This window comes from Pseudomonas sp. GW823-FHT02F05 (genome assembly GCF_058797315.1).
This window is the reverse complement of sequence record NZ_JBXAJM010000001.1, coordinates 339,020-454,122: the sequence shown is the minus strand read 5'-3', so window position 1 is coordinate 454,122 and position 115,103 is coordinate 339,020. Positions and strand designations below refer to the sequence as shown.

General features: G+C 60.8%; 95 protein-coding genes (1 of these 95 cut by a window edge). 41 read left to right on the top strand and 54 right to left on the bottom strand.

Annotated elements, in window-relative coordinates; genetic code table 11:
- The 4 genes from AC1RAC_RS02085 to AC1RAC_RS02070 form a co-directional block, all read left to right on the top strand.
- Positions 1-1,829: the 3' portion of an efflux RND transporter permease subunit gene (locus AC1RAC_RS02085; protein WP_057974813.1), read on the top strand. The gene continues 547 nt to the left of window position 1, outside the view; the window shows 1,829 of its 2,376 coding nt (coding positions 548-2,376); its start codon lies off the left edge, out of view; its stop codon occupies positions 1,827-1,829.
- Positions 1,830-2,202: 373 nt separating this feature from the next.
- The gene (locus AC1RAC_RS02080; RefSeq protein WP_492616084.1) at positions 2,203-2,490 is read left to right on the top strand and encodes a DUF5629 family protein; all 288 of its coding nucleotides are present in this window, start codon (positions 2,203-2,205) and stop codon (positions 2,488-2,490) included.
- The gene (locus AC1RAC_RS02075) at positions 2,480-3,652 is read left to right on the top strand and encodes a lactonase family protein (protein ID WP_054922650.1); all 1,173 of its coding nucleotides are present in this window, start codon (positions 2,480-2,482) and stop codon (positions 3,650-3,652) included. Before AC1RAC_RS02080 ends, AC1RAC_RS02075 begins: the two co-directional genes overlap by 11 nt.
- Positions 3,653-3,808: 156 nt before the next feature.
- Positions 3,809-3,988: a hypothetical protein gene (locus AC1RAC_RS02070; protein WP_034126032.1), complete on the top strand. Its 180-nt coding sequence runs from the start codon at positions 3,809-3,811 to the stop codon at positions 3,986-3,988.
- A gap of 57 nt (positions 3,989-4,045) precedes the next feature.
- Here the strand turns inward: AC1RAC_RS02070 and AC1RAC_RS02065 are convergent, their stop codons facing one another.
- On the bottom strand, positions 4,046-5,605 hold the full coding sequence (locus AC1RAC_RS02065) for a hypothetical protein (protein WP_492616083.1): 1,560 nt from the start codon (positions 5,603-5,605) through the stop codon (positions 4,046-4,048).
- 197 nt (positions 5,606-5,802) lie between these two features.
- Between AC1RAC_RS02065 and AC1RAC_RS02060 the strand changes: the two genes are divergently transcribed.
- Entirely contained in the window at positions 5,803-9,477 is a 3,675-nt protein-coding gene (locus AC1RAC_RS02060) for a hypothetical protein (protein WP_492616082.1), read from the top strand.
- 293 nt (positions 9,478-9,770) lie between these two features.
- Here the strand turns inward: AC1RAC_RS02060 and AC1RAC_RS02055 are convergent, their stop codons facing one another.
- The 4 genes from AC1RAC_RS02055 to AC1RAC_RS02040 form a co-directional block, all read right to left on the bottom strand.
- Entirely contained in the window at positions 9,771-10,364 is a 594-nt protein-coding gene (locus tag AC1RAC_RS02055; RefSeq protein ID WP_492616081.1) for a glutathione S-transferase, read from the bottom strand.
- Complete coding sequence (locus AC1RAC_RS02050; RefSeq protein ID WP_492616080.1) at positions 10,361-13,999, bottom strand: AAA family ATPase; 3,639 nt, start codon at positions 13,997-13,999, stop codon at positions 10,361-10,363. Before AC1RAC_RS02050 ends, AC1RAC_RS02055 begins: the two co-directional genes overlap by 4 nt.
- Positions 13,996-15,237 carry an exonuclease SbcCD subunit D C-terminal domain-containing protein gene (locus AC1RAC_RS02045; protein ID WP_492616079.1) on the bottom strand — a complete coding sequence of 414 codons (1,242 nt, stop codon included), beginning with the start codon at positions 15,235-15,237 and terminating at the stop codon, positions 13,996-13,998. Before AC1RAC_RS02045 ends, AC1RAC_RS02050 begins: the two co-directional genes overlap by 4 nt.
- Before the next feature lie 214 nt (positions 15,238-15,451).
- The gene (locus AC1RAC_RS02040) at positions 15,452-15,703 is read right to left on the bottom strand and encodes a DUF6124 family protein (RefSeq protein WP_094774614.1); all 252 of its coding nucleotides are present in this window, start codon (positions 15,701-15,703) and stop codon (positions 15,452-15,454) included.
- A gap of 557 nt (positions 15,704-16,260) precedes the next feature.
- Here AC1RAC_RS02040 and AC1RAC_RS02035 point away from each other — a divergent pair.
- A complete protein-coding gene (locus AC1RAC_RS02035; RefSeq protein ID WP_236455219.1) occupies positions 16,261-16,578 on the top strand; it encodes a hypothetical protein in 318 nt (105 codons plus the stop codon).
- 327 nt (positions 16,579-16,905) lie between these two features.
- Here AC1RAC_RS02035 and AC1RAC_RS02030 read toward each other — a convergent pair whose 3' ends face one another.
- From AC1RAC_RS02030 to AC1RAC_RS02000, 7 genes are all read right to left on the bottom strand, one after another.
- On the bottom strand, positions 16,906-18,546 hold the full coding sequence (locus AC1RAC_RS02030; protein WP_492616078.1) for a BatD family protein: 1,641 nt from the start codon (positions 18,544-18,546) through the stop codon (positions 16,906-16,908).
- On the bottom strand, positions 18,543-20,282 hold the full coding sequence (locus tag AC1RAC_RS02025; protein ID WP_197900528.1) for a tetratricopeptide repeat protein: 1,740 nt from the start codon (positions 20,280-20,282) through the stop codon (positions 18,543-18,545). The genes AC1RAC_RS02030 and AC1RAC_RS02025 overlap by 4 nt, the downstream gene beginning before the upstream one ends.
- Positions 20,279-21,367: a vWA domain-containing protein gene (locus AC1RAC_RS02020; protein WP_236282341.1), complete on the bottom strand. Its 1,089-nt coding sequence runs from the start codon at positions 21,365-21,367 to the stop codon at positions 20,279-20,281. Before AC1RAC_RS02020 ends, AC1RAC_RS02025 begins: the two co-directional genes overlap by 4 nt.
- Positions 21,360-21,854, bottom strand: coding sequence for a DUF4381 domain-containing protein (locus tag AC1RAC_RS02015; protein ID WP_003190798.1), 495 nt, complete (start codon positions 21,852-21,854; stop codon positions 21,360-21,362). The genes AC1RAC_RS02020 and AC1RAC_RS02015 overlap by 8 nt, the downstream gene beginning before the upstream one ends.
- Positions 21,851-22,783 carry a DUF58 domain-containing protein gene (locus AC1RAC_RS02010; protein WP_044273431.1) on the bottom strand — a complete coding sequence of 311 codons (933 nt, stop codon included), beginning with the start codon at positions 22,781-22,783 and terminating at the stop codon, positions 21,851-21,853. Before AC1RAC_RS02010 ends, AC1RAC_RS02015 begins: the two co-directional genes overlap by 4 nt.
- A 5-nt stretch (positions 22,784-22,788) precedes the next feature.
- Positions 22,789-23,748: an AAA family ATPase gene (locus tag AC1RAC_RS02005; protein WP_020301524.1), complete on the bottom strand. Its 960-nt coding sequence runs from the start codon at positions 23,746-23,748 to the stop codon at positions 22,789-22,791.
- Between the two features lie 280 nt (positions 23,749-24,028).
- Entirely contained in the window at positions 24,029-24,382 is a 354-nt protein-coding gene (locus tag AC1RAC_RS02000) for a hypothetical protein (protein ID WP_492616077.1), read from the bottom strand.
- Between the two features lie 482 nt (positions 24,383-24,864).
- Between AC1RAC_RS02000 and AC1RAC_RS01995 the strand changes: the two genes are divergently transcribed.
- Entirely contained in the window at positions 24,865-29,733 is a 4,869-nt protein-coding gene (locus AC1RAC_RS01995; protein ID WP_054897965.1) for an NAD-glutamate dehydrogenase, read from the top strand.
- A gap of 183 nt (positions 29,734-29,916) precedes the next feature.
- Here AC1RAC_RS01995 and AC1RAC_RS01990 read toward each other — a convergent pair whose 3' ends face one another.
- The 3 genes from AC1RAC_RS01990 to AC1RAC_RS01980 form a co-directional block, all read right to left on the bottom strand.
- Positions 29,917-30,603: a GntR family transcriptional regulator gene (locus AC1RAC_RS01990; RefSeq protein WP_034126017.1), complete on the bottom strand. Its 687-nt coding sequence runs from the start codon at positions 30,601-30,603 to the stop codon at positions 29,917-29,919.
- Between the two features lie 16 nt (positions 30,604-30,619).
- Complete coding sequence (locus tag AC1RAC_RS01985; RefSeq protein ID WP_014718317.1) at positions 30,620-31,321, bottom strand: FadR/GntR family transcriptional regulator; 702 nt, start codon at positions 31,319-31,321, stop codon at positions 30,620-30,622.
- Between the two features lie 158 nt (positions 31,322-31,479).
- Positions 31,480-32,805 carry a C4-dicarboxylate transporter DctA gene (locus tag AC1RAC_RS01980; protein ID WP_169855370.1) on the bottom strand — a complete coding sequence of 442 codons (1,326 nt, stop codon included), beginning with the start codon at positions 32,803-32,805 and terminating at the stop codon, positions 31,480-31,482.
- A gap of 215 nt (positions 32,806-33,020) precedes the next feature.
- Between AC1RAC_RS01980 and AC1RAC_RS01975 the strand changes: the two genes are divergently transcribed.
- Positions 33,021-33,650, top strand: a complete 630-nt coding sequence (locus AC1RAC_RS01975; protein ID WP_054921304.1) for a DNA-3-methyladenine glycosylase I — start codon at positions 33,021-33,023, stop codon at positions 33,648-33,650.
- A 127-nt stretch (positions 33,651-33,777) separates the two neighbouring features.
- On the opposite strand, the gene AC1RAC_RS01970 is transcribed toward AC1RAC_RS01975, so the two are convergent.
- Entirely contained in the window at positions 33,778-34,179 is a 402-nt protein-coding gene (locus AC1RAC_RS01970) for a cupin domain-containing protein (RefSeq protein WP_019820196.1), read from the bottom strand.
- An 84-nt stretch (positions 34,180-34,263) separates the two neighbouring features.
- Positions 34,264-35,697 (bottom strand): MocR-like pyridoxine biosynthesis transcription factor PdxR, encoded by a 1,434-nt coding sequence (gene pdxR / locus AC1RAC_RS01965; protein ID WP_089041817.1) that lies wholly within the window; start codon positions 35,695-35,697, stop codon positions 34,264-34,266.
- Between the two features lie 197 nt (positions 35,698-35,894).
- Between pdxR and AC1RAC_RS01960 the strand changes: the two genes are divergently transcribed.
- On the top strand, positions 35,895-39,263 hold the full coding sequence (locus AC1RAC_RS01960) for an ABC transporter ATP-binding protein (RefSeq protein ID WP_492616076.1): 3,369 nt from the start codon (positions 35,895-35,897) through the stop codon (positions 39,261-39,263).
- A 27-nt stretch (positions 39,264-39,290) separates the two neighbouring features.
- A complete protein-coding gene (locus AC1RAC_RS01955) occupies positions 39,291-41,036 on the top strand; it encodes a hypothetical protein (protein WP_186527561.1) in 1,746 nt (581 codons plus the stop codon).
- 41 nt (positions 41,037-41,077) lie between these two features.
- Here the strand turns inward: AC1RAC_RS01955 and AC1RAC_RS01950 are convergent, their stop codons facing one another.
- The 5 genes from AC1RAC_RS01950 to AC1RAC_RS01930 all read right to left on the bottom strand — a co-directional run bounded on the left by AC1RAC_RS01950 (position 41,078) and on the right by AC1RAC_RS01930 (position 45,150).
- Complete coding sequence (locus tag AC1RAC_RS01950) at positions 41,078-41,845, bottom strand: SDR family oxidoreductase (RefSeq protein ID WP_034126013.1); 768 nt, start codon at positions 41,843-41,845, stop codon at positions 41,078-41,080.
- 21 nt (positions 41,846-41,866) lie between these two features.
- The gene (locus tag AC1RAC_RS01945; protein WP_054897959.1) at positions 41,867-42,934 is read right to left on the bottom strand and encodes a phosphotransferase family protein; all 1,068 of its coding nucleotides are present in this window, start codon (positions 42,932-42,934) and stop codon (positions 41,867-41,869) included.
- A 129-nt stretch (positions 42,935-43,063) separates the two neighbouring features.
- The gene (locus AC1RAC_RS01940; RefSeq protein ID WP_034126011.1) at positions 43,064-44,017 is read right to left on the bottom strand and encodes a 2-hydroxyacid dehydrogenase; all 954 of its coding nucleotides are present in this window, start codon (positions 44,015-44,017) and stop codon (positions 43,064-43,066) included.
- A 144-nt stretch (positions 44,018-44,161) separates the two neighbouring features.
- Entirely contained in the window at positions 44,162-44,596 is a 435-nt protein-coding gene (locus AC1RAC_RS01935; RefSeq protein WP_054897958.1) for a hypothetical protein, read from the bottom strand.
- A gap of 53 nt (positions 44,597-44,649) precedes the next feature.
- A complete protein-coding gene (locus AC1RAC_RS01930; protein ID WP_492616075.1) occupies positions 44,650-45,150 on the bottom strand; it encodes a DUF4822 domain-containing protein in 501 nt (166 codons plus the stop codon).
- 551 nt (positions 45,151-45,701) lie between these two features.
- Here AC1RAC_RS01930 and AC1RAC_RS01925 point away from each other — a divergent pair.
- The gene (locus AC1RAC_RS01925) at positions 45,702-46,979 is read left to right on the top strand and encodes a serine/threonine transporter (RefSeq protein ID WP_127881911.1); all 1,278 of its coding nucleotides are present in this window, start codon (positions 45,702-45,704) and stop codon (positions 46,977-46,979) included.
- A gap of 212 nt (positions 46,980-47,191) precedes the next feature.
- Here the strand turns inward: AC1RAC_RS01925 and acnB are convergent, their stop codons facing one another.
- Positions 47,192-49,801: a bifunctional aconitate hydratase 2/2-methylisocitrate dehydratase gene (gene acnB, locus AC1RAC_RS01920; RefSeq protein WP_003190828.1), complete on the bottom strand. Its 2,610-nt coding sequence runs from the start codon at positions 49,799-49,801 to the stop codon at positions 47,192-47,194.
- 395 nt (positions 49,802-50,196) lie between these two features.
- On the opposite strand from acnB, the gene AC1RAC_RS01915 reads away from it, so the two are divergent.
- Positions 50,197-50,667 carry a DUF1289 domain-containing protein gene (locus AC1RAC_RS01915; protein ID WP_032892118.1) on the top strand — a complete coding sequence of 157 codons (471 nt, stop codon included), beginning with the start codon at positions 50,197-50,199 and terminating at the stop codon, positions 50,665-50,667.
- Positions 50,668-50,797: 130 nt separating this feature from the next.
- On the opposite strand, the gene AC1RAC_RS01910 is transcribed toward AC1RAC_RS01915, so the two are convergent.
- Positions 50,798-51,661 (bottom strand): universal stress protein, encoded by an 864-nt coding sequence (locus tag AC1RAC_RS01910; RefSeq protein ID WP_492616074.1) that lies wholly within the window; start codon positions 51,659-51,661, stop codon positions 50,798-50,800.
- Positions 51,662-51,810: 149 nt separating this feature from the next.
- Between AC1RAC_RS01910 and AC1RAC_RS01905 the strand changes: the two genes are divergently transcribed.
- Positions 51,811-52,413, top strand: a complete 603-nt coding sequence (locus AC1RAC_RS01905; protein ID WP_032892116.1) for a MiaE family protein — start codon at positions 51,811-51,813, stop codon at positions 52,411-52,413.
- Here AC1RAC_RS01905 and AC1RAC_RS01900 read toward each other — a convergent pair.
- Positions 52,369-53,568, bottom strand: a complete 1,200-nt coding sequence (locus tag AC1RAC_RS01900; protein ID WP_034126006.1) for an MFS transporter — start codon at positions 53,566-53,568, stop codon at positions 52,369-52,371. The two genes, AC1RAC_RS01905 and AC1RAC_RS01900, sit on opposite strands and share 45 nt — an antisense overlap.
- A 157-nt stretch (positions 53,569-53,725) precedes the next feature.
- Here AC1RAC_RS01900 and AC1RAC_RS01895 point away from each other — a divergent pair, with 157 nt between their 5' ends.
- Together AC1RAC_RS01895 and AC1RAC_RS01890 are read left to right on the top strand one after the other, a co-directional pair.
- On the top strand, positions 53,726-54,433 hold the full coding sequence (locus AC1RAC_RS01895; protein ID WP_054921321.1) for a winged helix-turn-helix domain-containing protein: 708 nt from the start codon (positions 53,726-53,728) through the stop codon (positions 54,431-54,433).
- On the top strand, positions 54,434-55,711 hold the full coding sequence (locus AC1RAC_RS01890; protein WP_181125326.1) for an ATP-binding protein: 1,278 nt from the start codon (positions 54,434-54,436) through the stop codon (positions 55,709-55,711).
- Positions 55,712-55,848: 137 nt separating this feature from the next.
- Here AC1RAC_RS01890 and AC1RAC_RS01885 read toward each other — a convergent pair whose 3' ends face one another.
- From AC1RAC_RS01885 to AC1RAC_RS01875, 3 genes are all read right to left on the bottom strand, one after another.
- Positions 55,849-56,640 (bottom strand): MipA/OmpV family protein, encoded by a 792-nt coding sequence (locus tag AC1RAC_RS01885; protein ID WP_492616073.1) that lies wholly within the window; start codon positions 56,638-56,640, stop codon positions 55,849-55,851.
- 16 nt (positions 56,641-56,656) lie between these two features.
- On the bottom strand, positions 56,657-58,480 hold the full coding sequence (locus tag AC1RAC_RS01880; protein ID WP_181125324.1) for a serine hydrolase domain-containing protein: 1,824 nt from the start codon (positions 58,478-58,480) through the stop codon (positions 56,657-56,659).
- Between the two features lie 116 nt (positions 58,481-58,596).
- Positions 58,597-59,496: a LysR family transcriptional regulator gene (locus AC1RAC_RS01875; protein WP_034126002.1), complete on the bottom strand. Its 900-nt coding sequence runs from the start codon at positions 59,494-59,496 to the stop codon at positions 58,597-58,599.
- A gap of 245 nt (positions 59,497-59,741) precedes the next feature.
- On the opposite strand from AC1RAC_RS01875, the gene AC1RAC_RS01870 reads away from it, so the two are divergent.
- From AC1RAC_RS01870 to dctM, 8 genes are all read left to right on the top strand, one after another.
- Positions 59,742-60,560 (top strand): HTD2 family dehydratase, encoded by an 819-nt coding sequence (locus AC1RAC_RS01870; RefSeq protein ID WP_072446329.1) that lies wholly within the window; start codon positions 59,742-59,744, stop codon positions 60,558-60,560.
- A 28-nt stretch (positions 60,561-60,588) separates the two neighbouring features.
- Entirely contained in the window at positions 60,589-61,752 is a 1,164-nt protein-coding gene (locus tag AC1RAC_RS01865) for an acyl-CoA dehydrogenase family protein (RefSeq protein WP_072446330.1), read from the top strand.
- An 11-nt stretch (positions 61,753-61,763) separates the two neighbouring features.
- Positions 61,764-63,113, top strand: coding sequence for an MmgE/PrpD family protein (locus AC1RAC_RS01860; protein WP_492616072.1), 1,350 nt, complete (start codon positions 61,764-61,766; stop codon positions 63,111-63,113).
- A gap of 10 nt (positions 63,114-63,123) precedes the next feature.
- Positions 63,124-64,317 carry a CaiB/BaiF CoA transferase family protein gene (locus tag AC1RAC_RS01855; protein ID WP_034125999.1) on the top strand — a complete coding sequence of 398 codons (1,194 nt, stop codon included), beginning with the start codon at positions 63,124-63,126 and terminating at the stop codon, positions 64,315-64,317.
- Between the two features lie 14 nt (positions 64,318-64,331).
- Complete coding sequence (locus tag AC1RAC_RS01850) at positions 64,332-65,150, top strand: HpcH/HpaI aldolase/citrate lyase family protein (RefSeq protein WP_252950622.1); 819 nt, start codon at positions 64,332-64,334, stop codon at positions 65,148-65,150.
- A 131-nt stretch (positions 65,151-65,281) separates the two neighbouring features.
- On the top strand, positions 65,282-66,265 hold the full coding sequence (locus AC1RAC_RS01845) for a TRAP transporter substrate-binding protein (protein ID WP_034125997.1): 984 nt from the start codon (positions 65,282-65,284) through the stop codon (positions 66,263-66,265).
- A gap of 201 nt (positions 66,266-66,466) precedes the next feature.
- A complete protein-coding gene (locus AC1RAC_RS01840; RefSeq protein WP_034125996.1) occupies positions 66,467-67,099 on the top strand; it encodes a TRAP transporter small permease in 633 nt (210 codons plus the stop codon).
- A complete protein-coding gene (dctM, locus tag AC1RAC_RS01835; protein ID WP_014718351.1) occupies positions 67,099-68,379 on the top strand; it encodes a C4-dicarboxylate TRAP transporter large permease protein DctM in 1,281 nt (426 codons plus the stop codon). The genes AC1RAC_RS01840 and dctM overlap by 1 nt, the downstream gene beginning before the upstream one ends.
- A gap of 193 nt (positions 68,380-68,572) precedes the next feature.
- On the opposite strand, the gene ampC is transcribed toward dctM, so the two are convergent.
- Positions 68,573-69,715 (bottom strand): class C beta-lactamase, encoded by a 1,143-nt coding sequence (gene ampC / locus AC1RAC_RS01830; protein WP_034125995.1) that lies wholly within the window; start codon positions 69,713-69,715, stop codon positions 68,573-68,575.
- A 129-nt stretch (positions 69,716-69,844) separates the two neighbouring features.
- On the opposite strand from ampC, the gene AC1RAC_RS01825 reads away from it, so the two are divergent.
- Positions 69,845-70,717 carry a LysR family transcriptional regulator gene (locus AC1RAC_RS01825; RefSeq protein WP_314543186.1) on the top strand — a complete coding sequence of 291 codons (873 nt, stop codon included), beginning with the start codon at positions 69,845-69,847 and terminating at the stop codon, positions 70,715-70,717.
- Positions 70,718-70,766: 49 nt separating this feature from the next.
- Here AC1RAC_RS01825 and yghX read toward each other — a convergent pair whose 3' ends face one another.
- From yghX to AC1RAC_RS01810, 3 genes are read right to left on the bottom strand one after another with little or no spacing between them, the layout of a single operon-like run.
- Complete coding sequence (gene yghX, locus AC1RAC_RS01820; RefSeq protein ID WP_054921351.1) at positions 70,767-71,654, bottom strand: YghX family hydrolase; 888 nt, start codon at positions 71,652-71,654, stop codon at positions 70,767-70,769.
- Positions 71,655-71,698: 44 nt separating this feature from the next.
- Complete coding sequence (locus AC1RAC_RS01815; RefSeq protein ID WP_054897340.1) at positions 71,699-72,193, bottom strand: PaaI family thioesterase; 495 nt, start codon at positions 72,191-72,193, stop codon at positions 71,699-71,701.
- 51 nt (positions 72,194-72,244) lie between these two features.
- Entirely contained in the window at positions 72,245-73,135 is an 891-nt protein-coding gene (locus tag AC1RAC_RS01810; RefSeq protein WP_313042980.1) for a DMT family transporter, read from the bottom strand.
- 89 nt (positions 73,136-73,224) lie between these two features.
- On the opposite strand from AC1RAC_RS01810, the gene AC1RAC_RS01805 reads away from it, so the two are divergent.
- On the top strand, positions 73,225-74,550 hold the full coding sequence (locus AC1RAC_RS01805; protein WP_198791708.1) for an aminotransferase-like domain-containing protein: 1,326 nt from the start codon (positions 73,225-73,227) through the stop codon (positions 74,548-74,550).
- Between the two features lie 7 nt (positions 74,551-74,557).
- On the opposite strand, the gene AC1RAC_RS01800 is transcribed toward AC1RAC_RS01805, so the two are convergent.
- Positions 74,558-74,989, bottom strand: coding sequence for a nuclear transport factor 2 family protein (locus AC1RAC_RS01800; protein WP_003190851.1), 432 nt, complete (start codon positions 74,987-74,989; stop codon positions 74,558-74,560).
- Between the two features lie 154 nt (positions 74,990-75,143).
- On the opposite strand from AC1RAC_RS01800, the gene AC1RAC_RS01795 reads away from it, so the two are divergent.
- On the top strand, positions 75,144-75,377 hold the full coding sequence (locus AC1RAC_RS01795) for a DUF6434 domain-containing protein (RefSeq protein ID WP_003190852.1): 234 nt from the start codon (positions 75,144-75,146) through the stop codon (positions 75,375-75,377).
- Between the two features lie 161 nt (positions 75,378-75,538).
- Here AC1RAC_RS01795 and AC1RAC_RS01790 read toward each other — a convergent pair whose 3' ends face one another.
- The gene (locus AC1RAC_RS01790) at positions 75,539-77,248 is read right to left on the bottom strand and encodes an amidase (protein WP_492616071.1); all 1,710 of its coding nucleotides are present in this window, start codon (positions 77,246-77,248) and stop codon (positions 75,539-75,541) included.
- Between the two features lie 192 nt (positions 77,249-77,440).
- On the opposite strand from AC1RAC_RS01790, the gene AC1RAC_RS01785 reads away from it, so the two are divergent.
- Positions 77,441-77,755, top strand: coding sequence for a DUF2834 domain-containing protein (locus tag AC1RAC_RS01785; RefSeq protein ID WP_057975761.1), 315 nt, complete (start codon positions 77,441-77,443; stop codon positions 77,753-77,755).
- Between the two features lie 50 nt (positions 77,756-77,805).
- On the opposite strand, the gene AC1RAC_RS01780 is transcribed toward AC1RAC_RS01785, so the two are convergent.
- The 3 genes from AC1RAC_RS01780 to AC1RAC_RS01770 are packed head-to-tail and all read right to left on the bottom strand — an operon-like array spanning position 77,806 to position 80,741.
- Positions 77,806-78,729 carry a sugar ABC transporter substrate-binding protein gene (locus tag AC1RAC_RS01780; RefSeq protein WP_057975762.1) on the bottom strand — a complete coding sequence of 308 codons (924 nt, stop codon included), beginning with the start codon at positions 78,727-78,729 and terminating at the stop codon, positions 77,806-77,808.
- A gap of 42 nt (positions 78,730-78,771) precedes the next feature.
- Positions 78,772-79,896 carry a phytanoyl-CoA dioxygenase family protein gene (locus AC1RAC_RS01775; RefSeq protein ID WP_492616070.1) on the bottom strand — a complete coding sequence of 375 codons (1,125 nt, stop codon included), beginning with the start codon at positions 79,894-79,896 and terminating at the stop codon, positions 78,772-78,774.
- Complete coding sequence (locus AC1RAC_RS01770) at positions 79,896-80,741, bottom strand: SDR family oxidoreductase (RefSeq protein ID WP_492616069.1); 846 nt, start codon at positions 80,739-80,741, stop codon at positions 79,896-79,898. Before AC1RAC_RS01770 ends, AC1RAC_RS01775 begins: the two co-directional genes overlap by 1 nt.
- Positions 80,742-80,865: 124 nt before the next feature.
- Here AC1RAC_RS01770 and AC1RAC_RS01765 point away from each other — a divergent pair, with 124 nt between their 5' ends.
- Together AC1RAC_RS01765 and iolG are read left to right on the top strand one after the other, a co-directional pair.
- Complete coding sequence (locus AC1RAC_RS01765) at positions 80,866-81,891, top strand: LacI family DNA-binding transcriptional regulator (RefSeq protein WP_057975765.1); 1,026 nt, start codon at positions 80,866-80,868, stop codon at positions 81,889-81,891.
- 43 nt (positions 81,892-81,934) lie between these two features.
- On the top strand, positions 81,935-82,939 hold the full coding sequence (gene iolG, locus AC1RAC_RS01760; protein ID WP_057975766.1) for an inositol 2-dehydrogenase: 1,005 nt from the start codon (positions 81,935-81,937) through the stop codon (positions 82,937-82,939).
- A 183-nt stretch (positions 82,940-83,122) separates the two neighbouring features.
- On the opposite strand, the gene AC1RAC_RS01755 is transcribed toward iolG, so the two are convergent.
- Positions 83,123-84,334, bottom strand: a complete 1,212-nt coding sequence (locus tag AC1RAC_RS01755) for an MFS transporter (protein ID WP_127881899.1) — start codon at positions 84,332-84,334, stop codon at positions 83,123-83,125.
- Between the two features lie 102 nt (positions 84,335-84,436).
- Here AC1RAC_RS01755 and AC1RAC_RS01750 point away from each other — a divergent pair, with 102 nt between their 5' ends.
- On the top strand, positions 84,437-85,258 hold the full coding sequence (locus AC1RAC_RS01750; RefSeq protein ID WP_072446356.1) for an AraC family transcriptional regulator: 822 nt from the start codon (positions 84,437-84,439) through the stop codon (positions 85,256-85,258).
- Here the strand turns inward: AC1RAC_RS01750 and AC1RAC_RS01745 are convergent.
- Positions 85,251-86,441 (bottom strand): MFS transporter, encoded by a 1,191-nt coding sequence (locus AC1RAC_RS01745; RefSeq protein ID WP_034127598.1) that lies wholly within the window; start codon positions 86,439-86,441, stop codon positions 85,251-85,253. The genes AC1RAC_RS01750 and AC1RAC_RS01745 overlap by 8 nt on opposite strands.
- Positions 86,438-87,460: an alpha/beta hydrolase gene (locus AC1RAC_RS01740; RefSeq protein WP_034127597.1), complete on the bottom strand. Its 1,023-nt coding sequence runs from the start codon at positions 87,458-87,460 to the stop codon at positions 86,438-86,440. Before AC1RAC_RS01740 ends, AC1RAC_RS01745 begins: the two co-directional genes overlap by 4 nt.
- Before the next feature lie 162 nt (positions 87,461-87,622).
- On the opposite strand from AC1RAC_RS01740, the gene AC1RAC_RS01735 reads away from it, so the two are divergent.
- Positions 87,623-88,546 (top strand): AraC family transcriptional regulator, encoded by a 924-nt coding sequence (locus AC1RAC_RS01735; protein ID WP_057975769.1) that lies wholly within the window; start codon positions 87,623-87,625, stop codon positions 88,544-88,546.
- Here the strand turns inward: AC1RAC_RS01735 and AC1RAC_RS01730 are convergent.
- A complete protein-coding gene (locus AC1RAC_RS01730) occupies positions 88,521-89,027 on the bottom strand; it encodes a GAF domain-containing protein (protein ID WP_020302594.1) in 507 nt (168 codons plus the stop codon). The two genes, AC1RAC_RS01735 and AC1RAC_RS01730, sit on opposite strands and share 26 nt — an antisense overlap.
- 53 nt (positions 89,028-89,080) lie before the next feature.
- The gene (gene proP, locus AC1RAC_RS01725) at positions 89,081-90,583 is read right to left on the bottom strand and encodes a glycine betaine/L-proline transporter ProP (RefSeq protein WP_492616068.1); all 1,503 of its coding nucleotides are present in this window, start codon (positions 90,581-90,583) and stop codon (positions 89,081-89,083) included.
- Between the two features lie 305 nt (positions 90,584-90,888).
- Between proP and AC1RAC_RS01720 the strand changes: the two genes are divergently transcribed.
- A complete protein-coding gene (locus AC1RAC_RS01720) occupies positions 90,889-91,419 on the top strand; it encodes a GNAT family N-acetyltransferase (RefSeq protein ID WP_054921363.1) in 531 nt (176 codons plus the stop codon).
- Between the two features lie 143 nt (positions 91,420-91,562).
- Complete coding sequence (locus AC1RAC_RS01715) at positions 91,563-92,966, top strand: MFS transporter (protein ID WP_492616067.1); 1,404 nt, start codon at positions 91,563-91,565, stop codon at positions 92,964-92,966.
- Here the strand turns inward: AC1RAC_RS01715 and AC1RAC_RS01710 are convergent.
- Together AC1RAC_RS01710 and AC1RAC_RS01705 are read right to left on the bottom strand one after the other, a co-directional pair.
- Positions 92,953-93,798 (bottom strand): alpha/beta fold hydrolase, encoded by an 846-nt coding sequence (locus AC1RAC_RS01710; RefSeq protein ID WP_492616066.1) that lies wholly within the window; start codon positions 93,796-93,798, stop codon positions 92,953-92,955. The two genes, AC1RAC_RS01715 and AC1RAC_RS01710, sit on opposite strands and share 14 nt — an antisense overlap.
- Positions 93,795-94,778 carry a DMT family transporter gene (locus tag AC1RAC_RS01705; RefSeq protein ID WP_054897351.1) on the bottom strand — a complete coding sequence of 328 codons (984 nt, stop codon included), beginning with the start codon at positions 94,776-94,778 and terminating at the stop codon, positions 93,795-93,797. Before AC1RAC_RS01705 ends, AC1RAC_RS01710 begins: the two co-directional genes overlap by 4 nt.
- A gap of 92 nt (positions 94,779-94,870) precedes the next feature.
- On the opposite strand from AC1RAC_RS01705, the gene AC1RAC_RS01700 reads away from it, so the two are divergent.
- Positions 94,871-95,779: a LysR substrate-binding domain-containing protein gene (locus tag AC1RAC_RS01700; RefSeq protein ID WP_198791714.1), complete on the top strand. Its 909-nt coding sequence runs from the start codon at positions 94,871-94,873 to the stop codon at positions 95,777-95,779.
- Positions 95,780-95,809: 30 nt separating this feature from the next.
- Here the strand turns inward: AC1RAC_RS01700 and AC1RAC_RS01695 are convergent, their stop codons facing one another.
- The 3 genes from AC1RAC_RS01695 to AC1RAC_RS01685 all read right to left on the bottom strand — a co-directional run bounded on the left by AC1RAC_RS01695 (position 95,810) and on the right by AC1RAC_RS01685 (position 97,936).
- Positions 95,810-97,102 (bottom strand): PQQ-dependent sugar dehydrogenase, encoded by a 1,293-nt coding sequence (locus AC1RAC_RS01695; protein WP_014718638.1) that lies wholly within the window; start codon positions 97,100-97,102, stop codon positions 95,810-95,812.
- Positions 97,099-97,524: a DUF2231 domain-containing protein gene (locus AC1RAC_RS01690; RefSeq protein ID WP_057711788.1), complete on the bottom strand. Its 426-nt coding sequence runs from the start codon at positions 97,522-97,524 to the stop codon at positions 97,099-97,101. Before AC1RAC_RS01690 ends, AC1RAC_RS01695 begins: the two co-directional genes overlap by 4 nt.
- Before the next feature lie 88 nt (positions 97,525-97,612).
- Positions 97,613-97,936: a hypothetical protein gene (locus AC1RAC_RS01685; RefSeq protein ID WP_492616065.1), complete on the bottom strand. Its 324-nt coding sequence runs from the start codon at positions 97,934-97,936 to the stop codon at positions 97,613-97,615.
- A 223-nt stretch (positions 97,937-98,159) separates the two neighbouring features.
- On the opposite strand from AC1RAC_RS01685, the gene AC1RAC_RS01680 reads away from it, so the two are divergent.
- Together AC1RAC_RS01680 and AC1RAC_RS01675 are read left to right on the top strand one after the other, a co-directional pair.
- A complete protein-coding gene (locus tag AC1RAC_RS01680; protein WP_492616064.1) occupies positions 98,160-98,639 on the top strand; it encodes a P-loop nucleotide/nucleoside kinase family protein in 480 nt (159 codons plus the stop codon).
- Entirely contained in the window at positions 98,636-99,409 is a 774-nt protein-coding gene (locus tag AC1RAC_RS01675) for a nucleotidyltransferase domain-containing protein (RefSeq protein ID WP_492616063.1), read from the top strand. Before AC1RAC_RS01680 ends, AC1RAC_RS01675 begins: the two co-directional genes overlap by 4 nt.
- Positions 99,410-99,416: 7 nt before the next feature.
- Here AC1RAC_RS01675 and AC1RAC_RS01670 read toward each other — a convergent pair whose 3' ends face one another.
- A complete protein-coding gene (locus AC1RAC_RS01670) occupies positions 99,417-100,853 on the bottom strand; it encodes a ComEC/Rec2 family competence protein (protein ID WP_198716575.1) in 1,437 nt (478 codons plus the stop codon).
- 149 nt (positions 100,854-101,002) lie between these two features.
- Here AC1RAC_RS01670 and AC1RAC_RS01665 point away from each other — a divergent pair, with 149 nt between their 5' ends.
- The gene (locus AC1RAC_RS01665; RefSeq protein WP_492616062.1) at positions 101,003-101,452 is read left to right on the top strand and encodes an NUDIX hydrolase; all 450 of its coding nucleotides are present in this window, start codon (positions 101,003-101,005) and stop codon (positions 101,450-101,452) included.
- A 109-nt stretch (positions 101,453-101,561) separates the two neighbouring features.
- Here AC1RAC_RS01665 and AC1RAC_RS01660 read toward each other — a convergent pair whose 3' ends face one another.
- The gene (locus AC1RAC_RS01660) at positions 101,562-102,140 is read right to left on the bottom strand and encodes a cysteine hydrolase family protein (protein WP_492616061.1); all 579 of its coding nucleotides are present in this window, start codon (positions 102,138-102,140) and stop codon (positions 101,562-101,564) included.
- Positions 102,141-102,304: 164 nt separating this feature from the next.
- Between AC1RAC_RS01660 and AC1RAC_RS01655 the strand changes: the two genes are divergently transcribed.
- Positions 102,305-104,503, top strand: a complete 2,199-nt coding sequence (locus AC1RAC_RS01655; RefSeq protein ID WP_492616060.1) for an OsmC domain/YcaO domain-containing protein — start codon at positions 102,305-102,307, stop codon at positions 104,501-104,503.
- A 123-nt stretch (positions 104,504-104,626) separates the two neighbouring features.
- On the opposite strand, the gene AC1RAC_RS01650 is transcribed toward AC1RAC_RS01655, so the two are convergent.
- The 4 genes from AC1RAC_RS01650 to AC1RAC_RS01635 all read right to left on the bottom strand — a co-directional run bounded on the left by AC1RAC_RS01650 (position 104,627) and on the right by AC1RAC_RS01635 (position 109,520).
- Complete coding sequence (locus AC1RAC_RS01650; RefSeq protein ID WP_019817159.1) at positions 104,627-105,793, bottom strand: cystathionine gamma-synthase; 1,167 nt, start codon at positions 105,791-105,793, stop codon at positions 104,627-104,629.
- Positions 105,790-107,166 carry a pyridoxal-phosphate dependent enzyme gene (locus tag AC1RAC_RS01645; protein WP_060764260.1) on the bottom strand — a complete coding sequence of 459 codons (1,377 nt, stop codon included), beginning with the start codon at positions 107,164-107,166 and terminating at the stop codon, positions 105,790-105,792. The genes AC1RAC_RS01650 and AC1RAC_RS01645 overlap by 4 nt, the downstream gene beginning before the upstream one ends.
- 627 nt (positions 107,167-107,793) lie before the next feature.
- Positions 107,794-108,276, bottom strand: a complete 483-nt coding sequence (locus tag AC1RAC_RS01640) for a VOC family protein (RefSeq protein ID WP_057975779.1) — start codon at positions 108,274-108,276, stop codon at positions 107,794-107,796.
- Positions 108,277-108,335: 59 nt separating this feature from the next.
- Entirely contained in the window at positions 108,336-109,520 is a 1,185-nt protein-coding gene (locus tag AC1RAC_RS01635; RefSeq protein ID WP_252950590.1) for an MFS transporter, read from the bottom strand.
- Between the two features lie 94 nt (positions 109,521-109,614).
- On the opposite strand from AC1RAC_RS01635, the gene AC1RAC_RS01630 reads away from it, so the two are divergent.
- Positions 109,615-110,508 carry a LysR family transcriptional regulator gene (locus AC1RAC_RS01630; protein WP_492616059.1) on the top strand — a complete coding sequence of 298 codons (894 nt, stop codon included), beginning with the start codon at positions 109,615-109,617 and terminating at the stop codon, positions 110,506-110,508.
- A 139-nt stretch (positions 110,509-110,647) separates the two neighbouring features.
- Here the strand turns inward: AC1RAC_RS01630 and AC1RAC_RS01625 are convergent, their stop codons facing one another.
- Positions 110,648-111,547: an alpha/beta fold hydrolase gene (locus AC1RAC_RS01625; protein ID WP_197900188.1), complete on the bottom strand. Its 900-nt coding sequence runs from the start codon at positions 111,545-111,547 to the stop codon at positions 110,648-110,650.
- Positions 111,548-111,887: 340 nt separating this feature from the next.
- Between AC1RAC_RS01625 and AC1RAC_RS01620 the strand changes: the two genes are divergently transcribed.
- Together AC1RAC_RS01620 and AC1RAC_RS01615 are read left to right on the top strand one after the other, a co-directional pair.
- A complete protein-coding gene (locus tag AC1RAC_RS01620; RefSeq protein ID WP_060763728.1) occupies positions 111,888-112,601 on the top strand; it encodes a hypothetical protein in 714 nt (237 codons plus the stop codon).
- Between the two features lie 1,228 nt (positions 112,602-113,829).
- Positions 113,830-115,044, top strand: coding sequence for an aldose 1-epimerase family protein (locus tag AC1RAC_RS01615; protein WP_492616058.1), 1,215 nt, complete (start codon positions 113,830-113,832; stop codon positions 115,042-115,044).
- Positions 115,045-115,103 lie beyond the last annotated feature (59 nt).

Sequence of the window (115,103 nt, the reverse complement as noted above, 5' to 3'; positions counted from 1 at the left end):
CGGACCCGCAAGACCAGGGCAAGTTGCTGGCCCTGGACTACCGCAAGTTCTCCCATGAACTCGAAGACAAGATCCGCGACAAGTTCGAAACCCAGAACCCCAACGTCAAGATTCATATTGTCGGCTTTGCCAAAAAGGTCGGCGACCTGATCGATGGCCTGGTGATGGTGGTGCTGTTCTTCGGCGTTGCGTTCGTCATCACCCTGATTCTGCTGCTGTGGTTCACCAACTGCCTGCGCAGCACCATTGCGGTGTTGAGCACGACATTGGTGGCGGTGGTCTGGCAACTGGGGTTGATGCACTTCTTCGGTTTCGGACTGGACCCGTATTCGATGCTGGTGCCGTTCCTGATCTTCGCCATCGGCATTTCCCATGGTGTGCAGAAGATCAACGGCATTGCCCTGCAATCCAGCGAGGCAGACAACGCCCTCACCGCCGCGCGGCGCACCTTCCGGCAACTGTTCCTGCCGGGGATGATCGCCATTCTGGCGGATGCGGTGGGCTTCATCACGCTGCTGATCATCGACATCGGCGTGATCCGCGAACTGGCTATCGGCGCGTCCATCGGCGTGGCGGTGATCGTGTTCACTAACCTGATCCTGCTGCCGGTCGCGATTTCCTACGTGGGCATCAGCAAGCGCGCCATCGCCAAGAGCAAGAAAGACGCGAACCGCGAACATAGCTTCTGGCGCCTGCTGTCCAAATTTGCCAGCCCGAAAGTCGCGCCGGTTTCGGTATTCCTGGCGTTGATCGCCTTTGGTGGCGGCCTCTGGTACAGCCAGAACCTGAAGATTGGCGACCTGGACCAAGGCGCACCGGAACTGCGCCCGGATTCGCGCTACAACAAGGACAACAACTTCATCATCAGCAATTACTCCACCAGCTCCGACGTGTTGGTGGTGATGGTCAAGACCAAGGCCGAAGGCTGCTCGCGCTATGAAGCCATGGCGCCCATCGACCAGTTGATGTGGAAGATGCAGAACACCGAGGGCGTGCAGTCGGCGATCTCGTTGGTGACCGTGTCCAAGCAAATGATCAAGGGCATGAACGAGGGCAACCTGAAATGGGAAACCCTGTCGCGCAACCCGGATGTGCTGAACAACTCCATCGCCCGTGCCGATGGCTTGTACAACAACAATTGCTCCCTGGCGCCGGTGCTGGTGTTCCTCAACGACCACAAGGCCGAAACCCTCGACCGCGCGGTGCATGCGGTGCAGGACTTCGCCAAGGAAAACAACAAGGACGGCCTGGAGTTCATTCTCGCAGCGGGTAATGCCGGGATCGAAGCGGCCACCAACGAGGTGATCAAGGAGTCGGAACTGATCATCCTGATCCTGGTGTACCTGTGCGTGGCGACCATGTGCATGATCACCTTCCGCTCCTGGGCGGCGACCCTGTGCATCGTGTTGCCGCTGGTGCTGACCTCGGTACTGGGCAACGCACTGATGGCGTTCATGGGCATTGGCGTCAAGGTCGCGACCTTGCCGGTGGTGGCCCTGGGTGTGGGGATTGGCGTGGACTACGGCATTTACATCTACAGCCGCCTGGAAAGCTTCCTGCGCGCCGGCCTGCCGCTACAAGAGGCGTACTACCAGACGCTGAAATCCACCGGCAAGGCCGTGCTGTTTACCGGCCTGTGCCTGGCCATCGGCGTGTGCACCTGGATCTTCTCGGCCATCAAGTTCCAGGCCGACATGGGCCTGATGCTGACTTTCATGCTGCTGTGGAACATGTTCGGCGCGCTGTGGCTGTTGCCGGCGCTGGCGCGATTCCTGATCAAGCCTGAAAAGCTGGCAGGGCAGAAGGGCAACTCGTTGTTCGCACACTGATCCTGCTCCCAAAAGGCGGGAGCGGGCTTGTGTGGGAGCTGGCTTGCCTGCGAAGACGGCCTGGCAGCCAACTGGGATGTTGGATCAGAGCGCCTACATGTCTGATACCGCAGGAATGGATATTTACCCGGTATAACTGCGTCGGCCGTCAGGCCGCCATCGCAGGCAAGCCAGTTCCCACAGTTTGATCGTGGGGGTGTCAGGTAGGCGGGCGTTGGCTGTCAGGCCGTCACGGGAGCAAGCTCCCTCGCCACAGGTTTAGCGTCGTACCGAAGTTGTAGATACCTATGCTGCGATAGCATCACCGCAGTGTTCAACCTCTAGGTTACAGCCTGGGCTATCATTGCGGCTTTCCCCAAAATGATTGACTGCCATGACTGCTGACACCCTGACCTGCGTCCTTGCCACCAGCGATATGCTGATCATCAATGGGCTGCACGCTTTTGACTTCAAGCTTGATCAGCAACTGCAGATCCAAAGCATGGATGGCCGGGAACTCAAGCGCTGGACCTTTAGTCCAGAACAGTTAGAGGCGGCTACCTTTGACGAGAGCTTGCAAAGCTGGTTGCTGATCAACGACGACGGTGAACACCGTCTGGTCTGCTTGAGCGCCATCCAGGGCGACAACAATAACGACGAGGACGAAGCAGATGATGCGTAAATTCTGGCCCCTGCTGATGGCAGGCAGTGTCGGTGCGATGTCGGTGCAGGCCGCGCCGGCCGATATCCATGAACTGTTGGTCGGCAGCTATACAGCCGGCACCAGTGAAGGGATCTACCGCCTGCAATTCGACAGTAGCACCGGGCAGTTCAGCGGCAAGCCAGTGCTGGCGGCGAAAACCGCCAACCCTTCCTGGCTGACGATCTCCAAAGACCAGAAGCAGTTGTTTGTGGTCAATGAGAACGGCCCCGGCCAGGCAGACCCGGTGGGGCGTGTCAGCAGCTATAGCATCGACCCCCAGAACCACCAGCTGACCCTGATCAACCAGGTGCAGAGCCTGGGCAATGAGCCGACCCATTCCAGTGTGGCCGCCGATGGGCGCTACCTGTTCGTCGCCAACTATTCGGTGGTGGAAGACCCGGGTGGCAGCCTGGCGATCCTGCCGGTGGATGCCAGCGGCAAGCTGTCGGCACCGGTGCAATTGAGCGGGCACCCGGCCAGCCGTGTGAACCCGGAGCGCCAGGCGTCCAACCATGTGCATTCGGTCGTGTCGTCGCCGGACGGCAAGTATGTATTCGTGCAGGACCTGGGCGCGGACAAGGTGTTTGCCTACCGCTACGACCCCAAGGCCAATCACGAGCTGCCACTGACAGCGGCCGACCCGGCGTCGGTGCAGTTGCCACCCGGCAGCGGGCCGCGTCACTTGCTGTTCAGCGCGGACGGCAAACACGCCTGGCTGACCACTGAGATGAGCGCCCAGGTAGCCGTGTTCGATTACAACGACGGCAAGCTGACGCAAACCCAGTTGCTCGACTATGCCGCCGGCCAACCGGTGTCCGACAAGGCCGGTGCGGCGTTGCATGCGTCAAACGACGGCAAATTCCTGTACGTGAGCAACCGTGGCACGGCCAATCAGATGCTGGTGTTCAGCATCGATCCAGCCACCGCGCACCTCAAGGAAATCCAGCGGCGTTCTGTCGAAGGCGACCATCCGCGTGAGTTCAGCCTCGACCCTAGCGGAAAATTCCTGCTGATCGCCAACCAGAAAAGCAATGAAATTGTCGTCGTCGAGCGCGACCCCAAGACCGGCCTGCTGGGTAAAACCGTGCAGAAATTGCCGATCGATGCCCCCAGTGACCTCAAGTTCCTGGTGCGTCAATAAGCCACAGGCCCCGCACTGCGGGGCCTGAGCCGTTGTATTAATCGCAGTGATAACGGCTACTGTTTCAAAGCATTTCTAAGGTTCAACCCTCGGGCGTAAGTTGGGTTCCAAGGCCTTCCCAGGCCACCCAACCAAACGAACACAAGGGTTACCGCCATGAATTTCAATCTCTTCTCGATCATCGCTGCTTCTGCTGTTTCCGCCACCGTGGCCTTGCCTGCCGCCGCCAGCGTGGAAGTCACCGGCAAAAAATCCAATGTCACGGCTTATACTCAGAAGTACCTGCAACAGAGTGCCAACTTTTATGCGGCGCTGGATCACAAGATTCAAAACTGATTGTCGAGGGATTCAAACCCCAAGCCACTCGCGAGAGTGCCTTGGGGTTTGACGTATCTAGCTGATGGTCAATATCCGACGCAAGGATTCATTCAGGTCTATTGCGCGCGCGCGGGTGAAGCTGCTTGAGATCACGTAATAGAACTCGAAGCTGTAGCCTTTGAACTGGCGCAATTGTTCCCAGTAAAACACCTGCTTGACCGGCGCACCGACGGGCCAGGATTGGCCAACGACTTGTGTCTCGGTATGGAGGATCACCTCGTTCAACCCTTTTACAAGTCGAAAGATCCACAGAATCTCGTCGGTGGGTTGCCGCCAGGCATAGTAGGGGCAGCGTGCGATGACATGCGCCGGGTCGTTACCGATGTGATCGTCTGGGTAGCCCTCAAGGTCCGGTGGCTCCAGGCGAACCACTGAGCCTCTGACCTCGGCGCTGGTTTTCTTGGAGTACACCTCGTAGGGCGGGCCGGACTTTCTCAATACGAAGCTGGTCTCCACCCGGCCCTCAGCGGCCATCCGTATATCAAGGTAATCGATGAACACTGAATAGACCTGGCCACCTCGCCTGATCTCGACAAATTTGTGAATGATTTTGACGCCACCTTTAGGCGGGTAGATGCGGAACATCACATCATAAATATCACCCACCTGGCCCACGCTTGACGGCGTGCGAACCTGCATCTCCAGGGGGTTTTCCCCCACGACTTCAAGGTCGATATAGCCAGGTGGCCCGCCATTGACGATGACGGGGCCATCCGTCAGTTGCTGGCCCAGGTTCACCGAGACCTCCACGCTGGCCGAGCCGGGCGTCGAGACATTCCCCACCAGGTCCCGCACCTCCAGCCAGACGTACAGGCGATCACTGTCGCCGGCTTCAAGCAAATCCGCATAAGTCACCAGGATCACTGTGGGCTTGAGAGCCCCCGCAATGTTTTGCGTCTTGATCACCGATCCCCAGTGAAGATCGACTTCATCGGTTGGGTTGGTGTTTGGGGGCGGCTGGAGCGTGATAGTGACGCCTTTGCTGGCGTTGCCTGGGACGATGACCGTCTCGGATACGCTGAATTTCAGTCCTGAATGCCCGGGTACTGTAGGGCCATCGTTGTCGTCACCGGCGGGAAGGTCGGTCTTGACCAGCGTCAGCAGCGGGTAAGACCTGTCGTAGTCCGTGCCGCCGGCATAGTGGACCACATACACCAGGGCATACGGGCCGTCGGGCAGGTCCTTCTGTTCGGCGGCGAAAAAGTAGGCGTTGTTCAGCTCCTCGCCAGGTTTGAGCTGCTTGGTGGCGAGTACCGACACGGTGCCGTCGTCGAGTAGTTTACCGACCGTGATGACATCGCCGGGGGCCGCGGCCCAGCCTTTGTCTACCTGAATCGTCATGTCCGACTCAAACAACCACTTCGGGACGCCAGCGTCGTAGCCTTTGACGTTCTCACTCATGCCGGGAATGTAAAGCCGGTCGAGGTACTTGGGCGCCTTCTTTTCCTCCAGCGTCATGATGGTGTGTGATGGGGCCGGAACCTTCTGTTTGGCAGAGGCTTTGGTTTTGGTCTTTCCCTCTGCCGCTGCTGGCTTGGTCGCAGGCGCGGATGTCTGGTTTTTTTTGGCTGGCATGGCTGTTCTCCTGTTCCTGCGAAGTGTGCTGTTGGCGCTATCAAACGCCTGAATCCCGGCATTGGCTACTGTCAGAATTAACAGGTACCGATCCAGGTGCATCCTGCACTACCTGTTAATTCTGACAGTAGGCACGCCGCGATTTCAGGCGTTTGATAGTGGTAAGCCAACAGCGCACGACCGTGAGGATTCTCGCCATGCCCAAGATCAAAACACTTGACCCCCTCTTGCCGCCCATCGTTGTTCCGCTGATGGAACCGGCCATTGATGGTGATATCGAAGGGGCGCATGGCGGTATCGGCCTGCGGCATACCGAGGTGCCGTTGGTGGTCTACCTGATCAACCCCAAAGATGGCGTCACTCCGGGCAGTGTTGCCTCACTGTTCTGGGGCAACCGTAATATTCCCGTGGCCTCTACGCCGATTCGCGAAGGCGAGCAAAACCTTGACCTGATCCCGCTGACCGTTCCCGCGCACCATATCGTCCCGTTCTTGGTCTACCCGGTATGTGCCATGCTAAGGCGCAGAAGCGGCAATGAGTCATTCACCGAAGAAATCAAGTTACGGGTCAGCCTGACTCGCCCCGGTGGCGAAGACAGAGACTGTCTGCCCGGCCACCAGGGGCTGGCGTATGAGGTCCCACCGGAGGTTTTGCTGCATGGCGTCAACCAGCAGCAGGCACTGGCGGGTGTCAAGATCATCATTCGCTACTGGCTAAACATGCGCGCTTATGACCTGATCACTCTGGCCTGGGGCTCGCAAGTGGTTCAGCACCGGGTCCAGCCCGGCGAAGTGGGCCGTGACATCACCTTGACCGTCGACTACGCCACTATCAGCGCCGCGGGCAATAACCGGCTTACGCGCGTGGCTTACCAGGTGCGGGACGCGGGCGGCAATCTGCCGGAGGAGCGGGCGCGCTGGTCGGCGGTGTCGTTGATTGATGTGCACCTCAATGAGGTGCGCCCCGAAGCGCCGTGGCTGCAGTTTCCAGACACCGGTACGAAAATCGACCTCGCGGAACTGGGCAGTTGGGATGTGGAAGTGGCCATTTGGGTCCTCTCCCAAGAGGCTAGCGCGTATTCCCACGTGACGCTGATCTGGGCCGGTTTGGACAGTGAAGGCAATTCGATCCCTTATACGCACACCGAAGAACTCAGTAGAGCAGGCCTTTATACCTTTGAGGTTCCCAACGCGCTGGTGAGCGCGATTGCCGAAGGCAGCGCGAGCGTGCATGCCCTGTATCAGAATGGCTCGGTGCAACAGCCTTCCGAAAAACTCTATCTGGAGGTCGTGGGGCAAGTCGTCAGGTGGCCGGCGCCGACGATAGACGAGGACCAGGGTGGCCATATCGAGCCGGATGTCGACGCGACCGTACGCTTCCCCCTACAAGGGAGCTGGCCGAAGGACGGTTATATCGAAGTCATCTTCCGGGTCAGCAGCGCCGATAACACCATCGAACATCGCATCGGCCGCGAGGTCGACGATATTCCGCCTACGGCCGGTGGGGATTTGTTGTTTACGGTATACCCCGACGAACTGCGGCGTTTCGACGGCCACCTGACCGACGTGTTTTACGCCCACACCCGGCCCGGCGGCCGCCCGCAGGAGTCCCTGCGGTTGCAGATCGTGGTGGGTCAGATCAAGCGTACGATGCCCAAGCCGATTGTCGACAAGGCGGTCAGCGGCCAGTTGAATCCGGATGATGTAGGTGCCTACGCCACCGTGTTTGCACCGTTTGGCGAAACACTGCGCGGCGACTGGATCCGCATGTACTGGCTTGGCCAGGGCGCCCGCACCGAAGTGCCGGTGCAGGTGGCCGTGAATGGCGCCACCACCACCCACGACATCGAAAAATACTACGTGGAGAACAACCTGGATGAGTCGGTGACGGTGTTCTATACGCTGACACGCGCTGATGAGGCGATGCCGCGTTACTCACAGATCACCGAGGTGCTGATCAGCCGTGGCGTGGGCGAACTGCCGTCGCCGACCTTGCTTGAAGCGCAAACCACCGGCCCCGACACCGCCGACCTCGAACCCCTTAAGGTGCAACAGGGCACCCAATTGGTGGTGAGCTATGTGGGCATGCGCAACGGTGACTCGATCAAAGTCAGCATGCTCGGAGCTGGCAATGGTGGTTCGCCGGATATCCCGGCCAAGCCAGGCAATGAGACCTTGCAGAAAGTGGCGTTCGATATTTCCAGGGCGGCGATAGCGGCGAATATTCGTGACCAGGCCACCACGGTGAAATACCAATACGTGGTAACCCGTGCGGGTGTCTCGGTCACGTCGGCAACCTTGACGGTGACCGTGAGGCCGATACCGCAATCGGAGCTGGCCAAGACGGTCATCAGGCTCAACGAGGCCAATAGCGCGACAAAGGTGCTGGACCTGGATAGCTTCGTCGGCAACGCGATGGCGCATGTCGGCACCTGGCCGTTTATCACCGCCCCTTATCCGGTCTCGTTGAAGTTTTTTGGTAGAACAGCCGCTAATGTTGCTCATGACCTGACGCTGTTCAGTTTCAACAGCTCGTATGTCAATCCGAACTGGGTTGCCCAAGGCCGCTATGAATATCGCCTGTTGCGCACTTACATCGATGGGTTGGGCCACGGCACAAAATTGAGGATGGAATTCAAAGCCGCCGTCAGTCTTAGCAAGGTTGAAGCCGAGGCGATCAGCTTTCCGGTGGTGGAGTACACCGTCAACACACTCCCGGCAGAATTCCCTGTTCCCAAGTTGATCCAGGCAAGTGGCACTGGCACCTCGGTAACGCTCGCGCCGTTGGATGCGCAAAACGGCGCCACGGTGTCGGTGGAGTACACACCGATGTACACCACAGACAGCATCAAGGTGACGATGGTGGGGACAGCCGGTGCGGGTTCTCCGGTGATCCCGGCCAAGAATGGGGTAGCGACGGGCAAAGCCACGTTCGACATTACCAAGGCCGCGATTGCCGCCAACGTCGGTAATGCCGACAAGACGTTCACGCTTAAGTACGACGTGACCCGCAACGGCAAGGTGATTTCGTCCAAAGTGTTAACGGTGACGGTAACGCCGATTCCAGCTGCCGACCTGCCTCAGCCGCGTATCAACAACATCCTTCCTGGCAGCACACTGGACCTCAACACATTTATCAAAGCTCTGATCTCTGTGGTCTCATGGCCGTTTAGTACCGTAGGGCAACGGGTGTGGTTAACGTGCATTAACCAAGGCATAGGTTCCTTTGAATTGATGAGTGGGGTGGCAATTACGGAGTCGGAGGCTGTTAACGGACTTTCTAATAAGGAGGTATCTCGATATTGGCTAAATAGTTTGTCTAATGGGCAGATGTTAACGATTAAATGTGAAGTCACGTTCGACGGCAGCACTAACAGAGCCGAGGGGATAGTTTTCCAAACAGGCTGGTATTTTAAGAGTGACTCATGGGAAGGGTCTCATCATATATTTACTAGTAGCTTAGGTGGGTGGAGTGTAGGTGCAGGAGCCGTCAGTGCGGTTTTTATGAGCCAGGGTTTGTACATGAGTACGCCTTATGCGTCTAATGCTGGTTCGTTAATTATAAGGAACTTCAATTTCAATCCGGCTCATTCTTATAATATTGAATATACAGTAATGAATAGCAGTCCCCACCCGGAAAATGTCGCACCTATCTTAGCCCTTTTCGTAGGGGGGAGAGAGGTAATACCGCGATTTACAGTTCCACGTGGTGGCTTCCACTCGCGGAGCACTGGGGCGATTTGGATGAGTGGACCAGCTCAAGTTGTGCTTCACAATTACCAAGATTTGGGTGGGGGTTCAGGTTCGCAGGGCGGTAATGATTTTTCTATTTATATGATATATGTTGCGCGTGACATTGATGGTGTTGTGTAGTGCGTGACACGGACGTGAAACGTTATTGAATCGATCAGCATGAGTCTGCGTGAAGTGACCAATAGTTGAACTTCATCCCGACCGATGAGGCGGTCATGAAGCTCTTTTATCTGACACTGAAAAACATAAGCAAGAAATGGACGATGCCTCTGGGGGTTGGACTGCTGTCTTGAGCCGCTTCAGTATTCAGTCCGAGGAGCGGCTTTCGCAGGATTAAAACGAGGACCGTTCACATAATTTCGGACATCCCCGCATTGCAGGCAAGCCAGCTCCCACACTTGATTGTATTGGCCTCAGGGCTTTGCCATCACGGCGGTAAACAGTGGGGACTCCAGGAACCGCTGTAGCCACGTCTGTAACCGGCCATACGCTGTACCTGCAAACCACTCCCGATCCACATGAGCAAACTGGCGCACAAACGGCGCCAGTGCCGCATCCGCCAGGCTCAGGTGTTCGGCGAGCAAGTACTCACGCTCCGCCAGCAAGCCTTCCAATTTCTGTAAGAACACCTCACCCTCGGCCCGATAATGCTCCATCGGCTTTTCCGGATAGCGCTCGGCGTACTTGTATCGATTCAAATGATGCTTGAACACTTGATCATTCTCGGCAATCAACGCTAGCACCGCAGGGTCACCTTGCAGCAGCCAATCATCTGGATCGTGCTGCGTCAGCGCCCATTGCATGATCTCCAGGCTCTCCTCGATCACTCGACCTTCGACACTCAACACCGGCACCGTACCCTTGGGCGACAGCGCCAGCATCTCGGCTGGCTTGGCCTTGAGGCTCACCTCGATGATTCGCACAGGAACGCCTGAGTAACGCAAGGCCAGCCGCGCCCGCATTGCATAGGGGCAGCGCCGGAACGAGTACAGCAGCGCTGCGTTCACTTGACCTCCAGGGTACTCAAGCCATTGCCCTGGCGCTGGACCTGGATCTGTACCGGGATGCGCTCGTGCATTTCCTGTACGTGGGAGATCACCGCCACCTTGCGGCCCTGGGCCTGCAAGCCGTCCAGGGCGTCCATCGCCAATTGCAATGACTCCGGATCAAGGCTGCCAAAGCCTTCGTCGATAAACAGCGACTCGATCTTCAAGGTGCTCGACGCCATGGACGCCAGGCCCAAGGCCAACGCCAACGACACCAGGAAGGTTTCGCCACCGGACAGCGAATGCACCGAACGCAGTTCATCGCCCATCTCTGTGTCCATCACCAGCAGCCCGAGCATGCTGCCGCCGCGTTTAAGCCGGTAGCGGCGCACCAGTTGGCGCAGTTGCACGTTGGCATGGTGCACCAGCAAGTCGAGGTTGTAGGCCTGGGCGATCTTGCGGAAGGTGTCGCCGGTGGCCGAGCCGATCAGCGCATTCAGGCGTGCCCAGCGCTGCCACTGCTCGTAAGCCTTGGCGATCTGTTCGGCCAGGGCCTGGTTGGCATTCTGGCGGCGCTGGTCTTCGGCCTGGCGTGCGCGCAGCTCGGCGCAGTGTTTCTCACCCTCGAGCAGTTGCTGCTCAAGCGTTGCCAGGGTGGCGTCCAACTGCTCAGCCTCCAGGTTGCCGTTGTGCAGGGCCTGGTGTTCGGCCAGGCGCTGTTCGCGCTCGTGCAGCAGAACCTTGGCTTGCTCGACGGCCTTTTCGCTGCTGTGCAGGTGCTGACGCAACTGCGCGACCTGGGCTTCATCAAGGGCCAACAGGCGTGCCAGGCCCTGATCATCCAGGTCTGGGTGCAGGGTGCGCCATTCGCCGATGCGTGTCGCAAGGGCTTGCTGCTCCGCCTCCAATGCCTGCTGGTGGTGCTGTTGGGCCTTGAGGTCGGCGGCCAGCTGTACCTGGGCCGTGTGCACGGCGTGCAGTTCGTGGTTGGCGTCGGTCTCGCTTTGGCGCGACTGCGTGACGGCTTGCTCCAGCTGCTGTTGCCACTGCTCGGCGCTGGGGTGGTCCCCTAGCAAGGCGCGGAGTTTTTCCTGGACGGCGTGTTGCTGGTCGGCCAGCTCGGCGACTTGCAGATTCGAGGCGTCGAGTTGCTGCTGACGATGCTGTTGGTGGGTGTGTTGTTTCTCGATGGCCTGTTGGCGCTCCTGCTGCTCGGCCTGCTCATCGCGTTGATGGCCCAACTGCTCAAGGCGCTGGCTGACCTGCTGGTCGAGCTGCATGAAGGTCGCCGCAGGCGCGCTGCGCAAGCCTTCCAGCGTTTCGCTGGGCAACAGGCTGGCGAAGGCGCTGAGTTCCGCCTCCAGGCGTTCGCGGTCGCCGGCCAGTTGCCGCTGTTGGTCCACCAGCAATTGCCGGGCTTGCTGGCTGGCATCCTGGGCGGCTTGTAATTGTTGCTGCAAGCGCCCGGCGTTCTGTTGCAGGTTGAGCAGGGCGCCTTGGCGTTGTTCGTCCTGGCTGATGCTTTGGGTCAATTGGGCCAGTTGCTGGGCCAGCCAAGGGCTGCGCTTGGCGGCGTCCTGATTGAACAGCGAGGCAGACAGTGGGTGGGCTTGCAGGCTCGGCGCCAAACCCTGCTGCTGGGTGGCCAACTGTTCCTGCTGTTGCAGGAACTCTTTTTGCTGAGCGATCAGGCCGCCCACTTCACCGCGCAATTCAGTGAGTTTTTCCTTGAGGCTATCGACGGCTTTCTGCGCCGCCGCCTCTTCACTTTCATCATGGCGGCCCAGGCTTTGCAGCAGGGCTTCAGGCTGGTGATAGGGGTGTTCGTGGCTACCGCACACCGGGCAGGGTTGGTCATCCTGCAACTGCTCGCGTAATTCCTCGACGCTGGCACTGCGGGCCAGGCGTTGGCGCTCAAGCAGTTGCTTGGTCACCGCCAGGGTTTGTTCGGCAACGGTGAGTTCGGCCTTGGTTTGCAGGCCGGTCTGGTTCAGTTGTTCGCGTTTTTGCGCGGCCTCGGCAAGCCTTTGCGTGAGCGCAGCGGCCTGTTGATCCAACTGTTGCTGGCTGTCCCACAAGCGGGCCAGGTCTTCGAAGGCGCGCTGTTGCTTGCGATTGTCTTGCAGCAGGCTGGCCAGCAATTGGATTTGTTCGGCCACCGCGTGCGGTTCGGCACCGGCCTCGTGGTAGAGCAGGTCCAGGGCTTCGCGCTGTTGGGTGAACTGTTCGGCGGCGGCGCTGGCGCGCTGTTCGAGTTGCCCCAGCTCGGCCTGGCCTTGGTTGAGGCGATTGCCGATCAGCACCAGTTGTTGCAGGCGGTCACGGTAGGCGTTCCAGGCATCGCTCAGCGGCGCGAGGGCGGCGCTATGCTCAAGTTCGGTGGCCAGGCGCTGCAGGCGCTCGGTGCCTTGGGCCTGGGTGTGTTGCAAGCCGTCGAGCAGGGCCTGGCCTTCGGTGCAGGCGCTTTCGTGCTGGTGTTTTTCCTCGTTGCGCTTGGCCAGTTCGCGGCTCACATGGGCGAGGGTGTTTTGCTCTTCGATGGCCTGGCGCAGCAGGGGCGCGGCGTCGGCCTGGTGTTTCAGGGCCTCGGCCAGTGCTGCCTGGGCGGCCACTTGCTGGTGTTGCGCCTGTTCCTGGCGGGCGTGCAGGGTAGCTTGTTGCTCGAGGTGCTGGGCAATCTGTGCCGCCAGGGGCGTCAGCAAGGTGCCGAATTCTGCCTGGCGCAGGAAGTGATGGCGTTGCGGTGCCAACTGCTCCAGCAGGCTGAGGTCTTGGCGTTGCTGGCCTTGGCTGGCCCAGGTTGCTTCGTCGCGTTGCAGTTGCTCCACTGCGTGTTGATGGCGCTCCTGCCATTCACGCAGTTCCTTGAGCCAGGTGTGCTGCAACTCCAGCTGCTTGAACTGGGCTTGTTGGGTCTTGAGTTGCTGCTGGGCGTGGGCCAACTGTTGATCCAGCTCGGCGCGGGCTTCGGGGGCCAGGGGCACCACGCCGATGGCTTGGTCCTGCAGCTGTTTGTGGGCGTCCTTGGCCTCTTTGGCCTTATCGAACGCACGGCGGCCGAGCTGGGTGTAGAGCGCGGTATCGGTGAGCTTTTCCAGCAGTTCGCTGCGCTCATTGTCATTGGCCTTGAGGAAGGCGCTGAACTCGCTTTGCGCCAGCAGCACCGCACGGGTGAACTGTTCGAAGTTCAGGCCCAGGGCCAATTCGAGCTGGGTCTTGTATTCGGTTTTCTGGCTGGCCAACAGTTGGTCGCTGTCCAGGTCGATCAGGCTTTGCCGGCTGTTCTGCAACTTGCCGCTGGCCTTGTCACGGGCGCGGTTGGCTTCCCAGCGCGCACGGTAGCGACGGCCACTGACACCGACAAAATCCACCTCGGCATAGCCACCACCGGTGCCGCGTCGAATCAGGGTGCGCGGGTCGCCGATGGAGATATCCGTGTCGGCGTCCGGCATCTTGGCCTGGCCGGTGTCACCCAGGCGCGGCACCGCGCCAAACAGCGCCAGGCACAGCGCATCGAGCAGGGTACTTTTACCCGCGCCGGTCGGCCCGGTGATGGCGAACAGACCCGCACTGGCCAGGGGCTCGGCGGTAAAGTCGATTTCGAACGGGCCCGCCAGGGAGGCGAGGTTTTTCAGGCGGATGGCGAGGATCTTCATGGCTGTTCGCCCTCCTGTTGCACTTCCTGGAGCAGCACGGCGAAGTCCTTCAAGGTCTGTTCATCCACTTCACTGCCGTAGCTGTCCTGCCAGGCGCGGCTGAACAGTTCCTGGGGCGTGAGCTGGTCGAGTTCGATCAGTTGCGCATCGTCTACCTCTGCGCTGCCGCGTGTGCCGGCATACTCGGCGGCGATACGCACCAGGCGCACGGCCTTGCCTTGCAGGGCGGTTTCGATCTGTTGGCGCAGGTCCGGTTGCGGCTCGTCGAGGCGTACGCGCACTTCCAGCCAGGGGTGGCGCTGGGTTTCGGCGAGCAGGTCGATGTCGGGCAGCTCACCGAGTTGCTTGAGGATATCGGCCAGGGGCGCGGCATCCAGGCGTTGCAGGTTGACGGAGCGGGGAATCAGGATCGGTTCGCAGCCCACCAGCCTTTCGCCCTGGAACGTCACGTCGAGAATCTGGTGCTTGTAGCCGATTTCGGAGAACGACAGGGGGATTGGCGAGCCGCTGTAGCGAATGCGCTCCTCGCCATTGACCTTTTGCGGTTTGTGCAAATGGCCGAGGGCCACATACGCCACGCTTCGGTCGAACAGTGTGGCAGGCAGCGCCTCGGCATTGCCGATGATCAGGCTGCGTTCGGAGTCTTCGGATACCGATCCACCGGCCATATGCGCATGGCTGATGGCTATCAGCGCCTGGCCTTTGTTGCGCTTGGCATTGGCGGCCGCGATCAGCCATTCATGCACTTGGCCGATGCCGCGCAGGTAATCATCGCCCAGCTGTGCGCCGGTGACTTCCGCCGGGCGCAGGAAGGGCAGCGCCAGGCACCAGGCGGCGATCTTGCCTTTGGCATTGGGCAGCGGGATCAGCAGCCGGTCGGCATCCAGTTGCCCGTCATCCAGCCACAGCACCCGGCCCAGGGCATGGGTGCGCAGGCGGCGCATCAGAGGCGCAGGCAGCTCAATGCGCGAACCGGAGTCATGGTTGCCGGCAATCATCACAATGGTCAGTGTCGGCTGTTGTTCGTGGGCGCTGATGATGAAGTCATACAAGCGCTCCTGGGCCTTGAGCGGCGGGTTGACCGTGTCGAAGATATCGCCGGCGATCAACAGCACATCCGGGCGCTGGGCGTTGAGTTGGCCCAGCAGCCATTCAAGGAAACAGGCGTGTTCGAAGTCGCGTTCCTGGCCGTGGAGGTTTTGGCCCAAGTGCCAGTCGGAGGTATGAAACAGACGCAAGGCGAACTCCGTGGAGAAGATGAAAAGGAGGGGAGTTTACCTGTAAAAGTGCGCGTGGACTCATGGCTGACGCGATCAACGGAGTGTGGGCCAGCCCTGATGGCTGATTGTAGGAGCGAGCTTGCTCGCGAAAAACGTCAGCGATGACGCGTGTTTCCTGGATAAACGCGGCGCCTGTGAGTTCTTCGCGAGCAAGCTCGCTCCTACACAGGGGTCATGGGGTGTTAGTGGGGTTGGGTTGCAGGCAATCCAGCGCACGGTCGGCGAGGGTGCGGGCCATGTCGATCAGGTGAGCGGTGGAACAGGCCATGTCGCGTCGGGTGCCTTTAAGGCCTTCGGCGGTTTCGGTGGCGGTGGTGGCGGCGCAGCGCAGTAGCGAGGAGATGCTGGCGATGGCGTCTTCGAAGCTCAGGTCTTCGTGGGCGACGAAAATGGGGAAGGGTGGGTCGGGGACGATTTTGCTCATGGGTGAAGCTCCTGCTTGGTTTGGGAGCCATTCTTTTGCCGATCTCACACGTCAAAAGGTGGCAGCTATGTGCGGGGTGAGATACCGGAAAACAGGACCCGGCCAGACCGAAGTCTGCCCGCACACAGCCGCCATTGACGGTTGTAGCGCATTGCGCCTGCTAATAACGGGATCTCACACCCGATCGCTGATAGGCAGCGACGAAGCGAAGGCTAGCCAGTGGGTTGAGCAGGCGCAAGGCCAAAGGATTGTCTAGGAAACGTCCTGCAAATTAAAGGGATATGGATTGCTGGCCTTTAACAATGCATGTCGAACGGGCGGTGATGAATGGAACGGCAGGTTGAGTGACGACCACCCATAAGGTGGATTTTTCAATCAATCCCTGAATGAATCAGAGGCCCACCATGTCATTTTCAGTAAAACCACCTTCGACTAGCGCTTTCACCGCTCTACCAGATCAGCTGGATGCTGACAGTCGCTCAACCCAAGCTAACCATCGTCAGGCACGAAGCGCTCAAACCCAGGCCAGCGCCCCGGACCTGCGCCCGTACGCAAGCGTGAGTGACCGGCAACTAATAGGGGTGATCCGCGATCACTTCCGCGAATTCGCCGCAGGGGCGACAGACAGCTATGTGAACTTCAATGAGTTGAAAGAGGCCGCCGGCCTGATCGCCACCGACAGGACGTTCTCACCCGAGGCCCATCACGCGGCCAGGGAGCTACTCTCACGCCCCAAACTGCTGCGCAAGCTGGATATCGGCATCAGCTTCTTCGGTGGCCCCGGCAAGGAGGATGGCCGGTTCGATATGGATAACCTGAACTATCTGTACAAGTTCCCCCATCGGGAATGGAAGGTGCCGCGTCGTAATCACTAAGTGCAGGCAGGCGTCCGTGCAGCGGCCCGCCAAGCACGCAGCTAGAAGTAGCCGCCCGAAGCACTGTGCCGGACGTCGCAGGCCTATCAGACTTATACGACGAAATACCCGGAATCGTCCGACTTTACCCTAAGTAAATCCCTCTCCAAAGTTTGGCTTGCCGCTGACTCTCTCGTTCTCGTTTACCTCGATTGATCGTTCCCACGCTCTGCGTGGTAATGCATCCCGTGACGCTCTGCGTCACCATTGCACAGGGCGTGAAACCTGGACGCGGAGCGTCCGGGGCGGCATTCCCACGCAGAGCGTGGGAACGAGCAGGCTCGGGGGTTACTTGGGGTAGAGCGGCGGCAAGCTGGTGGTGTCGGTGGCCGGGTCTTGCTCGCGTTCGGCCGCAGGAATGGCCTTGATCGCTCGCCACAGGTCATCACCCAACCAGTATTGGCCGCTTTCGCTATACAACGCGCCATTCAACCCATCCAGGGCATCGGACAGCGGCACAAACCGCGCGGCCATGTCGGCCAGCGTTTCCGGCTGTTGCCGTGCCCAGGCGTCGAGGGCCTGGCGGGTAGCATGAGGGTCGTTGGCCTGGGTGGCGCGCTTGAGGTCGTCGAGCAGCGTGCGTGGGCTGGGGCCGGTTTGCGCGGCGCGTTGTACCGCCGGTTGCCGGCGTGCGCGCCACCACAGGCCAAAGCCCAGCAGGGTGGTGCAGGCCAGTATCAGTGTGCTCAGTTGCCACAGCCACAGGCGGTCATCGTCGGGGGCGGTGATGATGGTCGGTGTCGCCGGGGTGTCCACCACCAGGCTGGGGTTCACCGCCACTTGCACGGTGCGCGCCGGCAGGCTGGTGCGTTCCAGATGATCTTCGTGGGTGTTCCACCACACCACTTCCACGGCGGGCAGTTCCAGCTCGCCGGCGCGGGTCGGCACCAGGGCTTCGCGGCCTTCACGGCTGCCGGTCAGGCCGCGGTCGCTGGTACGGTTAGCCATCACTGGTTGGTCGGGGTAGCGGCGCAGGCCGTTGACCTCGGTGCCGGGCAGCGCCGGCAGCTGTGCGCTGGACAGGCCTTCGGCCTCCACGGTAAGGCTGCGGGTCAGGGAATCGCCGACTTGCACGTGGTCCGGCGTGGGGTTCCAGCCTTCGCTCAAGGTCAGGCTGCGCGCGGGCAGCCAGGGGGCGTCGGCGGGGTAGGCGTCCGGTTTGGGTTTGACCGTCAAGGGCAGGGGCGCGGAGCTGACGTGAATCATCTTGCCCGGCTTGGTGCCCTGCAGGGTGTTTTCCTGGGGTGGGCGCGATTCCACCAGGGTGGCGCTGAAGGTCTGCGCCGGAATCACCACCGCGCCACTGTGTTGCGGGTAGAGGGCGTAGCGGGTTTCGATCACGCCATGGCGGATGCTGTTGATGACCTTTTCATAGGTGCGTGATTCGCCCAGTTGTTCGACACGTGCATCCGGTATCTGCAAGGGCGTGAGGCTGCTGTCGTCATACAGCGACACCGAGTGGTACACGCGTACGGTCAACAGGGCCTGGGCCTGGACGTACACGCTGGTCTGGTCGAGGCTGGCTTCGATGAACACCGGGGCCAGTTCGGCGCTGGTGTTCTGGCTGGCGCTTTCCACCACTTGCAGGGTGATCGGCTGGGTCTTGAGCGCGCCCACCTGCAGTGGCGGGATCACCACGTTGCCGTTCACCTTGGGCAGCAGGGTGATGATCCAACGGGTGGTGGCGTGGTTGTCGCCGTCCAGCGTGGTGAGTTGGTTGATCTGGCGGGTGCCGCTGACTTCGAACTGCGCGTCCAGGGGCGACAGGTCCGGTTTGCCAAACTGGGTCACATCACTGGATTGCACCGTCAGCTCCACCGTTTCCCCGGAGTTGAGGCGGCTGCGGTCTACGCTGGCGACCAGGTCCGCCGCCTGGGCGTGGCCTGCCGACAACGCGAGCAGGAGCAAAAGGGTGGTGCGGCGGCTCATCGAGTGGTGTCCTGATGTTGTTGCTGTTCGTACCAGAATTTGCGGCGCAACAGCTCGCCGGGGTTGTCCGGGATCTCCTGCAACCATTGCTCCAGTGCTTGGCGGCGCTCGCCTTCCAGGCGCGTGTCGGCAGGACGCAGTGGCGGCGTGGTGGTTTGCTCGTCACCCAGTTCGCTGCCTGGCACTTCATTGCCGCCGGCCTGTGGCGGGGCGTTGGGCTGAGTCTCACCCGTGCCGGCTTCGCCCTGGCCGTGGGACGATTGCTCGCCGCCCTGGGCCGTTTGTGCGTTGGTGCCCGGTTGCGCAGTTTGGCCGGGTTGGGCGGTTTCGTCATCTGCGTTTTTTGCAGGCGGGTCCGGCTCGGGCTGCGTTTGCTCCTGCATCAGCGCTTCAACCAGGGCTTTGTTTTTTAACGCCGGCTGCAAATCGGGCTGGGCTTCCAGGGCTTGTTCATACGCATCAAGGGCCGCTTCAAGTTCACCGGCCTTGGCCAGGGCATTGCCGCGGTTGTAGTGGGAATAGGCGTCGCTGCCTTGGGCAAACCGCTTGATGGCCTCGGCGTAATTGCCGGCTTCATACAGCGCCACGCCTTGCCATTGCGGGTCCTGGAAGTGTTCTGCGGCTTCGGCCGGGCGTTTGTGCTTGAGCAGGTACTGGCCTTGTTGGTCGGGGCGCAGCCACAGGTCCTGCAGCCCAAAGGCGTAGCTGGGTTGCGGCGCGCCCATCAGCAGCAAGGGCAGGCAGAACAGCCAGCCGCGACGCCCGGCGCACGCGGCCAGCAGCAACAACGGCAAGAGCAGCCAGTAACCCTGATCGGCCCAGCTGTCCAGGCGCAGCCGTTGGCCGTCGTCGCGCAGGGCTTGGGCGCTGTCGAGCATGCCGAGTTGGCGCAGGTCCTTGTCATCCAGGCGCGCCGCACGGTAGCGGCCACCCATTTCGCTGGCGAACGCCTTGAGGGTCGGGCTGTCGAGGCGCGGCACCAGGATCGCGCCCTGGTCGTCCTTGAGGAACTCGCCGCTCTCCTGAGTCACCGGCGTACCTTCGCGACTGCCGATGCCGAGGATCGACAACGTTGGAGCCTGGGCACTTTGCAGTTGCAGGCGGATGCCTTGGCGCTCTTGTTTGGACAATGAGGAACCGATCAGCAGCAGGCGCCCCTGGCCGAGACCGCCTTGCTTGAGCAGGCCCAGGGCTTTTTCCACGGCAAGATCGGCACGATGGCCGGGCTCGGGCATGATCGACGGGCGCAGGGCTTCCAACAGGTTGCGGCTGGTGGCCAGGTCATCGGACAGCGGCACCAGGGTATGGGCGCTGCCGGCATACACGATGATGGCTGTTTGCGCATCGGTGCGCGCTTGCAGTAAGTCATACAGCTTGCGCCGTGCCTGTTCCAGGCGGTTGGGCGGGCTGTCGGTGGCGAGCATTTCCGGGGTCAGTTCCAGCAGCACCACCAAGGGGTCGGAAGGTTTCTGGCTGGCCTGTTCAACCCGTTGCCAACTGGGGCCCAATAACGCGAGCACGGCCAACAGCCAGGCGATGCCGAGCACCACCCACGGCGATTTACTCTCGCGGCCATTGCCACCGCTGAGCAACTCGGCATGGAACGCCGGCGGCAGGATCATCTGCCAGCGCCCGGCGCGCTTTTGCCGATGCCACAACTGCCACAGCAACCAGCCAAGCAGGGGCAGCAACAACAGCCACCAGGGGTGCAACCAGTGCGGCCACAGCGCGATCATCGACGCCTCCGCAAACGCAGGCGCTGCAGACGCTGGCGCCATTCAGGGTGTTGCTGCAAAAAAATGCTCCTGCTCGATAGCCTATTGAAGCCGCGTTGCAAAGCGTTGTTCGGCCAGCGTTCCTGGATCACCAGCAACAGGCTCAACACCAACGCCAAGGCCAATGGGCCGCTGTACAGCGCCTGGGCCGGGCGGGCCTGGGTGGGTTGTTGTTCCACGGGCTCGAGGGTGTCGAGGGTGTCCTTGATCTTCAGCAGTTCCTCGCCGTCTCGGGCGCGGAAATACTGGCCGCCGGTGGTCTCGGCCAGTGCCTTGAGCGCCGGTTCGTCGAGGTCCAGGCTCGGGTTTACGCCTAGGATGCCCAGGGAGCCGGTTTGCTCGGGGTCGGCGCCGATGCCGATGGGGTAGATTTTCACGCCTTCCTCGGCCGCCAGGCGCGCGGCGGTCAACGGGTCGATCTGCCCGGCGTTGTTGGCGCCGTCGGTGACCAGGATCAGCACACGGCTTTGCGCCGGGCGCTGGCGCAGGCGTTTTATGGCCAGGCCGATGGCGTCGCCGATGGCGGTGTTCTTGCCAGCAATGCCGATGCGCGCTTCATCCAGCCAGGTGCGCACGGTGCGGCGGTCAAAGGTCAGGGGCGCTTGCAGGTAGGCTTGGCTACCGAACAGGATCAGGCCCACGCGATCACCTTCACGCTCCTCCAGAAAGTCTCCCAGCAGGTGCTTGACCAGGGCCAGGCGGCTGACGTCCTCGTCCTGCCAATGCATATCGGGAAAATCCATGGAGCCGGACACATCCACCGCCACCAGCAAATCCCGACCGCTGGCAGCAATCGGCAAGGGTTCGCCCAGCCATTGCGGGCGGGCGGCGGCGGTCAACAGCAGCAACCACAGCACCACGAATGGGGCTTGCTGGCGCCAGCCGGGCAGGTTGACGCGGGCACGGCGGCGGGCCAGGCCTTCGAGGTCGCTGAGGTAGCTGACTTTCAGCGCCGGTTCGCCGCTGTCGGCCACGGGCAGCACCAGGCGCATGACCCAGGGCAGTGGCAACAGGGCGAAGATCCACGGCCAGGCGAACTCAAACATGTTTGCGAATCCAGGTGTCGACGGCTTGGGTGAGGCCGGCGATGGCTTTGTCGTCGAGCTTGCATTCGGGTTTGTAGGCGCCTTCCACCAACACCATCCAGCGCGTCAGGCCGGCGGCAGGGCAGCGGTTGTCCAGGAAGGCCAGCCATTTGCGCCCGTTGAGGGTATGGCTCTGGCTATAAGGGTAGTCGTTACGGCACAGGCGCTTGAGCAGGCCGTTGAGTTGCTGCAGCCAGGCGCCCGCAGGCGCTCCGTCGTAGGGCTTGGGCATCAACGCCAACTCGGCCAGGGCGGCGATACGCAACGGGTCCAGTGGTTGTTCGGCGCGGGCCACAGGGCGGCGGGCCGGCAGGAAACGGCGCAGCCACCACAAGCCCCAACCGAGCAGTGGGATCACCAGCAGCAACAGCCACCAGCCCGGTGCCGGTGGCCAGAAGCCAATGGCGGGCGGGGCGATCAGCGGTTGCAGTTGGTCCAGGCTGCTCATGGTTTTTTAACCGGGCGTTGCGGGTTGAGATATTCGCGCAGTTGCTCGACCATTTCACTCTGGGTGCTCAAGGGCATCAACAACAGCCGCAGTTTCTGCGCGAGCAGTTCCCAGCGGGCGATACGCGCTTCGGCTTGAGCCTTGTAGGCCTGGCGCAGGTCGATATTCAGCGTGTCCAATTCCAGTTGCGCGCCCCTTTGCGCGAAACGCAGCAGCCCGGCGGCGGGCAGGGCGTGGTCCAACGGGTCAGAGATTGGCAACAACAGCAGGTCGCAATGGCGCGCCAACAGACTCAGCTGTTGCTCGGCGCCTTCGGTGAGGGCGCGCTCATCACAGATCACCACCACCAGGCTGCCCGGGCGCAGCACCTCGCGACCACGGCGCAAGGCCATGCCCAGGGCATCCGCTTCCGGTTGACGCTCGGTGTTCAGGCTCTGGTTGACCCGCACCAGCCGGTTGAGCAGTTGCAACAGGCTCTGCTTGCTGCGCCGTGGCTTGATCTCGTAGTGCTCGCTGTCGCCGAACACCAGCCCGCCCACCCGGTCGTTATGGCCCAGGGCGGCCCAACCGATCAGGCTGGCGGCCTGGGCGGCAAGCACCGACTTGAACATTTGCCCCGAGCCGAAAAACAGCCGGCAACTTTGCTCGACCATGATGAAAATCGGTCGCTCGCGCTCTTCGTGGAACAGCTTGGTGTGCGGTTCCTGGGTACGCGCCGTCACGCGCCAGTCGATGGTGCGCACGTCGTCGCCGGCCTGGTACACGCGCACCTGGTCGAAATCGACGCCACGCCCGCGCAGCTTGGAGTGATGCAGGCCCACCAGCGGGCTACGCTGGCCGGGCGTGGAGAACAACTGCACCTCACGCACGCGGTGGCGCATCTCAATCAATTCACTGAGGGTTACGCGGATGCCATCGCTTGCGTTCATCGACTTCAAGCGACGGCAACGACGTCGAGAATGCGTTGCACCACGCGGTCCTGATCGACACCGGCGGCCTCGGCCTCGAACGACAGGATGATGCGGTGACGCAGCACGTCGAACAAGACCGCCTGGATATCTTCCGGGCTGACAAAATCGCGACCGGCCAGCCAGGCATGGGCGCGGGCGCAGCGGTCCAGGGCGATGGAACCACGCGGGCTGGCGCCATAGGCGATCCACTCGGCCATTTCCGGGTCGAACTTCGCAGGGGTGCGCGTGGCCATCACCAGTTGCACCAGGTATTCCTCCACGGCATCGGCCATGTACAGGCCGAGGATTTCCTTGCGGGCGGCAAAGATCGCCTGTTGGCTGACGCGCCGCTCGGGCTTGGTTTCGCCATTCAATGCTTCGCCACGAGCTTGCTGCAGGATGCGGCGCTCGACGGCGGCGTCCGGGAAGCCGATCTTGACGTGCATCAGGAACCGGTCGAGCTGCGCTTCGGGCAGCGGGTAGGTGCCTTCCTGCTCGATGGGGTTTTGCGTGGCCATCACTAAAAACAGCGGCGACAACTCGTAAGTGCTGCGGCCCACGCTGACCTGGCGCTCGGCCATGGCTTCGAGCAAGGCCGACTGCACCTTGGCCGGGGCACGGTTGATTTCGTCTGCGAGCACCAGGTTATGGAAGATCGGCCCCTGCTGGAATACGAAGCTGCCGGTTTCCGGACGATAGATCTCGGTGCCGGTGATATCGGCGGGCAACAGGTCGGGGGTGAACTGGATACGATGGAACTGCGCTTCGATCCCTTCGGCCAACTCCTTGATCGCCTTGGTCTTGGCCAGCCCCGGCGCGCCTTCGACCAGCATGTGGCCGTCAGCGAGCAGGGCGATCAACAGGCGATCGATGAGTTTTTCCTGGCCGAGAATCTGCGTAGAAAGAAAGGTTCGCAGCGCAAGCAGCGCTTCACGATGTTCCATCGATGACGGTTCCTGGAAAGATGAGCCTGGGTGTCGTGACAGAACACCGGGCCTGGGGCGTTTACTTTAATGCATCGCGGGGTGTGGCGACTAACGGCTTGATGGGTATTTTTAGCAAAACCCATGGGATAGTAAGCGTCTGGGCAGGTAAAGCACGGTCACTGTGGGAGCTGGCTTGCCTGCGATGGCCTCAACTCGGTCTGGCTGAAAGACCCCACCGCCTGCATCGCAGGCAAGCCAGCTCCCACATGGGGTCTTCGGTGCATTCAAAAGACCGGTTTCAAGTCCGAACGAACGTGCCGGTGCCTGTGAGGATGTTCTGCAGGGTTTCCTGCACTTCGGCCATGTCTGACGCGGCGGTGCCGTGGGTGATCTCCAACTGGTCCTTGCCGCCCAGGGCATCGGCATCGCCGGCCGCCAGTTCGATCAATAAGGTGGTCTCGCCCAACGTCACTTTCAGCCCATCCAGGGTCGAAGGTTCGTAGTCCCAGGTCAGCTCCACTTCGTCTTCATCCGGGTAACGGGTGAGCATGAACATTTCGCCGTTCTTGCCGTGACAGCAAAGCATGGCCATGTTGTCTTCTTCGTCGTCGCACGGGGTGGCCATCAGGGCGTCGGTTTTCAGCTGCAGCATGGGGCAATCCTGTGTAGGGGAGGGCAATTGTGCCACTGCGGCGAATTTTGTGCTTCATCCTGTGTCGGAAGTCAGGCATGACCTCACGGGCCGGATCGGTCATTTCTGGTACTGATGGTGTGCAAAGTAGCAAGATTTTCTACCGAAAATCCGGGGTTGCCCAAGTTGCAACCGACACCCTGCTTACCGATGACCGAATATGTCGCAGCGTCGCAAGCAGCGTTCTTCCTACACTCGTTAAGCTGCGCAACGGATGTGCCCTGTGCCAGGCGCCTGACCTGCCCGTCGTATCGTCATCTGGCCAACGGCATGCCGTATGGAAGTTGTATGTGACCTGACTGTCCTGTCCAGCTTCACCCACCTGTCACCCTGATTCGTTTATGGTGCTTGTCAGCACACCAGCGAACAGAGCTGACGGTCTCCCCGCAAGGGGATAACACGCGACGCTTTCATCAATAACAAGCCCAAGCGGAGTACCACAGATGGCGTTCTTCACCGCAGCCAGCAAGGCCGACTTCCAGCATCAACTGCAAGCGGCACTGGCGCAGCACCTCAGTGAACAGGCACTGCCACAAGTGGCGCTGTTCGCTGAACAATTCTTCGGCATCATTTCCCTGGACGAACTGACCCAGCGTCGCCTTTCCGACCTGGCCGGTTGCACCCTGTCTGCCTGGCGCCTGCTTGAGCGCTTTGATCACACCCAACCGCAAGTGCGGGTCTACAACCCCGATTACGAACGTCATGGCTGGCAATCGACCCACACCGCGGTCGAAGTGCTGCACCATGACCTGCCGTTTCTGGTCGACTCGGTACGCACCGAGCTGAACCGCCGGGGCTACAGCATCCATACCCTGCAAACCACCGTGCTCAGCGTGCGTCGTGGCAGCAAGGGCGAGCTGCTGGAAATCCTGCCCAAGGGCACCCAGGGCGAAGGCATCCTGCAAGAATCGCTGATGTACCTGGAGATCGACCGCTGCGCCAACGCCGCCGAACTGAACGTGCTGAGCAAAGAGCTTGAGCAGGTGCTGGGTGAAGTACGCGTGGCTGTGGCCGATTTCGAACCGATGAAAGCCAAGGTCCAGGACCTGCTGGCCGGTATCGACGCCAGCGCGTTCGCCATCGACGGCGAAGAAAAAGCCGAAATCAAGAACTTCCTCGAATGGCTGGTGGGCAACCATTTCACCTTCCTGGGCTACGAGGAGTTCGTGGTACGTGACGAGGCGGACGGCGGTCATATCGAATATGACGCCAGCTCCTTCCTCGGTCTGACCAAGCTGCTGCGCGCCGGCCTTACCGCCGAAGACCTGCGCATCGAAGACTACGCCGTGGCCTACCTGCGCGAGCCGACCGTACTGTCGTTCGCCAAGGCCGCCCACCCAAGCCGCGTGCACCGTCCGGCTTACCCGGACTACGTGTCGATCCGCGAGATCAGCGCCGACGGCAAGGTCATCAAGGAACACCGTTTCATGGGCCTGTACACCTCCTCGGTGTACGGCGAAAGCGTGCGGGTGATCCCTTACATCCGTCGCAAGGTCGCGGAAATCGAACGTCGTTCGGGTTTCCAGGCCAAGGCGCACCTGGGTAAAGAGCTTGCCCAGGTGGTGGAAGTACTGCCCCGTGACGACCTGTTCCAGACTCCGGTCGACGAGCTGTTCAGCACCGTGATGTCGATTGTGCAGATCCAGGAACGCAACAAGATCCGCGTGTTCCTGCGCAAAGACCCCTATGGTCGTTTCTGCTACTGCCTGGCGTACGTGCCACGCGACATCTACTCCACCGAAGTACGCCAGAAGATCCAGCAAGTGCTGATGGACCGTCTGAAGGCCTCGGACTGCGAGTTCTGGACCTTCTTCTCCGAGTCCGTCCTTGCCCGTGTGCAACTGATTCTGCGAGTTGACCCGAAGAACCGCCTGGACATCGACCCGCTGCAACTGGAAAAAGAAGTGGTGCAGGCCTGCCGCAGCTGGCAGGACGACTACGCCAGTCTGGTCGTGGAAAGCTTCGGCGAAGCCCAGGGCACCAACGTGCTGGCGGATTTCCCTAAGGGCTTCCCGGCCGGCTACCGCGAGCGTTTCGCTGCGCATTCGGCTGTGGTCGACATGCAGCACCTCAACAGCCTGACCGAAGCCAACCCGCTGGTGATGAGCTTCTATCAGCCGCTGGGCCAGGTCTCCGGTCAGCGTGAGCTGCATTGCAAGCTCTACCACGCTGACACCCCGCTGGCGCTGTCCGACGTACTGCCGATCCTGGAAAACCTCGGCCTGCGTGTGCTGGGCGAGTTCCCGTATCGCCTGCGCCATGCCAATGGCCGTGAGTTCTGGATCCATGACTTTGCGTTCATCGCCGCCGAAGGCGTGAACCTGGATATCCAGCAGCTCAACGACACCCTGCAGGATGCGTTCGTGCATATCGTGCATGGCGACGCCGAGAACGATGCGTTCAACCGCCTGGTCCTCACCGCCGGCCTGCCATGGCGCGACGTGGCGCTGCTGCGTGCCTATGCCCGTTACCTGAAGCAGATTCGCCTGGGCTTCGACCTGGGTTACATCGCCAGCACCCTGAACAACCACACCGACATCGCCCGCGAGTTGACCCGGTTGTTCAAGACCCGCTTCTACCTGGCGCGCAAGCTCACTGCCGACGATCTGGAAGACAAGCAGCAACGCCTGGAGCAAGCGATCCTCAGCGCCCTGGACGACGTTCAGGTGCTCAACGAAGACCGCATCCTGCGTCGCTACCTGGACCTGATCAAGGCCACCCTGCGTACCAACTTCTACCAGACCGATGCCAACGGCCAGAACAAGTCGTACTTCAGCTTCAAGTTCGACCCGCGTGCTATCCCCGAGCTGCCCAAGCCAGTGCCGAAGTTTGAAATCTTCGTGTACTCGCCACGGGTCGAAGGCGTGCACCTGCGCTTTGGCAACGTGGCCCGTGGCGGCCTGCGCTGGTCGGACCGTGAAGAAGACTTCCGCACCGAAGTGCTTGGCCTGGTAAAAGCCCAGCAAGTGAAGAACTCGGTGATCGTGCCGGTGGGCGCCAAGGGCGGCTTCCTGCCGCGTCGCCTGCCATTGGGCGGCAGCCGGGACGAGATCGCGGCCGAAGGCATCGCCTGCTACCGCATCTTCATTTCCGGCCTGCTGGACATCACCGACAACCTGAAAGACGGCGCGCTGGTGCCGCCGGCCAACGTCGTGCGTCATGACGACGATGACCCGTACCTGGTGGTAGCGGCGGACAAGGGCACTGCGACCTTCTCCGACATCGCCAATGGCATTGCCATCGACTACGGCTTCTGGCTGGGCGATGCGTTCGCTTCCGGTGGTTCGGCCGGTTACGACCACAAGAAAATGGGCATCACCGCCAAGGGCGCATGGGTCGGTGTACAGCGTCACTTCCGTGAGCGCGGCATCAACGTGCAGGAAGACAGCATTACTGTGGTAGGTGTCGGCGATATGGCCGGTGACGTGTTCGGTAACGGCTTGTTGATGTCGGACAAACTGCAACTGGTCGCAGCGTTCAACCACCTGCATATCTTCGTTGACCCGAACCCGAACCCGGCCACCAGCTTCGTCGAGCGCAAGCGTTTGTTCGAACTGCCGCGTTCGGCCTGGACCGACTACGACACCAGCATCATGTCTGAAGGTGGCGGTATCTTCTCGCGCAGCGCGAAAAGCATTGCCATCTCGCCACAGATGAAAGAACGCTTCGACATCCAGGCCGACAAGCTGACCCCGACCGAACTGCTCAACGCCTTGCTCAAGGCGCCGGTGGACCTGTTGTGGAACGGCGGTATCGGTACCTACGTCAAGGCCAGCACCGAGAGCCATGCCGATGTGGGCGACAAGGCCAACGACGCACTGCGCGTCAACGGCAACGAGCTGCGCTGCAAGGTAGTGGGCGAGGGCGGTAACCTCGGCATGACCCAGCTGGGCCGGGTGGAGTTCGGCCTCAATGGCGGCGGTTCCAACACCGACTTCATCGACAACGCCGGTGGCGTGGATTGCTCCGACCACGAAGTGAACATCAAGATCCTGCTCAACGAAGTGGTGCAGGCCGGTGACATGACCGACAAGCAGCGCAACCAACTGCTGGCGAGCATGACCGACGAAGTCGGCAACCTGGTGTTGGGCAACAACTACAAGCAGACCCAGGCCCTGTCCCTGGCTGCGCGCAAGGCTTACGAGCGCGCTGCCGAGTACAAGCGCCTGATGAGCGACCTGGAAGGCCGTGGCAAGCTGGACCGCGCCATCGAGTACCTGCCGACCGAGGAGCAGCTCACCGAGCGCGCCTCCAGCGGCAAGGGCCTGACCCGTCCGGAGCTGTCGGTGCTGATCTCGTACAGCAAGATCGACCTCAAGGAAGCATTGCTCAAGTCGCTGGTACCGGATGACGAGTACCTGACCCGTGACATGGAGACCGCGTTCCCTCCGAGCCTGGTGGCCAAGTTCGGCGAAGCCATGCGTCGCCATCGTCTGAAGCGCGAGATCGTCAGCACCCAGATCGCCAACGATCTGGTCAACCACATGGGCATCACCTTCGTACAGCGACTCAAAGAGTCGACCGGCATGAGCCCGGCGAACGTGGCGGGCGCTTATGTGATCGTGCGGGACATCTTCCATCTCCCGCACTGGTTCCGTCAGATTGAAGCCCTGGACCACCAGGTTTCCGCTGACGTGCAACTGGAGCTGATGGACGAGTTGATGCGCCTGGGCCGTCGCGCTACGCGCTGGTTCCTGCGCAGCCGTCGCAACGAGCAAGACGCCGGGCGCGACACCGCGCACTTCGGTCCGCACCTGGCGGCGCTGGGCCTCAAGCTCGACGAACTGCTGGAAGGCCCGACCCGCGAAGGCTGGCAGAACCGCTACCAGGCCTACACCCAGGCCGGCGTACCGGAGTTGTTGGCACGCATGGTTGCGGGTACTACCCACCTGTACACCTTGCTGCCGATCATCGAAGCCGCCGACGTGACCGGGCATGACGCCGCCGAAGTGGCCAAGGCTTACTTCGCCGTGGGCAGCGCCCTGGACTTGCCATGGTACCTGCAGCAGATCAGTGATCTGCCGGTTGCCAACAACTGGCAGGCCCAGGCCCGCGAAGCCTTCCGCGATGACGTGGACTGGCAGCAACGGGCGATCACCATTTCGGTCCTGCAAATGGCCGATGCGCCACAAGACATGGAAGCCCGCGTGGCCCTGTGGCTTGAGCAGCATCAGGACATGGCGGATCGCTGGCGCGCCATGATGGTGGAAATTCGTGCCGCAGTGGGCACGGACTACGCCATGTACGCGGTGGCCAACCGTGAGTTGCTGGACCTGGCGCTGAGTGGCCAGTCGGTGTTGCAACCGGCTTGATGCCTCGCTGAACAAAAAGCCCCCGCATCGTGAGATGCGGGGGCTTTTTATTTGATCTGGAATGCGATCAATGTGGGAGCTGGCTTGCCTGCGATAGCGGCGGGTCAGTCAATCATTTGGTCACTGGTACACCGCTATCGCAGGCAAGCCAGCTCCCACAGTTTTAACGTCATTCACTTGGAGTCAGTGATGTTTCAGTAGTCGGGTTTCCAGGTGATCCAGGTGCTGGGTCATCAGGGCGACAGCCGTGTGGGCGTCGCGCTGTTCCACGGCATCCACAATCGCCACATGCTCCTGCCATGCGCAATAGGTGCAGGCCTTTGTTTCAAATTGCGCAATGATCAACGACGTCAACGGCACCAGGCTGTTGAGAAACTGTGCCAGCGGCGCATTGCCTGCCATGTGCGCCAGTTGCAGATGAAACTCTCCCGAAAACCGGATCGCCGGCCCCCGCTGGTCACGCTCAATGGCGTTGCGCTCCTGTGCAATCAGCTCGCGCAGTTGGCGAATCTGCATCGCTGTGGCCTGGGCGCAGGCCAGTTGCACCACGGTCATTTCGGTGAGGCGCCGTGCTTCCAGAATCTGCCGTGTGTGCTGGGCATCCGGCGCGGCGACCTGGGCGCGCTGGTTGGGGCGCAGGATGACCACTTGCTGATGGGACAGCTTGGCGAGCACCCGGCGAATCACGCTGCGGCTCACGCCAAAGAGTTCGCCCAGGCCTTCTTCGGTGAAGCGGCTGGCGGGCGCAATGCGTTGCTCAAGAATGGCGTCGAACAAGCGTGGGTAGATATCGTCCACCGAGGGCTTTTTTTCGGGCGTCCAGCGTAGGGACGTGAGGGTGGAGTCGCGTTGCAGGGCGTGAGCGTTCATGGCCGGTCTCCGAAAATCAACTGCCCAGATGGTCGTCCGGGATATTCAAGCGAATGCCCATGCGCAGGCCTTCCTGCAGGATGTGCCGACGCATTTCGGCACTGGCCAGGGCGCTGTTCTTGTTGCGGATGGCGCGGACCACGGCTTCGTTCTCTTGCAAGCGTTCGGCCAGGTGTTCAGGGGAGTTGCGCAGTACCTGGGCGCTTTGTTTGAGCGCGGTGCTGGTTTGCTGCACCACGTTCTGGAAGATCGGGTTGGAGGTCAGGGCGAAGAGTTCTTCATGGAAGTCGATATAGGCGTTCATGCCGGCTTCGGCATCGCCGGCATCCAAGGCTTCGCGCATGTCCATCAGGGTCAGGCGCAGTTGGCCGATTTCCTTGCTGCTGATCGACTGCGCCACCAGGCCGACGATGAAGGGTTCGAGGGTGTAGCGCAGTTGCAGGATGTCCTCGAGGCTGGCATCGGCCACGGCGTCGCTCGATTGCGGCTCGCTGACGCTGGTTTCCAGCACGACCACGCCTTTGCCCGGCATGGAGCGCACTAGGCCGAGGGTCTCCAGCACGATCACCGCTTCACGCAGGCTCGGGCGGCTGATGCCCAGCTGTTCGGCCAGTTCGCGTTGACCGGGCAGCATTTCACCGCGGCGCCACTGGCCTCGCGCCAAGGCGGCGCGCAGTTTTTCTACCACTGAATTGACGACGGTTGAAGTGCTGATCACGTCGAAGGCTCCTTGATGTTGCTCATACAGTATTCAGTCTGGCGAAGGTCCAGTGTGGGAGCTGGCAGGCCTGCGATGACTGAGTGTCAGGCACTACAGTTGACGCTGACCCACCGCTATCGCAGGCAAGCCAGCTCCCACATTGGGTGGGTGTTGTCCTAGAACTCCTGATGCGCCGGCAGCACCGGCTTCTTGGCCTGGAAGGCATAGCCTTGCTGGCCGTCGAGCACTTTGTTGGCGCGCTGGATATCAATGTCTTTTTCCCAACGGGCAATCGCCACAGTCGCGACGCAGTTGCCGATCAGGTTGGTCAGCGCACGGCCGATGCCCATGAACCAGTCCACCGCCAGCACCAACACCAGGCCGACCACCGGAATCGCCGGGATTGCCGTGAGCGTTGCCGCCAGGATCACCAGCGCCGAGCCTGGAATGCCATGGGCGCCCTTGGAGGTGATCAACGATACCAGGAGGATGGTCAGCAAGTCGGTCATCGACAGCGGCGTGCCGGTGGCGTTGGCGATAAAGACGATGGCCAGCGTCAGGTAGATCGAGAAACCGTCGAGGTTGAACGAGTATCCGGTGGGGATTACCAAACCCACGGTGGAGCTGCCAATGCCCAAATGTTCCAGCTTGCGCATGATCTGCGGCAGTACAGCGTCGGACGAAGCGGTGCCCATCACGATCAGCAGTTCTTCGCGCAGGTACTTGAGCAGCGGCAACATGCGCAGGCCCGACAGGCGCATCACCAGCCCGAGGATCACCGCCACGAAGGCAAAGCAGGTCAGGTAGAAAAGCCCCACCAGGCTGCCCAGGTGTTGCAGTGAGTCCAGGCCATAGGTGCTGGTGGTGAAGGCGATGGCACCGAATACGCCAATCGGCGCCAGGCGCACGATCATGCCCATGATGCGGAAGATCACATGGCTCAATTCGTTGATCAGTCGCGAAATCCCGCTGGCCGCTTCGCCCACCAGGTTCAGCGCGCTGCCGAACAGCACCGAAAACAACAGCACTTGCAGCACGTTATTATCGGCAAAGGCGCCAACTACCGAGTTGGGGATCAACTCCATCAGAAACTGGCTGGTGCCGCGGATGTGCTGGCCCTTGTCGGCCAGTTCATTCAAACCGGCGGAAGAGAGTTGCTCCAGGTGAATATTGGCGCCGCTGCCGATGCCGGTGCTGAAGGCCATGATCAGGCCGAGCACCAGGGCGACGGTGGTCAGCATCTCAAAATAGATCACCGACTTGAGGCCGATGCGTCCGACCTTCTTCAAGTCGCCCGCGCCGGAAATACCGCTGACCACCACGCAGAACACGATCAGGCCGATCAGCATTTTGATCAGCTTGATAAAGCCGTCACCCAGGGGTTTGAGTTGCGAGGAGAATTCGGGAAGGGCCAGGCCGCAGGCGATGCCGAGCATCAGGCCAATCACGACTTGCAGGAAAATCGAACGCGAGCACCATCTGAGCATGGGAGGGATCTCTATTCGGTGCCCTGGTGGTTCCAGGGCTTAATTGTTGTGGTCTTACCGGTAAGTCCAGTGCGGGGCCAGTCTACGCCCGGTTTTTTTCAAATCACAAGTAAATATTTGGCGGTTGGCAGGTCCCGGTCTGACCAGTTGGTCGGTAAGTACGATGCTTGAGCGGTTGGCGGAGATTAATTTTTTTTGCGTATCATCTTCCTCGGCATACGAGGTGATGGATGGACCAATCAGGGCTGACAACCGACGAAGCAGGGCGCATGTACTGCGCCTGGCGCACTGCAGCGCCTGCTTACCTGCATTACCACGACCACGAATGGGGCGTGCCGGTGGCGGATGACATCGCGTTGTACGAGAAGATCTGCCTGGAGGGCTTTCAGGCGGGGATGGCGTGGATCACCATCCTGCGCAAGCGCGAAAACTTTCGGCAGGCGTTCGAGGGTTTTGATTTTCGCCGGGTGGCGCACTACGGCGAGGCGGACATCGAGCGGTTGATGAGCGACCCGGGCATCGTGCGCAATCGCGCGAAGATCGTCTCGGCCATCAACAACGCGCGCCGGGCCTGTGAACTGGTGGAGGAGACCGGTTCGCTGGCGCGCTGGCTGTGGGCGTTCGAACCCGACGCGCAAGAGCGGCCGGCAGTGGTGGACATGGCTTACTGGACGGCCAATCCGACCTCAGCGGCTTCGGTGCGCTTGTCCAAGGCCCTGAAGAAACGCGGCTGGACCTTTGTCGGCCCGACCACGATGTATGCGTTGATGCAGGCGATGGGGATGGTCAATGATCATCTGGAGGGTTGTGAGTGCCGCCCGCGCATTGAACACCAGCGCAACCTGTTCAAACGTCCCTGACCAGATACGGTTAAAACTGTGGGAGCTGGCTTGCCTGCGATAACGGTGGGCCAGTAAAAGATGAGCTGGCTGGTCCACCGCTATTGCAGGCAAGCCAGCTCCCACATGGGTTTTGTGGTGTTGCTGATTACTTGGGAAGTGGGGTAAGTACCTCAGCCTTGTCATCCAGCACCATCACCACCAGCAGCTTGGCCGGTTGGGTCTGGCTGGCATTGCTTGACTCAAAATGCCGCGAGCCGGCCGGTTCGTAGAACGATTGCCCGGCTTTGTAGGTGATCGCCTTTTCATCATTGACCCGCGAGGTGATCTCGCCTTCGAGCACATAAGCCACGGCGGTGCCGGTGTGGCTGTGGGGCACGGTGGCCTGGCCGGGGGCGTAGTCCACGGTGAGCATGATGGTTTTCTTGCCCGGCACGTTGGTCAAGGCGTGTTCTTGCAGCACCTTGAGCGTTTCCTTGTTGTAGACCGGGTCGTGGGCAAATGCACTGAGGGAGGCGAGCATCAGGGTAGCAGCGAACAAGCGTTTCATGATGAGGGTTCCATCGGGTGAAAGACCGCTTCACCCTACGCCGCTGAGGGCTTGCCACCAATGACCAATGCGGCGGAAAACCGCCTAGCCAATCTGCAGGAGGATATCCCGCACCTTGTCCAGCGCCGGGTCGATATCCAGAGTCTCGATGGCGCCGAACCCCAGAATCAGCCCCGAGCGCACCGGGCGGTCGTGAAAAAACACGTCCAAGGGATATAAACCCACCTCGACCTGACGCGCCCGTTCCATCAGCAATGGAATATTCACCGGCACCTTGCACAGGGCCGCCAGGTGAAAGCCCGCCACCGTCGGTACTGCCTCGAACCACGGCGACAGATCGCCCGCCAGACGCTGCAGGATGCGTTCGCGACGCCCCGCGTAGACCCCGTGACAGCGGCGAATATGTTTGAGCAGGTAGCCTTCGCTGATGAACTTGGCCAGTGCCCACTGCGGCAAGGTAGCGCTGTGCTGGTCGGTCAATTGCTTGGCCTTGAGCACCGCACCATAAATGGCCGGCGGCAGCACCGCATAGCCCAGGCGTAACTCCGGCGACAGGGTTTTGGAAAAGGTGCCGACGTAGGTGACCACGCCTCGGGTATCCATGCTTTGCAGGGAGTCGGTGGGGCGGCCTTCGTAGCGGAATTCGCTGTCGTAATCGTCTTCGATGATGATCGCGCCGAGCGCAATGGCGCGGTCCAGCAGGGCTTCGCGCCGCGCCTGACTCATGGGCATGCCGAGGGGGAACTGGTGGGACGGCGTCACATAGATCAGGCGCGTGCCATCCGGAATCTGGTCGACCTGCAGGCCCTGTTCGTCGACGGTAACACTGGCGACGCGGGCGCCCATCGCGACGAACAATTGGCGTGCGGGGCTGTAGCCGGGGTCTTCCATCGCGACCAGGCTGCCGGGTTCAAGCACCACGCGGGCAAGCAGGTCCAGCGCCTGCTGTGCCCCGTTGGTGACTACGATATCGCGGGCGCCGCATTTCACCCCACGGGAAAATGCGATATGCCCGGCGATGGCTTCGCGCAGGGCGGGCACGCCTTCTGGCTGGCTGTAAAAGCCACTGTTCTGGGCGATGCGACGCAACGCATCCTGGGTGCAACGCCGCCATTCATCCTGGGGGAATTGGTGGCGTGTCGTCGCGCCGCCGATAAATTCGTAGCGCAGGAGCTCCTCGCGGGCGGGGTGGCCCATGGGTGAGGGCAGTGCGGCCCATTTGCCCAGGTTGGCGGCACACGCCAGGTCGGTGGCGGTTTGCACGCGGTCGGGCTGTGGCGCCCACGCATTGACGAAAGTGCCGCGGCCGATCTTGCCAACCAGCAGGCCCTCGTAGGTCAAGGTGGCGTAGGTGTCCGACACCGTCTTGCGCGAGATGCCCAGTTGTTCGGCGAGCAGTCGGCTGGGGGGCAGTTGTGCGCCTGCCGACAGCCGCCCGGTGGCGATGGCTTCGCGCAACTGCTGGTAGAGCTGTTCGGCCAGGTCCTTGCGGCCATTGATTACCACGTGCAGTTCCATGTTTCATCCCAAGGCTTCACTCCGCGCCAAGACTACTCGCTTGCGGTGCGGGCTCAAAATATCTATGAGTCAGTCGCCCCTGCGTATAAGCATCTACCGTCGCCTGGCTATTACCGACCGCCATGATTTCCCCTATCGCAGGCACCGATTGCCTGCCGCCCGCGTTATTCAACGTGATGGCATAGGGAGCCGGACTCATGACGACATCGAAAACACATACTAAAAAGAGGCTTGAGACCTTGCTCGCCCTGGACCAGAGCCTGGGACCGCTGGTGGTTGGCGAGTTGACTGTCTCGCGTATAGACCTGGCCGCCATGGGTGCCCAGGTGGCGGGAAAACCGGTCAAGACCCATCGTCTGGCGGTACGCGAGGCAGATCAGACGCTGCTGGATTCAATCCGGTTCTCGGCATCCAGACTGCAGCGTTATCTTCGTGGGAGTAGTTCTGTCAGCGACAGCAGCGCCGCTGTGCTATTTGAGTTCGCGGCGTTGCGCTCTACACAAGCTGCGCCTTTACTGGTGGTCAAGCCGGGAGACGAAAATCCCGGTGCAGTGGGCAAGCTCGATAGGCTGTTACGTTCAGTGCAGAAAACCAATCTCAACCAAGCGGCGCAGTTGGAGGGAATGCCTGGTTGGGTCGAGCCGAAGAAAAGCCGAAGCTTGGCGGTAATGGGCGCGGGGCTGGAGGTTTACGGGTACTACAGTGCGATCAACGCGTTGGCCGAAGCGATCAAGACCGGCGATATCAATGAGGCGGTAGTCACAGGCGCAGAGTTGTTTGCCAACCTCACGGGCACGGCACTGGAGTTGGCGCTGGAGCACTTGGGCAGACGACTGCTGGAAAACGGGCATAAGGTGTTAGCAGGTTTCAGCGCCAGTTCTCTTGGCCAGGCCCTGCGACGGGGCGCCGGCCTGTTCGCTCTGGTGCTGACGTTGCCGTTTGACTATCACAATGCCAAGCAATCGCTGCATAAGGCGGCGAACAGCACTGGCAAGGAAGCGCTTGATCATTACGTCAACGCCGGCTTCAGTATCGTGAGCGCCAGCGTCAGTGTGGCCCTGGGGGTTGCAGCGTTGGCTGGATTCGGCGTGGCCGGCCCGCTGGGTATTGCCGCCGCCGCCGTATTGATGTTTGGCGCGCAACTCTATGCGGCGGTTCGTCAGGTGGATGAAATTGATGACTATATCGAGCTGAGTGTTTTCGAGCGGCTGCACACGGGCTGGTTGGCATTTCAGGGCAAGGAACCGGAGAAAGAAATACGTGAGCGGTTCGCCCTGGCCAGGATGGAAAATTGGTATGCGCAGCACCTGACCAATCAGGCCCAGACCTGGCTCAGGGGGGCGCTCAGAGGCACCGTACAGGCGGTAGTCAATGGTGGGTTTGAGGTGCGGCTGAGCCCGGTCCGGCATTGGAAGCATCGATGGAACGAAGCCGAGGGTGAGGATCCCTACATCGACACCACCGAGCCGATGCTCGTCGACCAGAATGATCAAATAGATGCTTCCAGCGCCTCGGTTGGCCGTCTGCCTGGTGTGGTGCTTGGTCAGGGTGATGCGAATTCCGCGGTGCTTTGGCGGCTGGGGGGCGGCAATGACGATGTCAAAGGCTTCGCTGAGATCCCCAATATTTTTCAGTTCGGTGAAGGCCAGAAGCAGCTGACCGGTGGCGCCAGGGACGACGTATTCAGCTATGACATGCCGACGGGCACACTGGACGAGGCCGACGCACATCGCCCGGCCAGTCAACTGCGTGGCGAGGCAGGCAGCGATACGCTCTACCTGTCCAACTCGGCAATCTATGAGCACAACACGCAGGGCTATGCCATCGACCTGCAGGCGGGCACCGTCGTGCGGCGCAAAGATATCGACAAACCGTTGCCTCATCACTCGATCAGCCTCGACTCGATAGAAAATATCGCCACGCCAGCCGGGGTTGCCAGCCAAGTCAAGGGTTCGGAACAGGCCAATACGATAATCGCAAACGGCGATGGCGATCGGATCGAGGCCGCGCAGGGCAATGATACGGTGATCGTGCTGGGTTCCAACGCCTGGGTGGACGGCGGAGCGGGCAAGGACCGTTATGTTCTGGCCACCAACCGCGGCACGGTCTCGCTATACGAGCAGGACTGGGCCGAGGGTGCCGTGATCGAGATGCGCTGGCCTCTCTCGGCTATCGCCCATTGGGGCGTCCAGGGGTGTGCGTTGGTCATTGTGGTCTGGCGGGGCGTTAATGGCGAACTGCCGCAGCACGTGATCAAGCTTGAGCAGCTCTATACGCAAGGTGATGACCGGCGCTGGTTGAACAAGCACAGCCTGCTGTTTCTCACGGAGGACGGCTACATGCTTGAGCCGATTCTCGAACCGACATTGGTTGGCAACGAGGACGCCGACGTGACCGTCGCCGTGAGAGCAGGTGGCCAGGACGTCAGCCTGGACAGGGTGTTGAACGCCGGAACGTTCGTGGTGCCCCATGGGCGTTCGACCCGCTGTTTCATCGAACGTGGGCCACACAGAAAGGTGGTCGAAGTTCGTCTTAAAAGCGACGCGACTGCTTGCGTGTTGTACGTGGATTATTCGTCGCAGGAGATTCTCCAGGTATTGGCCGGTTACCGTGTGACCCTACGCAGGTTGGTTCACTTCGATTCGCTGACCTATAGCGACGTGAAATTAACCATCAGTTTCACCGACGGCAGTCAGTTGGTCCTCTGCGAATATGCCAGTGATCGATCCTCGATACGCACCAACGTGACGTCAAACATCATCGCGGTCAGCCTCAAACTGGACTGCCAGTTTGTACTGGTCATGAATGATGGCGTCTCATACCGGATACAGGCGGCCCAGCAAACCTATAGCCAGGACCGCGCCTCACCAGGTTTCAATACCTTCGATGGCAGCTCGGCATTGGTAAAAAGGCCCGGGATACACGGTTTTTTTCGACCGCATAGCGCCAAGGGGGTCTGGTTGCAATCGTCGCCGCAGAAAGTCGTTATTCCTGCCCCACCGCATTATCAAAAGTCTTACTCGTTGATGGGGCGGGCGTCGACCTATGAAGTGGTGCCCAGTACCGGCTCAACGATCTACCTGTCCACGCCGGACGCGCTGGCCAAAAAGTCGGACGCATCGTTCTGGCGGATCAACACGGCCAAGCTTGGTGAGCTGATTGAGCGGGCGCACATCGTCTTGAACGAAAACACGCTGACCCTCGGCAGCGTGAAGGTGCTGCTGCCACCCGTGACAGACCCTTCGGTGCCGCTGGAACAAGTCAGCGTACTCACCAAGCAGGGCGAGCAATACGACATCCGCCAGGACCTGGGGGGCATCTATCTCGCGCAACTGGATGCCTCCCCTTATCAGACTGTAGCCGAGGTCTGGGAAGCGTTGCGGCGTTCTCGCCAGTGGTCAACCTTGATGGCGCGTCAGCTGCGCGTTATCGGCTTGGAGCTGAGCGACGGCACGGTGTCAGGCGTTCATTACGATTCAGGCCGCGATTGCTGGGGGGCGGATGTTGATCCGCTGCGTACCGTAACGTCTGCGGACTTGCGGTTCAGCGGTGTTGACTCAGTCTGATTGATCATTAAAAGGGATTTTTTATTTATGCAGCAAAAACCGCAATCGCCCAGAACTGCCGGCCGACCCTCTGGGCGTGCCGGTGACGGTGCCGACAGTGTCATGGTCAGGGACTATGGCCGCCCGACCAGTACCACTCAACCGGCGTATCAAGGCGCGCAGCGCACGCGATACCGCAATGGTGGTTTGCTTGGGGTCCCGCAAATAAGTGCTTTGGATCTGCCTGGGCCGCCACCGCCAACGGCTGTATGGGTGACAGGCGATACGCTTGGAGCCGTCAATGCCGAGGGTATGCATGATGTGAACGGCCGCAGTTACGTCAATCTGGATACCGGGCAAACGGTGCAAGTGGTCCATCAGCCGGCCAGTGGTACTTATCACCCGCGCTTGGCGCATCAACTGGCTGCCGGCTCCGCTGTGGTACAGAGGGTTGGGAATACTTCAACCTGGACAAACGTGACGACCGCAGCGCATTCCAGTGTTCCGATAGCCACGCCAGTGACGATGCCAGCACCCGGGCCGCGAGATCCGCAGTGGGATCTGCAGCTCTACGATGCGCGAGGTGCTGGTGCAGCGACGGGGACTCCTATCCCGGGGAAAAAACAGTACGTCATTGGCGGGCAAAACTACTACGGTGATGAACTGTTTTCGTTGGACCACTACAAGGCAGGCGATAACAGGCTCTACATGCAGAATGCGAATGGTGTGTTGCAGCCTCGCGGCTCCATCAGCGAAGACGGGATGATTCAGCTCTCTGGTGACCCGGCCGTCGCCTATTTGGAGGTGGGGAGCGTGCTGGTTCGCGTCGAGCTTGATAGCACGAGAAATAAATACCAACTGATCCCGAATGGTTCCAACAGCGCGCCGGGTATTTACCTGGATACTGGCGGCAGCCGGGCATCGTGGGTGCCCGAAATGCGCTTGGACAGCATCGGCGCAATCATTAACGCCGCCCGCAAATCGCTGGGCTACACCGGTGTTACCAGTGATATGAGCCAGGGCTTGATGTCGACGGTGGACAAGCAGACGTACTGCTATATGCGCCAATATGCGCGGCAGATGATTGCATTCGATAACCCGCGTATCCGCAACGCGCCCGTGCAGCAGCGAGATCGCATGATTGATGCACACATCTGGACCCATGGCTACCCGTATGACCGCCTGTTGCTCGGGATGCACGCCAGGGCTGAGGGCGTCGCACTACCACCGGGTGTTGTGCAGTTTGATGCGTTTCAAGGCATGGCCACCGTGGCGGCCCGTCGTGAGGGAACGTTCAATCTAGAGGCCGTTGCCGTCAATGATCAGCTTCATTATCCCTATCGCGGCAGGCGCGGGGATGAACAGGATTTTTTTAATCAATGGAGGGCGTTGGACATTAAGCAGACCAGGCAGCGTGGGGCGGCCAATGAGCAAATGTACCGTGAGTTACTTAAAAATGATGGCTATCGAATCATTCCCGGTGGGACCTACGGCGGCAGCCAGAATGGCTTCGACCTGGTATTCATGGGGCCGGCGGGCGATGTCTATGTGCTTGAAGTCAAACATGCCAAATCCGGCCACGTCAGCATGGCTAGGGTCAATCAGCACTTCCAGATGGAGGATGGCTGGGTCACACGGGTCCTGAGCAAACTGGACAGTCACGATCCAGGTGCCGGGCAGCAGGTTGCGGATGCACTGGCACGTCAACGGCTTTTCAAGGTCATTGGTGCGACCCTGCCAGATGGCAAACTGGTGCTATTTAAGATCGACATGAGCGCTGTACGTGCGCGGTGACAAACAGGCGAGCCCGTTCGCCACCGACAGTGCAGGCGGCTTCAGGACAAGAAGCCACCGTCCACGTTGAGAGAAACGCCCGTGGTGTAGCTCGATGCGTCACTGGCCAGGTACAACACCGCGCCAGCCATTTCGCTGGGGTCGGCCACGCGCTTGAGCGGGATCTGCGCCAGGGCAACTTTCAGGATCGAATCGTTCTTGACCAGTGCCGAGGCGAACTTGGTATCGGTCAGGCCCGGCAGCAACGCGTTGCAACGGATACCGAACGCCGCGCACTCCTTGGCGAATACCTTGGTCATGTTGATCACGGCGGCCTTGGTCACCGAGTAGATGCCCTGGAATACGCCCGGCGAGATGCCGTTGATCGAGGCTACGTTGATGATGCTGCCGCCGCCGTTCTCGCGCATCAGCTTGCCGGCTTCCACCGACATGAAGAAGTAACCACGGATATTGACGTCAACGGTCTTCTGGAATGCGCCCAGGTCGGTGTCCAGTACGTTGCAGAACTGCGGGTTGGTAGCGGCGTTGTTGACCAGGATATCCAGGCGGCCGAACTGTTCACGAATGCCGGCGAACACCTGGGTGATCTGCTCCATTTCACCAATATGGCAGGCAATGGCCGTGGCTTTGCCGCCCTCGGCGATGATCGCATCGGCCACGTGCTGGCAACCCTCCAGCTTGCGGCTGGAGACGATCACATGGGCGCCTTGCTGGGCCAGCAACTTGGCGATGGCTTCACCGATGCCACGGCTGGCGCCGGAAACAAACGCAATCTTGCCATCGAGGTCGAACAGGTTGGTCTTGGACATGAGGGTTCCTTGTAGTTGCACTCAGAGCGCTGATTTGCCGATGACATTCAGGCTCATCTGCTCCAGCAGTTTGTTCATGTGGATGAACTGCGCGAAGCGTTTGTCCTGGGTCTGGCCATGGAAGAAGCGGTAGTAGATCTGCTGCACAATCCCGGCCAGACGGAACAGGCCGTAGGTGTAATAGAAATCGAAATTGTCGATCTGGATGCCGGAACGCTCGGCGTAGTAGTCGACAAACTGGCGGCGGGTGAGCATGCCGGGGGCGTTGCTCGGCTGGCGGCGCATCAATTGCACCGGCGCCGGGTCTGCGGCCTCGATCCAGTAGGCGAGGGTGTTGCCCAGGTCCATCAGCGGGTCGCCCAGGGTGGTCAGCTCCCAGTCCAGCACGCCGATGATCTGCATCGGGTTGTGCGGGTCGAGGATCACGTTGTCGAAGCGGTAGTCGTTGTGCACGATGCTGGAGGTGGGGTGGTCGGCAGGCATCTTGTCGTTGAGCCAGGCGCGTACCGCCTCCCATTTTGGCGCGTCGGGCGTCAGGGCTTTTTCATAGCGCTCGCCCCAGCCGCGAATCTGCCGCGCCACGTAGCCTTCAGGCTTGCCCAAGTCGGCCAGGCCGCAGGCGTGGTAGTCGACCTGGTGCAGTTCGACGAACTTGTCGATAAAGCTCTTGCACAAGGCTTCGGTGCGGGTAGCGTCCAGGCCCAGCTCAGCCGGCAGGTCGGAACGCAGGATGATGCCGTTGACGCGCTCCATCACATAGAACTCGGCGCCGATCACCGATTCATCGGTGCAGTGCACATACGCCTTGGGGCAGTACGGGAAGCCATCTTTGAGCTGGTTGAGAATGCGGTATTCGCGGCCCATGTCGTGGGCAGACTTGGCCTTGTGACCAAACGGCGGGCGACGCAGCACGAATTCCTGGTCGGGGTATTCCAGCAGGTAAGTCAGGTTCGACGCGCCACCAGGGAACTGGCTGATTTTGACGGTACCGCTCAGGCCCGAAATATGAGCTTTGAGGTAGGGATCGATCAGGCTGGCATCAAGTTCTTCGCCTGGGCGAATCTGGGTCGATTGGTCGTTCAGCGCCATGCTTATCCCTTCTGCTTATTCTAAAGGCCTTGGACTATTTCCTAATCTAATGCGCATAGCCGCCCAGCGACAAGGTCGGGGCGGTTTAATAGGTTAGCGTGTTGAAGGGTGATCAGCGTGCCTGATTGGTCATTTTGCGGGCGCTGGCAAGGCCACCGGTGTAAGCACGGGGCGGCCGGCAAAGTATTCCACCAGGTTATCAGCGACGCGCTGCACCGTGTCATGGGCCGCTTCCGGGGACAGGCCGGCCACGTGGGACGTCAGCACGGTATTGCTCAGGCGCTTGAGGGCGTCGGGCACTGCAGGCTCATCGTCAAACACGTCCAGCGCGGCGCCGCCGATGCGGCGCTGCTCCAGCGCGGCGACCAGGTCGGCGGTCACCACTACGCTGCCGCGCCCGATGTTGACCAGAAAGCCGTGCGGCCCCAGGGCGTCCAGGGCGTGACGGTCGATCAGGTGACGGGTGCTGGCACCGCCGGGCGTAGCCAGCACCAGGAAATCCGAGGTACGCGCCAGCTCGACAGCCGTCGCACAGTAGGTGTAATCCACGTCATCGCGGGGTTGGCGGTTGTGATAACTCACCTCCATGCCGAACCCCAGGGCGGCGCGCCGGGCAATCTCCATCCCCACCGCACCCAGCCCGAGAATCCCCAGGTGTTTACCGCTCAGGGAAGGGCGCATCACTTTCGGCCATTCGCCACGCCGCACCGCTGCATCCGTCTGGGGAACGCCACGCACCAGCGACAGCAGCAGCGCCATGGCATGGTCGGCCACCGACGGCGCATTTACCCCTGCACCGTTGGTCACCACGATCCCACGATTGCTCGCGGCCTGCAGGTCCACGTGTTCGTAGCCGGCACCGATCACGCAGATGATTTCCAACAACGGCAGTGCCGCGATTTCATCGGCGTACAACCCCAGCGGGCCACGGGTCAGCACGGCCTTGATCTGCCCACCGTGCAACTTGATCGCCTGAGCGCGTTCGACGGGCGTCGGCGCCAGAATCACATGAAAGTCATTGCTCTCGATGATTTGCAGGTACTCGTTGATGGTTTCAACCAGGACCAGAACGGTGGTGGGCATGGGGCAGCTCTCCGGTGAGTTCGATGCTCTGAGTATGCTGCATTTTTGTTGCGCGAAATGCCGAGGGCCCGAGAAAGCGCGACTGATTTTGCGAAAGGTGCCAGCGTCTCGGCGAGCGGGAGACGCTGTTTGCACGCGGGCGAATTATTTAGCGGGTGCAGCCTTGCGCACCTTGCTCTGTTCGGCCGCTACGATGTCCATGTAATCGTAGGTAGGAAAGAACTCTGTCCTGAAGGGCCCCCATGCAGAGCGTTCGATGGCGAGATTGACCTCCCGCAGGCGCGAGGCGGGGAAGCGTAGAACGATGACGTGGCCGATCCCCATGGCGATGGTCCAACTGACGATCTCTACCCCTTCAGGAGGGAATACTTTAAAGAGTTCCTGTTCGGTGAGTTTTGTTCTTATTTCGTTCAAGTTGCGAGATTGGTCATGTTTGAGGAAAACGGTCAGCAGCACCGCATTGTCAGCGCTGATGGCGACAGGTTTTCCTGATGTGGAAGCCTGCGCATGAAGGCCGCCTGAAACAAGGGTAGAGAACAATAAAACAGACGCCAATAAAGGCTTTAATAGCGTTTTCATTGAGTGAGGCCTTTTATGAGTATTGTCGCTACTCGTGGGGTGAGTGTTGAGGGTTAGTGGGTGGGGGTGGTTTTTACTGATCCGGTATAGGGCGCATGAACCACATGTATTCGAACAAGAGGGTTGGCGTCGATCATGTCGCGCGGCACTTCACGAGAGTAAGTGAATTCCTGATTGTTCAACGTCTCAAGTTTTCTGACGATGGTTCTCGTTGCACCTTTATCGGGTATCAGGATATGGTTTTTCCTGTCCCCTGTTACCATGAAGTAACCGCCGCCGCCGTTGTCATATTTTGATAGCCCGGTATCGGTGTAGAAAAATTCGTAGCGATTACGCTCAGGGTCCCACGCTGATATTCCAACGACACCTGGGTACTTGTCCTTTACATCGATCTCTGGGGCGCCCTCTATATAAACTTTTGTCGTCAGCCAGCGGGGGGATGTGCCCAGGGCACTTGCGTCGGAGTTTTCTACTGCCGGTTGTGCTTGGCTGGCCAATGGGCTGAGCATTCCGGTGGTAAGTATCAGCGAGAAAATAAGGTTGTGTTTTTTCATCAAGTCGCTCCTGGCGAGTGAGGTTTTTAATTCTGCTGTCGTGGGTTTAGAGGACTTTGTTTTTTGAGCTGAGCTGGAATATAGACGTGATAGGAGGGGCTCTCAATGCTTGGGAAAACCCTTGCAACAAAACCCGCAATAATTAAAGTTTCAGTCCAGATGCGCTGATTAACTGTCTGTAAGAACTTTCTTATATGTGAGGGTGCGTAACTTTAATTGATGTTGGGTTTCTGTCAGCGGCTTCCCACTGGAGAACTTTGAATGACTGGATTTGTTTAAACACAGCTTCGCCGGCCTTGCGTGATCGACCCTCCCAATGCCACGCCGGCAGGGAGGCTCGTGAGGTGGGTAAAGGCGGTGCGCATCTGGCGTTGAATCAACTGAGCTGCCCATGGACCGCCTTCCAGGCTTTGCACTGCAGTGCCGTTCCTCAGCTAAGTCTTTGCTTATTCACAAGAATCCCGGACAATCGCGCCCCTGTTAAGGTCAGGGCGCTGCCTGTCAGGTTTTTCTGACTCGTCCTGGCCGTGTGAATGCGGAGATCCGACCGGATGAATGATCAGGCCAATAGCGTCGACGAACGCTATGCAACGACACCTGCAACGCTCACAAGCTGGAGCCGCCAGGACACCACCTGGATGCTCGGGCTGTTCGGTACCGCCATTGGCGCCGGTACTTTGTTCTTGCCGATCAACGCGGGCCTGGGGGGCTTCTGGCCGCTGGTGATCCTGGCGCTGCTGGCCTTCCCGATGACGTTCTTTGCCCACCGTGGGCTGACCCGTTTCGTGCTGTCCGGCCGCGAAGGTTCCGACATCACCGACGTGGTGGAAGAGCATTTCGGTATTAAGGCCGGTGCACTGATCACCTTGCTGTACTTCTTCGCGATCTTCCCGATCCTGCTGATCTACAGCGTGGCGCTGACCAATACTGTCAGCAGCTTCATGGAGCACCAACTGCACATCCTGCCGCCGCCCCGGGCGATCCTGGCGTTTGTATTGATCCTCGGCCTGCTCGCCGTTGTGCGCTGCGGTGAACAGGTGATCGTCAAGGCCATGAGCCTGATGGTGTACCCGTTTATTGTGGCCTTGCTGTTCCTGGCGGTGTACCTGGTGCCGCACTGGACCGGCGGCATTCTCAGTACCGCCAGCGAAGTCCCCGCGCCTTCAGCCTTGCTCAACACGCTGTGGCTGGCGATTCCGGTGATGGTGTTTTCGTTCAACCATTCGCCGATCATCTCGGCTTTTGCGGTGGACCAGAAGCGCCAGTATGGCGCTCACGCCGAGGAGCGCAGTTCGCAGATCCTGTCCCGCGCGCACTTGCTGATGGTGGCGATGGTGCTGTTCTTCGTGTTCAGTTGCGTGCTGACCCTGTCGCCCGCGCAGTTGGCGGAAGCGAAAGCGCAAAACCTGTCGATCCTGTCGTACCTGGCCAACCACTTCGATAACCCGACGATTGCCTTTGCCGCACCGTTGATTGCGTTCGTGGCGATTGCCAAGTCGTTCCTGGGCCACTACATCGGTGCAAGCGAGGGCCTCAAGGGCCTGGTGGTCAAGACTGGCCGCCGTCCGGCACCCAAGACCCTGGACCGCATGACCGCCGCTTTCATGTTGGTGGTGTGCTGGATCGTCGCCACGCTTAACCCGAGCATCCTTGGCATGATCGAGACCCTGGGGGGGCCGGTGATTGCGTCGATTCTGTTCCTGATGCCGATGTACGCCATCCGCAAGGTGCCGGCCATGGCCAAGTACCGTGGGCAGGCGTCGAATGTGTTTGTGACTGCAGTTGGCTTGGTTGCCATTACGGCGTTGGTGTATTCGCTGGTTGCGTAGGAGCGAGCTTGCTCGCGAAGAACGTCAACGATAACGCGTGCTTCCTGGATGAACGCGGCGCCGGTGAGTTTTTCGCGAGCAAGCTCGCTCCTACACTGGATTAGGGCAGCCAGCTCCCACATTTGTTTTGTGTTGGCAGTAAAGGTTAATTCCAGGCATAAAAAAACGCCGCGTACCTTGCGATACGCGGCGTTCTTCACATCAACACACCGTTAAGCTTGAATCACCGGGATGTTGGCGCTTGCTGCGATCTTGCGGAACTCGGCGATCTGGTCGAAGTTCAGGTAGCGGTAGACGTCACTGGCCATGGTGTCCAGTTTCGCTGCGTAGCCCATGTACTCTTCGACTGTCGGCAGGCGACCCAGAGTGGAGGCGACGGCCGCCAGCTCAGCCGATGCCAGGTAGACGTTTGCACCATCACCCAGGCGGTTCGGGAAGTTACGGGTCGAGGTAGACACGACGGTGGAGTTCGGCTCAACGCGTGCCTGGTTACCCATGCACAGCGAGCAGCCTGGCATTTCCATGCGTGCGCCAGCCTTGCCGTAGATGCCGTAGTAGCCTTCTTCGGTCAGTTGGTGAGCGTCCATCTTGGTCGGCGGCGACAGCCACAGACGGGTAGGCAGCTGGCCCTTGACCTGCTCCAGCAGCTTGCCGGCAGCGCGGAAGTGACCGATGTTGGTCATGCACGAACCGATGAACACTTCGTCGATCTTCTCGCCAGCGACGCTGGACAGCAGACGGGCGTCGTCCGGGTCGTTTGGCGCGCAGAGGATCGGCTCGTTGATTTCCGACAGGTCGATCTCGATGATTTCGGCGTATTCGGCGTCGGCATCGGCTTCCATCAGCTCCGGGTTGGCAACCCAGGCTTCCATCGCTTGGGCGCGACGTTCCAGGGTGCGTGCATCGCCGTAGCCTTCGCCGATCATCCAGCGCAGCAGGGTGATGTTGGAGTTCAGGTACTCGGTGACGGACTCTTTGGACAGCTTGATGGTGCAACCGGCAGCCGAACGTTCAGCCGAGGCGTCGGACAGCTCGAAAGCCTGTTCCAGCGTCAGGTCGTTCAGGCCTTCGATTTCCAGGATGCGGCCAGAGAAGGCGTTCTTCTTGCCTTTCTTTTCTACGGTCAGCAGGCCAGCCTGGATCGCGTAGTAAGGAATGGCATGCACCAGGTCACGCAGGGTGATGCCAGGCTTCATCTTGCCTTTGAAGCGCACCAGAATCGATTCCGGCATGTCCAGTGGCATTACGCCAGTGGCTGCGGCGAACGCGACCAGGCCAGAACCGGCCGGGAACGAGATGCCCATCGGGAAACGGGTGTGGGAGTCGCCACCGGTACCGACGGTGTCCGGCAGCAGCATGCGGTTCAGCCAGCTGTGGATGATGCCGTCGCCTGGACGCAGCGATACACCGCCACGGGTCATGATGAAGTCAGGCAGGGTGTGGTGGGTGGTCACGTCGATCGGCTTCGGGTAAGCCGCGGTGTGGCAGAAGGACTGCATCACCAGGTCGGTCGAGAAGCCCAGGCACGCCAAGTCTTTGAGTTCATCACGGGTCATTGGGCCGGTGGTGTCCTGGGACCCCACGGTGGTCATCTTCGGCTCGCAGTAGGTGCCTGGACGAACGCCTTTGCCTTCTGGCAGGCCACAGGCCTTGCCGACCATTTTCTGCGCCAGGGTGAAGCCTTTGCCGGTGTCGACAGGCGCTTCAGGCAGCTTGAACAGGTCGGTCGGGCCCAGGCCCAGCTCAGCGCGTGCCTTGTCGGTCAGGCCACGGCCGATGATCAGCGGGATACGGCCGCCAGCACGGACTTCGTCCAACAGCACTGGGGTCTTCATTTCGAAGGTGGTCAGGACTTCGTCGGTGCCGTGCTTGCAGACTTTGCCAGCATGCGGGTACAGGTCGATCACGTCGCCCATGTTCATGTTGGTGACGTCGAATTCGATTGGCAGTGCGCCGGCATCTTCCATGGTGTTGTAGAAGATCGGAGCGATCTTGCTGCCGAAGCAGAAACCGCCGGCACGCTTGTTCGGCACGTAAGGTACGTCGTCACCGAAGAACCACAGTACCGAGTTGGTCGCTGACTTACGCGACGAGCCGGTACCGACCACGTCACCCACGTAGGCGATCGGGAAGCCTTGGCCGCGCATTTCTTCGATCTGCTTCATCGGGCCGGTCTTGCCTTGCTCGTCCGGCACGATGCCTTCGCGAGCCATTTTCAGCATGGCCAGGGCGTGCAGCGGGATGTCAGGGCGGGACCAGGCGTCAGGCGCCGGCGACAGGTCGTCGGTGTTGGTTTCGCCGGTGACCTTGAAGACGCGCAGGCTGATTTTGTCGGCCAGGGTAGGGCGGTTGCGGAACCACTCGCCGTCAGCCCAGGACTGGATCACGCCTTTGGCGTGCTCGTTGCCGTTGCGGGCTTTTTCGGCGACGTCGTGGAACGCATCGAACATCAGCAGGGTGTGCTTGAGTTGGGCGGCCGCGACGGGCGCCAGTTCGGCGTCGTCCAGCAGCTCGACCAACGTCACGATGTTGTAGCCGCCCTGCATGGTGCCGAGCAGTTCAACAGCGCGTTTCTTGTCGATCAGGGGGGAAGTGGCTTCGCCCTTGGCCAGGGCAGACAGGAAACCGGCCTTGACGTAAGCGGCTTCGTCAACGCCTGGTGGAATACGGTTGGTGATCAGGTCAACGAGGAATTCTTCTTCGCCAGCCGGAGGATTTTTCAGCAGCTCGACCAGGCCTGCGGTTTGTTCGGCGTTAAGCGGCTGGGGAACGATACCCAGTGCTGCACGCTCTTCGATATGTTTGCGGTAGGCTTCAAGCACAGTTATTACCCTCATCAGTGGTCCCACGGGACGCTCATCCAGAAATGAACGGCACGCATGCGCTCGGGGGCTTTTTGGGCCGCAAAGCCAGCGCTGCCGGCATTCCTTACAGAAGCTGCTTTCAAAGTTTTACGCCTGCAGAACGGAGCTGATGAGGGTTGGCGCGGGCTCTGACCTACCGGGTCAAACCTGCGCCAACACCGTTCTGAAGGAACGACTGTGCTCGTGACGCTTTGAAAACAGCTTCCAGCGGATTATTGGCGCCTTACAAGGCCGGGTGATTCTACGGCAAAAAAAATCTAAAGGTAAGTTGCCTGCTCAAGTTTGCTGGGTGATCAACCTTAGACAAAGGGCTAACATGGCGCACTGTTTCGCTGATTTGCGTGTTGCTGCCCATGCCCAACCAAACCATCAAGACCCCCTGCGTCGGCCTGTGCTCCACGGTCTACGGCGATCTCGTGTGCCGTGGATGCAAGCGCTTCCACCATGAAGTAATCCAGTGGAACGGCTATAACGAAGAAGAAAAACGCGCGGTCTGGCTCAGGCTTGAGCAGCTGTTAGTGCAGGTCATGGCCGGTAAAGTGGAGGTTTTCGACCCCAAGACCCTGCGCGGGCAGTTGGAGCAACGCAAGATTCGCTTTGTGCCACACCAGTCCGAGTATTGCTGGGCCTACCAGTTGATCGCCCGTGGGGCCCGGGTGATCAATAACCTGGAAGCCTATGGCATGGTGCTGTTGCCGGAGTTTCGCGACTGGGCGCTGCCTGAACTGCGCGATGCCATTGATCGCGAGTTCTTTATCTTGTCCGAGGCGCATTACCAGCGCTATATCGCGCCGGGGTTCTTGAAAGATGCGCTGGGTAACTGACTGGCGAGGTCAATGTGGGAGCTGGCTTGCCTGCGATTGCGGTGGGTCATCGGGCGCATTTACTCCTGATACACCGCAATCGCAGGCAAGCCAGCTCCCACATTTGATCCACATTGCCTGAAGGTCGGTGTCAGGGCTTGGTCGCCAGCTCTTCCAGATGGTCCATGAGCGTCTGCGGTTTGAGCACCAGCACATCGCTTTGCACCGCATCCAGCACCACTTCTGCGGTATTGCCGATCAACGCGCCGGAAATCCCCGTGCGCGCCACCGTGCCGATAATGGTCACCGCCGCCTGCAACCGATGGGCGATATGTGGGATCAGCACATCGGCCGGGCCTTCCTCGATATGCAGATGCCTGTCGTCCACGTCGAACTCGGCCTGGAAGGCCTTGCATTGCTCGCGGTAGCGCGCCTCAATGGTTCCCTTGAGCTGAAAGGTCGGGTCTGCCGCCGACAGCATGGGCGAGGGGTGAGCGCTGATCACATGCAACTGCGCTTTGGCGAGGCTGGCGATATCAAAGCCATGGTCGATGATCGAATTGTGCAGCGAGCGGTGTTCGCCGTCGGCGTTGCCCACGTCGATGGCCGCCAGGATCACGCCGCCCGCCCAGGGGGTGGCGGTCTTGACCAGCAACACCGGCGTTGGGCAGTAGCGCAGCAACTTCCAGTCCGCCGGGGTCAGCAGGGCTTTTTTCAGAGGGTTGTCGGGGAAGTGCTGTTTGATCACCAGGCCACAGCCTTCGGCTTGCTGCACATCGATGATGGTTTCATGCAGGCTGTCGTTCCAGGCCTGCTCGGTGGTGACGCTGTAGCCGTCTTCTTTCAAGCCTTCCTTGAGCAGGCTCAGCAGCGCCGAATGCTCGTGCTTCTTGTCACAGACCAGCAAGTGCAGGTGCGCGTCGGTGACTTTGGCAATCAGCTTGGCACGCTTGAGGGCCAGGCTTTCCGAATGCTCGGGCTCGATGACCACCAGGATGCTGCGGATGGCTTGCATGGTCGGGATCTCCAAAAGGGCAGGCGTTGGATAACTATAGTTGCTGCTACGCAGCCGTCATGTTGATACACATCAAGGCCGGTGGCTGGTGGTCTGCGACGGGGTCGGTATAATCGGCGCCCTTTTGTGATCCTTTGCCCGTGAGCCCGATGAACCTGCCCGAAATCCATGAATTCCTCGGCTGCCGCACCCCCGATGCCTGGGTCCAGGCCGCGTTGGCCGATCAGGAAACCCTGCTGATCGACCACAAGAACTGCGAATTCAAAGCCGCCAGCACCGCCTTGAGCCTGATGGCCAAGTACTACGGCCACGTTGACCTGATCAACATGATGTCGCGCCTGGCCCGCGAAGAGTTGGTGCACCACGAGCAGGTCATGCGCCTGATGAAAAAGCGCAAGGTCGAACTGCGTCAACTGCACGCCGGCCGTTACGCCTCGGGTTTGCGCAAGGTGGTGCGCAGCCATGAGCCGGTCAAGCTGGTGGATACCCTGGTGGTGGGGGCCTTTATCGAAGCGCGCAGTTGCGAGCGGTTCGAAGCGCTGGTGCCGCATTTGGACGAAGAACTCGGCAAGTTCTATTTCGGCTTGCTCAAAAGCGAGGCGCGGCACTTCCAGGGCTACTTGAAGCTGGCATACCAGTACGGCGACGCCAAGGATATCGCCCAGGTGATCGAGCGGGTACGGGCCACCGAGCAGGACCTGATCGAATCACCCGACGTCGAGTTCCGCTTTCACAGTGGCGTGCCAGCCTGAGGCCACGGCCACACCGATCAAGGCGGTGATCCCGGTCAGCAGCAGGATCACCGTTGGCGTGCCCAAAGGCGCTGCCAACACGGCAATCATCAAGCCCGCCAAGGGCTGGGCCAGGTTGTTGAGCAAGGTCATCACGCCAACGGTCTTGCCGAAGTCCTGCACCGGAATCACCCGTTGGCGGGTGCTGCGCAGGTACACGTTGAACATCTTGTCGAAGCCGGTCAGCAGCAGGAACCCCACCGTGTAGGCCCACACGCCGGGGCTGAGCGCGGTGATCAGCGCGCCGACGGTGATCATCGAGTACGACAACCCGCCCAGTACCTTCAGCTTCAGTGATGAATGCGCCAGGTAGAACAGAATCGCGATTGTCACCAGCGCCCCGGCGGCTTGCAGCAGGGCATAGGCGTCTTTGCCCGCTGCGTAGTGGCCGGTGACCATGGCAGCCGAGGTAGCCAGCGTCACGCCGACCATCAGGTTCACACCGACCGCCAGGACGATGATGCGTTTCAACTCCACCCGGTTGAGGATGTGGCCAAAAGCGGTGCGCAGGGGTTGCAGCCAGTTACCCGGCTGTTGTTCATGGATGTGCAGGTCCACCGTGGTGTTGCGCTGCCAGATCAGCATCGCCAGGTCTGCCAGCACAAACAGCGCGGCGACGCCCAGCACTACCCATGGCCACGCCCAGACTTCCAGCATCAGCGCCGCCACCAATGGCCCGAGCACCAGTCCGCCCTGGTCGGCGATCTGCGAATAGGACAAGGTCTTGGCGTAGGTGTACTGCCCGAAGATATGCGGCATCACCACTTCCCGCGCCATGATGCCCTGGGTGGTCAGCACGCCGCACAACGCGGACAGCATCACCAGCCAATGGATACCGTCGAACAGCCCATACAGCGCCATCGCCACCACGCAGGCCAGGGCCCGATACACCTGGCTGATATGCAGGATACGCACCGGTGAAAACCTGTCGCACAACGCGCCGCACACCGGAAACGCCAGGTAGCGCGGCAGTGACTCGATAAAAAACGCCAACCCCGCCCACGACACGCTTTGCGTGGTCTGGAACACGATCAGTGGCACGATAAACAGCAGAACCTGGTCGGCCAGCCGTGAAAGGAACAGCGAAATGAAGAACGCCAGGTAATCCTTGCGCATGGAGCTCCCTGTCAATGGCGTTAAAAACTGCAGGCTATTTGTTAAAAACTCTTAAAAGCATGAAGCTTCTTCGCTGTGGACTGGTCAGCCACCTCTGTCGGCCAGCTTGCCACCTATAATGGCCCCATTTCAATCCGCGCATCCACACTGAGAACTTATGGAAAACCTGGGTCTGGGCAAGGTCCTGCTCGTTGAGGACGATGAAAAGCTGGCAGGGCTGGTCTCGCATTTTCTGTCGCAGCATGGTTTCGAGGTACGGGTGGTGTACCGGGGCGATGAAGCGCTGGTGGCGTTCCTGGATTTCAAGCCGAAGATCGTCGTGCTCGATCTGATGCTGCCGGGTCAGAGCGGGCTGCATGTCTGCCGCGAGATTCGCAACGTGTCGGACACGCCCATCGTGATCCTCACCGCCAAGGAAGATGACCTGGACCATATCCTTGGCCTTGAGTCCGGTGCTGACGACTACGTGATCAAGCCGATCAAACCGCCGGTGTTGTTGGCGCGCCTGCGTGCGCTGCAGCGCCGCCAGGTACCCGAGCCCACCGTGCGCGGTGCCCTGGAATTTGGCCGCTTGTCGATTGATCGCAGTTGCCGGGTTGTCCGCCTGGGCGGCGAGACCATTGACCTCACCACCATGGAATTCGAGTTGCTGTGGTTGCTGGCCAGCAGCGCGGGCAAGATTCTCTCTCGCGACGACATCCTGAACCGCATGCGCGGCATTGCCTTTGACGGGCTGAACCGCAGCGTAGACGTGTACATCAGCAAACTGCGCGGCAAGCTCAATGACAACCCCCGCGAGCCGGTGTGCATCAAGACCATCTGGGGCAAGGGCTACCTGTTCAATCCGTTCGCGTGGGAGGTGTAGATGCTGCGCTTGTACCTGCGCCTCTATTTGATTCTCGCGCTCGGCCTGGCCGGGTCGATCTGGCTGGTCAACTTCGGCCTGGACGCTTACATGCCCGAGTCCAACGAGACCTATAACCGTGAAGCCCTGCGCGGCCCGGCCTGGGCCCTGGTGGAACAGTTGCGCCCCGTGCAGGCAGAGGCGCGCCAGGCACGCCTGGACGAACTGCAACCGCATTACGGCTTGCGGCTCGAACTGGTGCAGCGCGACTCCCAGGATTTGAGCGAACGGGAACAGAAACTCCTGGCGGCTGGCCAGGTGGTGGTGCGCGAAGACTTCATGAAATTTCTTGCGCCTATCGACGACGGCCCGCAACTGCTCGAAATCAGATTGCCGGAGGAACCCAAGTGGTTGTACCTCTGGGCCTACGCTTTCCTGGGCGTGAGCCTGGCCATCGTCCTGTATTTCTGGGTGCGTCCACACTGGCGCGACCTGGAGCACATCCGCCTGGCAGCGCAACGTTTCGGTGACAATGACCTGGGCTCGCGCATCTTGCTGCCGACTCGCTCCACCGTGCGTTCACTGGCCGGGCACTTCAACCAGATGGCCGAGCGCATCGAAGGTTTGATCGCCAACCAGCGCGAACTCACCAACGCCGTCTCCCACGAATTGCGTACGCCGATTGCGCGGCTGTCATTCGAGCTGGACCAGCTCAGGCAGCAGAGCGACCCACGGCAAAGCCGAGCGTTGATCAACGACATGTACGCCGACCTCGGTGAGCTGGAAGAAATGGTCTCCGAGCTGTTGACCTATGCCAGCCTTGAGCCAGGCGCTACCCAGGTCACTCGCGAGCATATCGAGGCCCACAGTTGGCTCGACAGTGTGATCGGCAGCGTGGCCCTGGAGGCCGAAGCGGAAGGGGTGCAGTTGTCGTTGCGCATCTGCGAGGTGGACGTTATCCAGATCGAACCACGCTTTATGGCGCGGGCCGTGATCAACCTGCTGCGCAACGCGATTCGTTATGCCGATCGTCGCGTGGAAGTGTCGCTGGTCAAGTATGGCAGCGGTTACGAAGTGCGGGTCAACGACGATGGGCCGGGAGTACCGCTGGAGGGTCGCACCAAGATATTCGAACCCTTCCTGCGCCTTGACGCCAGCCGCGACCGCCGCACAGGCGGATTTGGTCTGGGCCTGGCGCTGGTCAAGCGTGTCAGCCAGTGGCATGGCGGGCAGGTGGAAGTGCAGGATTCGGAGTGGGGCGGGGCGTCGTTTCGAATGACGTGGGCCTATGCAGAGTAAGGGGGCTTGCCCCAATGCCATCCTGCAGGAGCGAGCTTGCTCGCGAAAAGCCTCAACGATAACGCGTGTTCTCTGGATAAACGCGGCGCCTGCGAGTTTTTCGCGAGCAAGCTCGCTCCTACAGAGGGCAAGTCAGATCAGAAGGTGTACTGCAGCTCCCCCAACACCGATGCCTGCAGCCGCTGCTCCACGATCGGGCTCTTGCCTGCTTCATCCGCCAGGTATTGCACATCCAGCAAGGTCGAGAACTGCGTGTGTTCGTTGATCGGCACGCTCCATGAGAGGTTCATGCCATTGCTGATATTGCCGGCACTTGCCTTGTATTCCTTGAAGCGGCTGCGGGTGGCCTGGTCGGCAGTCACGCCGTACCAGGTTTGCAGGTAGTTGCGGTCACCGAAGTGGCTGTTGATGGCGGCATCGACGGAGCCGTAGCGGCCTTCATAGAGATTGGTACCCAGGCTCAACTCCAGGTGGGTAAAAGCCTTGCCGGTTTCCTTGTGTTTATCTTCTTCAAGCGCATGTTCCAGGGTGGCGCCGATGATCACACCTCCGAGGTTGTAGGCGGCACTCACCCCCAATTGCGGACGTGACTTGATCTCGCCCATGCCTTTGAGGCGTTTGGAGCCGGCATGCATGCTTTCATTTTTATCCTTGCGCGAATCGCTTGCGCCAACGTATGCGCTGAAGCTCAGGGCATTACCTTCGTAACCCCAGCCCAAGCCCGTATCAGTGTCGAGGAAGACGCCCCAGGGGCTGATGATTTTGCCGCCGAGCACAGGCGCCGTCATACGTTCGTCGCTGCCACTGTAGCGGGGTGCGTTGGCCATGCCGGCCTTGAGGCTGTATTGCCAGTCTTCGGCAAGCGCCGTATCGGCGGCGGCGAGCAGGCACAGTGAGGTCAATGACAGGCACAGGTTTTTTGAGTGCATCAGGGTGTTTTCCTGGTTAGAGGTTCAAGGGTGTGTGGGGTGAATGGGTGCGTTTGAACGAGTAGCCCGAAGCACTCAGGCCGTTGACCTGGCGGCTGACGGTATCGCCCAGGCCGTAGCCGTTGCCGGCCAGCACCGCATGGGCGTTGTCGATGGGCAGCAGGATGTAGTCGGTCAGCGGCTCGCCGTGCAATTGGCCGCGAATCACCAGGAAACCGTCCTCCTGGCGCACGCTGATGCCACTCAATGGCGCGTCGGGTTCATGGCTGCTGAGCACCTGGTAGGTGCCGACCGTGTTGGCCCACGCGGCGGACAAGGGCGGCGGCTCGATGCGCTCGCCGATGGCAATGCGTTGGCCGTGGCTGCGGGCGGTGAGCATTTGGCGGCCTTGTACTGTGAGCACATCCAACTGCACGCGGCCCAACTCGCCGAGGTCCTTGCGCCAGAAACCCAGTATCTTTTTCTGCGCCCGCAGCCAGCCTTGCTCATCACGCAATAGCTGGAAATCGTAGCCGGCCAGTTCACCGCTCAAGCGCGCATGCTCATCCCTGATGCGGAACACGCCCCAGGCGGTCGCGTAGAAGCCTGCCAGGCGCTTGCGATCCACCGCCGCCGGTACATGGCGCAGCTTGAGGCCGTGGCTGGGGGCCTGGCAGTCATCGGCGCATGCGGGCTTGCCGGTCTGAGCCTGGAGCATCAGGCGCAGGCTGTCGGTGGTCAGCGACACCACCATGTCTTCGGCGTTGCTGTCGTTGGCCATGATGACCACGGCCAGTTGCTGATCCGGCAGCAGGGTCAACTGGGCCACGAAGTCGTCGCCGCCACCGCTGTGCTGGTAGGTGCGCACACCGGGGCCGATGGGCTCGTCACCACAGGGCGCCAAGAACCAGCCCAAGCCCATCTGGCAGTCGAAATCCAAGGCATTGCCGGTGTTTTGCTGGGTAAACATGGCGTCGATAGACGTGCTGCCGAGGATCTGGCTGCCCTTGTAGGTGCCCTTGGCAAACAGCATGCGTACGTAGCGGCTGAGGTCTTTGGGGCTGGTCCACAGGCCGCCGGCGGCGAGGTCACGCACCTGTGGGTCGGTGCTGGCCTTGCCATCCTCGTAGCCGTGGGCGCGATAGCTCATTTGCGCACCGGTGCCCAGGAAACTGGACTGGTTCATTCTCAAGGGTGTGAGCAGGCTGCTTTGTAACTGGGCTTCGAAGCTTTTGCCGCTGCTGCGCTCAATGGCGGCGCCCACCAAGGCATAGCCAAGGTTGGAATACGCCACCTGGGAACCCGGCAGACTGCTCAGCCACACACCCGACACACGCATCGGCATCTGCCCCATGGCATAGGTGCTGCGCAGGTCGCGCAGGTGCTCGCTGGGCAAGCCGGATTGATGGCTGAGCAAGCGCCGCAAGGTGATCGCTCGATCCGCCTCGGCCTGGTCGCTGTGAAAGCGGGAGCGCACGTAGAACTCACGCAGGGTCTGCTGGATCGGCGCATCCAGCGCCAGGTGTTGCTGCTCCACCAGTTGCAGCGCCGCCGTGGCGGTCAGCAGCTTGGAGATGCCACCTGCGCGAAACGCGGTATTGGGCGTGACCGGCACCCCCAGGTCTTTGTCAGCCAGGCCAAAGCCGCGGGCCCAGATCAGCTCCTGGCCATTGACCAGGGCAATCGACAATCCCGCCACATTGTCCCGAGCCATCTCCCGGGGAATGCGGGTTTGCAGGTAGCGGATGATTGCGCCGTAATCGCCTTTTTGAATCGGCGGCGGGACAGGCGGTTGCGAGTGGCAACCGATACTGCCCAACAGGCAACCCAAGAGCGGAATACCGCGCAATCTGCGAAACATCAAGAGCACCCGAATGATGATTTGGATGCTGGAATGCTAGGGCGGCGGGGGCCGAGAATCTTTGAGTGCTTTGTCGGGAAACTGTCAAAGACTGTTAACGGCCGCTTATAAAAACATCAGGATTTGCCCAGGGGTGCGGGCATCAACGTGGCGATCAGGGCGCGAATGGTCCCCGGCAGCGCTTCCAGCTCGCGTACCAGGATGCTGCGCTCGCGAATCGCCCAGGGCTCGTCCAGTTTTACCGTCACCAGCTGCATGGTGCGGCTGTGACGCAGGGCGGCGGACTCGGGAATGATACCGATGCCCACGCCGGCCTCGACCATCCGGCAGATCGCCTCGAAGCTCGAGACCTGGATACGCAGCGACAATTGCTTGCCCAGACGCTCGACGTGTTCGCGCAGGAAACTCAACAGCGTGCTGCCTTCATGCAGGCCGATATGCTGATACGCCAGGGTCTGCTCAAGGGTCACCGAAGGCTGGTCGGCCAACGGATGCCCGACGGGTACCATCAGCACCAGTTCGTCGGTGCTGAAATGCAACACTTGCAGGCCGGAGGCTTCCACGGGGCCGGCGATGATGCCCATGTCACTGGTGCCATCGAGCACCCCACGCACGATGTCCCGCGACAGGCGCTCCTGCAGGTCGACGGTGACGCCCGGGCGCTGTGACAGAAAGCCTGCCAAGACCTCCGGCAAAAACTCGGTGACCGCCGTGGTGTTGGCGAAGATACGGATATGCCCGGCCGAATCCACGCCGTATTGGGTGAACTCGCTTTTGAGGTAATCCACCTGGCGCATGATCAACCGCGCATGGTGTAACAGGCGCTCGCCTGCCGGGGTGATCTCCACGCCCCGGCTATCGCGGTACAACAGGCGCGTGTCGAGCTGACCTTCCAGGGCCTTGATCCGCGCACTGGCGGCAGCCGGCGACAGGAAGGCGCGCTTGGCACCCTGGGTGAGGCTGGGGGATTCGGCGATGTGGATAAACAGGCGCAGGTCGGCGAGATCGAAGTGCATGCAAAACTCCAGGCTTGTGATCACCCGTGGCGAGGGAGCTTGCTCCGGCTGGACTGCGAAGCAGGCCTGTTTTTTGGGGCCGCTTCGCGCCCCCACGGGAGCAAGCTCCCTCGCCACAAGAGGTACGCATAGGAATGGTGCGTTCAGCTTAACCGAACGCTGGTTTATTGAAATGCAAATTCTCAGAACGGGCAGGCCCTTGCATGATCCACGGCAGACACCCACTGCCTGAGGACCTGCACCCGATGAGCGCCACTGATTGGATCGGCCGAAGTGAGACCGCCCACGACCACCTGAGTCATAACCTGCTCAAGCGCATCGCCGCGACGTTAGGTGAAGAGGTGCCTGCCGACGGCGACGCTGTGCCTGCGTTGTGGCAATGGTGCTTTTTCCAGGACCCGCTGCCGGAGGTGGCGTTGGGCAGCGACGGCCACCCGGCACGCGGCGGGTTCCTGCCGCCGGCCGATAACCGCAATCGCATGTGGGCCGGTGGGCGTCTTGAATTTCTGCAGCCACTGCGGGCTGGCGAGGCGGCTACGCGCGTGTCGACCATCACCCAGGTCGAAGAAAAGACCGGGCGCACCGGCTCACTGCTATTTGTCACTGTGCGCCATGACTACTCCCAGGAAGGGCGGCTGGCCATCCGCGAGGAACAGGACATCGTCTACCGCGAACCCACGCCACCCAAGCCTGGCAGCGGCGACGCGCTGGCCCGGGGCGAATGGACAGAGGCCGTCGAGCCGACGCCGACCCTGTTGTTCCGCTACAGCGCCGTCACGTTCAACGGCCACCGCATCCACTACGACTACCCCTACGTCACCGGCACCGAAGGCTATGCCGGCCTGGTGGTGCATGGCCCGCTGATCGCCACTTTGAACCTGCGTGCGTTCTGCCGGGCGCACCCTGAGGCGACCCTGCGCCGCTTTGCCTATCGCGGCGTGCGCCCACTGATTGCGCCACAGCCTTTTGAGGTGGGCGGGCGTATCACCGCAACCGGCGTCGCAGAACTCTGGGCGGGCAACACTGAAGGCCTGGCGCAGACCGCCCAAGTGCATTTCGAATAACCCGATAACAACAGGCGGAGAGCCGTTAATGAATGCCCATGACAACGAAGAACTCAAGGCCATCCGCGAAGGCGTGCGCGCCTTGTGCGCCGAGTTCGATGCCGCTTACTGGCGCAAGATCGATGAAAAAAAAGGCTTCCCTGAAGCCTTCGTCAAGGCCCTGACCGACGCCGGTTGGCTGTCGGCCATGATCCCCGAGGAATACGGCGGTTCCGGCCTGGGCCTGGCCGAAGCCTCGGTGATCCTTGAGGAAGTCAACCGCTGCGGCGGCAACTCGGGCACCGTACACGGCCAGATGTACAACATGTTCACCCTGCTGCGTCACGGCAGCGAGGCGCAAAAACGCTACTACCTGCCCAAGCTGGCCAGCGGTGAATTGCGCCTGCAGTCGATGGCCGTCACCGAGCCCACTACCGGCACCGACACCACCAAGATCAAGACCACGGCGATCAAGCGCGGCGACAAGTACGTGATCAACGGCCAGAAAGTCTGGATCTCTCGGGTACAGCATTCCGACCTGATGATCCTGCTGGCGCGCACCACGCCTTTGGCCGACGTAAAGAAAAAGTCCGAAGGCATGTCGATCTTCCTAGTGGACCTGCGCCAGGCCATCGGCAACGGCCTCACCGTGCAGCCCATCGCCAATATGGTCAACCACGAGACCAACGAGCTGTTCTTCGACAACCTGGAGCTGCCCCTGGACAGCCTGATTGGCGAGGAGGGCAAGGGCTTCAAATACATCCTCGATGGCCTGAATGCCGAGCGTACGCTGATTGCCGCCGAGTGCATCGGTGACGGCCGCTGGTTCATCGAAAAGGCCAGCGCCTATGCCCGCGACCGTGTGGTGTTTGGCCGGCCAATCGGGCAGAACCAGGGCGTGCAGTTCCCGATTGCCGAGGCGCATATCGAGATCGAAGCGGCCGACCTGATGCGCTGGCGTGCCTGCGAGGAATACGACAGCGGCAAGAACGCCGGGGCCAGTGCCAACATGGCCAAGTACCTGGCGGCCAAGGCGTCCTGGGAAGCGGCCAACGCCTGCCTGCAAACCCACGGCGGCTTCGGCTTTGCCTGCGAGTACGACGTGGAGCGCAAGTTCCGCGAAACCCGCCTGTACCAGGTGGCGCCGATCTCCACCAACCTGATCCTGTCCTACGTGGCCGAGCATTTGCTCGAATTGCCACGCAGCTTCTGAGGGCCTTGAGCATGCATCATACCCAAGCCCTGTGCCGGTTCCTGGCCGAGCTGACGTACTCACAATTGCCCGAGCCCGTGCTGGCGCGTACCGAAGAGCTGTACCTGGATTGGCTCGCGTGCGCCTTGGCCAGCCAAGGCGCGCACCCGATTCCCTTGTTTGAACGCTACGCGCAGAAGATGGGCCCGAGCAGCGGCCCGGCCCAGGTGATCGTCAACGGCACCGGCACCAGCGCGTATTTCGCCGCACTGGTCAACGCCGCCTCCTCACACCTGGTGGAGCAGGATGACCTGCACAACAGCTCCGTGCTGCACCCGGCCACCGTGGTGTTTCCCGCCGCGTTGGCGGCTGCCCAGGACCTCGGCAAGGCTGGCCGTGAACTCTTGCTGGCCTCGGTGGCCGGCTACGAGGCGGGGATTCGCATCGGTGAGTTCATGGGCCGCTCGCACTACCGCATCTTCCACACCACGGCCACGGTCGGCACCCTGGCGGCGGCGGTCGCGGTGGGCAAGTTGCTCGATTTCAACGAAGAACAATTCATCAACCTGCTCGGCAGCGCCGGCACCCAGGCTGCCGGGCTGTGGGAGTTTCTGCGCGATGCCGCCGACTCCAAACAACTGCACACGGCCAAGGCGGCGGCGGACGGCTTGCTGGCGGCTTACCTTACGGCCGATGGGCTGACCGGCGCGCGCAATATCCTTGAAGGTGAGCAAGGTTTGGCGGCAGGTATGTCCAGTGATGCCCAGCCGGGCAAATTGTCTGCCGAGCTGGGCAGCCGTTGGGCGCTGGTGGAAACCTCGTTCAAGTTCCACGCCTCCTGTCGCCACACCCATCCTGCTGCCGACGCGCTGCTGGCCGTGATGCAGCGTGAAGGCTTGAGCGCTGCGCAGATCTTCCAGGTGCGAACCCACGTGCACCAAGGCGCCATTGACGTACTCGGCCGAGTGACGGTACCGGCCACCGTGCACCAGGCGAAGTTTTCCATGGGCACCGTGCTTGGGCTGATCGCTGTGCATGGCAAGGCCGGGTTGCCTGAATTCCATGAGCTGGCGTTGACCGATCCTGCGGTCGCGGCGTTTCGCGACAAGGTCAGCATGACCCTGGACGCGGAAGTCGACAGCGCCTACCCGCAACGTTGGCTGGGCCGCGTCACGGTCACCACCACCGATGGCCGCACGCTGCGCGGTGCCATTGATGAACCCAAGGGCGACCCGGGCAACACCCTGAGTCGGGCCGAACTGGCGGATAAGTTCCAGCGCCTGGCCCACTTCAGCGGCGCCCGCACCCCGACCCAGGCCAGAGGCCTGATCGAGCAGGTGTGGAACCTGCGTACTACCGCGTCCATGGCCCATTGGCTTTGAGGGATTTGTCATGACTGAACAACGACCGCTGGACGGCATCACCGTCGTCAGCCTGGAACACGCGATTGCCGCGCCATTTTGCACGCGCCAGCTGGCCGACCTCGGTGCCCGGGTCATCAAGGTAGAGCGACCCGGCACCGGCGACTTCGCCCGTGGCTATGACGAGCGGGTGCGTGGCCTGGCGTCGCATTTCGTCTGGACCAACCGCTCCAAGGAAAGCCTGACCCTGGACCTCAAGCAGGACGAGGCGGGCGCTATTCTGGATGCGCTTTTGGCCGATGCCGATGTGTTGGTGCAGAACCTTGCCCCCGGCGCGGCAGCGCGCATGGGCTTATCGTTCGAGGCGCTGCACGTGCGCTTTCCACGCCTGATCGTCTGCGATATTTCCGGCTACGGCGAAGGCGGGCCCTACGAGAAAAAGAAAGCCTACGACCTGCTGATCCAGAGCGAGGGCGGCTTTCTCTCGGTGACCGGTGGCCCAGGTGAAGAGCAGATGGCCAAGGCCGGTTGCTCCATCGCGGATATCTCCGCCGGGATGTACGCCTACAGCGGCATTCTGTCGGCGCTGCTGCTGCGCGGCAAAACCGGCCAGGGCAGTCGCATCGATGTGAGCATGCTCGAAAGCCTGGTGGAGTGGATGGGCTACCCGATGTATTACGCCTTCGACGGCGCGCCGCCGCCACCGCGTGCGGGTGCCGCGCATTCGACGATTTACCCCTACGGGCCGTTTCCCACCGGGGGCGGCGGCACGGTGATGCTCGGCTTGCAGAACGAGCGCGAATGGGCGGCGTTCTGCGACAAAGTGCTGCTCACCCCGGCATTGGCGACGGACGAGCGCTTCAGCGCCAATTTCAAGCGCTCGGCCAACCGCGAGGTGCTGCGCCAGATCATTGTGGAGCGCTTTGCCCAACTGGACGTCGAGGCGGTGATCCAGCGCCTGGAGCACGCGCAAATTGCCAGTGCCCGGGTCAACGACATGCAAGGCGTGTGGGACCACCCGCAACTCAAGGCCCGCGACAGCTGGCGTGACGTCGACAGCCCGGCGGGGCCGTTGCCCTCGCTGCTGCCACCGGCCCGTAACGCCGCGTTTACCCCGCGCATGGACGGCGTTCCAGCGCTGGGGCAACACAGCCAAGGCATCCTCGACCAGTTGGGTTACTCCGTTGAGGCCATTAACAGTCTGCGTGAGCGCGGCGTTATCTAATCAGGAATCACGTGATGCCAAAGCCTTTAGTACGTTCTGCGCTGTTTGTGCCGGGCAGCCGCCCGGAGCGGTTTGCCAAGGCCCTGGCCAGCGGCGCCGACGCAGTGATTGTGGATTTTGAAGACGCGGTGGAAGAGCCGCTCAAACGTCAGGCCCGGGATAATCTGGGCGCGTTCCTGCACGCCCATCCTGAGGCCCAGGTGTGGGTGCGCATCAACGCGCCGCAACATGCCGAGCATTTTGAGGACGTGGCGTTCTGCAAGGCCCATGCAAATGTCGCCGGGGTATTGCTGCCCAAGGTCGAAAGCGCGGCCCAGGTGGCTGTGGTGGCCGCGACCGGCAAGGCTATCTGGCCGATTATCGAAAGCGCACGCGGTTTGCTGGCACTGGCGCAGATTGCCCAGGCGCCCCAGGTGGAGCGCCTGTCGTTCGGTGGCTTGGACCTGGCGCTGGACCTGAACCTGAGCAGTCACTCCCGTGCCGCCGAATTGGCCCTCGACCAGGCGCGCCTGGCGTTGATCGTGCATTCGCGCGCCGCGGGCCTGGCGGCGCCGCTGGACGGCGTGCACCCGGCCATCGACGACCCCGAAGGCCTGCACCGTTCGATCCGGCACGCCTATGAGATGGGTTTTGCCGGGGCGTTGTGCATTCATCCCAAGCAAGTGGCGGTGATCCATGCCGCGCTAGCGCCGAGCGCCCAAGAGCTGGCCTGGGCCAGGCGGGTGGTGGAGGCGGGCGCCCATGGGGCAGGGGCTTATCAGATTGATGGGCAGATGGTGGATGCGCCGGTCTTGCTGCGCGCGCAACGGCTGCTCACTGCCAGCTCTGACTGATGGAACCTAGAGCCAGCTCCCACACTGGACGCGTTCGGCCAGGCCGAACGCAGGTATCTAAAATTCGAAATTCACGACACGCGTAACATCAGGCACCTTGCCTTAAACACAACAATAAGAAGGTGATTCCCATGCTCAAGCTTTCCCGGGCGCTGCTGTGCGCCGCCACCTTGTTTACCGCTGGCCTGGCCCAGGCGGCAGACCCGATTGTGATCAAGTTCGCCCACGTGGTTGCTGAAAACACCCCTAAAGGCCAAGGCGCGCTGCTGTTCAAAAAACTTGCTGAAGAGCGCCTGCCCGGCAAGGTCAAGGTCGAGGTGTACCCGAACTCGTCGCTGTTTGGCGATGGCAAGGAAATGGAAGCATTGCTGCTGGGTGATGTGCAGATGCTGGCCCCGTCCCTGGCCAAATTCGAGCACTACACCAAGCAAGTGCAGATCTACGACTTGCCGTTCCTGTTCAACGACCTGGCCGCCGTCGACCGTTTCCAGGCGGCCCAGGGCAAGCAACTGCTGACCTCGATGCAGGATAAAAACATCCTCGGCCTGGCCTATTGGCACAACGGCCTCAAACAACTCTCTGCCAACAAGGCCCTGCATGAACCCAAGGACGCCCGTGGCCTGAAGTTCCGCGTGCAGGCTTCCAGTGTGCTCGAAGAACAGTTCAAGGCGATCCGCGCCAACCCGCGCAAGATGAGCTTTGCCGAGGTTTACCAGGGCCTGCAGACCGGTACCGTGAATGGCACCGAGAACACTTGGTCGAACTATGAAAGCCAGAAGGTCAACGAAGTGCAGAAGTACTTCACCGAGTCCAACCACGGCCTGATCGACTACATGGTGATCACTAACGCGACATTCTGGAACGGCCTGGCGCCGGATGTGCGCAGCACCCTGGAGCAGATCATGGCCGAGGTCACCGTGGAGGTGAACAAGCAGGCCGAAGCGCTGAACCAGTCGGCCAAGCAGAAGATCATCGACGCCAAGACCAGCGAAATCATCGAACTGACCCCCGAGCAACGTGCGCTGTGGCGCGAAGCCATGCGCCCGGTGTGGCAGAAGTTCGAAGGCGAGATTGGGGCCGGCCTGATCAAGGCGGCGGACCAGTCCAATCAGTAATCCCCTGTGGGAGCGGGCTTGCCCGCGACTGATCGTTCCCACGCTCCGCGTGGTAATGCATCCCGTGACGCTCCGCGTCGCCTTACGCACGGCGTGATACAGAACGTGGAACGTCCGGGGCGGCATTACCACGCGGAGCGTGAGAACGATCTAGCAGGTTGACCTGGCTTTTTACCTATCTCTGCCTCGCGAGGTTTTGCCATGCAAACGCTAAGACGCGTCTGGGAGCACCTGGAGGAAGGCTTTATCGCTTTCCTGCTGGCCGCCATGACCCTGGTGACGTTCGTCTACGTCATGCTCAACAACGTCTACACCCTGTTCTTTACCCTGGCCGACAAATGGGCCTGGAGCAGCCCCTTCTTCAATGCCCTGGGCGACGGCAGCATGACGTGGGCCCAAGAGATGACCTGGAGTGTGGCGCTGACCAAGGCCATGTTCGGCTGGTTGATTTTCTTCGGCATTTCCTACGGCGTGCGCACTGCTGGCCACCTGGGTGTGGACGCGCTGGTGCGGCTGACCCGGCGCCCGGTGCAGCGTCTGCTCGGCATGCTCGCCTGCCTGTGCTGCCTGGCCTATGCCGGGCTGTTCATGGTGGCCAGCTACAAGTGGGTAAGTGCGGTGATGACCGCGCATATCGGCGCCGAAGACCTCGACCAGTTCGGCATCGATGTCGGCGACATCGTGGTGATCGTGCCCATTGGCTTTGCGTTGGTATTGATCCGCTACCTGGAAATTTTCTACCGCATCTTTACCCACCGCCAGGTCGGGTTGGGGTTGGCCGACGAGGCCGGTGAGGCCAGCAAGTTGGCCGGCAGCCATGAGGAGCGTCACTGATGGCCGTGCTCTGTCTGTTTTTGCTGTTGTTCGTGTTCATGTTCCTGGGCGTGCCGATTGCGATTGCCCTGGGGCTGTCCGGTGCGGTGTCGATTTTGATGTTCAGCCAGGACTCGGTGAGTTCCCTGGCGATCAAGCTGTTTGAAACCAGCGATGCCTACACCTTCCTGGCGATTCCGTTTTTCCTGTTGTCCGGTGCCTTCATGACCACCGGCGGCGTGGCCCAGCGGCTGATCGACTTTGCCAACGCCTGTGTCGGGCATATCCGCGGTGGCCTGGCGATTGCCGCAGTGCTGGCGTGCATGCTGTTTGCAGCGCTGTCCGGGTCGTCACCGGCCACGGTGGCAGCAGTGGGTTCGATTGCCGTGGCGGGCATGGTGCGCTCCGGTTATCCGAAGGAATTTGGTGCTGGCATCATCTGCAATGCCGGGACCTTGGGCATTCTGATCCCGCCGTCGATTGTGATGGTGGTGTATTCGGCGGCGACCGAAACCTCGGTGGGCAAGTTGTTCATGGCCGGGGTGATTCCGGGCTTGCTGCTGGGCCTGATGTTGATGGTCGCGATCTACATCGTCGCCCGCATCAAGAAGCTGCCGGCGCAACCCCGGGCGACATTCCGTGAATGGCTGAGCTGTGCACGCCGAGCGTTCTGGGGCCTGTTGCTACTGGTGATCATCCTCGGCGGCATTTACAGCGGCATGTTCACCCCGACCGAAGCGGCGGCAGTGGCGGCCGTGTATTCAGCATTCGTCGCGCTGTTCGTCTACAAGGACATGAAGCTGCGCGACTGCCCCAAGGTGCTGCTGGAGTCGGGGCGCTTGTCGATCATGCTGATGTTCATCATCGCCAACGCCATGCTGTTTGCCCACGTGCTGACCACCGAACAGATCCCCCAGCAAATCACCGCGTGGGTAATCTCGGAAGGGCTGACGCCGATTGGCTTTTTGATCATGGTCAACGTGGTGCTGCTGATTGCCGGCAGCTTTATGGAGCCTTCGGCCATTGTGCTGATCCTGGCGCCAATCTTTTTTCCGATTGCGATGAAGCTCGGGATCGACCCGATTCACCTGGGGATCGTGATGGTGGTGAACATGGAAATCGGCCTGGTGCACCCGCCGGTGGGGCTGAACCTGTTCGTGACCTCGGCGGTGACCGGGCTGACATTGGGGCAGACTATTCGCGCGGCGATGCCGTGGCTGATGATCCTGTTGGTGTTCCTGATCATGGTGACGTACTTGCCGTTCATTTCCCTGGCGCTGCCGCAGTGGCTCGGAATGTAGGGTGGGAGGGGGCTTGCCCCGATGGCGATGAGTCAGACACTCCCTCATCGGGGCATAGGTATCTACACAACTCAGGGACGACGCAGGCCCTGTGGCGAGGGAGCTTGCTCCCGTGACTACCCAACGGCGGACGCTGATCTAACTGACGCGCCGCGATCCAAATGTGGGAGCTGGCTTGCCTGCGATGGCGGCCTTATTGGTCCATCGCACTCAAGATCGCGTGCGCTACTTTCACCCTTTCGGCATTCGGGTAGTTCCGGTTCGCCAGGATCACCACCCCCATGTCCTTGCTTGGCACGTACGCCACGTAAGCACCAAAGCCGCCAGTGGACCCGGTTTTGTTGTACAGCACGTTGGCCGGCTCGGCCTGGGCGGGTGTCAGCCAGGTGACCTTGTGCGGCTCCATCGCCATCGGTGTGGAGTTGCCGTCCAGTAACGCTTGCAGGCCGATGGGGTAGGGGTAGCGTTCCCAGCCCAGCCCCTGGGTCATGCCGTTGACGGTGTAGTAGCCGGCGTGAGTGGTGGCAATGGCCTGTTGCACCGGTTGTTCCAGGGTTTGCGGGTGCATGTTCGCGATCACGTAGCGGGCCAGGTCCTGGCTGCTGCTCTTGAGGCCGTAGGCTTCGAAGTCCAGGGCGCCAGGGTTGACGCGTACCGGTTTCTGCTGGCTGTCATAGCCCTGGGCGTATTGGCCAGCCTTGTCGGCGGGGACGCGGGTATAGGTATTGGTCAAGCCCAGCTTGGGCAGCAGGGTTTTTTCCATGGCGACGGTGAAAGGCTGGCCCAGGCTTTTTGCGGTCACGTAACCGAACAGGCCAATGCTGGGGTTGGAGTAAAGGCGTTGTTCCCCCGGCGCATAAGTGGGTTTCCAATGCTGGAAGTAATCCATCATGGTGGTTGCACTGTCGGCGGCATCCGGAAACTGCAGCGTCAGGCCGCCGGCGGTATAAGTGGCCAGTTGCAGCAGGCTGATGCGATCGAACGCGCTGCCAGCCAGGACGGGCAGATGTTGGCTGGTCATGTCCGACAGCTTGAGCTTGCCGATGGCCTGGGCATACCCGCCGAGGGTGGCGTTGAAGGTTTTGCTCACTGAGCCGATTTCGAACAGGGTGTTTTCGGTGACGGGTGCCTGGGTGTCTTTGGCGGCGACGCCGTAGTTAAAGTATTGCACCTTGCCGTGTTGGACGACCGCGACCGTCAGGCCCGGGATGCCTTGCTGTTTCATCAGAGGGGTGACGTGGCTGTCCACGACCTGGCGCATATCGGTGGCTGCCATGCAGCTGCCGGCGCCGAACAACAAGGCTGAAACCGCATATTTTTTCAGGGTGTGTTTCATGGTTCGCTTCCATGTAAATAAGGCAATGACGATCGGAACCTGCGCAGGCGTGGCAAATGTAGGTGGATTTCCGGGCGCCGGCAAACGATGATATCTCGCACCTGCCATTAGAAAAATTTGGGTCAAGCCATGTTGCGTTCCCACCTGCCGCTCAATGCGTTGCGCGCTTTCGAAGCGTCGGCGCGCCATTTGAGCTTTACCCGTGCGGCCATTGAGCTGTGCGTGACCCAGGCGGCGGTCAGTCATCAGGTCAAAAGTCTCGAAGCGCAACTCAACGTCACGCTGTTCAAGCGCCTGCCACGGGGCTTGATGCTCACCAGCGAAGGCGAATCCCTGCTGCCCGTGCTGCGTGACGCCTTCGACCGTATTGCCCTGACCTTGGATCAATTTGAAGGCGGGCATTACCGTGAAGTCCTGACGGTGGGGGCGGTCGGCACCTTTGCGGTGGGCTGGTTGTTGCCACGCCTGGCGGATTTTCACAGCCGCTACCCGTTGATCGACTTGCGCTTGTCCACCCACAACAATCGCGTGGATGTCGCCGCCGAGGGCCTGGATTATGCCATCCGCTTTGGCGCCGGCGCGTGGCACGGCACCGACGCCTGCCCCTTGCTTGAGGCACCGCTGACGGTGTTGTGCGTGCCGCAGATTGCCGAACAACTGCACAGCCCGGCTGACGTGCTGAAGCACACCTTGCTGCGTTCCTACCGTGCCGATGAGTGGAACCTGTGGTTCCAGGCCGCCGGTTTGCCCAGCGATACACGGGTGCCGCGCAGCGTGGTGTTCGACTCTTCGCTGGCGATGATGGAGGCCGCGCTGCAAGGGACTGGCGTAGCACTGGCGCCAGCCCTGATGTTTTCACGGCAATTGGAGATCGATGTGATCCGCCAGCCGTTCAAGGTGGGGATCACCACCGGCAGCTATTGGTTGACGCGCTTGCAGTCGCGGGCTGAGACACCCGCGATGTTGGCGTTCAAAGGGTGGTTGCAGGCAAGTGTTGGATAACATTTGGGGAGGCAGGTCCTCATTTATGTAGGAGCGAGCTTGCTCGCTCCTACATCAGGTATTGGCGGAACCATCCCAGGGTGCGTTCCCAGGCAAGGTTCGCCGCTGCTTCGTCATAGCGCGGTGTCGAATCATTATGAAAACCATGATTGGCGCCCTTGTAGATAAACGCCTCATACCTCGTCCCCGCGGCCTTCAATGCCTGCTCATACGCCGGCCAGCCTTCATTGATGCGTGTATCAAGCTCACCGAAATGCAACATGATCGGCGCCTTGATGCGCGGCACGTCCTTGGCGTCGGGTTGGCGCCCGTAGAACGACACTGCCGCGCCCAGTTCCGGGTAGGCCACCGCCGCTGCATTGGTCACGCCACCGCCGTAACAGAACCCGGTGATGCCGACTTTGCCCGTGCTGCTGTCGTGCTGCATCAGCCACTCGATGGCGGCGAAGAAGTCGTTCATCAGTTTGGTCGGGTCGACGGTCTGCTGCAGGGCGACGCCTTTTTCATCATTGCCAGGGTAGCCGCCCACCGAGGTCAGGCCGTCCGGGGCCAGGGCGATAAAGCCGGCCTTGGCCAGGCGTCGGGCGACGTCTTCGATATAGGGGTTCAGGCCCCGGTTTTCATGCACCACCACCACGGCTGGCAGCTTGCCTGCCGCCTTGGCTGGGCGCACCAGATAGCCGCGCACGGCGCCGTTGCCTTTGGGCGAGGGGTAGGTGATGTAGTCGGCGACGATATCCGGGTCGGTGAATTTCACCTGCTCGGCCAGGGCGTAATTGGGGCTCAGGGCCGCGAGCAATGCCGAAGCGGTGAGGCCACCGAGGGTGAACAGCGCGGCGCGGTCGAGAAATTCGCGGCGGTTGATCTTGCCGTGGGCATAGCCGTCGTAGAGTTCCAGCAGTTCGGGAGCAAAGTCTTTCGCGGTCAGACGAGTCATCGGTGCAGTCCTCGATTAGCGGTTGCCGTCACTGTAGACCAGGATCAAACCTCGCGGCCATGGGCGGCGGCGGCCAGTTGCCCGGTGTCGACGCGCACGAACACCGAGTCGCCGACGGCGGTGAGCACGCTGCCTGCATACACTTCGCAGACCACCCGGCTTTTGCGGCCGATTTCGCCTTCGACCCGCGCCCGCAGGACCAGGGGCACACCCATGGGCGTGGGCTTGATGAATTTGATCCCCAGATTACCGGTGACACAGTCGATACGCGGCAGGCTGCCGGGTTCACGCTGTTCGGCGCGGTAGTGGTAGGCCATGGCGGTCCAGTTGGAGTGGCAGTCCACCAGCATGGCGATCAGGCCACCGTAGACCAGGTCTGGCCAGCCGCTGTATTTGGCCTCGGGCTGATGCTCGGCAATGACGTGCACGCCATCATCATCCCAGCGGCTCTTGATATGCAGGCCATGAGGGTTGCTGCTGCCGCAGCCGTAGCAGATGCCTTCCGGCGCCGTGGTGTCCTGGAGAGAAGCGCTGTGCATGCAGAGTCCTTGTTGTTGTTTGGGCGACGCTTCTATTTAGCAGGCCAGGGGTTAGCGAGCAAACTTCTTCGCCCCGGCCACGCAGCCGATCACCGCCACCGTCACCAGCACCATGCCCAGGCTGACCTGTTCATGCAGCAAACCCGCCGCCAGCGCCAGGCCGAAGAACGGTTGCAGCAACTGCAACTGGCCGACCGCGGCAATCCCGCCCTGGGCCAGGCCGCGGTACCAGAACACAAAGCCGATCAACATGCTGAACACCGCCACGTAGCCCAGGCTCAACCAGGCCGGCAAGCTGATACCGCTGAGGGTAGACGGCGCCAACAACAGGCTCAAGGGCGCCACCACCGGCAGCGACACCACCAGCGCCCAGCAGATCACCTGCCAGCCGCCCAGGCTGCGCGACAGCTTGGCGCCTTCGGCATACCCCAGGCCGCATGCGAGCACGGCCAACAGCATCAACACATCGCCCGCGGGTGCGGCGCTCAAGCCTTGGGCAACGGCATATCCCATCACCAACAGGCTGCCCAGGATCGAAAACAACCAGAACACCGGCCTCGGCCGTTCACCGCCGCGCAGCACACCGAACACCGCCGTAGCCAGTGGCAGCAGGCCGATAAAGACGATGGAGTGGGCCGAGGTCACGTACTGCAGGGCCAGGGCCGTCAGCAGTGGAAAGCCGATCACCACGCCAAGCGCGACGATAACCAGCGGTGCCGATTGCTGGCGCGTGGGGCGTTTTTCCTTGAATACCCCCAATAGGCACAACCCCAGTAGCGCCGCGAGAGTGGCGCGGATCATGGTCAGGAACACCGGATCGAATTCCATGACCGCCAGGCGCGTGGCTGGCAGCGAGCCGCTGAAAATCACCACACCGATAAAACCGTTGATCCAACCCTGGGTGCTGCTGTCTAGAGTGCCGAGAGGAGAAGTGCGTTCCATGGGGGACCTGTCCGAAAATGGCAGTTGCGTGCTGGGCATCCTAGGATTGAAGATTAAGACAATCAAAAAATTGTCATGGATACAGCCCTATGCCCCGTGCTCGCTACAAGACGCTGGTCGATACCTTCGCCGAGGCCATCCGCAGCGGCCAATTGCAGCCCGGCACGCGGTTGCCTACCCATCGGCAATTGGCCGCCGAGCATGGCCTGGCGCTGGTCACTGCCAGCCGGGTGTACAGCGAGCTGGAAGCCATGGGGCTGGTCAGTGGCGAGACCGGGCGCGGCACCTTTGTGCGTGAGATTGCCTTGCCACCGGGGCAGGGCAGTGGGCAGATGACGGTTGCGGCGGGTTTGCTTGACCTGAATTTCAACTATCCGTCATTGCCGGGCCAGGCCGAGCTGCTGCGCACGGCGTTGCGCCAACTCGCCCTGTCTGGCGACCTGGAGGCGTTGCTGCGTTACCAGCCCCATGCCGGACGTGTGCACGAACGCGCCGCGGTGGCCCGGCACTTGTTGAACCGAGGGTTGACGGTGCAAGCCGAGCAGGTGCTGGTGGTCAGCGGCGCCCAGCATGGCCTGGCGGTGAGCATGATGACCTTGCTCAAGCCTGGGGATGTGGTCGCGGTGGATGCGCTGACCTATTCGGGGTTCAAGGTACTGGCCGAAACCCTGCACCTGGAACTGGTCGCCATCCCAGTCACAGCCAACGGCCCTGATCTTGACCACCTGCACAGCCTGTGTCGCCAGCGCCCGGTGCGAGCGGTGTACAGCATGCCGACCCTGCATAACCCGCTGGGCTGGGTGATGAGCCTGGAGCAGCGCGAGCGCTTGGTGGCAATCGCCCGGCAGCACAACCTGATGATCATCGAGGATGGCGCCTATGCGTTTCTCGCCGAAGAAGCGCCGCCGCCTTTGGCAACTCTTGCACCGGAGCGCACGGTGTACATCGGCGGGTTGTCCAAAAGTGTCGCCACCGGTTTGCGCGTGGGCTTTATCGCTGCGCCTATGGCGTGGGTAAGCGGGTTGGAACGCACGATCATGGCCACTACCTGGAACGTGCCGGGGGTGATGAGCGCGATTGCGGTGGGCTGGCTCGAGGACGGCACGGTGGCGCAACTGGAGGCGCAAAAGCGTGCGGATGCCCAGGCCCGTCAAGCGTTGGCGGCGCAGGTGCTGAGAGGGGTGAAGACCATCAGTCACCCGTCCTCCTACTTTCTGTGGCTACCGTTGGCGGAAGACGCCCGCGCCGATCAGGTCGCCATGACCTTGCAGCGCGCGGGCATCTCGGTTTCAACCGCCGAACCTTTCGCGGTCTCGGCCCAGGTGCCCCACGCGCTGCGCCTGGCCCTGGGTTCGGTGCCCATGGCGGCGTTGCGTGAGGCGCTGGTGAAGGTGCGCAAGGTGGTGGCGTGGTGAGGTTTGCTCAGTACTTGTAAGCCTGGCGCCCAATCAGCAGCCATTGGCCGTGCTGTTTTTGCCAAACCTGAAAGTTGTCGATATCGGTTGGTGTGTCCACACCGCTGTTCACCGCCAGGGCATGGAAGTGGTTGCGCACCAGGGCGGTATCGCCGTTGAGAGTGATGGTCTGGTTTTGCATCTCCAGGGTTTTGAATGCGCTGGTATGGGTTTCCAGGTCGGCAATGAATTGCGCCTTGTTTTGCACCTTGCCGCTGGAGTGGCCGTAGGTGAGCTTGTCGGACGTCAGTGCATGAAGCTGCTTGAGGTCCAGATGCAGCATGGCTTGGGTCAATTGATCGACTGCCTGGGCTACATCCTTCTCGGCGGCGCCGGGCGCGGCGGCGACGTAGCCGGAGAAGAGGCACAGAAATCCGATCAGCACTTTGAAGTTGGACATGGGTGTTTCCTTATTGTTGTTAAGAAATACGACGAGGTACGTCGTCGTACAACCATGCAATATTCTCAAGGCGGAAGGAAAGTGAAATTTTGCAGGAGCTTGAGGTGAGTAGGCGCTAGAGTGTTCATCACCATCCGCGCAGCCGAGGTACATCATGGATTTTGACTGGCACAGCGACGTCATCACCCGCGCTACACCCGTCACCCCTAGCTATAAAAACACCCAGAACGTGCGCCGCTTTATGCTTGAACAGTGTGGCCCGGCGTTCAAGTTCAACCGTCCATTCATGGCGTGGATTCGTAACGGCGCACCCAAGACTTTGGGGGATGTGGTGGAGGAGTGGCAGCGTCGCAACGAGGTGCTTCGGTCCTCGCACCACGGTGTTTGAACTGAAATATGAACAAAAAGTGTGGGAGCGGGCTTGCTGTGGCGAGGGAGCTTGCTCCCGCTCGACAGCGCAGCTGGAGCCGGCTTTTTGGGGGCGCTACGCACCCCAGCGCAAGCAAGCTTGCTCGCCACAGCAAGCCCGCATTTGAGTGAGGAGCCCAGCTAGATAGCCGCCAACGGTGGCGTACGCGGCGGGATCATCCGTTTGCTGCCGGTAGCTTCGAACGCCGAGGCAAAGTGCAACAGCGCCGAATCGTCATAGGCACGCCCGGCGAAGGTCAGCCCCACCGGCATGCCAATATCCGCCATCACGCCCATCGGCACGGTGACGGTGGGCACGCCCAGGTGGCGGATGGCGAGGTTGCCGTTGGCCACCCACACGCCGTTGCTCCAGGCAATGTCGGCAGACGCTTCGTTCACATCGGCATCCGCCGGGCCTACGTCGGCCACGGTGGGGAACAGCACGGCGTCCAGCCCGAGGGTGTCCATCCAGTCTTCCAGGTCCAGGCGCCGGGTTTGCTCCAGGCCGCGCAGGCCATCGGGCACGGTGCTGATCTGGTCCCATGGCGTGATGCCGCGTTGGGCCATGCGCACGTATTCGTCCATGCCGGCGGCCAGGTCGTCTTCACGGTTGGGCAGGGTGCCGGGGTCGTGGGGGAAGATGTTCGGCCCGTCCACATCGGCCAGGCGGTTCAGGTGCGGGTCGCCGTTGGCACGCAGGAAATCATCGAAGGCCCATGCAGACAGCTCCCACAGCTCGTCGTGGAGGAACTCTTTAGAGACCAGGCCACGGGTAAACACCGTCGGCGCGCCGGGGCGGTCGCCTTCGCAGTTGGACACCAGCGGGAAATCCACTTCGATCACTTCGGCACCCGCCGCTTCCAATGCCTGGCGCGCGGCTTGCCACAGTTCGATCACCGTGGCGCGGGTGTGGATCTTTTGTCCGGTCGGGCCGCCGATACCGGGTTTTTCGCTGGTGCCAGCATCCGGGTCGGCGTTGATGTACATGCGCGGCACGCCAAAGCGCTTGCCGGCCAGGTTTTCGCTGTCGACTGCCAGCGCCGCGTAGGACACCGGGCGCACCGAGGTGACGCTGGGGATCGGCACCCAGGGTTGCAGGCGCCACAGGTCACCACGTGTGTCCGGGTCTTCGGCCACCACGACGTCGAGCACTTCCAGCAGGTCGGCCATGGTGCGAGCATAAGGCACCACCACGTCCATGGTCGGGGTCAGTGGCCAGTTGCCGCGCACCGAAATCACGCCACGGGACGGCGTGTAGGCACACAAGCCATTATTGGAGGCCGGGCCGCGACCGCTGGACCAGGTTTCTTCAGCTAGCCCGAACGCGGCAAAGCTGGCGGCGGTGGCGGTACCAGCGCCGTTGGAGGAACCCGACGCAAACGGCGCGGTGAGGTAGTCGGCGTTGTAGGGGCTTTCGGCGCGACCGTACACGCCGCGCTGCATACCGCCATTGGCCATCGGCGGCATGTTGGTCTTGCCCAGGCAGATAGCGCCACCGGCACGCAGACGCTCAATGGTGAAGGCATCGCGCTGGGCCACCAGCTTGGCAAACGCCGGGCTGCCGGATGCAGCCGTCAACCCCTTGACCAGGTAACTGTCCTTGGCGGTGTAAGGAATGCCATCCAGCGGCCCCAGGGTTTGCCCCTTGGCGCGGCGTGCATCAGACGCCTGGGCTTCTATGAGCGCATCGGGGTTGCGTACCACCACGGCGTTCAGTGCAGTGGCCGTCTGCGGGCCATCGTAGGCATCGATCCGCGCCAGGTACGCCTGCACCAGTTCAACTGCCGTGGTCTGGCCGGCTTCAAGCGCAGCGCGCAATTGGGCAATGGAGACTTCAGTAACTTGCATCACGTTTTTTTCGCCGCCTTCAAGTGGGGGTATGGCGGCAGTCTACGTACAGATATTTCACAAAACCAGCGCGGCATACTTCGTGTAGGCGGCGGGAACGACATCACCAAGCAAGGCGTCAGCAACATTGCGAGTGGCCGCCCTTTATCGCTAAGGTGGCCGCGTTGATTAACGTTGCACTTCAAGGAAGAGACCATGCACAGACCTTATATCGCCCTGGCTGCCTTGCTCGGGTTTACCCTCTATACGGTGGCGACCATGCTCACGGCAGAGCAGTCACTGCTGGCATTTGGATGGGAACTGATGTCCCGGCCCGATACGGCGCAGGTGGTGATTGACCTGTATCTGATGGCGGTGCTGGCGTGTGTGTGGATGTACCGGGATGCGCGTGGGCGAGGGCGGTCGATGGCCTCAGTGCTGCCGTATTTTTTACTGACGGCAGTGTTTGTGTCGGTAGGGCCGCTGCTCTATATCGTGGTTAATGGGTTTTCCCGGCGAACGCTCAACTAAGCCTGTATGGCAAGGGCGCAAGCTCCCTTGCCATGGGTAGTGCGCGGCCTTCAGGGATTAAGGAACGCTTGGTAGTTGTCCTTGGTGATCTGCTGATAAGGAATCGTGAGCTCCGCCGTGTACGGCTGCTGCTTGACCATCTTCACCGCCAGGTCGATGGAACCCACTGCCTGGCCCTTGTTGTCCTGGTACACCGTGACCAACAACTGGCCTTTTTTCACCGCGTCCAATCCCGCTGCGCCGCCGTCACTGCCGGCCACTAGGATGTCCTTACCCGGCTGCATGCCTGCCTGGCTGATAGCCATGGCCGCGCCAATCGCCATTTCATCGGCATTCGCGGCCACGGCATCGATTTTGCGCCCTGATACGATCCAGTTGTTCATCAGGTCAATCGCCTTGCCACGCTGCCATTCGGCGCTTTGCTCCTCGACGATCTTGATGTCGGGGTAGTCCTTCAGCACGCTCTTCACCCCCAGCGTGCGGTTATGGGTGGCGTTGTTGGACAGCAGCCCGAGCATGATCGCCAGGTTGCCCTTGCCGCCCATTTTCTCGGCCAGGTAGCGCATCTGGATTTCGCCGGCCTTGATCTCGTCCGAACCGACATAGCCCACGCCCGCTGGTACCTCCTTGAACTCCGGGCGGCGGTTGACGTACACCAGCGGGATCTTGGCCTGCTGGGCATTGAGCGTCATCTTCTGGGTGGCCGCTGTGTCCACCGCGTTGACGATAATCGCGTCCATGCCCTGGGCGGTGAAGTTTTGCACCTGATTGAGTTGTCGCACCACATCGCCCTGGGCGTCTTCAAACTGCAGGGTGACATCGGGCAGTTCCCTGGCGTGGGCGGCCATGTAGTCGCGCATTTGTGCGAGGAATACGTCGTCCACCTGGGCGATGCTCACGCCGATGCGAATGTCGGCCAGCGCCCAAGGGCTGAACGCCAGGACTAACAGTGCCGCAAGGAGTTGCTTCTTCATGGTTTTGCTCCGTTGTTTTTGTTGTTGTCAAAGCAGGGCGGTTTACGCTTGGCGTTTGGCCCGTAGCTGCACCACGGCGGCGGCGAAGTCCGAGCACGGCCAGCGTTCGTCGAGGGCTTGCAGCATCAGCTGTTGCCCGGTTTGTGGGGCCAGGCCCCTCAAGGGTGGGTCGGTGTCGAGGTTGGTGGGGAAGGAGTACCCGTCTGCGGTACAGGCGACCACGGCGTGGGCATCCAGGTTGGGGTTGGCGAGCAGCACCGGGTACACCGCCAGCATCATGCGGTCGCGGTCGATGGCTTCCATCGGCTTGCCGAACGCCGAGGAGATTTGCAGCAGGTTAGCCATGCGCTGGCGATCGGCCGTGCGGTTGGTGCCGGCGGCATGGAACAGCGCCGGGTTGAAGAACAGCAAGTCGCCCTTGTTCAGCGGCAATTGCACCGCGTGTTGCTGGAAGTAGTCGATAAACTCCGTGCGACGCCACGCCAGGTACCCCAAGGCGTACTGCTGGGAAAAGGGCAGCAGTTGGGTGGGGCCGGTTTCCAGCGGCATATCCGAGTGTGCGATAGCACCTTGCAACGTCAAATGTTGGGACAGCGCATGCAGCGGCAGCGGAAAACGTTCGACCACATCGTTGGTCTGAAAACCCAGGTGATAGTCACGGTGCGGCTGCTGCGCCTGGCCACCTGGATGCACCACATTGACTTGCGCCGTGACTTGAAAGCCCGGCCCCAACCAGGCTTCGGCAATCAACCCCAGCAGAGGGTTGGCGTAGTACTCGGCAAAAGACTCGGGGGACTGTAAGGCCGCCTTCTGCAACGCGTTCCAGATCCTGCCATTGCTACCGGCCTTGGCAAAGTGATCGGCAGCCACGCCTTGGGCGGCTTCATGGGCAAAGATCGCGTCGAAGACCTGGCTGTGGCGGTCCACCACTTCCAGGTCTTCATAGGCTTGGCGCACCACCATTACGCCGGGCCCGTCACGGAACAGGTGATGCAGCTCGTTCATGACGACCAGGCGGTCGCTGTTGCGCAAGGTGTGGGCCTGATAGATCGGCACACTGCCTTGTACCTCAAGGCACAGCGGGTAGTCGCTGGGGTTGGTGCGCTGCGCACAGATCCGGCTGAAGTCGGCCAGGCGCACCGCGTCGCCGTTTACGAAAGCCGACATCACACACCTCCTGGAAGGCTCAGGGCCTGGTGAGGTTGCGGGGTGCTGCTGTCGGTGCAGCCGATCACGCCCTGTTCCAGGTCGATGACCGCGCCGCTCATCATTCCCGACTCGGCGGACAGCAAAAATGCCACGCTGCGCGCCACCTCTTCGGGCTTGAGCAGGCGCCCAAACGGTTGGGCGCGTTCGGCTTCGGCCAGCCAGCCGTCCTGGGCGCCGTGGTACTGGCGCTGGATCTGATCCTCGTGGGGCGTGTCCATCCAGCCGATGTTCAGGCCATTCACGCGGATGCGGTTGCGCAAGGCACTGAACGCTACGTTCTTGGTCAGGATCGCCAGCGCGCCCTTGGACGCCGCGTAGGCACTCAAGAACGATTGCCCACCATGGCCGGTAACGCTCTGGATATTGACGACCGCACCTGCGACACCGTTGCTGATCATCAGCTTCAACGCTTCCTGCATGAGGAAAAACGGCGCCCGTACATTGACCGCAAACAAGCGCTCGAACAGCTCCGGCGAGGTGTCAAGAATGGTGCCACGGTCAGACATGCCGGCGCAGTTCACCAAGCCGTGCAAGGTGCCGAAATGGACGCGCGCTGCTTCGATGATAGCGCGGCAGTCTTCGACCTTTTCCAGGTCGGCCTCGACAAAAAATGCCTGGCAATCCAACTGGGCCAGCTGGCGCACCTGCGCGTCGCCCTCGGTACGGCGACGCCCGCAAATGATCAGCCCGGCCGCACCACGGCGAGCCAGGGTATGGGCCACCGCCGCGCCGAGGCCCTGGGTGCTGCCGGTGACGACAAAGTATTGGCCGCTGAACGAGGTCGCAAGATCGGTGTGGGGCATTGGGGTTCTCCTGGAATTTTTGTTGTTTTGCTGGCCCGGCTCGACGCCGGGCAAAACTGAGACTAGCATTGCAAAACCTCAATAACGCCCAAAAAAGACCTCAAAAACACCTCAGGCGAAACCCATGCTCGAACGCGCAAAACACTTTTCCATCAAGCAACTCGCCACCCAGGCTGGCGTCAGCAAGGCCACGGTGGACCGCGTGTTGCACCAGCGCGGCAGCGTGCACGCCCAGACACGGCGGCGTATCGAGCAGGCATTGGAGGAGTTGGAATCCCAGGAAAAAAATGGCTTGGCCGTGGGGCGTACCTTCCATGTGGACGTGATCATGCACACGCCCCAGCGTTTCAGCGCGGCGGTGCAGGCGGCGATCGTTGGCCAATTGGCCAGCCTGGCACCGTTTCGCATCGCGCCACGTTTTCACCTGTTCGAGGAGATCGAGCCCCAGGCCATGCATGACCAACTGCTGCGCTGCCTCGACACGGGCAGCCAGGGCGTGGTGCTCAAGGCTGCGGATGAGCCGGCGGTGAACCTGGCCGTCAAGCAGCTGATTGCGGCCGGTATTCCGGTGGTGACCTTGGTCACCGACCTGCCCCAAAGCGAGCGCATCGGCTATGTGGGCATGGACAATCGCACGGCCGGCCAGACAGCGGCCTACCTGATGTCGCGCTGGCTGCCGACCGAGGCGCAGGACGTGGCGGTGGTGATCGGCAGCGAATTGTTCCGCGGCGAAGAAGAGCGCGAGATGGGTTTTCGTACCTGGCTGCGTGGCCGCGCCGAGTACCTGCGAGTACTGGATATCAGCGGCGGCTACGGCGTGTATGAGCGCACCTTTGAGCGAGTGACCCAAGCCTTGCTCCAGCACCCCGGGCTGAAGGCGGTGTACAGCGTCGGCGGTGGCAACCGCGCAATTGTCGACGCGTTTACCGCCCAGGACCGTCCATTGGAGGTGTTCATCGGCCACGACCTTGACGAAGAAAACCGCCAACTGCTGAGGGAAGAAAAAGTCGCGGCGATCATCGATCACAACCTGCAGATCGATGCCCGCCACGTATTCCTGCACATCCTGCACTACCACCGGCTCTGGAAGGCCGGGCCGATTGCGCCGTCACAGGTGCAGATCGTCACGCCGTTCAACCTGCCGGACTGAAGCGCTGAAATACCACATCCAATAACAATCCAGGAGTTCGACCATGCTACGTATCGCCGTTCTAGGTGCCGGGCGCATCGCCAAGATCCATGCCGCCAACGTTGCCGCCCATCCCAATGCCACGCTGGCGCTGGTGGCCGATCCCTGGCGCGCAGGTGTCGATGCCTTGAGCACCCAGTTGGGGTGTGAAGCCGCGTATGACTGCGCCGCCGTGCTGAGCCGCGAGGACATCGATGCGGTGGTGATCGGCACGCCCACCGACACCCACATCGACCTGTTGCTGGCTGCGGTGGCCCAGGGCAAGGCGGTGCTCTGCGAAAAACCCATCGACCTGGACATCGCCAAGGCGCGCAGCGCGGCGCAAACCGTGGAGCGCCAGGGCGGCAAGGTAATGCTCGGTTTCAACCGGCGCTTCGACCCAGACATGCTGCGCCTGCGCCAGGCGCTGGACGCCGGCCAGATCGGCGTCGTGCGCCAGGTGATCATCACCAGTCGCGACCCTGGCCTGGCACCGCGTGACTATCTGGAACACTCTGGCGGGATCCTGCGCGACATGACCATCCATGACTTTGACACCGCTCGCCATTTGCTCGGCGAGGAACCGGTAGAAGTCAGCGCCTTCGCCAGTCGCCTGGTGGACCCGACCCTGGAGCAGATCGACGACTACGACAGCGTCATGGTTTTGCTACGCACCGCTTCGGGCAAACAATGCCATATCAACTGCTGCCGCCAGGCGGTGTATGGCTATGACCAGCGCGTAGAAGTTTCCGGCGCCAGCGGCGTGCTGCTGACCGACAATCACCGGCCCAGCACCGTGCGCCATTGGAGCGCTGAGCACACCGAAGCGCTGGAGCCGTTGCAGCATTTTTTCCTTGAGCGTTACGCGGATGCGTATCGCAATGAGCTGACGCAGTTCATCGATGCGTTGAACGAGGGGCGCGAGTTGCCCACCAGTATGCGCGATGGCCTGTATGCGTTGCATCTGGCTGATTGTGCGTTGGAGTCGGTGAAGACCGGGCGCAGTGTGAGGGTCGGTCATGACCTGTAGCACGGCTGGGGGGTAGCTTACGTGGCCAGCGATGCGCTGTGGGTGCGGGCTTGCTCGCGAAGGCGGTGTGACAGTCAAGAACCTCATAGGTTGTGCCACCGTCTTCGCGAGCAAGCCCGCTCCCACATTTGGGGGGCGTGGAGTCAGTCAGGTACCCGTTGGCTTGCAGTCCAGCCCAACCAATCAGACCCCCTTGGTAGAAGGCAGCAGTACCGTCAGGATACCCACCAGCGGCAGGAACGAGCACAGCTTGTACACGTATTCGATGCCGTGATGGTCAGCGAGCATCCCGAGCAGCGCCGCGCCGATCCCGCTGAAGCCGAACATCAGGCCGAAGAATATCCCGGCGATCATGCCCACATTGCCCGGCACCAATTCCTGGGCAAACACCACGATGGCCGAGAACGCCGAGGCGATGATAAAGCCGATGACCACGCTGAGTACGGCGGTCCAGAACAGGTCGACGTAGGGCAGGGCCAGGGTGAACGGTGCGGCGCCGAGGATCGAGAACCAGATGACTTTCTTGCGGCCGATCTTGTCGCCGATCGGGCCACCGGCAAAGGTGCCCACGGCCACCGCGCCGAGGAACAGGAACAGGTACATCTGCGAGCTGGCCACCGACAGCTGGAATTTCTCGATCAGGTAGAACGTGAAGTAACTGGTCAGGCTGGTCATGTACCAGTATTTGGAGAACACCAGCACAGCCAATACCACCAGGGCGAAGGTCACGCGGCCTTTGGACAAACCGTGGGTCGCCTGGCTGCCTTGCTTGAGCTTGAACAGGTTGAGGTGGTGGCGGTACCAGCGGCTCAAACCGTACAGCACCAGGATGGCGAACACCGCAAACAGGCCGAACCAGGCAATGTGGCTTTGGCCGTAGGGAATGATGATCGCCGCCGCCAGCAACGGGCCGAAAGCGCTGCCGGTGTTGCCGCCGACCTGGAAGGTCGATTGCGCCAGGCCGTAGCGCCCACCGGAAGCCAGGCGTGCGACGCGGGAGGTTTCCGGGTGGAAGGTCGATGAGCCCACACCCACCAGCGCCGCCGCGAGCAATATCGCCGGGAAGTTGCCGACAAAGGCCAACATCAGGATGCCGATCAAGGTGCACACCATGCCCGCTGGTAATAACCAGGGTTTGGGGTGGCGGTCGGTGTGGTAGCCGATCCACGGTTGTAGCAGGGAGGCGGTCAACTGGAAGGTCAGGGTGATCAGGCCGACCTGGGTGAAGCTCAGGCCGTAGTTGGCTTTGAGCATCGGGTAGATCGATGGCAGCACAGCCTGGATCAAGTCATTGATCAGGTGCGCCAGGGCACAGGCGCCCAGGACGCGCATGACTAAGGGGCTTATTTGCGGGCTGGTCGAAGGTGCGGCGGGTGACGCTGTGACTGTGGACATGCGGGCATTCCGTACAAGGCAGCTAACAGGCGTGGAGGCGGGCGGCGGTGATGTGAACCGCCACTCCATCTGGACTCGGCGTTTATGCTAGATTCGGCGCCAATGCCTGTCTCGCGCAATTCGGGCAGAAACCATCGCAAAAAGGGCGAAATGATCAAATCACTGGATAAATTTCTGCGAGAGATCGATGAGGGCGACTGGGCCGTCATCAGTTCGGCCACCGATTACCCCGAAAACTGGGTGATCCCCGAACACAGCCACAACAAGCACCAACTGCTGTACGCCATTGGCGGTGTGATGGTGGTGTACTCGGCCCTGAGGCAATGGACGGTGCCGCCCAATCGTGGCTTCTGGATGCCTTGCGGTCAAGTTCACTCGCTGCGCTGCGTGGGTACGCTGCAGATGCGCAGCGTGTTCGTGCGCCCGGACAGCTTCCCCAACCTGCCGGCCGAGCCCAAGACGGTGACGGTCTCGCCGCTGCTGAGCGAACTGATCAAGGCCTCGGTCAGTTTGAAACCGCCATATGCCGAGGATTCACGCGACGCGCGGATCATGCACCTGATTCTTGACGAGCTGGCCATTCTCCCGGCCTTGCCGCTGTCGCTGCCCCAGCCTGCCGACCCGCGTCTGAGACCGATTTGCCTGGCGTTGCAGGATGAGCCGAGTGATGCCTCCACCGTCGCCGACTGGAGTGCGCGGTTGGGATTGGACCAGACCACCATCCAGCGCCTGTTCCGCAAGGAAACCGGCATGACCTTCGGCCAATGGCGCCAGCAAGCGCGGCTATTGCTGGCGCTGGAACGCATTGCGGTGGGGGAGAAGATCATTGATGTGGCGTTTGAATTGGGCTACGAAAGCCCCAGCGCTTTTACCAGCATGTTCAAGAAACAGTTTGGTAAAACGCCGAGTCATTTTTTCAAGTAGCGTCGCTCGCCATGCGCGCATGAGCAGGGCGGCGGGATGCCAGGTAAGCCAGCAGCGTGGCGACTACCAGCAAGGCGGCGCTCAGCTCGAAGGTGGCCCGGTAGCCGCTCAAGTCGAATGCCACGCCACCGACGGTGGCACCGGCGGCAATCGCCAACTGGATGATGGCGACCATCAACCCCCCGCCGGCCTCAGCGTCGTCGGGCAAGGTGCGTGCCAGCCATGTCCACCAGCCAACCGGAGCAGCTGTCGCTACCAGGCCCCAGCAGCCCAACAGCAGGGTGGTGACAATCGCTGAACCGCCGAACCCCACCAGCGCAAGGGCAATGCCGGCCATGATCAACGGAATGGCAATCAGCGTCGGGTACAGGTGACGCTTGAGCAAATGCTCAATCAACACCGTACCCGCCAGGCCGGCCAGGCCGAGCACCAGCAGCATCAGCGACAGGGTGGACACCTCCACCCGGGTCACGCCTTCCAGGAATGGCCGCAAGTAAGTGAACAGCATGAACTGGCCCATGAAGAACAGGCTGACGGCGCACATGCCCAAGGCCACCTTGGAGTTTTTCAGCAGGCGCAGCGCATTGCCGGTGGCCGCCGTGCCGCTGTGCTTGAGCGCCGGCAAGCTCAGCCACAGCCAGGCCAGCGCAATCACGGCCACTGGCACCACGCAAAAGAATGCGCCGCGCCAGCCAATCAGGCCGCCAAGAAAGCTGCCCAGCGGCGCCGCGATCACCGTCGCCAGGGCGTTGCCACCGTTGACGATGGCCAAGGCCCGTGGCACTTGGGCGGGCTCGACCAGGCGCATTGCCGTGGCCGCCGACAGTGACCAGAAGCCGCCAATCGCCACTCCAATCAACGCGCGCCCGAGCATGAACACCGCGTAATTCGGTGCGAACGCCACCACGCTGCCAGAGACGATCATCAGCAGGGTCAGGGCCATCAGCAGGCGCTTGCGATCCATCCGCGCGGCAACCGCCGCGATCACCAGGCTGGTGAGCAAGGCGAACACCCCGGACACGGAAATGCCCTGGCCGGCCTGGCCTTCAGTGATGTGCAAGTCAGCGGCCAGCGGTGTGAGCAGGCTGACCGGCATGAACTCGGAGGCGACCAAGGCAAACGCCGCGAGCGACATCGCCAGCACCGCGCCCCAGCGTTGCGGTTGAGGGGTAACGGAACTCACTGCAAGTGGCTCTGGAAGAAGGTGGTGAGCGTGTCAAACGGGATCAGTTCGACGCGGTCGTACAGGTCTACATGGCCGGCGTTGGGGATGATCAGCAATTGCTTGGGCTCGGCGGCGCGTTGATAGGCGTCTTCACTGAATTCACGGGAGTGCGCGTTGGCCCCGGTAATCAGCAGCAGTGGGCGCGGCGAGATCGTCTCGATATCGTTGAAGGGGTAGAAGTTCATGAACTTGACGTTACTGGTCAGCGTCGGCCGGGTGGTGGTCTGCGATGAGGCGCCTGCCGGGGTGACTTCGCCGCGCGGGGTGCGGTAGAAGTCGTAGAACTCGTCGCCGACCGGGTCGCCGGTAAGGCTCTGCGGCGTGCCACCGGTGTAGAGGGTCTCGCCGCCCTGGAACTCTACATAGCGCTGGTTGGCGGCCTGGCGCAGGATCTGCTGGCGCTGTTGCAAGGTCATGCCGTGCTTGAGGCCATTGCGGTTGGCCGCGCCCATGTCGTACATGCTGACGGTGGCGATTGCCTTGAGACGCGGATCGATCTTCGCAGCACTGATCACAAAACTGCCGCTGCCACAAATGCCGATGGCACCGATGCGTTCCCGGTCGACCTGTGGGCGAGTGCCGAGAAAGTCCACGGCGGCGCTGAAGTCTTCCACGTAGAGGTCGGGCAACACCGCGTTGCGTGGTGTGCCGGCGCTTTGGCCCCAGAACGACAGGTCCAGGGACAGGGTCACGAAGCCCTGTTCAGCCATTTTGGTGGCGTAGAGGTTGGCGCTTTGCTCTTTGACGGCGCCCATCGGGTGGCCGACGACCAGGGCTGCGTGCTTTGAGCCTGGGGCAAGGTGCCTGGGCATGAACAGCGTGCCTGCGACCTGCATGCCGTATTGATTGTTGAAGGTGACAGGTTCGGCCGTCACTGTGTCGCTGCTGTAGAAGTTATCCGCACCGTTAGACATATCGGCTCCAAATGAAGAAAGAGAAGTCACCAACAAACCCAGGGCGAGCAAGAGGCGTTTCATAGGGTGTTCCTCGTGAAGTGTCAGCACATTTTCCGGGTGACGGCAGGGCTTCTGTAGTGCATTTGAGTGGATTACTTGCCTGATCCTCTGAGTTTCAGCGCCAGGTGACGACGCCCGTGACTTGCGCGGGTAAAGTGCAATGAAGCATTGAAAGGGGCTGTCATGACATCCACTCCCACCCCATTGAACGCGCTGATCCAGTCGATTGGTTCGCGCACGCCGTCGCCCGGCGACTACGCCATGCCGATCCCCGGCCTGGGCTTTTATCGGCGTGAGCAACCCGCTGCGCCGGTGGTGTGCATGGTTGAGCCGTGCATCGTGCTGGTGGCCCAGGGCGAGAAGCAGTTGTGGGTCGGTGGCGAGGGCTACCCCTACGACACTTCCCGGTTCCTGGTGACGTCGCTGGACATTCCGGCCAATTCCGAGGTGCTGGCGGCCAGCCCTGAGCAACCGTGCCTGGGGCTGACGTTCAAGCTGGACCTGCGCATGCTCGCGGAGCTGATCGCCCAGGGTGGCTTGCCACCGGTGCGTGAGCGTGCGGTCATGAAGGGCGTGGGGATCGGCACGGTCACCGACGGCATGCTGGCCGCATTCGCGCGCCTGGTGGCGTTGCTGGATGAACCCGAGGCTATTCCGGTACTCGCGCCATTGATCCAGCGCGAGATTCATTACCGGCTATTGAAAAGCGACCAGGCCGGCCGACTGCGCCAGATCTGCTCGGTGGACGGACAGGGCTATCGAATTGCCAAGGCGATCGACTGGCTGAAGTTGAATTTCGACGCAGCCCTGCGTGTGGAAGAGCTGGCAGCGCGGGTGCAAATGAGCGCGGCGACCTTTCACCATCACTTCCGGCAACTGACCGCGATGAGCCCGCTGCAATACCAGAAATGGCTGCGTCTGAATGAAGCACGACGATTGATGTTGAACGAGCACCAGGATGTCTCCAGTGCCGCGTTCAAAGTCGGGTATGAGAGCCCGTCGCAATTCAGCCGTGAGTACAGCCGGCTGTTCGGGGTGCCGCCCAAGCGTGATATGGCGACACTGCGGGGCAGGGCAGGTGTCAGTGATCCGCCGGGGTCAGATTAGCGTAGAAGATGCAGCCAATCAGCCGTGCGAACAGGCTCAGGGTTTCCGGCAGGTTCGGGTCGTCGAACAGCATGGCCCGTGAGTCCAGCGCACACAGCGCCCCGAACAGGCGGCCATCGGGCAGGAAGATCGGCGCGCCGGCGTAGCTTTCGATGGCGTATTGCTTGACCACCGGGCGTGACGCGAAACGGCCGTTCTGGCTGATCTGGGGGATGAACAGGGTGTGTGGGTTGATGCAGAACTCACTGCACAGGGTGGTTTCAAGGTCGAGTACGTCGTCGACGTTGATGCCCATTTGCAGCGGGTCGTAGGCCGAACACACCACCCATTCCTGGTCGGTGAACTTGGCGATGCCGGCGAATCTCATCCCGGTCAGACGAGTGACCAGCTTGAGGATGTTGGTGGTTGCTTCAATTTCGGCAATGGCGGCGCGCTCGTCTGCGCTGAGTAACCTGTGTGCGGCGGTGACGCTTGAAACCATGCTGAACGCTCCAATGGCGTGGTCGCAGGCCGCGACCACGCACAGTCAGGTTATTAGTTGATGCGCGGGTGTTGCTGTACCAGGTTTTCCCGCTTGGTTTGCAGCGCGGCAATCTCGGCATCGATGTCTTCGATTTTCTGCTCGATATTGTCGTGATGCTCCTGCAGCAGCTCCTTGGCTTCTTCCATGTCGGAAGCCGCCGGGGCCGCGCCACGCAGGGGCTTGTTGGCGGTTTCCTTCATGGTCAGGCCCGTGATCAGTCCAACCACTGCAAACACCATCAGGTAATAGGCGGGCATGTACAGGTCGTTGGTGCTCTCCACCAGCCAGGCCACGGCGGTCGGCGTAACACCGGCGATCAGTACCGAGACGTTGAACGCACTGGCCAGGGCGCTGTAGCGCAGATGGGTGGGGAACATTGCTGGCAAGGTCGACGCCATCACGCCGATAAAGAAGTTCAGCACCACCGCCAGAATCAACAGGCCGCCGAAAATCAGGCCGGTCTTGCCACTGGTGATCAGCATGAAGGCCGGGATCGACAGGAACAGCAGGCCAATGCTGCCGGCGATGATGAAGGGCTTGCGGCCGATCTTGTCGCTGACGAAACCAATGAACGGCTGCACGAACAACATACCGACCATAATCGCGATGATGATCAGCACGCCGCTGTTTTCGGCATAGTGCAGGTTGTGGGACAGGTAGCTCGGCATGTAGGTGAGCAGCATGTAGTAGGTCACGTTGGTGGCCGCGACGATACCGATGCAGGTCAGCAGGCTGCGCCAGTGCTTGGTGGCGATTTCCTTGAACGAGACTTTAGGGCCGTGGCTCAGGCCTTCGCGGTCACCCTGTTCGAGTTTGTCGACATGCTGTTGAAACGCCGGGGTTTCTTCCAGCGCGTGGCGCAGGTACAGGCCGATGATGCCCAGGGGCAGGGCGAGGAAGAACGGCAGGCGCCAGCCCCAGGCCTCGAATTCGGCTTCACCGAGCACGGTGGAGATCAACACCACCACACCCGCGCCGAGCACGAAACCGGCGATGGAGCCGAAGTCCAGCCAACTGCCAAGGAAGCCGCGCTTGCGATCCGGGGCGTATTCAGCCACGAAAATCGACGCGCCGGTGTACTCACCGCCCACCGAGAAACCCTGGGCCATTTTGCACAGCAGCAACAGGATCGGCGCCCAGATGCCAATGGAGGCATAGCCGGGGATCAAGCCGATGGCGAACGTGCTCAGGGACATGATCACGATGGTGGCGGCCAGGACTTTTTGCCGCCCGTACTTATCGCCCAGTGCGCCGAAGAACAGGCCGCCCAACGGGCGAATCAGGAAAGGTACGGAGAAGGTGGCCAGTGCTGCGATCATCTGCACGCTGGGGGAAGCGTCGGGGAAGAACACCCTGCCCAGCACATAGGCGACAAAGCCATAGACGCCAAAGTCGAACCATTCCATGGCATTGCCAAGTGCGGCGGCGGTGATCGCCTTGCGCATCTTGTTGTCGTCGACAATGGTGATGTCTTTCAATCCGATGGGTTTGACGCGTTTTTTACGTAGTTTCATGCGGGCCACTCAAAAGCTGAACAGGGGAGGTGCCATCGCTACGATGGCACCGCTCTGTCAGTTCAGATACAAGTGGACACGAAATAATTCACCGCTTTGTGTATTTTTTCTCGCATGGGTAAAAATGCCTGGTTCTGAAGGCCGATGCATAGCTACCGGCAAAACAGATCAAATGTGGGAGCTGGCTTGCCTGCGAAAGCGGTGGTTCAGTTAAAGATTCAGTGACTGGCACTCCGCTTTCGCGGGCAAGCCCGCTCCCACAAGGGGAGGCATTGTCAGTCAGGCAAAACAGGGAAGTCATTTAAATGCCAAGCAGTCATTCACGCCTTACCTACCGCCAACCACGACCCGCAGACGTTCAGCGATTGTTCGCGATCTTCGGCGATCCACAGACCAACCTGTTCAATCCTGCCGGCCCGCTGCCCAACCTGGGGGCGGCACAACGGCTCTTGGATCACTGGCTGGAGCAATGGGCTTCCCAGGGCTACGGCTGGTGGGCGATTGCCCGCAAAGAGACCCCCGACCACATCATCGGGTTTGGCGGCATCGCGCCCCTTAATTACCTGACGCAGCGGCGCATCAACCTTGGCTATCGTCTGGCCGTGGAGGCCTGGGGGCAGGGGTATGCCACTGAGCTGGGTCGTGACGCCCTGGCGCTCGCGTTCGACACGCTATCGCTACCGGAAGTCTTCGGGTTAGTGCGGCCCGATCATGCTGCGTCGATCCGCGTATTGGAGAAGCTCGGCATGCAACGCTTTGGCCTGCTGGATGATGTCCCCGGTCAAGCGCCCAGCCTAGTGCTCAGGGTTTGTCGTCCTACAACTGCACAGCACTGACATTTTTCGAATTCACGTAAATCCTGGATAAGCGGCAATCTTTGCGATTGACACTGCGAGGGCGTCTCGCTATAAAACTCGAAGTTGTACGACGACATATGACGTTACATATGTCCTACCTAACAAAAATAAAAAGTGATGCCATGAATCTGAACGAGCCCATCAGTGCCCTTCGTGTCGGCCAGGCGGTCGGCAGCTATCGCTGGACGATCTGCGCGATGTTGTTTTTCGCGACCACGGTCAATTACCTCGACCGCCAGGTGCTCAGCCTCTTGGCACCGCAACTGTCAACGCAGTTTGGCTGGAGCAACACCGATTACGCCAACATCGCGGCGGTGTTCCAGTTTGTCTACGCCATTTCCATGCTGTTTGCCGGGCGCTTCGTCGACAGGATCGGCACCAAGGCCGCCTATGTGGTAGCCATTGGCATCTGGTCCACTGGCGCGATCATGCATGCGTTTTCGGTGCCGATGGGCGAGGGCATCGCGGCGGTCAGTGGTGCCATTGGCCTGGCGGTGATCCCGGTGTCCATTGCCGGTTTCATGCTCTCAAGGGCTGTGTTGGCGATTGGCGAAGCGGGTAACTTCCCGATCGCGATCAAGGCCACTGCCGAATATTTCCCCAAGAAAGAACGCTCCCTGGCCACCGGCATCTTCAATTCCGGCGCCAACGTCGGCGCGATTCTGGCGCCCATCTGTGTCCCCTTGATTGCTGGCATGTGGGGCTGGGAGGCGGCGTTTATGGTCATCGGTATGCTGGGTTTTGTCTGGGTTGCCGTGTGGGCCGCCGTGTATGAAAAACCGGAACAGCAAAAACGCCTGTCACCTGAGGAACTGGCCTACATCCGTAGCGACCAGACCGTACAACCATTTACCCCGGCACCGACGGGCACCGCAGGGAAGAAAGTCTCCTGGTTCAAACTATTGACCTACCGCCAGACCTGGGCGTTTGCCTTCGGCAAGTTCATGACCGACGGCGTGTGGTGGTTTTTCCTGTTCTGGTTGCCCACCTACCTGTCTGCCCAATACGGCATGAAAGGCGCCGATATCGTGATGCCGCTGGCGGTGCTGTACAGCATGACCATGGTCGGCAGTATTGGCGGCGGCTGGTTCCCCAGCTACTTCATGGCGCGCGGCGATGCCCCCTATGACGGGCGCATGAAAGCCATGCTGGTGATTGCGCTGTTCCCGCTGGTGGTGTTGCTGGCGCAGCCGTTGGGTTACCTCAGCTTCTGGGTGCCGGTGCTGCTGATCGGTGTGGGCGCTTCGGCACACCAGGCGTGGTCATGCAACATTTTCACCACCGTATCCGATATGTTCCCGCAGAAAACCGTGGCCTCGGTGGTCGGCATTGGCGGCATGGCCGGTGGCCTGGGTGGCGTGCTCATGACCAAGATCGGTGGCTGGGTGTTCGACTATTACAAGTCCATCAACGACATCCATACCGGCTACATGATCATGTTTGCCATCTGCGCCCTGGCTTACCTGGTGGCCTGGAGCGTGATGAAGGCGCTGGTGCCGCGCCACAAGGAAATCACTGACCTGTAACGCCACCTAGAAAGGTCATCAAGGCAGCGACGATGACCTCGGGCGCGTCCTCTTGCACCAGATGCCCCGCACACGGGACGCGCAGGTAGCGTGCACCTAATCTATCTGCGAGCGCGTCGCCCTGTGCCACGTTGATCCATTGGTCCTCCTCTCCCCAGAGCAATTGCACCGGGCAACGCAGCCCGGTGAGCCGGTCTTCAATCTGGTCGGTATAGCGCTGGTCCATTTGCGCAATCTGGCGATAGAAGGCGGGCTGGCCAATCTCGCCTGTCCAGGGCGTGACGTAGGCGAGCAGCACCTCGGCAGGTAGCGGCGTGAAGGCGGCGCCCTGTAGATAGGCACGCACAATCGCCTCATGGATATAGACCGGCGCGTCGCTGAAGGCCTGTTCATGGCGGCGCACATGCTGCACCAGTGGCGAACCCCAGGGCGCCATGGCGACGGGGTCGATCAAAGTCAGGCTGGCATAGTCGCAGCCATCGAGCAGATGCGAGCGCAGTGCCGTGGCACCGCCAAAATCATGGGCCAGCACATGGGGGCGTTCCAGGCCCCAATGGTGCAGCAGGGCGGCGAGCAACAGGTTTTGCACGCCCAGGGACACGTCCTGGCCCGGCGCCTGTTCAGACTGGCCATAGCCAAGCAGGTCGTAATAGAACACGCGGTACTGCTGGGCAAACAAGGGCGCGATACGCCGCCACACATGGGAGGAGAACGGCGTGCCATGCACCATCACCAGCGCCGGCCCCTGGGTACCCAGCTGGCCCCAGCGCACGGTTTGATTGTGGAAGTCAAAGGTGTGGGGCAGTGCCAGTGCGTCGTTTGAATGGGTCATGGTTGAGTCTCCCCTAAGGTCTGATGGGTTGTGGCGGGTTTTGCCTGCGCCAGGAGGATACGAACCGCCATGACCACGCCGACGAGCACGGCAGCCAGGCCCACGGCTTCCATTGGCGTCGGCCAGCGCCGGTGAAAGCCTAGACCGAGCAGGCTGGCGAAGAGTGATTCCAGGGCAATCAACTGACCGCTCAGTACCATGGGCAGGCGCCGCGTTGCCGCATTCCAGGCCCAGGCGCCGACCGCCGTGGACATCACCGCGATGCCCAGGCTCCAGGCATACAGCGGCCATGCCTGGCTCCAAGCCGCGCCAAGGGTCGGCAACCGGAACAAGCCCAGCGCGTATAGCCATGGCAGCAGGCACAGCGCCGCGCCGCCTGCGCCTACCAGCATCAGGGCAGTCCACAGACCGGTTGCGCTGGCTGGCAGGCGCGCCAGTTGCTGTTGATTGATGACGCTGAACCCCAGCCACAAGGCCACTGCGCCCAGGGAGAAGCACAAAGCCGCCAGCCAGGAACCGGTGCCGGAGGCGGGCAGTTGGAGGCTGCTGACCGTGGCCAGCAACAGCCCCATGGTGAGGCAGGACAACGGCATCACCAACTGGCGCCATTGCAGGGTCTTGTGACTGGCGTTGCCTATCAACGCCAGTAGCACCGGGACCATGCCGACAAACGCTGGCGTCAGCACCGGGCCGCCGAACATCACGCCGGCAGCAATGCACACGCCATAACCGAGGCAACCCAGTGCGCCCAGTGCTGCCGCCAGTACGCACTGGCCGGTGCTGAGTACACTCAATTGCGCCCTGCACACCATGATCCAGACGAGACCCAGCCCACCGGCCATCAGAAACCGTACGGCCATCAAGTCGTAGAGGCTGTAGACGCCGGTGACGTAGGGCGCAATGAAGTTCAGCGCCCAGCCAAGGGTGGCGACAACGGCAAATATCACACCGGTAAAGAGTGAGGTGCGGGCGCTGGTCATGAGGCTGATCCATGAAGTGAGGGATTCATGGTGCCCAGCGCTGCGGCTGTGCTACAAACGAGTTTTCAGCCTTGGATGCATAACCACAGATTATGAATGCACTTGGCAAAACCTTACCGCCTCTGGCCAGCCTCCTGCCGTTTGAAGCGGCGGCGCGCCTGGAGAGTTTCTCCAAGGCGGCCGATGAATTGCACCTCACCCAGGCAGCGGTCAGTCGGCAGATCCGCGGGCTGGAGGACAACCTGGGGGTCAAGCTGTTTTGTCGGCGCAACCGTGGGGTGTTCCTGACGCAAGAAGGGCGTGAGCTGGGGCGGGTGGTCAGCCTGGCCTTGCACAGCATCAGCGAGGGCGCGGTCAGCCTGAGAACATCGCCCCAGCGAAATCGCGTGGTACTGCTATGCCAGCTATGCGAGGCGTTCTATTGGTTGATGCCGCGCCTGGCGACCTTCCACCAGCAATACCCGCAGATCGAGATCCAGGTGGTGACCTGCACGCGGCCGATCACCCAGTTCGACGGGCATTTCGATGTGGCCCTGCAAAGTACCCGGCGCGCCAGTGGCAGCCATACGCTGATGTTCACCGCCTCCGACGAGGTGTTCCCGGTGTGCAGCCCCAGCTACCTCTGCCCGGAACAACCGTTATCACTGGCTGAATTAAAGCCCTGCACCTTTCTGCACCACAGCTCCGAGCCTCCGCACTTGATGGAATGGGATGAGTGGCTGCAGATGTTCGGCCACACGCTGGCCAGGGATGCACGCAGTGCCACCTTCGACAGTTACCCGCTGATGTTGCAAGCCGCCGTGGAAGGGCACGGTATCGCCATGGGTTGGCGTCGTACCGCAAGCCGGCTGATTGAGAGTGGGGCGCTGGTGCGGCCCTGCGCAGAAAGCGTGTTTTTGCCCGAGGCTATTTCGGTCTACAGGCAGCAAGGGGCGGGCAGTCGGGAGGAGGTCACGGCGTTGTTGGCCTGGCTTGACGCACAATTGCAAAGTGACGGCTGACAGGGGCGTCGCTGCCCCTGTCATCTGCGGTTATTGGTTACGCGTGACGCGCCAAATCGTATTGGCCAGGTCGTCTGCAATGATCAGCGCGCCTTTGGGGTCTACCGTCACCCCCACTGGACGCCCACGGGTCTTGCCATCGTCGCCGCGAAAGCCGGTGGCAAAGTCGATGGGCTCGCCCGCCGGTTTGCCGTTGCTGAACGGCACGAAGATCACCTTGTAGCCCACTGGGTTGTCACGGTTCCAACTGCCGTGCTCGCCGACAAACGCGCCGTCAGCGAATTTTTCACCCATGGCGGGGATGGAAAAATCCACGCCCAGCGCGGCCACATGGGAGCCCAGGCTGTAATCGGGTTTGATCGCCGCAGCCACCTTGGCCGGGTTCTGCGGTTGTGCGCGGGGGTCGACGTTCTGGCCCCAGTAGCTGTAGGGCCAGCCGTAGAAGGCACCTTCACGCACCGACGTCAGGTAGTCTGGCACCAGGTCGGGGCCGAGTTCATCGCGCTCGTTGACCACGGTCCACAGTTGCCCTGAGCCCGGTTGGATGGTCAGCGCCGTCGGATTGCGCAGGCCCGTAGCGTAGGGCTTATGCGCGCCGGTGGCGGCATCGATCTGCCAGACCATTGCGCGGTCGATCTCCACTTCCATGCCGCGTTCGGTGATGTTGCTGTTGGAACCGATGCCCACGTACAGCTGACGCCCGTCGTCACTGACGGCCAATGACTTGGTCCAGTGATGGTTGATCTGCGCCGGCAGGTCGGTGACTTTGACGGGCGGGGCGCTGGCCTTGGTTTGGCCGTCGGCGTAGTCAAAGCGCACCAGTGCGTCCTGGTTGGCCACGTACAGTTTGCCGTCGGCGAATGCCAGCCCGTAGGGAGCGTTGAGGTTGTCGGCGAATACCGTCTTGAGTTCATAGGTGCCGTCACCGTCGGCGTCACGCAGCAGCGTAATGCGGTTGCCGCCCTTGACCTTGGTGTTGCCCTGGGCCTTGATCACACTGGCGATCACGTCCTTGGGCTTGAGTTTGGCCGCACTGCCGCCACGGCCTTCGGCCACCAGGATATCGCCGTTGGGCAGCACCAGGGTCTGGCGCGGGATCGCAAGGTCGGTGGCGATGGCGGTGACGCTGTAGCCTTCGGGCACCTTGGGCTTTTGATCGCCCCACGGCGTGGGCTCAGCAATCTTCATGCTCGGCAGCAGGCTGCTTTGTTGTTCGGGCAGCTTGGGGTCAGGGCCGCGCGCCTGGGTCTTGTCACCTTCGCCGCCACAGGCACTCAGCAACAGGGCGGCGCTGAGCAGGGTCAGTGTGTTGAGTGGTTTCATCGGGCAGCTCCTGAGCGCAGGTTGGTCAAGCCGATCCAGGTGGCGACAATCGCCAGCACGGTGACGATCGCCGACAGCACCAAGCCAGCAGGCATCATGGCGTAGGCATCCTTGGCATGTTGAAAGGCGTTCACCAGCCCCAGCACCCAAGTGCCCAGCAACAGCAGGAAGTACGCCACCGGGCGCCCGCCCTTGTGTTCGGCACGCACCAGGTTGACCAGCGCAAACAGCAGGGCAAAACCACAGAACACCAAGGCTCCTGCGATAAGCCAGGAGGCAAAATTGGCCCATTGGATCTGGTAGGTCTGGCCGTAGGCGATATCACTGAGCAAGGCCCCGAGAAACAACGGCACGGTGCCGGCAAGCAAAGTCCCGTGCAACGGCCCAGGCCTGACGACGGGGTAAGTGGGGAGGGTAGTCATGTTGGTGGCGGCTCCTTATCGTTCTGCACCCTGGGCTCAGGGCGCGCTGACTTCGCATAGGAAAGGAGCATGGCACTTGTAAGAAAGTTCACTGGGATGGCGTGTCGAGGTGTTTCTCGAACCATGCCCAATAGGGCGTATTTTTGACCTGGCGGCGGTTGTAATCCGGGCTGCCATCGCCCCACCACACAGGGCCACGCTCGCCCAATGCCACCTTGGCACGCTGCACCCGTTGCCGGGCGGCGTTCAAGGCTTCGGGGGCGGCGCTGCCCTTGGCTGACTTGACCGCCCGGCGTGCATCCATCAATTGATTGACCCAGTATTGGCGCGTCGCTTCATCCAGCGCCGGATTGGTACAGCGCCACAACTGCCCCTTGACCACAAAGTAGCGACCGTCCGGGGTGCTAAGCATGGTGCCAGCGCAGCACTCGCAGCACACCCCATAGCATCGAAATCACAATCGCCATCCAACCGGCAAACAGACTGAAGAGTGTCATTGCAAGGTTCATCACCACCTCCAATTGCGTTGTCGTCTCCTGATAGGTGACCTCGCTCGGGAACGAGGATTCAACTGGATGTGTTTACGATAATGCCTGCATGACTCATCCTGTTGGGCTCCTCCAAGGAATCGTTTTATGCCAACCCTGCACCTGTTATGCGGCAAGATCGCCTCCGGCAAGTCCACACTCGCCAAGACCCTCGCCACCGAGCACGCAGCCATTGTGCTCAGCGAAGACCAGTGGCTGGCCAGTCTCTACCCTGGTCAGATCCAGAGCATTGCCGACTACCTGCGCTGTGCCCAGCAGGTTCGTGGAGTACTTGAGCCGCTGGTGATCGATCTGTTGGCGTGCGGCGTCAATGTGGTGCTGGATTTTCCGGGCAATACCCTCGCCAGTCGTCAATGGTTACTCGGCCTGGCCCAGGCAGCCAAGGTGCCGCACTGCCTGCATTACCTGGCGCTGGACGATGCCACCTGTCGTGCGCGCCTGCATGCGCGCAATGCCCGAGGTGAACATGATTTTGCCGCCACCGATGCCGAGTTTGACCTGATCACTCGCCATTTCAGTGTGCCGAGTGAAGAGGAAGGGTTGGTGATTGAGGTGCATCGCCCGTGACTACCCAAAAACCTGCTGGCATCGATGGCGACGGCTATATCCTCACCGTCGCTGATGGGCCTATACAACCGGAGTTCCAGCCCCTGCTGGCGGACGTTTGCGCTACCTTGTCCCGGCCTGAGCTGGGGCTGCACGGGATCTACCTGTATGGCAGCATCGCACGGGGCGAAGGAGAGATCGGCACTTCTGATCTTGACCTTTCCCTGATACTTATCGAACCACCGGATGCGCCTGTGCTTGAACAATTGGAGTCGGCCCGACTCGCTTTGGAGCAACGGCATCCCCATGTCACCAAGATCGACTTTGATATCGGTCACCGCGCCCAGGTGTTGGCGCCTGAAAACCTAAACAGTTGGGGCTTCTGGCTCAAACATCATTGCCGCTGTCTCTGGGGCGAAGACCTGTCACTGCACTTTCAACCGTTTCGCCCGTCCCGCGCCATCGCCTTGGCGGTCAATGGCGATTTTGAACAGGCGCTCACGGCGTACCTGGTGCGTATCGAACTGGCCAGCACTGAACACACGCGCTATCGCTTGCAGCGGGAAGCCGCGCGGGCATTGATTCGGGCTACCCATACCCTGCGAGCGGAAGACGCGCAAATCTGGCCGCAAACCCTGGAAGAGTACGTCGGCCTGTTTGCTCTGCATTACCCGAACATGCGTGTGCAAATCGCGTACTTCCTGTTTGAGGCACGCAACCCGAGTGCGGAGCGCGAGGAATTTACCACGCGATTACGAGCATTTTTGAGTTGGCTGGTTGCGGCACAATGATCTTGACCTAAAGCAAGCGCCTGGGCTTCACTCCGGCAACCGGTGGGATGTGAGGGGCGGTACTTGGCGTCATGCACAAGCAACCTCCAAGTACGCTACAGCAACCGCATTTTGGGTCCTCTGCATCGACCGAAAACTTGAGCAGAATGTTGCCATGAGCATGCTCGTCGATGTGGTCACCCTGGCAGACCTGCCGGTCTTGAGTGAGCATCGCTGTGCCATGCCATCCTGCAGCTTTATACGCATCGAGCGATGCCTGGGCAGGGTGTCCGTATTCATTTCCTTTGCCTACGGACAGAGCCAGCTTCATTGGGGTGCCCGGCTTAGGATTGGGAACAGCGGATACCGTTATCTTCGACCCATGATGAGGTGCCACCATACCGGCTAACTCAAGTTGCCGGTTGCTTGTGAGGGAGGGGATCGACGGAAAGTCGGCGTCACCTGTCATGAGAATTGCCGGCCCTTGGCCCTTGGGTTGGACGAACAGCGCGATTCCGGTGTTATTTCTGTCAGCCGGAGTCTGCCGTGTGGGCTCACACGCTTCGAGCCAGCCCTCGGAAAACGGTATCTGTGTGCAGTTATCCGGCCACAGAAGCATGGCCGAGATACCGGGCATAAGCTGCGTCTTTGTCAGCGCTTCATAGAAACTCAATGCTAGTGGGCTAACTTGGTGTTCTGGCCGTTCGGGCGGGCGGGCAATCCAGAAGCGAGCCAGCGCCTTACGGTTAAACTCGTGCCGAGTGGTCAAGCTCTTAGGGTTGTACTTGCTTCTGGCGATTGCGTATGACCAATGGTCCATATCCCAATGAGAGAGAACGACGGGCGCAACTCTAACGTAGTCGCATGAGAAAAAATTTGGCTGACGCGGTGGTCGCGTCCGCGCATGAAAGTTGGGCGCCCATCCCAAATCAAAAAAGACGCGCGGATGTTCAAACTTATCAATGATCGCGTTGCAGTTACCCTGACCTACATCATATGCAGCGACCGAGAGTTGGCCCGCGCCCTGCAACGAGACATCCAGTATGCCGGTGATGAGCGTTTCAGGCGCGCGCGATGCGTCCGCCAGCATGAAAGCGTCATATTCGTCTCTGCTCAACTTGAGGGGAGTGATGTCGTAAATGTGCAGGACGACAGGCTCGGCGTTATCCCCGAACATCACGACTGACGCTTCAACCGAATTTTCGCTCGCATGGGAAGCTACCCCGAGTTGCACCCACTGGCTTTCCGAGTTTTCAATGATTGGAAAACGCTGCGAAAGGTAAGAGAGAGAAAGACGCAGGGTAAGCAAACCGCCGATTCTTTTTATGCCATAAAAGCGCGAACGTGATAGTCCCGTACTGAAACAATCCAACGTTACCCAGCCGTCCCCGTCCCCGTCGCGTTCTATGTCGACAAGCGCCTTGAATGTCTTACGCCTGGGTTTCATCGAATCATGGTCCTTCATGGCACTGTCGCTCCTGTTACTGGCTTGGCTGTATTGATTTGCGAGGGGATATTACAGCAACCTTTAGCGCGAAGTGCCTGCACGACGAAAACACCGGGATTTGTGCGGTTAAAATGGTCTTCCATAGTGGTAGGAAAGGAATCAATCAGATGCGTGAACGCAAAGCCGCACGATTACTGGTCATCAACCCTGCACAGCAAGTGTTGCTGTTTCGCTTCGTGCATAAAAACGGCGCCCTGGCCGGCCAGGATTACTGGGCCACGCCCGGCGGTGGCGTGGAGGCAGGGGAGAGCTTCCACAGCGCTGCGATTCGTGAGTTGCGCGAAGAGACTGGTATCACCGTCAGCAGCGTTGGGGAATCCGTGGCAGAGCGTAGTTTCCCGTTGATGTTACCCAGCGGTGAAACCGTGTTGGCAGTAGAGCGGTACTTCGTTGTGCATGCATCCAGCGACGCGCTTTCCAGGGCCGAATGGACAGTAGAGGAGACCCAGGTGATGGCGGATCATCATTGGTGGTCGGCAGAGGCGCTGCTCGCGACGAGCGATACGGTATGGCCGCAGGCGTTGCCGCAAATGCTGGAGGATGCCGGGGTGTTTTAGCCGTTTTCCATGAACGATGGGGGCAGACGAATCGGGGCCACATTTAGGCACGCGGCGGCTTTAAGGCCGTCACGGGAGCAAGCTCCCTCGCCACAGGTGCAGCATTGCATCAAAAAGCGCATCGCGGGTTACATGGATCTAATATTTCCGCGGTATTGAACACCCTTGCATAGTCCATCGCCAAGTTACTGAGCGACAACGCATGCACATCCTCTGCGACCCACAGGCGCCCCGACAAGTCGGTTTGATCGAAGGTAAAACACGCATCCGCTGCGACGATCACGTCGAACCCCAGGTTGCCGCCCGAGCGTGCGGTGGATTCCACTGAGTTGTTGGTGATGACCCCGACGATCACCAACTGCTGGATCGAGCGCAGGTGCAGCCAGCGCTCCAGGCCCGTGGCGCTGAATGCATCCGGTACGTTTTTTTCCACCACATGCTCATGGGCCACAGGGTGCAGCGCATCCTGGAACTCACAGCCGGGCTGGCCTGGCCGGAACACCGAAGCGCCAGAGCGGGAGATATGCCGCACATGAATGATCGGGCGTTGCGCCTGGCGCCAGGCATTGAGCAATTGCTGCATGTGCTGCTCAGCGTCTGGGTTGTTGCGGCGGCCTAGTGTGGGATCGGCCATGCCTTTTTGCATATCGATGATCAACAGTGCGGCGTTCGTCGCTATCGGTTCCATGGTCTGTCCTGGCAGTGGTGAGCATTATCTAACTGGAGCAACGCGCTCCCACAGGGCGGACGTTAGCACTGATCAGCAGCCCATACGCAAAACCCTGAGACTTCCCGGCGAAACGCTTCATAATGGCGGCCAATTTGTTTAGCTCGTTATTCTGGTGTGCCCGCATGGAAATTAAGGTCAACTTTCTCGACAACCTTCGGCTTGAAGCCAAGTTCGATGACTTCACGGTCATTGCCGACCAGCCCATCCGCTACAAGGGCGATGGTTCGGCACCGGGGCCATTCGACTACTTCCTGGCTTCGTCGGCGTTGTGTGCGGCGTACTTTGTGAAGTTGTACTGCCAGACGCGCAATATTCCCACCGAGAATATTCGCCTGTCGCAGAACAACATCGTCGACCCGGAAAACCGCTACAACCAGATTTTCAAGATCCAGGTCGAATTGCCCACAGATATCTCCTACAAGGACCGCCAAGGCATCCTGCGCTCCATCGACCGCTGCACCGTGAAGAAGGTGGTGCAGGCCGGGCCGGAATTCGTGATTGAGGAAGTCGAGAACCTCGACGCCGATGCCCAGGCGCTGTTGATGCCCAACTCCACGTCCGCAGCAGGCACCTACATTGCCGGCAAGGACCTGCCGCTGGAGCAGACCATCGCCAACATGTCGGCGATTCTCGCGGGCCTGGGCATGAAGATCGAGATTGCCTCGTGGCGCAATATCGTGCCCAACGTGTGGTCGCTGCATATCCGCGACGCCCATTCACCGATGTGCTTTACCAACGGCAAAGGCGCGACCAAAGAGGGCGCGCTGGCGTCGGCGCTGGGTGAGTTCATTGAGCGTCTGAACTGCAACTTCTTCTACAACGACCAGTTCTGGGGCGAGGACCTGGCCAACGCGCCGTTCGTGCATTACCCGGACGAACGTTGGTTCCAGCCGGGCCCCAACGATGAGCTGCCGAGTGAAATCCTCGATGCCTACTGCCTGAAAGTCTACAACCGCGAGGGCGAGCTGCGTGGTTCACACCTGTTCGACACCAACTCCGGCAACGAAGCCCGTGGCATTGTCTCGCTGCCGTTCGTGCGTCAGTCCGATGGCGAGGTGGTGTATTTCCCGTCCAACCTGATCGAAAATCTCTACTTGAGCAACGGCATGAGCGCTGGCAACACCTTGGCCGAAGCCCAGGTGCAGTGCCTGTCGGAGATTTTCGAGCGAGCGGTGAAGCGCGAAATCATCGAGGGCGAATTTGCGCTGCCGGACGTACCCGCCGAAGTGCTGGCCAAGTACCCGGGCATCCTGGCGGGTATCGAAGGCCTGGAAGCCCAGGGCTTTCCGGTGCTGGTCAAGGACGCGTCCCTGGGCGGTGAATTCCCGGTGATGTGCGTGACCTTGATGAACCCGCGTACCGGCGGCGTGTTCGCTTCGTTCGGCGCGCACCCCAGCCTGGAAGTGGCACTGGAACGCAGCCTCACCGAGCTGCTGCAAGGCCGTAGCTTCGAAGGCTTGAACGATCTGCCGCAGCCGACCTTCGAAGGCCAGGCGGTCACCGAGCCGAACAACTTCGTCGAGCACTTTATCGATTCCAGCGGCGTAGTGTCGTGGCGCTTCTTCAGTGCCCAGTCGGATTATGAATTCGTCGAGTGGGACTTCTCCGGCCAGGGCGAAGACTCCAACGCCCAGGAAGCCGCCACGCTGTTCGGCATCCTCGAAGGCATGGGCAAAGAGTCGTACATGGCGGTGTATGAGCACCTGGGCGCTACTGCCTGCCGCATCCTGGTGCCGGACTACTCGGAAATCTACCCGGTGGATGACCTGATCTGGGACAACACCAACAAGGCGCTGTTTTTTCGCGAAGACATCCTCAACCTGCACCGCCTCAGCGAGGAGGAGCTGCAGGCGTTGGTCGAGCGCCTGATAGAAAGTGAGCTGGACGACTACACCGATATCACTACGTTGATTGGCATTGAGTTCGACGACAACACCGCGTGGGGCCAGTTGACCATTCTGGAGCTGAAACTGCTGATATTCCTGGCGCTGAAGCAGTATGAAGAGGCCAAGGAATGCGTAGAGATGTTCCTGCAGTACAACGACAACACCGTTGAGCGCGGCCTGTTTTACCAGGCGATGAATGCGGTGCTGGAGATGGAACTGGATGATGACCTGGAACTGGCTGACTACGAGGCCAACTTCCGGCGCATGTTCGGTAATGAGCGCATGGACGCGGTGATCGGTTCGGTTGACGGCAGTGTGCGCTTTTATGGGCTGACGCCGACCAGCATGAAGCTGGAAGGCCTGGACCGGCATTTGCGCTTGATCGACAGCTACAAGAAGCTGCATGCGGCGCGGGCCAACATCACCCAAGGCTGATACACACTGATCGTTCCGACGCTCCGCGTGGGAATGCAGTCAGGGACGCTCTGCGTCCCCAAGCGTGACGCAGAGCGTCACCGGATGCGTTCCCACGCGGAGCGTAAGAACGATCAAATTGAGTTAGATGTGGGCCAAGGCTTGCGCCAGATCGGCGCGCAAATCCTCCACATCTTCAACCCCCACCGACAAGCGCACCAGCCCATCGCCAATCCCCAATTGCGCTCGCGTCGCCGCCGGGATGCTGGCATGGGTCATGATCGCCGGGTGCTCGATCAGGCTTTCCACGCCCCCCAGGCTCTCGGCCAGGGCGAAGATCTTCACGTTTTCCAGAAAGCGCGTCGCGCCGGCCAAGTCGCTGTTCAAGTCCACTGAAATCATCCCGCCAAAGCCGCGCATCTGCTGTTTCGCCAGGTCGTGCTGTGGGTGGGATTTGAGACCCGGGTAGTGAACCCGTGACACTTGCGGCTGTTGCTCCAGCCAGGTGGCCAGGTCCAGGGCATTGCTGCAATGGCGCTCCATGCGCAGCGCCAGGGTTTTTACCCCGCGCAGGGTCAGAAAGGCATCGAACGGCCCGGCGATGGCGCCGATGGAGTTTTGCAGGAAGCCCAGGCGTTCGGCCAATTCAGCGTTATCACCGACAACAGCGATACCCCCGATCACATCAGAATGCCCATTGAGGTATTTGGTGGTGGAGTGCACCACGATGTCGAAGCCCAACTCCAGCGGGCGCTGGATCCAGGGGCTGGCAAAGGTATTGTCGGCCACGCAGATAATCCCGCGGGCACGGCAGATGCGGGCCACGGCGCGCAGGTCGGTCAGGCTCAGCAGCGGGTTGCTTGGGGTTTCGACCCAGACCATGCGCGTGTCGTCCTGCAATGACGCTTCAAACGCCGACAAGTCGCTGAGGTCGACATAGCTGAAACGGTGCCCGGCACTGCGCTGGCGCACCTTGTCGAACAGGCGGAAAGTGCCGCCGTACAGGTCGTTGCCCGAGACGATATGCGCGCCGGCATCCAGCAGTTCCAGCACGGTGGAGATCGCCGCCAGCCCCGAGGCAAATGCAAATGCCTGGCTGCCGCCTTCAAGGTCGGCCACGCAGCGTTCCAGGGCGAAACGCGTGGGGTTATGGGAGCGGCCATAGTCAAACCCCTTGTGCACGCCAGGGCTGTCTTGCAGGTAGGTGGAGTTGGCGTAGATCGGCGGCATCAGCGCGCCCGTGGTCGGGTCGGGTGACTGCCCGGCGTGGATCACACGGGTGGCAAACGCGCTTTTATCGGGCTGGCTCATGCAAGGGATCTCCGTAGGTGGTTAAGCAGATCGACGCGGGTGATCAGGCCATGAAAGCCTGCGGCGTCGGCAATGATGGCGACCAGGCCGCGATCCAGTTCAGCCTGCAGTTCGGCCAGGCTGGCGTTGGGGGCTAGGGTGTGCAGGGTGTTGGTCATGGCGCTGGCGACGGTCATGGAAAAATCTGCGGCGTCGTGGTGCAGGCCCAGCAGGATGTCGGACTCGTCGATCACGCCCACCAGGGTCTGGCCATCGACAAGCACCGGCAGTTGCGACACGTCCGCCAGGCGCATGCGCTGGAAGGCGGTGAGCAGGGTGTCGTCGGGGCTTACGCTGATCACGCGGCCGTCTTCGAAGCGGCGCGCGATCAGGTCGCGCAGGTCACCGTAGTGCTTGTACTGCAGCAGGCCCGCGTCGTTCATCCACTGGTCGTTGTAAACCTTGGACAGGTAGCGCGTACCGGTGTCGCAAACAAAGGTCACCACGCGCTTTGGCTCGGTTTGCTCGCGGCAGTAGCGCAAGGCCGCGGCGAGCAGTGTGCCGGTGGATGAGCCGCCGAGGATGCCTTCGGCCTTGAGCAATTGGCGGGCGTGGTCGAAGCTGTCTGCATCACTGATGGAGTAGGCGTGGCGCACGCTGGACAGGTCGGCAATCGAAGGGATGAAGTCTTCGCCAATACCTTCCACGGCCCAGGAACCAGGGGTTTCCAGCTTGCCGCTGCGGCTGTATTCGGCCATCACCGAACCGACCGGGTCGGCCAGCACCATGGCCAGTTCGGGTTGCACGCGCTTGAAGAACCGCGTCAAACCGGTGAGCGTGCCGGCCGAGCCGACGCCCACCACAATGGCGTCTACGTCGTGCTGGGTCTGCGCCCAGATCTCCGGCGCGGTGCTGGTCTCGTGGGCCAAGGGGTTGGCCGGGTTATTGAACTGGTCGGCGAAGAACGAGCCTGGAATATCTTTGGCCAAGCGTGCCGCCACGTCCTGGTAATACTCGGGATGGCCCTTGCCCACATCGGAGCGGGTGATATGCACCTCGGCGCCCATGGCCTTCAGGTGCAGCACCTTTTCCGTGGACATCTTGTCGGGCACCACCAACACCACCCGGTAACCCTTGGCCCGGCCCACCAGCGCCAGGCCCAGGCCGGTATTGCCGGCGGTGGCTTCAATGATGGTACCGCCAGGGCGCAAACGACCGTCGCGTTCAGCGGCGTCGATCATCGCCAGGCCGATGCGGTCCTTGATGGAACCGCCGGGATTTTGCGATTCAAGCTTGAGAAACAGCGTGCAGGGGCCGGTATCGAAGCGGCTGACCTTGACCAGCGGGGTGTTGCCGATCAGCTCAAGTACAGCAGGGCGTGAAGGGGTGGGCATGTCGTCTCCTGGTTACGGGATGGGCGCAGGGCGGGGGACAGCAAAAAAACAGCATGGCTTGGAACATAGGCCGGTATTGACGGTGTCGCAACCGGGCGTCCGTTGTATGACTTTTTTTGCCGCATGGGGGAGGGCGCGCAATCCAGATGTAGGAGCTGGCTTGCCTGCGATGGTCATAGGTATCTACACAAATTTGGTGCGACGCTGAACCTGTGGCGAGGGAGCTTGCTCCCGTGACGGCCTGACAGCCGGCGTCGATCTAACTAACGCGCCGCGATTCAAATGTGGGAGCTGGCTTGCCTGCGAAGGCGGTCTGCCAGCCGACCGGGATATTGGATCTGACCGAGTACATATCCATTATTAAGGTAACGGCCACCGATGGTTCCGCCCTGACGGCGGCTCACTTTGCAAAAGCCGGGATGCCGGCCCAGGCCAAAGTAAGCAAAACGCTCTTGCCCCACCACTCGGCACCTCGCCTAGGCTCGGTGTGCCCGTAATCCGCCAGCGCGGTTTAACGGGGCGCCTAAGATCAAGAGCGACTCGCTTCGCATCGTGGTTGCTGTCTGCTGTTACGCTGGCTGACCCACCGCCATCGCGGCCTCGCCAAGGCTCGAGCGCTCCCACCGTTCAGTTTCCGGCAATGGCGGCTTCGATGGCAGCGATGTCGATTTTGGTCATGGTCATCATCGCTTCGAATGCACGCTTGGCGACGGCAGGATCTTTACTGGTAACTGCATCGACCAACACCCTCGGCGAGATCTGCCACGACAGCCCCCACTTGTCCTTGCACCAACCGCAAGCGCTCGCCTGCCCACCGTTGTCGATGATGGCGTGCCACAAGCGGTCGGTTTCCTCCTGATCCTCGGTAGACACCTGGAAGGAAAACGCTTCACTGTGCTTGAACAGGGGGCCGCCATTGAGGCCCACGCAGGGGATACCCAGCACGGTGAATTCCACGGTCAACTCATCGCCCTGCTTGCCAGCCGGGTAGTCGCCAGGCGCACGGTGTACGGCCTTTACTTCGCTGTCGGGGAAGGTGTTGGCGTAGAAGGTCGCTGCCTCCAGAGCATCGCCGTTGTACCAGAGGCAGATCGTATTTTTGTTGTTCATCGCAAGGCTCCTCGGGTTGAAAGGTGCATGAAGTCTAGACGAACAACCTGCAACACTACTCAGGCTTGCACCGCCTCCCGGCCAGCGCGTGAGTCGGCCCGCCGCGAACGCCAGCTCAGCCCCAATACCATCAGCAAGCCCAGGCCCGCCATCAGTGCGCCTGCCAGGGAAATGGCCGGGTAGCCGAGCCCGGCATTGATCACTGCACCTCCCAATGCCGCACCAATCGCATTCCCAAAATTGAACGCACCGATGTTCATCGCCGAAGCCAGGTTAGGCGCGTCTTTGGCGGCCTCCATCACCCGCATCTGCAGCGGCGGCACCAGGGCAAAGCTGGCAGCGCCCCACAGCAGGATCGACAACGCCGCGGGCAACGGCCATTGCATGAGCACCGAAAAGGCCAACAGCACGGCAATCAACACCACCAGCGAGATGATCAAAGTGCGGTCCACTGAGCGGTCCGCTGACTTGCCACCCCACACATTGCCCATGGTGAGCCCGATTCCGAACAACACCAGCATCCCGGTGACGAAATTGGTCGAGGCATGGGTGACATCGCGCAGAATCGGCGCGATGTAGGTGAATACCGTAAACATCGCACTCGAGCCCACCACGGTCAGGGCCAGCGCGGCCAGCACCGGCCCGCGCCCCAGCACACGGATTTCCGCCATCAGGCCGCCACCCTTGGGCGCGGGAGTATTGGGCAGGGCCCACCACAGCGCCGCCATGACCACCGCGCCAAGCCCACTGATGCCCCAGAACGCAGTACGCCAACCAAAGTTCTCGCCAAACCAGGTCGCCAGGGGTACGCCGCCAATGGTCGCCAGGGTCAGCCCCATGAACATCGCCGCCACGGCCCCCGCGCGCTTCTCGGGCGCCACCAGGCTTGCGGCCACAATCGAGCCAATCCCAAAGAACGCCCCATGATTGAGCGACGTCACCAGCCTGGCGATCATCAGCGTCTGGTAGTTGCTGGCCAACGCCGACAGCAAATTACCCAGGGTAAAAATCGCCATCAGCCCTATCAGCAGATAACGGCGGGGCACCCTGGCCGTCGCCAGGGTCATGATCGGCGCGCCAATCAACACGCCCATGGCGTAGGCGCTCACCAACAGCCCCGCAGCGGGAATGGAGACATCAAGATCAGCGGCGATACCGGGCAACATGCCCATAGGTGCAAACTCTGTGACCCCGATGCCAAAGGCACCGACGGACAATGCTACAAGGGGGGGATTGATACGCATGGGTGACTCCTCATCTGTGAGCCAAATGCTACAATCCTGCCTTTTGCAGCAGTAGCCCTTGGTTGGGAACTACAGCTTTGCGCAGGAGGCACAAATGGACATCGGCGGGCGCTCGGGAGAGATGGAAGTCTTCACTATGGTCGCCGAGCACGGCAGCCTGTCGGGTGCGGCAAGGGCGTTGGGACTGACGCCTTCGGCCATCAGCCGCATCATCACCCGCACCGAACAGCGCATCGGCACCCGTCTGCTACTGCGCACCACCCGCGCCATCACCTTCACCGCCGAAGGCGAAGCCTACCTGCGCGGCGCCCGACGCATCCTCGCCGACATGGCCGAAGTCGAAGACGCGATCACCGACCAGGGCGCCCCACGCGGACGCCTGCGCGTCAGCGCCGCACTGGCCCACGGCCGCATGACCATCGTCCCCATGATCGCCGCCTTCAGCGCCCGCTATCCCGCCATCGTCGTCGACCTGATGCTCGGCGACGAAGTCGTGGACATCCTCGGCGGCCAAGCCGACGTTGCCATCCGCTTCGGCCCCCTCGCCGACAGCCCCCTGACTGCTCGCCTTATCGGCTCTACCGGGCAGGTTATCGTTGCTTCACCGGAGTACCTGGCAAAGCATGGCACCCCGGTGACGCCGCAGGATCTGCTTGAGCACAACTGCCTGCGCTTCAACTTCCGCCGAGCGGCGCCGGATTGGCCGTTTCGGGTGGATGGGCGGGAGTTTTCGTTGAAGGTGGCGGGGACGATTGAGGGGAATAGTGGTGAGGCATTGGCGCAGTTGGCGAAGCTGGGGGCGGGGGTGGCGAGGATTGGGGCGTTTAGTGTGGTGGAGGAGGTGAGACGGGGGGAGTTGGTGGTGTTGTTGGAGGAATTTAATCCTGGGGACGTGGAGCCGATTCATGCGGTGTTTGTGGGGGGAGGGGCGATGCCGGCGCGGGTTAGAGCGTTTGTGGATTTTTTGGTGGAGAGGTGTGGGGGATGAGGAGGTGTGGGTTTGGTTTTTTTGGCGTGGGGTGACCGGCGGATTTCGGCCAAAAACGGACGGTCGGTGACCTGCAAGCACTGCAACGAATCCTGTGCCCTTTAACGGCAATTCATCACTCTAGCAAACCCGCTGTCGCTCACGGGTTCAGATACTTGATGACAGCACCGGCAAACAATTCTGGCTGATCAAGCATGATGAAGTGAAAACTGCCGTCAATGCGCCTGAAGCTGATGTTTGGGGTTGAGGCATAGGCGTTACGAAACATTGCATCAACCTGGGACGCCTCTACGCCGTAATGCGAGTCGTAGGCATAAACGACCTCGACAGGCACCTTGATGCGTCCAAGCTCAGGCCGGAGATCGGTAACCATCAGTTCATACATGGCATCGGCCATAGTCTTTCGGTCCGAGTTTATCCCCGCTGCCACCAGGCCTGGTCTGGCCGCTTCGGTTTTGGCAAGACGGGCGATGGAGGCATGCTGCATAGCTTCCACCTGCTCAGGTGTTGCCGCTAACATTGCATCGCGCATCGCAGCAGCATGCGGCCCCGCTGTTTCACTGGTCGCTGAGGGGTCAAACAGCAACGTATAAAAGGGCATTGCATCGACAATCATAAGGCGTCCCACTTGATCGGGATGACGAGCACCTAACATCAGCGCCACCTCACCACCCAAGGAATGACCGATGATGACAGGCGCCTCGATGCGCTGGCTGCGGATGTATTCAGAGATAGCCTCGACCGTCGACGCGACTACCCGACCGTCTGGATTGGTTACAGCAGGCGAGCCGGCAAAACCAGCTACCTGTACGAGATGGAGGCGGTGGCTCTGTCGTAATCTAGGGGCCAAATCAGCCCATACTTCGTAGGACGACGCAAACCCTGGGATCAAGATGATATCTGTTCCCGAGCCTTGTACCAGAACCGAGATGCCATGTGGGTTGACGGTGACTGGCGGCAAAGGTGCAGGCTGGGCTGGCGATGCAGACAGCAGCGCCAGCGTGGTGCCAATCCCGGCAAGGATCATTCCTGCACGCATGGCGATCCCCTTTTCGTGCAATGCGAAGTGGTATTTACGATCTCGAGATCGCCAATTGCACCGATGGGCAGGCCGTTTAACGGGTTCATAGCCATTCCTTTGACCGAAAAATTACTGCCACTATACGGCGCACAAAAGCGTCAGGAAACTACCCCGCCTGCAATAATCCTTGATCCGCTTTGGGTCGATAGCGGCCGGTTTAGCGGTGCATTGGCTTCAGGGATCAGGGTGATGAGGGCTTCGACGCTGATCACTAGCGTCGGCAGACATTTCCTGTGTTATCGCTGATACACTATTTTTAACCGTACACCTGTTGGCCGCCAAAACACTAGGGCGTGAGATGGATATCAAAGAGTTTTGCCTTGCTCATGGATTTGATATGAGCAAATGTGGAGTCGCGTTAGGCGGTGGTGGTTTTGGAATGACAGAGTTGAAAACCTCACCTGTCGAATTCTTGACCTTAGCGGAAGACGATTTTGAACGGGGCGGTTTGGCGGCTCTCGTCAATGCAACGACCAATGCAAAACGCGCCATTGTCTGTCAGCTTGATCAATTGTTGATCTCTTTTGGTTACCCGTCACTTCGATGGAACGTGCCGAAGAAGATCGAACGGCTAAGGGCACTTGGGTTATTGACGCCGAGTCTGTTGCGTAAAGTCGTCGATATACGAAATATTCTTGAGCACGAGTATGCGACTCCTGAGCTTGAAAAAGTTGAAGAGGCGTTGGATATCGCGAGCCTATTTGTTATGTCCGCCTCAGCTATGTTCATTCCATTCGATGATGTCTTAGAGTTTTCACTTCCTGACTTGAACGTGACAGAGAGTTCTGCCCCTCGTGTCTCGGCAGGACTGAATCGCGAGTCCGGCAGGGTTTTTTACACTGTCTACGCTTATGAGCCTGGGGAGTATGCCGGGCGTTGCGTCGGTCAGTGTGAGATTCAATCAGGACATGTCTTGTTCGAGGCAATGGTAAAGCTTTCCGCTTCGCTGATGCTTCAATACAAGGTAAACCAAGCGCTCCGTGATTTTGAAGCTGCGTATGCCAAGCTATGAATCGTTGAATTAGAGTTGGGGCTTGAAGGGGCGGCAATCGGTCGATACCGGCTGCTCAAGACTGGCTGCTATCGACCAAAAGCGGACATCTGAATCGTCCGCATAACATCTTCAACGGTTGAGACGAACTCTCTTGTTTAAACCAGACTGGCCGATAACGGACCAGATGTCCCCATTTCTGAATTCTTCTCGGTTGTTGTGAAGTTGACTAAATCCATACTTATCTGCTGTGCGATTTTTCTGACTGGCTGTGTTGGTCACTACCAGCAACCGGCACCGAATGCGCCGCACGCCACCCTTGATGCTCATTGGGGGAAAAACGAATTCATGTCTGGAGGCAGCCAAGCGTATTGGGCCTACTACGATGCTCACTGCCAAGACACGAGAGAGACCGGTGTGCTAGGTGGTGTTTCACCGTCAGAACCCGAAAAGAATCGATTTCTAATCCAGCCTGACCGACGCATTTACCTGAGCGCACTCAGCTCAGGAATCAAGGGGCGTGAGAACACGGATCAGCCGTTAATCCATAGGAGTTGTATGAGTTTCAGTAGCTTCGTCCCGAATGCGGGGGGGATCTACCAAGTGACCCACTCAGCTCCTAAATCCGGTTGCGCATTGGAGGTAATTGATATTCAGACAGGGAAAGCGCCTTCAACACTTATCGTCGAGCCTATCGCAAAGGGATGCGGATTGTGATGGCATACAGAGACAAAGCGTATTGCCACCAACTTAGAGTGGAAGATGGGCGAGGAGGTCAACCAGGGGAAACTGGAGGAACTGAGCTTTCTTTTCGAAGAGACCCGTAATTTCCAAAGCATCGCCAGAAACGGATTTTGATGTGATCGATTTCACCAATATATAGATCCTTTTAGCTTGCTTGCCACCTATGGCCTCGCCTCATCTGAGACATTCTTTCTGCCAGCGCAGTATCTAGTCTGTTGCCTCTGCCGGTTGAATAGTCTGGCGATTTTTGCTCGTGCTGAGCGGCAGCTTTTGGCCGTTTGCAGCCAATGAGTCAACGCAAAGTTGTAACCGGCACGGATGGACCAAAGCTCATACACCGCCCACTCGCGTTTTCGTTCCAGCCTGCCCGCAAGCGCATCGCCTTGACCTCCTTATCTGGTCCACCTTCTTCATGGCCTTTCCCCACACTGTCGCGTCTTTTAAGCTTGCTGAAACGTTTCATCGAGTTTATAAATCACAAACAACTCCAATAAAGGCCACCGCCATGACCCCGCTAAAACTCCTAGTTGCCCTCAGCGCATTCTCTGCCGCCTCCCAAGCCCTAGCCTGGGATTACGTGCTGCTCGATACCGACAAAGCCGCCCAGAACTGGCAGGTCACCAGCCAGGAGCTCGGCATCCAAACCGACAAACCCTTCAGCGTCACTTTGCGCACCTTGCACGGTGGTCGGCAGGAGGGTGTGAGCATTGTCGATATTGACAACGGCACGATGAAGCTCTCGGTAGTGCCGACCCGTGGAATGAACGTGTTGCAGGCGTCGGTCGGCGATGTGCGCATGGGCTGGGATTCGCCGGTCAAGGAAGTGGTCAATCCTTCCTTCATCGAGCTCAATGGCCGCGGTGGTCTGGGATGGTTGGAAGGTTTCAATGAGCTGGTCACCCGCTGCGGCTACGAATGGGTCGGGCACCCTGGCGTCGACAACGGCGAGTTGCTGACCCTGCACGGGCGGGCGGCCAATATCCCTGCGAACAAAGTCACCCTGCATATCGATGAAAAACCGCCGTACGCCATCACCCTGCGTGGCGAGTTGAAAGAGCAGGCGTTCAAGAAGGTCGATTTCTCCGTTGCGACCGAACTGGTCACCGAGCCTGGCAGTGTGGTGTTCGCCCTCAACGACACGCTGACTAACAATGGCGATTATCCGAAGGAATACCAGGCGCTGTATCACAGTAACTTCAGCACGCCGTTCCTGGAGCAGGGCGCGCGTTTCGTTGCGCCGGTGAAGCAGGTGTCGCCGTTCAACGACAAGGCCAAGGGCGAACTGGCCGATTGGCAAACCTATCGCGCACCGACGAAGGACTATGACGAAACGGTTTACAACGTGGTGCCGTATGCCGATGCCAAGGGCGATACCTTGACGGTGTTGCATAACAAGGCCGGCAGCCTGGGGGTTTCGGTTGGCTTCAATACGCAGACACTGCCGGTGTTTTCGCTGTGGAAGAATACTGATACCCAAGGGCAGGGCTATGTCACGGGGTTGGAGCCGGGGACGAGTTTTTCCTATAACCGTCGTTATCAGCGGCCACTGAACCTGGTGCCTACGATCGGGGCGAAGGAACACAAGCAGTTCCGTATCAGCTACAGCTTGTTGGCGGATAAGGCGGCTGTTGAAAAGGCCTTGAAGCAGGTCAGCGAGATTCAGGGTGGGCGTGAGACTGAGGTGCGGCAGACGCCTTTGGTGGATCTGACCAAGGGGTGACATTGGCTGAAGCCTTCACGCGGGGCCCGGCGTTCTTCATCGAAGCCGTAACCCGCGCC

Excerpts from the sequence above, each read along its gene's own strand:
- AC1RAC_RS01865 (WP_072446330.1), top strand. The coding sequence starts at position 60,589 with ATGAATGCCCATGACAACGAAGAACTCAAGGCCATCCGCGAAGGCGTG.
- AC1RAC_RS02080 (WP_492616084.1), top strand. The coding sequence starts at position 2,203 with ATGACTGCTGACACCCTGACCTGCGTCCTTGCCACCAGCGATATGCTG.
- AC1RAC_RS01925 (WP_127881911.1), top strand. The coding sequence starts at position 45,702 with ATGAATGATCAGGCCAATAGCGTCGACGAACGCTATGCAACGACACCT.
- AC1RAC_RS01805 (WP_198791708.1), top strand. The coding sequence starts at position 73,225 with ATGCCCCGTGCTCGCTACAAGACGCTGGTCGATACCTTCGCCGAGGCC.
- AC1RAC_RS01720 (WP_054921363.1), top strand. The coding sequence starts at position 90,889 with ATGCCAAGCAGTCATTCACGCCTTACCTACCGCCAACCACGACCCGCA.
- AC1RAC_RS01915 (WP_032892118.1), top strand. The coding sequence starts at position 50,197 with ATGCCCAACCAAACCATCAAGACCCCCTGCGTCGGCCTGTGCTCCACG.
- AC1RAC_RS02065 (WP_492616083.1), bottom strand. The coding sequence starts at position 5,605 with ATGCCAGCCAAAAAAAACCAGACATCCGCGCCTGCGACCAAGCCAGCA.
- AC1RAC_RS01770 (WP_492616069.1), bottom strand. The coding sequence starts at position 80,741 with ATGCCCCACACCGATCTTGCGACCTCGTTCAGCGGCCAATACTTTGTC.
- AC1RAC_RS01960 (WP_492616076.1), top strand. The coding sequence starts at position 35,895 with ATGACGACATCGAAAACACATACTAAAAAGAGGCTTGAGACCTTGCTC.
- AC1RAC_RS01715 (WP_492616067.1), top strand. The coding sequence starts at position 91,563 with ATGAATCTGAACGAGCCCATCAGTGCCCTTCGTGTCGGCCAGGCGGTC.
- AC1RAC_RS02030 (WP_492616078.1), bottom strand. The coding sequence starts at position 18,546 with ATGAGCCGCCGCACCACCCTTTTGCTCCTGCTCGCGTTGTCGGCAGGC.
- AC1RAC_RS01670 (WP_198716575.1), bottom strand. The coding sequence starts at position 100,853 with ATGAAGGACCATGATTCGATGAAACCCAGGCGTAAGACATTCAAGGCG.
- AC1RAC_RS01895 (WP_054921321.1), top strand. The coding sequence starts at position 53,726 with ATGGAAAACCTGGGTCTGGGCAAGGTCCTGCTCGTTGAGGACGATGAA.
- AC1RAC_RS01655 (WP_492616060.1), top strand. The coding sequence starts at position 102,305 with ATGGAAATTAAGGTCAACTTTCTCGACAACCTTCGGCTTGAAGCCAAG.
- AC1RAC_RS01630 (WP_492616059.1), top strand. The coding sequence starts at position 109,615 with ATGGACATCGGCGGGCGCTCGGGAGAGATGGAAGTCTTCACTATGGTC.
- AC1RAC_RS01750 (WP_072446356.1), top strand. The coding sequence starts at position 84,437 with ATGCCTGTCTCGCGCAATTCGGGCAGAAACCATCGCAAAAAGGGCGAA.
- AC1RAC_RS01710 (WP_492616066.1), bottom strand. The coding sequence starts at position 93,798 with ATGACCCATTCAAACGACGCACTGGCACTGCCCCACACCTTTGACTTC.
- AC1RAC_RS01870 (WP_072446329.1), top strand. The coding sequence starts at position 59,742 with ATGAGCGCCACTGATTGGATCGGCCGAAGTGAGACCGCCCACGACCAC.
- AC1RAC_RS01910 (WP_492616074.1), bottom strand. The coding sequence starts at position 51,661 with ATGCAAGCCATCCGCAGCATCCTGGTGGTCATCGAGCCCGAGCATTCG.
- AC1RAC_RS02005 (WP_020301524.1), bottom strand. The coding sequence starts at position 23,748 with ATGGAACATCGTGAAGCGCTGCTTGCGCTGCGAACCTTTCTTTCTACG.
- AC1RAC_RS02015 (WP_003190798.1), bottom strand. The coding sequence starts at position 21,854 with ATGAGCAGCCTGGACCAACTGCAACCGCTGATCGCCCCGCCCGCCATT.
- AC1RAC_RS01970 (WP_019820196.1), bottom strand. The coding sequence starts at position 34,179 with ATGAAACGCTTGTTCGCTGCTACCCTGATGCTCGCCTCCCTCAGTGCA.
- AC1RAC_RS01705 (WP_054897351.1), bottom strand. The coding sequence starts at position 94,778 with ATGACCAGCGCCCGCACCTCACTCTTTACCGGTGTGATATTTGCCGTT.
- AC1RAC_RS01940 (WP_034126011.1), bottom strand. The coding sequence starts at position 44,017 with ATGCCCACCACCGTTCTGGTCCTGGTTGAAACCATCAACGAGTACCTG.
- AC1RAC_RS01755 (WP_127881899.1), bottom strand. The coding sequence starts at position 84,334 with ATGTCCACAGTCACAGCGTCACCCGCCGCACCTTCGACCAGCCCGCAA.
- AC1RAC_RS01615 (WP_492616058.1), top strand. The coding sequence starts at position 113,830 with ATGACCCCGCTAAAACTCCTAGTTGCCCTCAGCGCATTCTCTGCCGCC.
- AC1RAC_RS01875 (WP_034126002.1), bottom strand. The coding sequence starts at position 59,496 with ATGCACTTCGATCTCGCCGACCTGCGCCTGTTTATCCACATCGCCGAA.
- AC1RAC_RS01990 (WP_034126017.1), bottom strand. The coding sequence starts at position 30,603 with ATGAACGCTCACGCCCTGCAACGCGACTCCACCCTCACGTCCCTACGC.
- AC1RAC_RS01625 (WP_197900188.1), bottom strand. The coding sequence starts at position 111,547 with ATGCGTGCAGGAATGATCCTTGCCGGGATTGGCACCACGCTGGCGCTG.
- AC1RAC_RS01890 (WP_181125326.1), top strand. The coding sequence starts at position 54,434 with ATGCTGCGCTTGTACCTGCGCCTCTATTTGATTCTCGCGCTCGGCCTG.
- AC1RAC_RS01825 (WP_314543186.1), top strand. The coding sequence starts at position 69,845 with ATGTTGCGTTCCCACCTGCCGCTCAATGCGTTGCGCGCTTTCGAAGCG.
- AC1RAC_RS01795 (WP_003190852.1), top strand. The coding sequence starts at position 75,144 with ATGGATTTTGACTGGCACAGCGACGTCATCACCCGCGCTACACCCGTC.
- AC1RAC_RS01945 (WP_054897959.1), bottom strand. The coding sequence starts at position 42,934 with ATGGCGCTGAACGACCAATCGACCCAGATTCGCCCAGGCGAAGAACTT.
- ampC (WP_034125995.1), bottom strand. The coding sequence starts at position 69,715 with ATGAAACACACCCTGAAAAAATATGCGGTTTCAGCCTTGTTGTTCGGC.
- dctM (WP_014718351.1), top strand. The coding sequence starts at position 67,099 with ATGGCCGTGCTCTGTCTGTTTTTGCTGTTGTTCGTGTTCATGTTCCTG.
- AC1RAC_RS01935 (WP_054897958.1), bottom strand. The coding sequence starts at position 44,596 with ATGAAAACGCTATTAAAGCCTTTATTGGCGTCTGTTTTATTGTTCTCT.
- AC1RAC_RS01740 (WP_034127597.1), bottom strand. The coding sequence starts at position 87,460 with ATGAAACGCCTCTTGCTCGCCCTGGGTTTGTTGGTGACTTCTCTTTCT.
- AC1RAC_RS01685 (WP_492616065.1), bottom strand. The coding sequence starts at position 97,936 with ATGCTTAGCACCCCGGACGGTCGCTACTTTGTGGTCAAGGGGCAGTTG.
- AC1RAC_RS01660 (WP_492616061.1), bottom strand. The coding sequence starts at position 102,140 with ATGGAACCGATAGCGACGAACGCCGCACTGTTGATCATCGATATGCAA.
- AC1RAC_RS01855 (WP_034125999.1), top strand. The coding sequence starts at position 63,124 with ATGACTGAACAACGACCGCTGGACGGCATCACCGTCGTCAGCCTGGAA.
- AC1RAC_RS01780 (WP_057975762.1), bottom strand. The coding sequence starts at position 78,729 with ATGAAGAAGCAACTCCTTGCGGCACTGTTAGTCCTGGCGTTCAGCCCT.
- AC1RAC_RS01635 (WP_252950590.1), bottom strand. The coding sequence starts at position 109,520 with ATGCGTATCAATCCCCCCCTTGTAGCATTGTCCGTCGGTGCCTTTGGC.
- yghX (WP_054921351.1), bottom strand. The coding sequence starts at position 71,654 with ATGACTCGTCTGACCGCGAAAGACTTTGCTCCCGAACTGCTGGAACTC.
- AC1RAC_RS02000 (WP_492616077.1), bottom strand. The coding sequence starts at position 24,382 with ATGCTGCAGCTGAAAACCGACGCCCTGATGGCCACCCCGTGCGACGAC.
- AC1RAC_RS01775 (WP_492616070.1), bottom strand. The coding sequence starts at position 79,896 with ATGTCGGCTTTCGTAAACGGCGACGCGGTGCGCCTGGCCGACTTCAGC.
- AC1RAC_RS02075 (WP_054922650.1), top strand. The coding sequence starts at position 2,480 with ATGATGCGTAAATTCTGGCCCCTGCTGATGGCAGGCAGTGTCGGTGCG.
- AC1RAC_RS01695 (WP_014718638.1), bottom strand. The coding sequence starts at position 97,102 with ATGAAACCACTCAACACACTGACCCTGCTCAGCGCCGCCCTGTTGCTG.
- AC1RAC_RS01840 (WP_034125996.1), top strand. The coding sequence starts at position 66,467 with ATGCAAACGCTAAGACGCGTCTGGGAGCACCTGGAGGAAGGCTTTATC.
- AC1RAC_RS01690 (WP_057711788.1), bottom strand. The coding sequence starts at position 97,524 with ATGACTACCCTCCCCACTTACCCCGTCGTCAGGCCTGGGCCGTTGCAC.
- AC1RAC_RS01905 (WP_032892116.1), top strand. The coding sequence starts at position 51,811 with ATGAACCTGCCCGAAATCCATGAATTCCTCGGCTGCCGCACCCCCGAT.
- AC1RAC_RS01860 (WP_492616072.1), top strand. The coding sequence starts at position 61,764 with ATGCATCATACCCAAGCCCTGTGCCGGTTCCTGGCCGAGCTGACGTAC.
- AC1RAC_RS01640 (WP_057975779.1), bottom strand. The coding sequence starts at position 108,276 with ATGAACAACAAAAATACGATCTGCCTCTGGTACAACGGCGATGCTCTG.
- AC1RAC_RS01700 (WP_198791714.1), top strand. The coding sequence starts at position 94,871 with ATGAATGCACTTGGCAAAACCTTACCGCCTCTGGCCAGCCTCCTGCCG.
- AC1RAC_RS01665 (WP_492616062.1), top strand. The coding sequence starts at position 101,003 with ATGCGTGAACGCAAAGCCGCACGATTACTGGTCATCAACCCTGCACAG.
- AC1RAC_RS01955 (WP_186527561.1), top strand. The coding sequence starts at position 39,291 with ATGCAGCAAAAACCGCAATCGCCCAGAACTGCCGGCCGACCCTCTGGG.
- AC1RAC_RS01885 (WP_492616073.1), bottom strand. The coding sequence starts at position 56,640 with ATGCACTCAAAAAACCTGTGCCTGTCATTGACCTCACTGTGCCTGCTC.
- AC1RAC_RS01900 (WP_034126006.1), bottom strand. The coding sequence starts at position 53,568 with ATGCGCAAGGATTACCTGGCGTTCTTCATTTCGCTGTTCCTTTCACGG.
- AC1RAC_RS01815 (WP_054897340.1), bottom strand. The coding sequence starts at position 72,193 with ATGCACAGCGCTTCTCTCCAGGACACCACGGCGCCGGAAGGCATCTGC.
- proP (WP_492616068.1), bottom strand. The coding sequence starts at position 90,583 with ATGAAACTACGTAAAAAACGCGTCAAACCCATCGGATTGAAAGACATC.
- AC1RAC_RS01995 (WP_054897965.1), top strand. The coding sequence starts at position 24,865 with ATGGCGTTCTTCACCGCAGCCAGCAAGGCCGACTTCCAGCATCAACTG.
- AC1RAC_RS02010 (WP_044273431.1), bottom strand. The coding sequence starts at position 22,783 with ATGAACGCAAGCGATGGCATCCGCGTAACCCTCAGTGAATTGATTGAG.
- AC1RAC_RS01735 (WP_057975769.1), top strand. The coding sequence starts at position 87,623 with ATGACATCCACTCCCACCCCATTGAACGCGCTGATCCAGTCGATTGGT.
- AC1RAC_RS01930 (WP_492616075.1), bottom strand. The coding sequence starts at position 45,150 with ATGAAAAAACACAACCTTATTTTCTCGCTGATACTTACCACCGGAATG.
- pdxR (WP_089041817.1), bottom strand. The coding sequence starts at position 35,697 with ATGGAACTGCACGTGGTAATCAATGGCCGCAAGGACCTGGCCGAACAG.
- AC1RAC_RS01620 (WP_060763728.1), top strand. The coding sequence starts at position 111,888 with ATGGATATCAAAGAGTTTTGCCTTGCTCATGGATTTGATATGAGCAAA.
- AC1RAC_RS02060 (WP_492616082.1), top strand. The coding sequence starts at position 5,803 with ATGCCCAAGATCAAAACACTTGACCCCCTCTTGCCGCCCATCGTTGTT.
- iolG (WP_057975766.1), top strand. The coding sequence starts at position 81,935 with ATGCTACGTATCGCCGTTCTAGGTGCCGGGCGCATCGCCAAGATCCAT.
- AC1RAC_RS01730 (WP_020302594.1), bottom strand. The coding sequence starts at position 89,027 with ATGGTTTCAAGCGTCACCGCCGCACACAGGTTACTCAGCGCAGACGAG.
- AC1RAC_RS02040 (WP_094774614.1), bottom strand. The coding sequence starts at position 15,703 with ATGAGCAAAATCGTCCCCGACCCACCCTTCCCCATTTTCGTCGCCCAC.
- AC1RAC_RS01845 (WP_034125997.1), top strand. The coding sequence starts at position 65,282 with ATGCTCAAGCTTTCCCGGGCGCTGCTGTGCGCCGCCACCTTGTTTACC.
- AC1RAC_RS01800 (WP_003190851.1), bottom strand. The coding sequence starts at position 74,989 with ATGTCCAACTTCAAAGTGCTGATCGGATTTCTGTGCCTCTTCTCCGGC.
- AC1RAC_RS01975 (WP_054921304.1), top strand. The coding sequence starts at position 33,021 with ATGGACCAATCAGGGCTGACAACCGACGAAGCAGGGCGCATGTACTGC.
- AC1RAC_RS01850 (WP_252950622.1), top strand. The coding sequence starts at position 64,332 with ATGCCAAAGCCTTTAGTACGTTCTGCGCTGTTTGTGCCGGGCAGCCGC.
- AC1RAC_RS01880 (WP_181125324.1), bottom strand. The coding sequence starts at position 58,480 with ATGTTTCGCAGATTGCGCGGTATTCCGCTCTTGGGTTGCCTGTTGGGC.
- AC1RAC_RS01680 (WP_492616064.1), top strand. The coding sequence starts at position 98,160 with ATGCCAACCCTGCACCTGTTATGCGGCAAGATCGCCTCCGGCAAGTCC.
- AC1RAC_RS01645 (WP_060764260.1), bottom strand. The coding sequence starts at position 107,166 with ATGCCCACCCCTTCACGCCCTGCTGTACTTGAGCTGATCGGCAACACC.
- AC1RAC_RS01785 (WP_057975761.1), top strand. The coding sequence starts at position 77,441 with ATGCACAGACCTTATATCGCCCTGGCTGCCTTGCTCGGGTTTACCCTC.
- AC1RAC_RS01810 (WP_313042980.1), bottom strand. The coding sequence starts at position 73,135 with ATGGAACGCACTTCTCCTCTCGGCACTCTAGACAGCAGCACCCAGGGT.
- AC1RAC_RS01950 (WP_034126013.1), bottom strand. The coding sequence starts at position 41,845 with ATGTCCAAGACCAACCTGTTCGACCTCGATGGCAAGATTGCGTTTGTT.
- AC1RAC_RS02050 (WP_492616080.1), bottom strand. The coding sequence starts at position 13,999 with ATGAAGATCCTCGCCATCCGCCTGAAAAACCTCGCCTCCCTGGCGGGC.
- AC1RAC_RS02025 (WP_197900528.1), bottom strand. The coding sequence starts at position 20,282 with ATGATCGCGCTGTGGCCGCACTGGTTGCACCCCTGGTGGCTGTTGTTG.
- AC1RAC_RS02020 (WP_236282341.1), bottom strand. The coding sequence starts at position 21,367 with ATGTTTGAGTTCGCCTGGCCGTGGATCTTCGCCCTGTTGCCACTGCCC.
- AC1RAC_RS01765 (WP_057975765.1), top strand. The coding sequence starts at position 80,866 with ATGCTCGAACGCGCAAAACACTTTTCCATCAAGCAACTCGCCACCCAG.
- AC1RAC_RS02070 (WP_034126032.1), top strand. The coding sequence starts at position 3,809 with ATGAATTTCAATCTCTTCTCGATCATCGCTGCTTCTGCTGTTTCCGCC.
- AC1RAC_RS01650 (WP_019817159.1), bottom strand. The coding sequence starts at position 105,793 with ATGAGCCAGCCCGATAAAAGCGCGTTTGCCACCCGTGTGATCCACGCC.